This is a genomic window from Leclercia sp. GLN_9 (assembly GCF_043105735.1).
GTDB lineage: Bacteria > Pseudomonadota > Gammaproteobacteria > Enterobacterales > Enterobacteriaceae > Enterobacter > Enterobacter adecarboxylatus.
In genome coordinates this window covers 115,344-230,686 of sequence record NZ_JBICLV010000017.1, presented here as the reverse complement: position 1 = coordinate 230,686, position 115,343 = coordinate 115,344, and the positions used below count along the sequence as shown (strand labels likewise).

Here is a 115,343-nt window from a genome sequence, read left to right as displayed (position 1 = left end):
CCGCCTCGGCGTAACCGCCCGGCAGGCTTGAGATGGTCTTTTTAATTGCCGCCACCAGCCATGCGGGTTGCTTTTCGACTTGCCAGTGTTGTTGGTTATCCACGGTTAACTCCTTGATGCTGTGGTGTCTTTTCTTCGCGTTCTTGGTTACTGTTTCGGGTAGATGTCAGGCCGCAAATCAGATTTAGTTATTGCGCCTGCTGTGATCTCTTCGAGCTTTTTGGCGAGGGCGAACCCTGCTTTTTTGTAGCCGTTGAAAACCAAACGCAGATAACCGGGGGTTGATTTGACGCTAACTGCTAATTCGCACTGCTGCTCTTTCGATAAAGAGTCCCAATACTCTTTCATAATATGTACCTCCTGTGTACATATTACATGAATAATATGAACCTACAAGGTACTTGTACCTTTAAGGTACACAATGTTTAATTCTGGGATGAAAACGATTCAGGAAATTAGGCGGTTAAACGCCAGAAAACTGCGTGACGGTGTCGGCGGAAACACTTACTTCGCCACCATGATCGACAGAGAACCTACCCAAACCAGCAGGTTTATGGGGGATGGCGCGTCTAAAAATATTGGCGATGCAATGGCTCGTCATATTGAAAAATGCTTTGATTTGCCGTTAGGCTGGTTGGATCAGGAACACCAAACTACTAACGTTGCAAAAAGTCCTGACGTATCAGACACTAATAGAAATATAACATTGGTTCCGGTTATATCCTGGGTGCAGGCAGGAGCATGGACGGAAGCTGGCTTTGCCGAGGTTGACTTGAGTAGTGTTGAAACTTATCCGTGCCCTGTGCCGTGCGGACCTATGACGTATATCTTGCGCGTGATTGGTGACTCTATGATCGATGAGTACCGTCCGGGCGACATGATTTTTGTAGATCCCGAAATTCCAGCATGCCATGGCGATGACGTTATCGCGCTAATGCACGATTCAGGGGAGACCACCTTCAAGAGGTTAATTGAGGATGGCGGCAGTAAGTACCTGAAAGCCTTGAATCAAAGTTGGCCGGAGCCCTACGTTAAGATAGATGGCAGCTGCTCCATAATCGGTACGGTGATCTTTTCAGGAAAACCTCGAAGGTACCTTAGCAAAATTTAAATTTTAATCTTGAGCCTGCGGAAGCGGGCTTTTTTGTGCTTGACAATGTACCCTAACGGTACATAATGTACCTGAAAGCAACAGCGAACAGGCAGGACGCCCACGCAGTAGCCGCCCCAGGCGTATGAAGATGGGGATGATTCGTTGGCAATAAAAAAGCGCCCCGATGGACGCTTGCTCTTTAAAAATCTGGAACTTTCCAACAAACAATCATTATAGGGGTGAGTATGTCTAAACCTGAGCCAAGAATCATTGCTCCAGGCTATAGCGATGAAGAATTGTATATCTGGATGGATAAAAAGCTGGCAGCAATTCGCCAGCTTAAATATGAGAAAGACCTGAATAAGGAGCTAAAGGAGTCGATAGTCAAATCTGAAGGACGGATTAAAGATCTTGATTTGGACGCCACCTTAAATATAGACCGCCAATAGAAGGGTCCCACTCATTCTCAAGAAAATCATTAAAATTCATGTTGATAGTCGACCAATTTTGAGTATCTAAGAATTTTTGGGTTTGCTCATTCATCTTATCGTAGCGGAGATCATCCTGAACTACCAAAAGCAGCTCAGCTAGTGACATTTCATTAATTTGCTTCGGAGTCCACTGATACTTCATAACCAAAAAGTGCACAAGAGCCTGTTTGTCAGGCAGTTGATTAAATTGAGTTCCGTATTTTTTACGATGATCTCCAAGTACCGAATCCAGCATTAAAAAATACAAAGCTCGGGCTTGTGCCTTATTTGTTTCTGCCACATCGACCATGCCACTGGTTTTAATGTCTCTTTGCTTGGCAACATGAAGTAAATGAGATTGATAGAGATCATATAGATTACGAGCCATAACCAAATAACCTTTTTTTTGTTGGGGAGTCCAGAGTAACCGAATCCTTGTTGTTGGGGAATAGCAGGATCCACCGAGCCTGACGTGGATAAAAGACAGGCGCACAACATGGAAGCGCACTCCTTCAAACCAGATATGGGTGACAGGTGTGACATGCTGGAGTGCGCTTCCAGTTGTGGAGAAAAAACGCATCGTCATGGCAGTGTCGATAATGGCGATCAGCCTCAAGCATCCTACGGGTGCTTGGTGATGGTAATAACGCCATCTCAACCTTACAGGAGCTGATGATTCTGTTCTGGTTGGATTGGAGAGAAACAACTTAGCCCGCTTTGCGGCGGGCGCTTTTTCTGGAGGTTACATGTCTGCAAATGATCTGGCGGTTAAGTACGGTACTTATCAGCCTGAAAATTTACTGGTAATCCTTCCGCTGGATGAAGCAACTGACATCATTCGTGAACGTCTTCGCGCTGAAGTCCGTAACGAGCTGGAGTATGAATACGATGACCGCATTTCGGATGCTGAAGAAGAGGCATCGAATTGGGAATCACGGGCTGACGGTTACGAATGCGATGCAATTAGTTTTGCCAGAACGATAGAGAAAGCTTTGCTTGCGCCAACACTAGAGGAAGCAAGAATTATTCTCGAACGTGCTCGTTCTGATAAGCGCGAATATTTTTAATACCAAATGAATTATTACGAATTTGGCAGCATTCAAGTGCCGGGATTCGTGCAGCCAAAATTCAGCGTCGTGCAGGGCGCTTATATAACGGAGAAACTAACCATGACGAACGCACAGACCGTCACCGAGTTACAACCACGCATGACCAGAGAGCAGTTGATCGACGCTGCCCGTAAAGCAGCCCCTCTCCTTCCCCCAGCTTATCGCGGGATCATGACCGAACTGGCTAACCGTCTGGACTATACCAGCGTCGCTCTTTGTGAAGCCATGGCACAGCGAAAAGAGCTGGCCACACAGAACGCTACTCTTCGTGAAGACGTAACAAGCTGGGCCAGAGAGTGTGATCGCCTCGAAGAGCGGTTCACCAAAACACCAACCAATATGCACCTACTGGAAGCGCAGCGAGAATTACGTGAACTGCCCTCTGTTGCCGTTTGTGTAAATAACGAGGTGGTTCTCTAATGGCTAACTCATTCAAGCAGATGTCCCGCGACGGGACAATCAAGCGTACCGACACTGGAATGTTCATCAGCCTCGACGATATTCACGTTCGCGCAGGTTTCAACAAGCGTCATGACGACGATGAACGCACCATCCAGGCAGACGACGAACTGTTTACCTATCTGATGAACGGAGGTTCGGTTCCTCCACTGGAAGTTATCGCACGTGATGAAGGTGGTGTTTGGGTCGTTGAAGGACATCGCCGTCGTCGTTGCTATGAGCGCTGCCGCGCCGCGGGTAAGCCCGTCGACCGCATTCACATCATGCCGTTCAACGGTAACGATGTTCAGCGCCTCGCTCGCATCATGACCAGTAACAACCAGCTTCCTCTTTCCGACATTGAACAGGCTGCGGTTATTCAGGAGTTGCATAACGCCTTTAACCAGACCACCAACGAGATCGCAAAGCTGGTCAACAAGTCAGTCGGTACGGTTGAAAAATTACTGACGCTCAGCACCGCAAATTATGACGTTCAGCAGGAAGTTAAATCCGGGGCCGTCTCCGTAGATGTTGCTGTTGATCGCGTAAAAGAGTACGGCGAAAAGGCTGGCGAGGTGCTGCAGCACGATAAAGCTGTTGCTGCCGCCCAGGGTAAAACGAAAGTTACCCGCAGCGCTATCGCCCCAGAACTCAGTATCAAGAATGCGCGTCGTTTCGTGGAATTGATGGCCCAGGCTGAAATCAGTGACGAAGGTGTGTTCACCATCCAGGGTGCTGCTCTGGCCGAAGCTCTGTCCATTATCGACGAATACAAAGCGATTGCTGAGGCACGAGAAACCTATCGCCTGTCTCAGCCAATCCCTTCCGCTGAGGTACGCGGGAAAATCCTTTACGTTTCTCTCGGTGGAGAAGAAATCGGGTCGGCTCCAATCTATCGCGGCAAAAATGTGAATCTCAACGGTGTAGTCACCAGCCAGTCAAAGGCTGTGGCCCACTTCGTTAAGCAGCACAAACTTCAGCAAGAGGCGAATCATGACAACCAGTAAACCAATGACCGGCGAACAACTGGACGAATTGCTGACTGTTGCAGTTCGTATGCAGCGTGATGCTGAAGCTGATCGCAATTTCCCTTCTGCCAACTTCGCTTATGCAGTTCAGGTTGCTGTTCTGGAGCTTCGCCGTACTCGTGATATTACCTCGGCACTGGCACCGGTAGTGCCGGATGGTTATGCACTGGTGCCGATCATTCCAACAGAGGACATGATTATTAACGGCTTTGAGGCAGAGCTACGCGAAGAGTTTCGCGACCCGGATGCATGGGAGGCATATGAGGTTATGAGCGGATGTGAGCAGGCTGCACTGCGTGCCAAATGGTGCTGGACGGCGATGGTGAAAGCAGCACCGCAGCAGGAGGATCCGAAAATAAAAAAGTAAACCGATGTGGTAGTTGTTGTGACTGGTTCCGCAATGGTTGCGGGACCTGTATTTTCAAAGAGTGACCGGGTGCAGCCGGTAAAGTGGAGAGCAACCCATGAGCGATCGTTTCCTGACTGATGAGGAGCTGGCAGAGGCTACAGGATCACCACAAAAGTCTTTGCAGAAAGAGGTGCTTGAACTTAATGGTATTTATTTCATTGAGAGGCGAGATGGTTCTATCAAAACCACCTGGTATCACATCAACCACCCGATTCATCGGCTCGTGCCACCAGCAGGGTTCCCGCCCTCTAAGGGCATGAACTTTGACGCTATAGAGAGTTGATATGGGACGCAAACGCGCACCTGGTAACGAGTGGATGCCAAAGGGTGTTTTTTTTCGGCCTTCTGGCTATTACTGGAAACCCGGCGGATCTACAGAGAAACTGGCCCCCGCGAACGCAACGAAAGCTGAAGTCTGGGTGGCCTATGAGAAGGTAGTAGAGGGCCGTAAGAATCGCCTCCTGTTCAAGCAGCTCTGGCAAAAGTTTTTGGCAAGTGCTGACTTCTCTGATCTGGCACCCCGCACTCAGAAAGACTATCACGCTCATGAAAAATACATCCTGGCTGTGTTCGGCGAAGCTGAAGCTAAGTCGATAAAGCCTGAGCATATTCGTCGTTACATGGATGCAAGAGGAAAGAAAAGCCGAGTTCAGGCCAACCATGAGCATAGTTCTATGTCACGCGTATTCCGTTGGAGTTATCAACGCGGGTATGTTCCTGGTAATCCTTGTGTTGGTGTCGACAAATACCCCAAGCCGCAGCGTGATCGCTATATCACCGACGAAGAGTACGTCGCGATCTTTGAGAGCGCTACGCCAGCTGTACGTGCTGCGATGGAAATTGCTTACCTGTGTGCAGCGCGTGTTTCTGATGTTCTGAAAATGGACTGGAATCAGATAATGGATAAAGGAATTTTTATTCAACAAGGCAAGACTGGTATTAAGCAGATTAAGGCATGGAATGACAGGCTGAGGGCTGCGGTAGAAATATGCCAGCCTTGGGGTAATGAAGGAGCAGTTATAAGGACGATGTACGGAGAACGGTATTCGTATAAAGGTTTTAATGAAGCCTGGAGGAAAGCGCGAACTGGCGCCAGCGAAAAACTTGGACGGGCTCTGGATTGCACCTTCCATGATCTCAAAGCTAAAGGAATATCAGATTACGAAGGATCCAGTAGAGAGAAGCAAGTTTATAGTGGTCATAAGACCGAATCGCAGGTGCTGGTTTACGATAGAAAGGTTAAAGTAAGCCCGACATTAAACCGAAAAATGTGACCATCAATACCCGCTTTTTTCTCAACAGATTTTCTCACTTTTTCTCATTGGGATCTGGATCGTTGAAAGGAAATCGGGTAAGTGATTGAATAATGGCGGAGAGAGGGGGATTTGAACCCCCGGTAGAGTTGCCCCTACTCCGGTTTTCGAGACCGGTCCGTTCAGCCGCTCCGGCATCTCTCCGTTTTGATGGTTGCCATCATGCCGGGGAATTTGGCATTTTAACAGACCATAACCGTTCAATTTTGTTCAAGTGACGAGTTTGCGAGCAAAGCGATGATTAAGTGGCCCTGGAAGTCGAATGAATCTGCCCGAAGCGCGGCGCTGCCGTGGGAAGAGGCGCTGGCGATCCCCGTCCTGTCCACTTTATCGGATGAGGATAAATCACGTCTGGTACAGCTTGCGATACGATTCTTACAGCAAAAACGGCTGGTCCCGCTACAGGGATTTGAACTCGACGATCGCAAGAGCACCCGCATCGCCCTGCTCTTTTGCCTGCCGGTGCTGGAACTGGGTATTGAGTGGCTGGACGGCTTCCATGAAGTGCTGATCTACCCGGCGCCGTTTGTTGTAGACGATGAATGGGAGGACGATATCGGGCTGGTGCACACTCAGCGAATGGTGCAATCCGGCCAAAGCTGGCAGCAAGGGCCGATTATCCTCAACTGGCTGGACATTCAGGACTCGTTCGACGCATCCGGTTTCAATCTCATCATTCATGAAGTGGCGCATAAGCTGGACACCCGTAATGGCGATCGCGCCAGCGGCGTTCCCTTTATCCCGCTGCGTGAGGTGGCTGGCTGGGAACACGATCTGCACGCCGCGATGAACAATATTCAGGATGAAATCGATCTGGTGGGCGAAAGCGCAGCCAGCATTGATGCCTATGCTGCCACCGACCCTGCTGAATGCTTCGCCGTGTTATCGGAATATTTCTTCAGCGCGCCTGAGCTTTTCGCCCCTCGCTTCCCGGCGCTGTGGCAGCGTTTCTGCCAGTTTTACCAGCAGGACCCTTTACAGCGGTTACGTGAAAATGACGGCCAGACCGGGGATCCCTCCGCGCAAGTACACTAAACCAGCACTCTGAAGCTTAATTAATCAATTGAATCAGCGCGTTGAATTTAGTGTTGACACAAAATGGCGAGGCCATTAACATGCGCCTCGTTCACACGATTCCTCTGTAGTTCAGTCGGTAGAACGGCGGACTGTTAATCCGTATGTCACTGGTTCGAGTCCAGTCAGAGGAGCCATATTTAAGAAGCCCGCTTAAGGAAACTTAAGCGGGCTTTTTGCTTTTCCACATTTCTCACTTTAGTTCCTCACCACCTTATGGCAGCAGAGCTCAACGTCTCGCCAGCCCCTCATTGATAATGCAATCCGATATTCGCCCCCACTTTATGCCATGGCATGTGGACACATCTATCGTCCGGGGCCGAGCGCTGCGAAACAGGCTCGCGGTGTTTGATCCCGCTTCAGACGGGAACACGGTAAAACCAGCGGTGCAGGCGAACATGCCGGTAGTGACCGAAACCACAATGGGTCGCCGTTTTGCGGGATCGGTGGATTATATCTGATAGTCGATCGCCGCCTCTTCCGGCTCCATGACCTGGCGTTTGATCTCATCCACCGAGAGTCCGGCGTTGCAGAGTTCGATAAAGCGCCAGACATAGTTGCGCTGCAGTTGGCCGCGCTTAAGCCCGAGCCAGACGGTGTTGGCATCAAACAGGTGGCGGGTATCGAGACGCACCAGACTGCCCTGCTCGCGCTCTTCGCCGGACTGTTCAGCCACCAGGCCAATGCCCAGCCCCAGTTCGACGTATGTGCGGATCACGTCGGAATCCTGCGCGCTAAGCACCACATCCGGCGTCAGGCCTTTGCGGTTGAAGGCTTCATCGATACGTGAACGCCCAGTAATACCCTGCCGATAGGTAATTAACGGCCATTTAGCGATAGCCTCCAGGGTGAGCGGCGAGACCTGTGTCAGCGGATGGTCGACCGGCAGCAGCAGACTGTGATGCCAGCGAAACCACGGAAAGGCGGCCAGCAGCGGGTCATTGCTTAAACGTTCGCTGGCGATGCCGATATCCGCCCCGCCGTTTTGCAGCAAAACGTCTATCTCCTGTGGCGTGCCCTGGATCAGCTCCAGACGCACGTCGGGGAACAACTCACGGAACGCCTTAATCACTGGCGGCAGGCTGTAGCGAGCCTGAGTGTGCGTGGTGGCGATGGTCAACACGCCGGAAGCATCGTTGGTAAAAAGATCGGCCAGCCGACGCACGTTGCTGGCTTCATTAAGAATACGTTCAGCGATGGTCAACAGGGCCTTGCCAGGCTCGGTCATTCCCAGCAAGCGTTTGCCGCGACGGATGAAAATTTCAATGCCCAGCTCCTCCTCCAGCTCGCGGATATGACGGCTGACTCCCGACTGGGAGGTATAGAGCATGTTGGCGACCTCGGTCAGGTTGTAATCCCGACGGGCCGCCTCACGGATAATTTTAAGTTGCTGGAAATTCACGGTTCACTCCGGCGCATCTGACATATCGCTATTGTTAAAGCGTGCTCGCCGTGAGAACAAATAATAAAAACCCGCAACTTATACCTTAATGGAATATCAGCTGACCAACTGCAACTCGCGGTTCTCCAGTGACGGACGGCTCACCAGCGACATCAGGATCTCTTTCACTGCCTGCGCCTGCGGCGTCAGCGAGCCACGCGCCGAGACGTTCAGCGACAGCGGCAGGCTCATCGATGGCGAGGCAATCCGCGTCATCCAGCCGTTGGCTGCACTGGAGAGCGAACGGGCTGCCGATTCCGGCAAGACGGTCACACCCATACCACTGGCAATGGCGGCGGTCAGGGTAGAGATGGAGTCGATCTCGCCAATGATTTTGGCCGTCAGGCGGCGCAGAGAGAAGGCTTCATCAACGCGCAAACGCACGGCGCTGTAATCCCGGGGCAAGAAGAGATTCATCTCGGCCACCGCGGTTAGATCTACGCTCTGTCCCGGGCAGTCCCGCGTTCCAACCAGGAAGAGATCTTCTTTCAGCAGCGGCTGGCTGGTGATCCCCGCCACGGGGGAGCGATCGTAGAGCACCGCCATATCCAGTTGCCCGCCGAGTAATTTATCGTTCAGCGCTGAACCGCTGTTCTCGTGAAGATAGACCAGCACCTCCGGCAGCTCTGCGCGTACCGCCTGCAGCAGCGGCATGGTGACTGACGAAGCCGCCGTGCCCGGTGCCAGCCCGATCGACACCTGCCCGCTCAGCGTCTGCCCGACATTACCCACCGCCAGCTGCGCCTGCTCGCACTGGCGCAGAATGGTGCGTGCGTGGGTATAGAGGATCTTGCCTGCTTCGGTAGGGGTGACGCCGCGTTTCGTGCGGATCAGCAGCTGCTGATCCAGCTCACCTTCCAGAGTGGCCACCTGCTGGCTCAGTGCCGGCTGTGCGATGTGCAGCACCTCAGCGGCCTGGGTCAGGCTACCGATATCGACGATTTTTACGAAGTATTTCAGTCGTCTTAAGTTCATTTTGCCCCCTGTACGAAATGCGTTGCCGGTTCCGGCGCGAATGTAATGAGGGTTTTGCAAGATGCTTGCCAATTTTGTGAAGAGGTCGGATATGTCCGCTAAGCGGCGGAAAATAAGGAAATCTAATCGCTGCCTGCACTTTTAAACCTGAAACAGCGGTTTATGATCTGCCCCATTCGGGGTATGTGCGCACCAAAAACGTGCAATCCGCTGGGGAAAACATCACTTTGCTGATTTTGTCAGCAAACGATCTCAACAGGCGGGATCACCCTTTGACAAGTACAGGCGACGCCGCTAATATTCGCCCCGTTCACACGATTCCTCTGTAGTTCAGTCGGTAGAACGGCGGACTGTTAATCCGTATGTCACTGGTTCGAGTCCAGTCAGAGGAGCCAAATTTGAAAAGCCCGCTTAAGGAAACTTAAGCGGGCTTTTTGCTTTCCGGGTTCAGCTTACGGGCTGGAGGTCATTACCAGCGGCGTATTCTGTCCTCCGAAGCTGACGTTCACCGGCATTCCTGACCGCTGCTCCAGCGCCCCGCTCACCCGTACAGCATCCACATCCCCACCGTTGAGCTGGGCGCGTAAACCTGGCGTTATCGGCAGCGGCACTCTGTTTGTGGATTCGAACTCCGCGCGATTACGAGACAGCGGTTCGTGGACCTCTACCCAGCGGCTGCCGTCCGGCTCGGTGGTGACTTTCACCGGCTGATCGATCAGCTGCACGCGCGTCCCGACCGGGACATTATCGAACAGATACTTAATGTCATCGTTACGCAGACGAATACAGCCCTGGCTCACGCGCAGCCCGATGCCAAAATTCGCATTGGTGCCATGAATGGCATATAGCCTGCCGATATACAGCGCATACAACCCCATCGGGTTATCCGGGCCGGCAGGAACAAAAGCGGGCAAGGTTTTGCCCTCTTTGGCATAGGCGCGACGGGTGTTGGGGGTTGGCGACCAGGTTGGCCCATCCTTCTTGCGCTCAACGGCCGTTACCCAGTTACGCGGTGTTTCCCGCCCGGCTTCACCAATGCCGATAGGGAAGATCTCAACGGTATTTCCGTCTTTGGGATAGTAGTACAGGCGCATTTCCGCCACGTTGACCACAATCCCCTCCCGCACCGTTGGCGGTAAGATGATTTGCTGGGGTACCACCAGCTGCGAGCCGGATTTCGGTAAAAACGGATCGGCTCCCGGGTTGGCCTCCAGCATATTGCTCAATCCCTGCCCATACTGCGCCGCAAAGGCCTCGAGCGGTAAACGGTTGTCAGCAGGAACGGTGATCAACCGTGGGCTTCCTACCAGACGACTCCCTTCAGGCGGCAACGGATAGCTCACCGCCAGCGCACTCTGACTGACCAGTAATGCGGCAAAACAGCCCAAAAAAGTACTACGACGCATCATTCCCTTCCTCTGTCGCTCCACGTATCAGACAAGCATAGTCTTGTTGCTGCGTTTATCGCCAGATATCAGACCATGATGTCGATAAATATCACCCGTTTAGCTCACGCCGGGATAAAAACGTTTTCAGCTGTTCGCTGTCGGGGTAGTCTCATACCCGTCGCTGTTTTTATGCGGCCGCAATGTGAGTGATCTTCTCCCTATACCTATAAGAAAATAACGTCAGACAGGACCACTATGGATACCACCCTCGCATCCCCGTCCCCCGATGGGGCAACAACACCATCGCTCAATCGCGCGCGCCGCGCGGCCCTCGGCAGTTTTGCCGGTGCGGTAGTCGACTGGTACGATTTTTTGCTGTACGGCATTACCGCCGCGCTGGTCTTTAACCGCGAATTTTTTCCGCAGATTAGCCCGGCGATGGGCACGCTCGCCGCCTTTGCCACCTTTGGCGTCGGCTTTCTGTTCCGCCCGCTCGGCGGGGTGATCTTCGGCCACTTTGGTGACAAGCTGGGCCGCAAGCGGATGTTAATGCTGACAGTGTGGATGATGGGCATCGCCACCGCGCTGATTGGTATCCTGCCCTCGTTTGCCGCGATAGGCTGGTGGGCGCCGGTTCTGCTGGTTACCCTGCGTGCCGTTCAGGGCTTTGCCGTTGGCGGCGAATGGGGCGGGGCGGCGCTACTGTCGGTGGAAAGCGCCCCGGCGCGAAAAAAGGCTTTCTACAGCAGCGGCGTACAGGTGGGGTATGGCGTGGGACTGCTGCTCTCCACCGGGCTGGTCTCGCTCATCAGCACGCTCACGACTGACGAGCAGTTCCTGAGCTGGGGCTGGCGGATCCCGTTCCTGTTCAGCATCGTGCTGGTGCTGGCGGCCCTGTGGGTACGTAAAGGGATGGACGAGTCTGCCGAATTCGAGCAACAGCGTCAGCAACCCGCGGAGAAGCGTCGCCTGCCGGTCATGGAGGCGTTAATCCGTCACCCGGGCGCTTTTTTGAAAATCATCGGCCTGCGCCTGTGCGAGCTGCTGACGATGTATATCGTCACGGCTTTTGCCCTGAGCTATTCCACTCAGAATCTCGGCCTGCCCCGCGAGCTGTTTCTCAATATTGGCCTGCTGGTGGGCGGTATCAGCTGCCTGACCATCCCCTGCTTTGCCTGGCTGGCAGATCGCTTTGGCCGCCGCCGGGTCTATATCACCGGGGCGCTAACGGGGGCCATAAGCACCTTCCCGTTCTTTATGGCGCTTGAGGCCCAGTCGGTATTCTGGATTGTGGTATTCGCTATTTTGCTGGCGAATATCGCCCATGACATGGTGGTGTGCGTGCAGCAGCCGATGTTCACCAGTATGTTTGGCGCGAGCTACCGCTACAGCGGCGCGGGCGTTGGCTATCAGGTGGCGAGCGTGGTCGGCGGCGGGTTTACGCCCTTTATCGCCGCCGCGCTGGTGACCTTCTCCGACGGCGACTGGCACAGCGTGGCGATCTACCTGCTGGCTGGTTGTTTGCTCTCTGCCGCCACGGCTCTGCTGATGAAACCGACCGCGTCCTGATCTCACTTTTGTTTCACATCCAGGTGACATACTATCGGTGAACGCCGTACACCTGTGGAACAAGGAGACAGAGATGAATAATAAAGGCGCCAGCCTGACCCCGACTCAGGCACTGGAAACGCTGGATGCGCTGTACGACCAGGCGGTCAACGCTCTGCGCAGCGCCATCAGCGACTATATAAAAGACGGAACGCTCCCTGATACAGAGGCCAGAATGAATGGCCTCTTTGTTTATCCTTCACTTTCAGTGACCTGGGATGGTAGCGCCACCAATACGCCAAAGACCCGCGCCTATGCACGCTTTACCCACGCTGGCTGCTACTCCACCACCATCACCCGTCCGACGCTGTTTCGCCCGTATCTGGAAGAACAGCTGACGCTGCTGTATCAGGATTACGGTGCCCACATCACCGTCGAGCCATCGCGCCATGAGATCCCCTATCCGTATGTGATTGATGGTTCCGAACTGACGCTGGACCGCTCCATGAGCGCTGGCCTGACGCGCCACTTCCCGACCACCGAGCTGTCGCAGATTGGGGATGAAACCGCCGACGGGATCTACCATCCGGCAGAGTTTTCCCCGCTGTCGCATTTTGACGCCCGCCGCGTTGATTTCTCGCTGGCACGCCTGCGTCACTACACCGGTACGCCAGCCGAACATTTCCAGCCGTTTGTGCTGTTCACCAACTACACCCGCTATGTGGATGAGTTTGTGCGCTGGGGTTGCAGTCAGATCCTCGATCCCGACAGCCCGTACATCGCCCTCTCCTGCGCAGGTGGGATCTGGATCACCGCCGAAACCGAAGCCCCCGAGCAGGCCATCTCCGATCTGGCCTGGAAAAAGCATCAGATGCCAGCCTGGCACCTGGTAACTGCCGATGGTCAGGGCATTACCCTGATTAATATTGGCGTTGGCCCGTCAAACGCTAAAACCATCTGCGATCACCTGGCGGTGCTGCGCCCGGATGTCTGGCTGATGATTGGCCACTGCGGCGGACTGCGTGAAAGCCAGCTGATTGGCGATTACGTGCTGGCCCACGCCTACCTGCGCGACGATCACGTTCTGGATGCGGTGCTGCCACCGGATATTCCGATCCCGAGCATTGCCGAAGTGCAGCGGGCGCTGTACGACGCTACGAAAGAGGTGAGCGGGATGCCGGGCGAAGAGGTTAAGCAGCGTCTACGTACCGGGACAGTGGTGACCACCGACGATCGTAACTGGGAGCTGCGCTACTCGGCCTCGGCGCTGCGCTTTAACTTAAGCCGCGCGGTCGCCATCGATATGGAGAGCGCCACCATCGCCGCTCAGGGTTATCGCTTCCGTGTACCTTACGGCACCCTGCTGTGCGTCTCCGATAAGCCGCTGCACGGCGAAATTAAACTGCCCGGCCAGGCGAACCGTTTTTACGAGGGAGCGATCTCTGAGCATCTGCAGATTGGTATTCGCGCCATCGACCTGCTGCGTGCCGAGGGCGATAAGCTACATTCGCGCAAACTGCGTACCTTTAACGAGCCGCCGTTCCGCTAATCATAAAAAGGAAAGTTATGCAAACCACATCACCGCTCTCTGCCCTGCGCCAGTGGCTGGAAACCCAGGCGCTGGATGGCATTATTGTCCCGCGGACTGATGCCTTTCAGAGCGAATATTGCCACCCACATGACGATGTTCTCGCCTGGCTGACCGGCTTTGACGGCTCGGCGGGGCACGCCCTGATCCTGCGCGATCGCGCCCTGCTGTTTGTCGACGGGCGCTACCAGGTGCAGGCCCGTGAACAGGTTGATCTGGCTGAGATTGAGATCCTGCATCTGCACAACGATCCGCTGGCAGCCTGGCTGGATCAGCATGTCGAAGCGGGTTCGAGAATTGCCTTTGAAGCGCTGTTGATGACCAACGGCCAGTACGAGGCCCTGAACGCCAGCCATTGTGAGCTTGTCGCTCTGAACGATTCACCGTTCGATAGCCTGTGGCATGATCGCCCTGCACCGCCCGTTGGCGCGATCAGGGAGATGCCGGTCGACATCAGCGGCGAGAGTAGCGCCGATAAGCGCAAGCGCGTCGCCGCTATTCTGGCTGAGCGCAATGCCGATTATCTCGCCATCACCCAGCCGGATAACATTGCCTGGCTGCTTAACGTGCGCGGAAGCGATATTCCCATGAGCCCGGTGCCGAACTCGTTTGCTCTGCTGAGCCGCGAAGCCGCGGTGGAGTGGTTTGTGGTCCCCGGAAAAACGCACGGGCTTTCCGCCTCCCTGCTGGAGAGTCTGACGCTGGCACCAGAAGCCGATTTTCTGCCGCGCAGCCAGCAGCTGTGCGCCGGGAAACGCGTGATGGTGGATGCCGATTCGGCTCCCGTCGCCCTGCGTTTTGCCGTGGAGCCGCAGGGGGAGATCGTCTGGCACGCCGACCCGATCACTGCCATGAAAGCGCATAAAAATCCTACCGAGCTGGCAGGCTACCGCGACAGTCACCAACAGGATGGCGTGGCATGGGTCAACTTCCTTGCCTGGCTGGCGCATGAGGTGCCCCGCCGTGAGGCCGCAGGCAATCCGCTTACGGAGCTGGAAGCACAGGCGCAGCAGCTGGTGTTCCGCCAGCAGAGACCGGGCTTTATCGAGCAGAGTTTTGCCACTATTTCCGCCTCGGCCAGCAATGCGGCGATGTGCCATTACCACGCCAGCGAGCAGACCAATGCGGCCATTACCCGCAACCATTTTTATCTGAACGATTCCGGCGGGCAGTACCATAACGGCACGACCGATGCCACGCGCACGCTTGCCTTTGGCTCTCTGAGCGACCAGTGTCGTCTGCACTACACCGCGGTGCTGAAAGGCTTTTTATCGCTTATCACCCTGCAATTCCCTTCCGGTACCTGCGGGCATCAGATTGATGCTTTTGCGCGGCGTGGGCTGTGGGAGCTGGGGCTGGATTTTGATCACGGCACCGGACACGGCGTGGGCCACCAGCTGCTGATTCATGAGAATCCGCAGCGTATCGCGAAGAAGGTCAACCCATGGCCGCTGGTCGCGGGCAATATTATCACCATCGAGCCGGGCTATTATCTGGCTGATGAGTATGGGATCCGGATTGAAAATCAGGTGGAGGTTGTGGAAAGCCTGCCAGGCTTCTGCCGCTTCGCGTCGCTCACGCTGGCGCCAATCGACCTGAGCCAGGTTGAGTGGCATCTGCTGAGTGAAAAAGAGATCCAGTGGCTGGATGCGTATCACCAGCAGGTACGGGAGGTGCTCTCGCCGCACGTTGATAGCGACGCGCGTCAGTGGCTACTGGCAGCGACGGCGCCGGTGCGCGAGCATAAAGAGCGTGCGGCCTGATGCCCTCACCGCAGAGATAGATACAGACACTAAAAACGGTAACCTTCGGGTTGCCGTTTCTTTGTTGTTGTGGGTAGAAAAGCAAAAAGCCTGCTTAAGTTTCCTTAAGCAGGCTTTTCAAATTTGGCTCCTCTGACTGGACTCGAACCAGTGACATACGGATTAACAGTCCGCCGTTCTACCGACTGAACTACAGAGGAATCGTGTGAACGGGGCGAATATTAGCGATGCCACCTGGCGTTGTCAAAGGCAGAATGCATATTTTGTATCGTTTGCCGATTTATTCCCCACTTTGCACATTTGCCACCCGTTCTGAGGCAATGGGCGCCACATTGTCACGCTGTGGCCGTGGGTATTTCCACAGCCAGCGACCGCTGATCATTCGCCAGTAGAAGAGCGCGCCGCGTACCGCCCAGTCGAGGAACATTCCCAGCCAGACCCCGACCACGCCCATACCCAGCATGATCCCCAACGTATAACCTGCCACGACGCGACACCCCCACATCCCGAGCATCGACACCCACATCGCGAAGCGCGCATCGCGCGCCCCTTTCAACCCGGCAGGTAACACCCACGAAGCGGCCCAGATCGGCATAAAGGCGGCGTTTAGCCAGATGAGGATCACCACCACGTCCTTAACGTCCTGCTCGCGGGTATAGAAAGACGCCAGCAGGCCGGCGAACGGCGCGGTTCCCCAGGCAATGGCGGTCAGGCCGATCGTCGAGAGCCAGAAGACATGGCGCAGCTGACGCTCCGCCTGGCCGATTTGCCCTTTACCGAGTCGTTTGCCGGTAATGATGGTGGACGCGGAACCGAGGGCGTTACCCGGCAGGTTGATCAGTGCCGCAATGGAAAAGGCGATAAAGTTACCGGCAATGACATCGGTGCCCATCCCGGCAACAAACATCTGGGTCAGCAGCTTACCGCCGTTGAACAGCACGGATTCAATGCTGGCAGGCACGCCAATACCCATCACTTCCCAGATAATGGCGAAATTAAGCGGCTTGAAATAGCTCTTGATACTGATACGCAGGGACGGGTTAAAACCGACGGCCAGCACCACGATGATGGCAACGGCGCCGATATAGCGCGAGATCGTCAGCCCGAGCCCTGCTCCGATAAAGCCCAGCCCGTCCCAGGAAAAGAGGCCGTAAATCAGCACGCTGCTGATCATAATATTCAGGATGTTCATCCCGCCGTTAATCAGCAGCGGAATTTTGGTGTTCCCTGCCCCGCGTAACGCCCCGCTGCCAATCAGCGCAATCGCTGCGGCCGGATAGCTGAGCACCGTCATTTCGAGATAGGACAGCGCCAGGGCTTTCACCTCACCGGTCGCCTCGCCAGCCACTACATTAATAATCTCTTCACCGAAATAGTGGATCACCGCCGCCAGCACAATGGAGAACAACGTCATGATCACCAGCGACTGCCTGGCGGCCGCCCGCGCACGACGGGGATCGCGTTTCCCCAGACTAAAGGCCACCACCACCGTGGTACCAAGATCGATCGCCGCAAAGAACGAAATAATCACCATATTAAAGCTGTCGGCCAGCCCGACGCCCGCCATCGCCTCTTTACCGAGCCAGCTGACCAGGAAGGTGCTGAGCACGCCCATCAGCAGGACGCAGGTGTTTTCCAGAAAGATAGGCACGGCAAGGGGGGTGATTTCGCGCCAGAAGAGAACCTTGTAGCTCTTACGTTTGGTATACCAGGGCGTGCGCATCACGGCCTGGCGTAAAGCGGAGGTGACGTTCAAAATGGACCTTAGCGAGAAAAGTTGAAACTCCATTTCAAATGATGAGGGAGAAAAGCAGATCCTGCAAAGTATTTCCCACAAAAATTTGTTGGTAATTACGTCAAACTGACGACAGAATCAGCAGTTGATCTAAATCAGGTAAGATCAGGTTTGACAAAAGTTTTTTCGCCGTTAAGATAACGCTCCACAACGATTCCTCTGTAGTTCAGTCGGTAGAACGGCGGACTGTTAATCCGTATGTCACTGGTTCGAGTCCAGTCAGAGGAGCCACATTTAAGAAGCCTGCTTTCGAGCAGGCCTTTTGCTTTTCCGGGTTCGGTAAACCAGAGCCAAAAAAAAGCCCCCCGACAAGTCGGAGGGCTTAGCCTGTTCAGCGGCGCTTATTCGCCTTTGGTCTCAACGTGTTTCATCTCGCCCATAACTTTCAGCTTTTTCGAGATTTCACGACGTTCTTTAGAGATTTCAGCATTCTTGATGATGTAGTCATCCACGCGGTCTTCGTAATCGCTTTTCATGCTGGCGATGATGCCCTGAATGGCTTCAACGCTCATGCCTGGCTTGATGTAGTCGCTCAGGTTGTCCAGCAGCAGGACACGCTTCTGGTTGTCACGGATCTTTTTCTCAACGTCCTGGATTTCACGTTGCAGTTTGTTCTTGCGACGGAACAGGCGGACGAATTCCAGAACATCCTGGAACGAAGGCTTGGTAGTTTCCATTTTTACACCCCTGATAATGTGAGATTCGGATTCGTTTAAACAACCGCGATGCCGTTAACATTACTGACAGCGATTGCTGATGACAATAATTTTTCCTTTGTCCCTATCATAACCTCAATTTCTGCTGAATCGAAGCAGCAGGCATCACAACCGCGCATGGCCGCTTTTTATTTGCGCAATGCCCGACAGATAAGATGCGACAGCAGCTCGAGCTGGCGCGCAAGTTCCATGCTCAACCATACATAGCCATGAATGGGCGTTTCCGCCACGTTTTCGCTGGGCCGATCGTTGATCAGCTGGCGCAGCTCGGCAACGATTTCGTTTAGCCGCTCGGTATTGGCCAGGATGGGCTGCGGATTGCCTTCGTAGAGCGCATGGGCGATGGTGAGCAGCGTCTGCTGCGTCATCTGCTGCGTCTCTTTTAAAGTCCGGGCATTCAGCATCACAAAATGGCTGGCACGGGACGCCCAATGGGCGTTGATTTGCAGCTCCAGCATACAAACCAGGTTGCGGCTGACAGTCTGGATGGCTTCGAAGATGGATTTCTGAATATGAGTCTCTTTGCTGGCCGGCGTGATCAGGCCGCGCATTTTTACCACGTCATTGAGGATGGTTTGCAGATGTTTTTCCAGACGTGGGCGTTCAACCAGGTTGGGAGAAAAGCCCGCTTGATAAACCCGGTTAAAAGCGGTGACGTAGTTCGCCATCTGGATACGCCAGTGCAGGAACGCCCGCTGCGGCCAGATCCCGGTAAACAACATCGCCAACAGGGAGCCGAGGATCACGTCGCCGCTTCGCCACAATGCGGTATGCATATCCCCGGTCGGCGCGCCGATCACCACCGCAAGGGTGATACCAATAAGCAGCGCCTGATAAGGCCGCTTGCCGAGCGCCAGCCAGCCGCAAAGGAACATCGCTGCCGCGCACCACAGTAGCATCAGCGGCAGGGAGAAAAGCTCCAGCTTCAGGGCAATCAGCCCCAGCGCCGAGCCAAGGATGGTGCCGCCAATACGCTCAAACGCGCGTGGCACCACGTTACCCCAGAAGGAGATGGGCCCCATAATTACCACCAGGGTAATCAGCGGCCAGGTCCCTTCCGGCACGTCCAGCAGACGCACCAGTAAAAAGGTGAGGATAAACGCCAGCGCGATACGGCAGCCGTGTACGATGCGGTAATGGCGATACAGTCTGATTTCAAAAGGCGTTAGAGATTTGTCGGGACGCACACGCTCTCCAGCATTACGGCAAATCCTGATTGTACTGTGTTTTCTGCCGGAGCGGTGATAACCCGGCAGAAAAACCCTGTAAACAGTGGGAATATGTGCGGGGTTATGAGACCCGGTGTTGTACCGGAATAAACATTTCGATATCCCAGTAGCCATCGGCATTACCGTCATTCAGGTAACGTTCAAAGCAGGGTTTCGGCGCTATCTGGTAATCGACATCTTCAAGCAGGCTATCAAAAAGAAGGTTCCACGGGGTGGCGAAGTCATGGTTCTCAACGCGGGCGCTGGCAACCGCGTACTCGCCTTCTGCCACTTCGGTAAGGATCACTCCTTCGCTGTTAGCGGGGATAACGAAATCGTCCGGCACGGTGACAACCGTGCCGCAGCGTAACTTTTCGGCTGGCACTTCATCAGGATTATCATAATAAACCGCCACCCACTCCAGCGGCTGAATCTGTCGGCCATCGACCCACATCACCAGTTGCTCAAAACCCTGCTTTACCGTTTGCTCCCAGGGGCCAACCATATGAAAACCGGCGATTTTGCGTTTATTCTGGTGCTTGATGCTGTAGTCCATGCTGCCTCCGATTGGTTACTGTATATACATACACTGTAATGCAGAGAAAAGCGGTTTAACAATAATGACCTGTTTATTATGCGAGCAGGCTCGCACAGTCGCCAGCCTGCTCCTTCAGCCGTCAGGCTTTATGGTGAAGATAGTCGCTCAGACGTGAAAACATCCCGCCTTTCCCTACGCTTTCCAGCGTCACCAGCGGCCAGTGGGCGACCACTTTATCGCGATCGTAGAGTTCGATCTCCCCAACCCTTTGATGCGCGGCAATTGGCGCTTCCAGCTCTTTTTTATCCAGCACATATTTGGCTTTAATATTCGGCAACTCTGACTTCGGCAGGGCCAGCCAGAAGTCCTGGTCGGTTCCCAGCGAAATCTGTTCTTTATTGCCGTACCAGATCCGCTCGATGCCTACCTGCTTACCGTTACGCAGGATCTGCACGGTATCGAAGTTTTGCTGTCCCCAATGCAGAAGCTTACGCGCTTGATCCTCGCGCCCTTTCGGACTTTCAGCCCCCATGATGACGGCAATCAGGCGACGCTGACCGTCCACAGCAGAGGCAATCAGGTTGAAACCAGCGCCGGAAGTGTGACCGGTTTTCAGGCCATCGACGTTAAGCGACTTATCCCACAGCAGGCCGTTACGGTTCTGCTGGGTGATGCCGTTCCACGTCAGGCTTTTCTCGCTGTACATGTGATAGAACGCTGGCTCTCCGTGGATGATGGCCCGGGAGAGTACCGCCAGGTCGTACGCCGAACTGTGCTGGCCCGGCGCATCCAGACCGTGCACGGTTTCAAAATGGGTATCGCGCAAATTCAGCTTTTTAACGTAATCATTCATCATGTTCACGAACTGCGGCTGCCCGCCCGCCACGTAATCGGCCAGCGCCACACAGGCGTCGTTGCCGGAATCGACAATCAGGCCGCGGCTAAGGTCACGCACCGAAACCTGCTCGCCCGCCTTCAGGAACATCAGCGAGGAGCCGTCAAAAACCGGATTCCCCTTGGCCCAGGCATCCTGACCGACCGTGACCATATCGTCCGGGGTGATGCGATGGCTGTCGATAGCGCGATCCACCACGTAGCCGGTCATCAACTTGGTGAGGCTGGCTGGATTGCGCTGCTGATGTTCGTTGCCCGCCGTTAAAATCTGCCCCGTCGTATAATCCATCAGTACCCAGGAACCGGCCTGGATAGCTGGCGGCTGCGGCGCATAATTAATCGGGTCGGCAGCCAGCGCGGAAGAAATGCTCAAAGTGAGTAAAGAAACAGCAATAAACAGACGGCGTTTCAACGGTATATCCTCAGTCATTTAAAATCGTTGACCTTTTTACGGAAGTTTTCCGCTTGATACCTGGAATAATTGCAAAAAATTGTGACAGCACGCACGTTTTTCCCGGACGGTGTCTCGCAAATTTGCAGGCTTAGGGTGCTTTTCCTTCGGCGTGCCAGGCTGGATGGTTTACCATAAGGGGGTCACTCATAAACAGGATGGTATTACTGGTGTCTGACTCCGTCGCGCTGCCTACATTTTTATTCCACGATTACGAAACCTTTGGCACCAGCCCCTCGCTGGATCGCCCTGCCCAGTTTGCCGCGATACGCACCGATGCTGATTTCAATATCATCGGTGAGCCGGAGGTATTCTGGTGCAAACCCGCCGATGACTATTTGCCTCAGCCCGGCGCAGTGATGGTCACCGGCATCACCCCGCAGGAAGCCCGTGAAAAAGGGGTGAATGAAGCAGAGTTCGCCCGTCGCATTCATGACCTTTTTACCGTGCCCAACACCTGCGTAGTGGGCTACAACAACGTGCGCTTCGATGACGAAGTGACCCGGCATATTTTTTACCGCAACTTCTACGATCCCTATGCCTGGAGCTGGCAAAACAAGAATTCGCGCTGGGATCTGCTGGACGTTATGCGCGCCTGCTATGCCCTGCGCCCGGAGGGGATCGTCTGGCCTGACAATGAAGATGGGCTGCCCAGCTTCCGTCTTGAACATCTGACCCGCGCAAACGGCATTGAACACAGTAATGCCCATGACGCGATGGCGGATGTCTACGCCACTATCGCTATGGCGAAGCTGGTGAAGACCCGGCAGCCGAAGCTGTTTGAGTACCTGCTCAGCCATCGCAGTAAACAGAAACTGACCACCCTGATTGACGTGCCGCAAATGAAGCCACTGATGCATATCTCCGGGATGTTCGGTGCCTGGCGCGGAAATACCAGTTGGGTGGCCCCGCTGGCCTGGCACCCGGAAAACCGCAACGCGGTCATTATGGTGGATTTGGCAGGGGATATTACGCCATTGCTGACGCTGGAGAGCGACGCCCTTCGCGAGCGGCTGTACACCCCGAAAGAGGCGCTGGGCGACGCTGCTGCCGTGCCGGTGAAGCTGGTGCATATCAACAAGTGTCCGGTGCTGGCCCCTGCCAATACCCTGCGCCCGGAAGATGCCGAACGGCTGGGGATTGACCGTCAGCACTGTCTGGATAACCTGAAACGGCTGCGGGAGAACCCGCAGGTGCGGGAAAAAGTGGTGGCGATTTTTGCTGAAGCGGAGCCGTTCGTTCCGTCAGATAACGTTGATGCCCAACTCTACAACGGCTTTTTCAGCGACGCTGACCGCTCTGCCATGAATATCGTTCTGCAGACCGATCCCCGTAATCTGCCCGCGCTGGATATCACCTTTGCCGATCAACGTATTAACAAGCTGATCTTTAACTACCGGGCGCGTAATTTCCCCGGCACGCTGGATGAGGCCGAGCAGGAGCGTTGGTTGCAGCATCGCCGCAACGTGTTTACCCCGGAATATCTGCAGGCTTACGCGCAGGAGCTTGAGATGCTTTACGGCGAGTATGAAGGCAATGCTGAAAAGCAAATGCTGTTGAAAGCGCTGTATCAATATGCGCAGGAAATTGTGTGACCTGAGAAAACAAAAAAGCCGGAGGCGATGTCTCCGGCTTTTTTTTCTTTGCCCGGCGGCGCTAAAGGTGCCGGGCCTGAGTATTGTTACGCGACATCTTCGTACTGAGGAACCGGGTTGCGGAAGCTTTTGGTTACGCATGCCAGGTAAATCAGGCCAATACCACCCCAGATCAGACCCAGAACCATAGAGCTTTCTTCCAGGTTGATCCACAGCGCGCCGACGGTCAGTGCGCCACATACCGGCAGAACCAGGTAGTTGAAGTGGTCTTTCAGCGTTTTGTTGCGCTTCTCACGGATCCAGAACTGAGAGATCACGGAGAGGTTAACAAAGGTAAAGGCAACCAGCGCACCGAAGTTAATCAGCGCCGTCGCGGTGACCAGGTCAAAGTTGATGGCCAGCAGCGCAATCGCACCAACCAGCAGCACGTTCCACGCCGGGGTACGCCATTTTGGATGGACATAACCGAAGAAGCGAGTCGGGAACACACCATCACGGCCCATCACATACATCAGACGGGAAACACCCGCGTGTGCTGCCATACCGGATGCCAGAACGGTAACGCTGGAGAAGATCAGCACGCCCCACTGGAATGTTTTACCGGCAACATACAGCATGATTTCTGGCTGCGATGCATCCGGATCTTTGAAGCGAGAGATATCCGGGAAGTACAGCTGCAGGAAGTAAGAGGCACCGATAAAGATGATGCCGCCAATCAATGCCGTCAGGAAGATCGCGCGCGGAATCACACGCTCAGCGTCTTTGGTCTCTTCAGACAGAGAAGAGATACCGTCGAAGCCGAGGAACGAGAAGCACAGGATCGTCGCACCGGTGATCATCGGCACCACATGTGCGCCTTCAGACCAGAACGGACGGGTGCTGGTCAGCGTACCTGCGCCTTCGCCGTGAGAAACGCCGTAGATGATCAGACCAACGATAACCGCCACAATACCCATCTGCAGGATAACAATCAGGGTGTTGAAGTTGGCAACGGTCTTGATGCTGCGCAGGTTAGAGATGGTCATAAAGGCCACCAGCGCTACAACGAAGATCCACGACGGTACGGAAGGCACCAGCGCTTCAAAATAAATTTTTGCCAGCAGAATGTTGATCATCGGCATGAACAGGTAGTCCAGCAGAGATGACCAGCCCACCATAAAGCCGACAGCCGGGCTAATGGATTTCTGAGCATAGGTGTACGCAGAGCCTGCGGACGGGAAGCGGCGAACCAGCTTGCCGTAGCTCAGCGCGGTAAAGAGGATCGCGATCAGCGCAAAGGCATACGCCGTTGCAACGTGACCGTCAGTGAGGCCTGAAACGATACCAAACGTATCGAACAGCGTCATCGGCTGCATATAGGCAAGGCCCATCATAACAACCGGAATTAACGTAAGCGTTTTACGTAATTCCACGCGAGAGGTTTTTGGAGTTGCGTTAAGCGACATAGTTATTCTCCTTTACGGTGAATACCGCCACGTAAGCGAAAAATTGCCCCATTTCTTTCTTCCTCAGCGACAACAACTGTCGGATTTTAGTAAATATCTATCCGGTACGAAGCCCGGCCTCTTGGATTTAATGGTTTTCTTACATGCAAAAAAAAATAATCGACGCCTTTTATATCGTCGATTATTCCATGTTTGCTGCGGCGCATTTTCCCTAAATGATAGTTAAAATGCAAGAGATCGGAAGGCATCCTAAAGTTAAATTTTTTATTATTCACCTGATTTTTCAGCCGCACCCTGCGCATAAACGGCAGCAATAGCACTATTTGCTAAAATTTCTTGTCGCCACCATGCACTCGCAAGCCCGGCTGTCTGCTCATTCCAACCTATCCATACGGAATCATAACTGGATTGCGCGATAACCTGTTTCTCTATTAGCGCTCCGCTTTCAATATAGCGCTGGGCTAAATAACGTGGCAGATAACCGCAGCCTAAGCCGCTAATTTGCAGCTCCAGCTTGGTTTTAAAATCAAATACCGTGATGGCTTCCTGATCGTCCAGTAACTGCGAAGAGGCCGCACAGCTTGGTAATGAACTGTCACCCACAACGATGGCGCGATAATTTTTGATCACTCGCCGGTTAACCGGCTCTGGCTCCTGGGCCAGGGGATGGTGTGGTGCAATGACGAACACCTGTTCCAGGTGCCCGAGACAGGCAAAGCCAAAATCACTTAATTGCGGCGGCTCAAGCAGCGCGCCGACGACAATATCCGCCCTCCCCTGCACCAGCGACTCCCAGGAGCCAGCCAGCACGCCATTGATAAACTTCAGGCGGGTAACGCTGTGTCGTTCGTAAAAGGCTTCGATGAGCGGTGCAAGCAGGGAAAAGGGGAATGTATCATCGACCCCAATAATCAGTTCGTTTTCCCAGCCCTGATGCAGTTTGACGGCCTGCTTTTCCAGCTCACGTACCGTATGCAGTACGTCACGCCCTTTTTCCAGCAGCATTTGTCCGGTGCGGGTAAAGCGCGCCCGGTGGCCGGAACGGTCAAGGATCTGAATATTAAGATCGCTTTCAAGCTTGTGAACGGTGTAGCTGAGTGCCGAAGGAGTTTTAAAGAGCTTTGCCGAGGCCGCAGCAAAGCTCCCCTCTTTTTCCAGTGCATCAAGGATAATAAGGACATCCAGCAGCGGTTTCATGCTCACCCCCTTGTGGTGCGCTTACGCTCCGCCAGCGGCGTTACTCCATAGGCATAACCAGCGGATCGGGAAAGAGATACTCAAATCCCAGTTCATGACAGATGCGGTTCCCATCAATCAATTTGCCCTTCCCCTCTCCCGGGGCATCGTGGAAGTGCGGCGGCGCCAGGCCAAGCTGACGCGACATCACCGGATAAAATGTACTGCGTGTTGGATGAGAGGGCGCACATATATTATAGATGTGCCCGCCCTTCGGAGCCTGTAATAGCAGAGTAATTGCGCCGATCACATCTTCAAGATGCACCAGATTGACGCCATGTTGGCCGTCAGGCGCTGATTTTCCGGCAAAAAAGCGACCAGGATGACGCCCCGGCCCCACCAGCCCCGCCAGCCGTAATATATCTACCTGGGTACCCGGTAAATTGTGCAGCCAGTCTTCCAGCTCTTTTAAAACCCGCCCGCTTGCCGTCACCGGCTGGCGCGGCATATTCTCTTTCACGGTGCCGTCCACATCGCCATATACCGAGGTGGAGCTGGTGAAAATAATGCGGGGAATATGGTACGCGAGGGCACTGTCGACAATTTCCTGTACGGCCTGCAGATAATAATTTTCACCCGGCCCGGTGCGGCGTGCCGGCAGGGTAATTACCAGCGCATCCACATCACTCATTAACGTATCCAGATCGTCGGTGTCGCACACTAACTCTGGCTCCAGGCGCAATTCAACGCTCTCGATGCCGCACATCCGCGCCGCCTCGACCCCATCCACGGTGGTTTTACTGCCGGTGACCTGCCAGCCCCGTGACAGCAACGACATGGCCAGCGGCATTCCAAGCCATCCCAGACCGACAATTGCGACCTTTTTCATGCGTTTTCTCCTGACGTTTACGCCTCTGCTTTAAGGCTACGCCAGCCATGCGCAACTGACAATTGATAGCACCAATATGAAATCGTTTAATGATTAAAAAAAGCCCTTGCTTTATGTAGCGTAAGTGGTTTAGGTTAAACGACATCACATGAATAAGCATTCATCGAGAATTTTATGACACGCGTTCAATTTAAACACCACCATCATCACCATCATCCTGACTAGTCTTTCAGGCGATGTGTGCTGGAAGACAGTTAGATCTTCCAGCGGTGCATGAACGCAAGAAAAAGCCCCCGGAAGATCGCCTTCCGGGGGCTTTTTTTTGGACCGTGTTCAGGCAAGTTACAACAGGATCATGAGGAACCGACAATGTTAGATAATTCACGTTTACGCATAGCTATGCAGAAATCAGGTCGTCTTAGCGACGATTCACGCGAACTGCTGGCGCGCTGCGGCATCAAAATCAACCTGCACACTCAGCGCCTGATTGCGCTGGCAGAGAATATGCCGATTGATATTCTGCGCGTGCGTGACGATGACATTCCGGGTCTGGTGATGGACGGCGTGGTGGATCTGGGCATCATTGGCGAGAACGTGCTGGAAGAAGAACTCCTCACCCGCCGCGCACAGGGCGAAGACCCACGCTACTTTACGCTGCGCCGTCTCGATTTTGGTGGTTGCCGCCTGTCGCTGGCAACCGCGGCTGACGAAGCATGGGACGGCCCGGCTGCACTGAATGGCAAGCGTATCGCCACCTCTTACCCTCACCTGTTGAAGCGTTATCTCGATCAGAAAGGGGTCCAGTTTAAATCCTGCCTGCTCAACGGCTCTGTTGAAGTGGCGCCGCGTGCCGGTCTGGCTGACGCAATCTGCGATCTGGTCTCCACCGGCGCGACCCTGGAAGCTAACGGCCTGCGCGAAGTTGAGGTGATCTACCGCTCTAAAGCCTGCCTGATCCAGCGCGACGGCGAGATGCCGGAAGCCAAGCAGCAGTTGATTGACCGTCTGTTGACCCGTATTCAGGGGGTGATTCAGGCCCGCGAATCGAAATACATCATGATGCATGCGCCGACTGAGCGTCTGGATGAGGTTATTGCCCTGCTGCCAGGTGCCGAGCGTCCTACCATTCTGCCGCTGGCGGGGGATCAGCAGCGCGTGGCGATGCATATGGTCAGCAGCGAAACCCTGTTCTGGGAAACCATGGAAAAACTGAAAGCATTGGGTGCCAGTTCGATTCTGGTGTTGCCAATTGAGAAGATGATGGAGTAACCACCATGACCTTTAACACCGTTATCGACTGGAACACCTGTAGCGCGGAACAACAGCGCGACCTGCTGATGCGCCCGGCTATCTCTGCCTCCGAAAGCATTACCCGTACCGTGGCTGAGATTCTGGACAATGTGAAAGCCCGTGGCGACGATGCCCTGCGGGAATACAGCGCCAAATTCGACAAAACCGAAGTCGGTGCGCTGAAGGTGAGCGAGCAGGAAATCACGGACGCCTGTAACCGCCTGGGCGATGACATTAAGCAGGCGATGGCGGTGGCGGTCAACAACATCGACACCTTCCACCGCGCGCAAGCCCTGCCCGTTGTGGATGTGGAAACCCTGCCGGGCGTGCGATGCCAGCAGGTAACCCGTCCGGTTGACTCGGTGGGTTTATATATTCCGGGCGGTTCCGCACCGCTGTTCTCTACGGTGCTGATGCTTGCCACCCCGGCGCGTATCGCCGGGTGTCGCAAGGTGGTGCTCTGCTCTCCACCGCCGATTGCCGATGAGATCCTCTATGCGGCGCAACTCTGCGGCGTTCAGGAGATTTTCAAAGTCGGCGGTGCACAGGCCATTGCCGCCCTGGCGATGGGTACGGAGTCTATCGCTAAAGTGGATAAAATCTTTGGTCCGGGTAACGCCTTTGTGACCGAAGCGAAACGTCAGGTCAGCCAGCGGCTGGACGGTGCGGCTATCGATATGCCGGCTGGCCCGTCTGAAGTGCTGGTCATTGCCGACAGCGGCGCGACGCCGGATTTCGTGGCCTCGGACCTGCTTTCCCAGGCAGAGCACGGCCCGGATTCGCAGGTGATCCTGCTGACGCCGGATGCCGGTATGGCAAAACGGGTGGGTGAAGCGGTCGAACGTCAACTTGCCGATCTGCCGCGTGCCGATACTGCTCGCCAGGCGCTCTCTGCCAGCCGTCTGATCGTCGCCCGGGATTTGGCGCAGTGTATCGCCATTTCCAATCTCTACGGCCCGGAGCACCTGATCATTCAAACCCGCAATGCCCGTGAGCTGGTCGACAGTATCACCAGCGCCGGTTCGGTGTTCCTTGGCGACTGGTCACCGGAATCCGCAGGTGATTACGCCTCCGGCACTAACCATGTGCTGCCGACCTACGGTTATACCTCTACCTGTTCCAGCCTGGGGCTGGCAGATTTCCAGAAGCGCATGACCGTGCAGGAGCTTTCCCGTGAGGGCTTCGCCTCTCTTGCCGCAACGATTGAAACGCTGGCCGCAGCCGAACGGCTGACTGCCCACAAAAATGCCGTGACGCTGCGCGTTGCCGCCCTGAAGGAGCAAGCATGAGTATTGAAGAGTTAGCCCGCGAGAACGTTCGCGCCCTGACCCCCTATCAGTCTGCCCGCCGCCTGGGTGGTAACGGCGATGTGTGGCTGAACGCGAATGAATTCCCTACCGCCGTTCATTTCGCGTTGAGCCAGCAGACGCTGAACCGCTACCCGGAATGTCAGCCGAAAGCGGTCATTGAAAACTATGCGGCCTATGCCGGTGTACAACCTGAGCAGGTGCTGGTCAGCCGCGGCGCTGATGAAGGCATTGAACTGCTGATCCGCGCCTTCTGCGAGCCGGGTAAAGACGCGGTACTCTACTGTCCACCGACCTACGGGATGTACAGCGTCAGCAGCGAAACATTTAACGTTGCGCTGCGTAAAGTGCCTACTCTGGAAAACTGGCAGCTGGATTTGCAGGGGATAGCCGACAATCTTGATGGTGTAAAGGTGGTGTTTGTCTGCAGCCCGAACAACCCTACAGGCCAGCTGATTAACCCAGAGGATATCCGCACTCTGCTGGAGATGACCCGCGGTAAAGCACTGGTGGTGGCCGATGAAGCCTATATTGAGTTCTGCCCGCAGGCGACTCTCGCAGGGTGGCTGGCGGAGTATCCGCACCTGGTGATCCTGCGTACGCTTTCAAAAGCCTTCGCCCTGGCCGGGCTGCGCTGCGGTTTTACGCTGGCCAATAAAGAGGTGATCGACCTGCTGATGAAAGTGATTGCCCCTTATCCGCTTTCGACGCCGGTCGCGGATATCGCCGCCCAGGCGCTGTCGGCAGACGGCATCACGGCCATGCGGAGTCGCGTGGCGCAGATCCTCGACGAGCGTGCGTATCTCGTCAGCCAGCTGAAAACCATCCCTTGCGTAGAGCAGGTTTTCGATTCGGAAACCAACTATATTCTGGCGCGTTTTACCGCCTCAAGTGCAGTATTTAAATCTTTGTGGGATCAGGGCATTATCTTACGAGACCAGAACAAACAACCCTCTTTAAGTGGCTGCTTACGCATTACCGTGGGTACCCGTGAAGAGAGCCAGCGCGTTATCGACGCCCTGAATGCGGAGAAAGTATGAGCCAGAAGTACCTCTTTATCGATCGTGACGGCACTATCATTTCGGAACCACCCAGTGACTATCAGGTCGATCGTTTCGACAAGCTGGCTTTTGAAGCCGATGTCATTCCGGTGCTGCTTAAGCTGCAAAAAGCCGGTTATAAGTTGGTGATGATCACCAATCAGGACGGCCTCGGCACGGATAGCTTCCCGCAGGCTGATTTCGACGGCCCGCACGATCTGATGATGCAGATCCTCACCTCTCAGGGCGTGGTCTTTGATGAGGTCTTGATTTGCCCGCACTTGCCTGCCGACAACTGTGATTGCCGCAAGCCGAAAGTGCAGCTGGTAGCGCAGTATCTGGCCGACACGGCGCTGGATAAAGCCAACAGCTATGTGATTGGCGATCGCGCGACGGACATTGAGCTGGCGACCAACATGGGCATTACTGGCCTGCGCTATCAGCGCGAGACCCTGAACTGGGCGATGATTGGCGAACAGCTGACCAAACGTGACCGCTACTCCCATGTGGAGCGCAATACTAAAGAGACGCAGATCGACGTCAAGGTCTGGCTGGATCGCGAAGGCAGCAGCAAGATCCACACCGGTGTGGGCTTCTTCGATCATATGCTGGATCAGATCGCCACCCATGGCGGCTTCCGCATGGAGATCGGCGTTAAAGGCGATCTCTACATTGACGATCACCACACCGTGGAAGATACCGGCCTGGCGCTGGGCGAGGCTCTGAAGCTGGCCCTGGGCGACAAGCGCGGAATCAACCGTTTTGGCTTTGTGCTGCCGATGGATGAGTGCCTGGCCCGCTGTGCGCTCGATATCTCCGGCCGTCCGCATCTGGAATATAAAGCCGACTTTACCTATCAGCGCGTGGGCGATCTGAGCACCGAGATGGTTGAGCACTTTTTCCGCTCCCTCTCCTACACCATGGGCCTGACGCTGCACCTGAAAACTAAAGGTAAGAACGATCACCATCGCGTGGAGAGCCTGTTTAAGGCCTTTGGCCGCACCCTGCGCCAGGCCATACGCGTGGAAGGCGATACCCTGCCGTCGTCGAAAGGAGTGCTGTAATGAACGTGGTGATCCTCGATACCGGCTGCGCCAACCTCAACTCAGTGAAATCCGCGATTGCGCGCCACGGCTACAATCCGCTGGTCAGCCGCGACCCGGATGTCGTGCTGCATGCGAGTAAACTCTTTTTACCTGGCGTCGGTACGGCACAGGCGGCGATGGATCAGATCCACCAGCGCGAGCTGGTGGATCTGATTAAAGCCTGTACCCAGCCGGTGCTGGGCATCTGTCTGGGAATGCAGTTGCTGGGACGTCGCAGCGAAGAGTCCAACGGTGTGGATCTGCTGGGCATTATCGATGAGGATGTGCCGAAAATGACCGACCACGGCCTGCCGCTGCCGCATATGGGCTGGAACCGCGTCTACCCGAAAGCGGGTGACCGACTGTTCCGCGGTATCGAGGACGGGGCATATTTTTATTTTGTGCACAGCTACGCGATGCCGGTGAACGCCAATACCATCGCCCAGTGCCAGTATGGCGAAGCCTTCACCGCCGCCGTGCAGAAAGACAATTTCTACGGCGTGCAGTTCCACCCGGAGCGTTCCGGGGCCGCTGGCGCGCAGTTGCTGAAAAACTTCCTGGAGATGTGATGATTATTCCCGCTTTAGATTTAATCGACGGCACGGTTGTCCGTCTGCACCAGGGCGATTATGGCCAGCAACGCGACTATGGCAACGATCCGCTGCCACGCCTGCAGGACTATGCTGCGCAGGGTGCAGAAGTGCTGCATCTGGTTGACCTGACCGGCGCGAAAGATCCGGCCAAACGCCAAATCCCGCTGCTGAAAACACTGGTCGCGGGCGTTAACGTCCCGGTGCAGGTTGGCGGCGGCGTGCGCACTGAAGAGGACGTAGCCGCACTGTTGGAAGCGGGCGTGGCGCGCGTAGTGGTGGGTTCTACCGCGGTAAAAGATCCCGAGACGGTACAAGGCTGGTTCCGCCGCTTTGGCGCTGACGCGCTGGTGCTGGCGCTGGACGTCCGTATCGACGAACAGGGAAACAAGCAGGTTGCGGTCAGCGGCTGGCAGGAAAACTCCGGCGTGACGCTGGAAGCGCTGGTCGATCGCTATCTGCCAGTGGGCCTGAAACATGTTCTTTGCACCGATATCTCCCGTGACGGCACGCTGGCCGGTTCTAACGTGTCGCTGTATGAAGAGGTCTGCGCCCGTTATCCGCAGGTGGCGTTCCAGTCATCCGGCGGTATTGGTGATTTGAATGATATCGCCGCCCTGCGCGGGACCGGGGTACGTGGGGTCATCGTTGGACGCGCCCTGCTGGAAGAAAAATTTACTGTGAAGGAGGCGATTCAATGCTGGCAAAACGGATAATTCCTTGTCTCGACGTGCGTGATGGCCAGGTCGTTAAAGGCGTGCAGTTCCGCAATCATGAGATTATCGGCGACATCGTTCCCCTGGCAAAACGCTATGCGGAAGAAGGTGCCGATGAGCTGGTCTTTTACGATATCACCGCCTCCAGCGATGGTCGCGTGGTGGATAAAAGCTGGGTTGCGCGCGTGGCGGAAGTGATTGATATTCCTTTCTGCGTGGCGGGCGGGATCAAATCTGCTGACGACGCGGCAAAAATCCTCACCTTCGGCGCCGACAAAATTTCCATTAACTCCCCTGCCCTGGCTGAGCCGGAGCTGATTACCCGTCTGGCCGATCGCTTTGGCGTGCAGTGCATCGTGGTCGGGATCGATACCTGGTTTGACGAGGCCACCGGCAAATACCACGTCAACCAGTATACCGGCGATGAGAGCCGTACCCGTGTCACCCAGTGGGAGACACTGGACTGGGTGCAGGAAGTACAGAAGCGCGGCGCGGGCGAGATCGTCCTGAATATGATGAACCAGGACGGGGTGCGTAACGGCTACGACCTGGCGCAGTTAAAGAAAGTACGCGAAGTATGCCATGTACCGCTGATTGCCTCAGGTGGTGCGGGCACCATGGAACATTTCCTTGAAGCCTTCCGCGATGCCGACGTAGATGGCGCGCTGGCAGCCTCGGTGTTCCACAAGCAGATTATTAATATTGGTGAGTTAAAAACGTTCCTGGCAAATCAGGGCGTGGAGATCAGGGTATGTTAACAGAGCAACAACGTGCGCAGCTGGACTGGGAAAAAACGGACGGTTTGATGCCAGTCGTAGTACAGCACGCGGTATCCGGTGAAGTGCTGATGCTGGGTTATATGAATCAGGATGCCCTGGCGAAGACCATCGATAGCGGCAAAGTGACCTTCTTCTCACGCACTAAACAGCGTCTGTGGACCAAAGGTGAAACGTCCGGCCATTTTCTGAATGTGGTCAGCATCACCCCGGACTGCGATAATGATACCCTGCTGGTACTGGTCAATCCCATCGGCCCCACCTGTCACCTGGGCACCAGCAGCTGCTTTGGCGACGCCAGCCACCAGTGGCTTTTCCTGTACCAGCTGGAACAACTGTTAGCTGAGCGCAAAACTGCCGATCCGCAAAGTTCCTATACCGCGAAGCTCTATGCCAGCGGCACCAAGCGCATTGCGCAGAAAGTGGGAGAAGAAGGCGTAGAGACAGCCCTGGCCGCCACCGTGAACGACCGGGCTGAACTGACGAATGAAGCCTCCGACCTGATGTATCACTTGTTGGTGCTGCTGCAGGATCAGGACTTAGATTTGACCACCGTGATTGAGAATCTCCGTCAACGGCACAAATAAAAAAACCGGGGAAACCCGGTTTTTTTTCAGCTTTTAAGCTCTGCTCTGGTAGTTGCGTAGGGCGTTACGTCCTAACACAATGCCGGAACCGACAATCCCGCCCAGCAGTACCGCCAGAACCAGTACCAACGAACGTTTAGGACTGTCACGACGAATCGGCAGGTCCGGCTTCATGACATAGCGATAGGCATGGATGGTTGTCGGATCGATTTTCAGTTTTTGAATATCGAGCAGTTTCTGTTTGTTCTGATAATAGCTGTCGGACAGCGTCAATGGACGTGAAGATTCATGGGCAATCATGGATTGCAGCGCTTCAGTCCCTAACAGGAACATCGTTTCTTGCGTAACGTCCTGAGTCTGCTGGATTTTTGGGGTGGCAATGTTGGCAGCTTCAGCATACTTCAGGGCTTCTGTGATTTGCTTGATTCGCACATCTTTTTGCTCCTGAGCGATGGTCTCCTGGTTACCCAGCACATCGTTCAAGCTGGTGACCTGCTGCTTGATGTTATCGTTCAGATCAACTTCCAGCTCTTTTTGAATTTGCTCATCAATCTGCTGAATATATTGCGCTACCTGCTTTTGCGCCGCTTCGGCTGAGCTACTCACATATTTAATGCTGAGAGGGATATCCTGGCCTTTAACGGTAGGCTCGATAGTCAGGGATTCCGGGACAGCACCGTTTTCCAGCGTCTGGGATAATGCGGAGAAGGAGGCGTTATAACGCGTGATTACGCTCGCCTGGATTTCAGTCAGTTTCGGCGCATTACTACCATAAAGGATATTCAGCGCGTTGCTGTAACTGCCAATTTGAGCGGCATCAGGTTGAGTGATGATCGCGGTAGATGTCCACTTCTCTTTGGCAAAGGCCAGGTACAGGCCAGCAATTATAAGGGCGATGGCGATAAACACAGCAATTAGCCATTTTCCACGCCACAGCTGTACCAATAGATCAATCAAATCAATCTGTTCAGGGTCATTGCTACGCATGACCGTGTTATTGTTGTTGTGCGTCATATAATCCTTAGAAGGCGAAAAAGCGCAAATAATAAAGTTTCAGATATAGTTTATCGATTGTTTTCGGATTTTCTATAGGAATCCGATTAGGCATATCGAAAATATGATGTTTGGATACCCTTCGCATCGCGTTATCATACCCCAAATCCGGTACTTAACGCACCGGACATGATACGTAACAGATGAGGACAGTTATGAAATTTCTGGTCACTGGCGCTGCAGGCTTTATCGGCGCTCATGTCAGCAAGCGGCTCCTGGATGCCGGACATCAGGTTGTGGGTATCGACAACCTTAATGACTATTACGATGTGAACCTGAAGCAGGCGCGTCTTGATCTGCTCACCTCCGCGAATTTTAGCTTCCATAAGCTTGAACTGGCCGACCGCGACGGTATGGCGGCCCTCTTCGCTACAGAAAAATTCGATCGGGTGATCCATCTCGCCGCCCAGGCTGGCGTGCGCTACTCCCTGGATAACCCACATGCTTATGCAGAAGCCAACCTGGTGGGGCATCTGAACGTACTGGAAGGCTGCCGTCATAATAAGGTGCAGCATCTGCTTTATGCCTCCTCCAGTTCCGTGTACGGTCTGAACCGTAAGATGCCGTTCTCAACGGATGACTCCGTGGATCACCCGGTTTCGCTGTACGCCGCGACCAAAAAAGCCAACGAGCTGATGTCACATACCTACTCCCACCTGTATGGTCTGCCGACGACTGGCCTGCGCTTCTTTACTGTTTACGGCCCGTGGGGGCGTCCTGACATGGCGTTGTTTAAATTCACCAAAGCCATGGTGGAAGGCAAAAGTATCGACGTCTATAACTTCGGCAAGATGAAGCGTGACTTCACCTATATCGATGACATTGCTGAAGCGATTGTTCGTTTGCAGGACGTTATTCCCCAGGCGGACAGTAACTGGACGGTGGAGTCTGGCTCCCCTGCGACCAGCTCCGCACCTTATCGTGTCTATAACATCGGGAATAGCTCCCCTGTTGAACTGATGGACTACATCACGGCGCTGGAAGAGGCGTTAGGCATTGAAGCTGACAAAAACATGATGCCGATCCAGCCCGGTGATGTGCTGGAAACCAGCGCAGATACCACGGCGCTGTATGAGGTTATCGGCTTTAAACCTCAGACCTCGGTGAAAGAAGGCGTTAAGAACTTCGTTGACTGGTATCGCGAGTTTTATAAGGTTTAAAAAAAAGCCCGGCATAATTGCCGGGCTTTTTTCTGCTGTTGATAAAGTCAGTCGTTACCAAACAGATCGCGGGTATAGACCTTGTCCGCCACGTCGGAGAGTTCTTCCGCCATTCGGTTAGAGATAATCACATCGGCCTCTTTCTTGAAGGCATCCAGGTCACGAACCACGCGGGAATGGAAGAATTCGTCTTCCTTCATCACCGGCTCATAAATGATGACCTGAACGCCTTTTGCCTTAATACGCTTCATAATCCCCTGAATGGAGGAGGCACGGAAGTTATCCGAACCGCTCTTCATAATCAGACGGTACACGCCCACAACTTTAGGGTGGCGCGCCAGAATGGAATCAGAGATGAAGTCTTTACGCGTGCGGTTAGCATCTACAATCGCAGAGATTAAGTTGTTCGGTACGGACTGGTAGTTAGCCAGCAGCTGCTTGGTATCTTTTGGCAAGCAGTAGCCACCGTAACCGAAGGAAGGGTTGTTGTAGTGGTTACCGATACGCGGGTCGAGGCAGACGCCTTCAATGATCTGGCGGGTATTCAAGCCCAGGCTCTCTGCGTAGCTGTCCAGCTCGTTAAAATAGGCAACTCGCATGGCCAGATAGGTATTGGCAAAGAGTTTGATGGCTTCCGCCTCTGTGGCGTCGGTATAAAGAACATTGATGTCCTTTTTAATGGCGCCTTCCTGCAGCAGGGCAGCAAACCGTTCCGCACGCTCGGAGCGCTCACCAATAACGATACGAGACGGGTGCAGGTTATCGTACAATGCCCTGCCCTCACGCAGGAACTCAGGTGAGAAAATCACATTATCGATACCCAGCTCTTCTTTGATCGATTGGGTGAAGCCGACAGGAATGGTTGATTTGATGATCATCACGGCATTCGGGTTAATCGCCGTCACATCCTTAATCACCGCTTCTACGCTCGACGTGTTGAAATAGTTCGTTTTTGGATCGTAGTCGGTTGGCGTGGCAATGATGACAAAATCCGCCCCGGTGTAGGCGTCAACTTTGTCAGTGGTCGCACGGAAATTCAATGGCTTATTCGTCAGATAATCCTGGATCTCTTTATCCACGATGGGCGAGATCTTCTGGTTCAACATATCTACTTTGGCCTGCACGATATCCAGGGCCACCACTTCATGGTGCTGCGCAATCAGGATCCCGTTAGAGAGACCCACATAACCTGTTCCTGAGATTGTTATTTTCATTGAATTAACGTCTTTAAGTTAAGTGTCGGGAGCGACAACCGCCCCACCGCTATAAGCAACTTTTGGGGTTTTTACCCCGTATGCTGAGTTGATGTCAAGGCGAATGGCCGGCTGCAGAAAGGAACAATTGTAGTGTTTTATGCTGCATTAACACTGCCCCGATGACCAGGGTTAGGCAACACGGGGATATTACAAATAAAAAAAACCCGGTGACATTCACCGGGTCTCGCTACATGACTGAGTTAAATCAGATTAATCCAGCCACTCGGTGTGGAAAACACCTTCTTTATCGGTACGTTTATAGGTGTGCGCGCCGAAGTAGTCGCGCTGCGCCTGAATCAGGTTCGCAGGCAGAACGGCAGCACGGTAGCTGTCGTAATAAGCGACTGCAGCAGAGAAGGTTGGCACCGGAATGCCGTTCTGTACCGCGTAAGCCACGACGTCACGCAGCGCCTGCTGGTAATCATCAGCAATCTGCTTGAAGTATGGGGCCAGCAGCAGGTTAGCGATGCCCGCGTTTTCAGCGTATGCATCGGTAATTTTCTGCAGGAACTGAGCACGGATGATGCAACCGGCACGGAAGATCTTCGCGATTTCACCGTAGTTCAGATCCCAGTTGTTCTCATCAGAGGCGGCACGCAGCTGAGAGAAGCCCTGCGCGTAAGAGACGATTTTACCCAGGTACAGAGCGCGACGGACTTTTTCGATAAATTCTGCTTTATCGCCAGCCAGCTGTGTTTGTGGACCGGTCAGCACTTTAGATGCCGCAACACGCTGCTCTTTCAGAGAAGAGATGTAACGCGCGAAGACCGATTCGGTGATCAGTGACAGTGGCTCGCCCAGATCCAGGGAGCTTTGGCTGGTCCATTTACCAGTACCTTTATTCGCCGCTTCATCCAGAATTACATCGACCAGGTATTTACCTTCTTCATCTTTCTTGGTGAAGATGTCTTTGGTGATGTCGATCAGGTAGCTGCTCAGCTCACCGTTATTCCAGTCGGTAAAGGTTTGCGCCAGCTCGTCGTTAGTAAGGTTCAGGCCGCCTTTCAGCAGTGAGTAGGCTTCAGCGATCAGCTGCATATCACCGTATTCAATACCGTTGTGAACCATCTTCACATAGTGACCCGCACCGTCTGGACCGATATAGGTCACACACGGTTCACCGTCTTCAGCAACGGCAGCAATCTTGGTCAGGATTGGCGCAACCAGCTCATAGGCGTCTTTCTGGCCGCCAGGCATGATAGATGGACCCTTCAGTGCGCCCTCTTCACCGCCGGAAACACCGGTACCGATGAAGTTGAAGCCTTCAGCTGACAGTTCACGGTTACGACGAATGGTGTCGTGGAAGAAGGTGTTACCGCCATCAATGATGATGTCGCCTTTTTCCAGGTACGGTTTCAGGGAGTCGATGGCCGCATCGGTGCCAGCGCCTGCTTTCACCATTAACAGGATGCGACGAGGGGTTTCCAGGGATTCAACGAACTCCTGCACCGTATAGAAAGGAACGAGTTTTTTGCCTGGGTTCTCGGCAATCACTTCTTCAGTTTTATCACGGGAGCGGTTGAAAACGGAGACGGTATAACCACGGCTTTCGATGTTCAGCGCCAGGTTGCGCCCCATCACTGCCATACCGACGACGCCGATCTGTTGTTTGGACATTACATACTCCTGTCAGGTGTGGTCACCGCGCCATATACGCGGCTTGAAATGTGGCTTAGATGTTAACTCAACGAGTGTTTTTTTTAAAAGATAATTTTTTTAATATTAACAATAGGAAATATATTAGTTATTTGTTGTTAATAAATGCTTTATGGTTTTATCCCAATCATAAAATTCATCATCTTTTTTCAAATTCACTTCATTGAAAACGGGTTTTCCATCCATTAAATCAACAAAAAGGTTTGCTAAATCCTCTGCGGAATAAGGATCAATGAAAGCAGCGCACTCATAATTACCCAAGGTTTCATGCGCATAAGGTAAATCAGCCAATATAATCGGCTTCGCATGCATCTTGGCTTCTGAAATGGGTAGGCCCCATGTTTCCAATAATGACGGGAATATTACGACATCACATTGATTATAAGCCTGTTCAACCTGGGCGAAGTTTAGCAGGCCAGTAAAATTAACACCTTCAACATGTTTATACTTATCTATTATATACTTTGAGAATTTATTCGTATCTTCTGAAAACGTTAACGTAAGCGTTAGCTTCCCTTTATGAGCAGGCGATTTCTCATTGAATAGCGAAAGGGCATCAAGCAGTAACTCAAAATTCTTAAACGTACGAGGCAATGCAGGATAGAAAAGATTTACCGTATGCTCAGGACTAAATGAAGGTTTCGTGTCATTAACAACAGGGCTAATTGGTCGAGAGACAATATACCGCTCGGCGCCTACATGATTTTTCAAATACTCGCCAAACCAACGCTGCTGCACAATGATGGCATCATTCTTTTTAATATTGATTTTGTAAAGTAGATTATAGAATTTAGAAAAAAGGAAGAATTTGGGTTCGTAAAGAAAATCTTTGAAATTAGACTTATAAACTGTAGAGCAGTTATGGCAATAAACAAATTGCTTTTTTACTGCGACATTAGGCGTGATATCGTGCATTGCCAACCAAACGTCTGCGCCCCATTTTTTACTCAAACCCTTACATGTAACAAGCTCAAAATAGAGTCTTTTGAGCCAGCTTTTTTTGATGTCAGGATATTCAATAAACGTAATGTTTTCGAAGACAAGATCATTGAACAATTCTTTTTTATGCACCAATGCATAAACGGTATCTTCAGGCGATGTATTCTTATCTAATGTTATCAATGCATCTCTGAATACTTTAAGCGTTCCCCCCTCTACGAGGTTAACGCCTGAAATAACTATAAACATAAATATTCCTTTCCGCCAGATTACACTTTTTTTGATAAATTACGATACATAAACATCGAAGATAACATCATAAACACATATGGATTTAAATACCCAGCACCACGGATGAAAAGTGGGATAATGAATGACAGTAAGAAACAATACGCTAACACATGCTGAGCAGAGTAGGATTTTTTCGAGTTAAACGAAATGAAAGACTTGATAAATTTAAGCGTAAATAAAATACAAAAAATTAAGCCAATCAGTCCAAATTCAGAAATAAACTTTGACGCTATAAATGATCCATCATACAAATTTAAATGTCCTGCCCCTAAGCTTTCCAGGACTTTTTGGCTTTCTCCAACGACGCCATTGTAGCCCATTTGCTGGAAGCCGGTCCCCAACCCTAAACTTTCAGTGAAGTTTAAAAATGCACGTTCCAGTCCAGAAAGATAGACCAGTACAGAAAAGTTAGTAGAGTTGGCAAAACTTAAGCGTGAGGAAAAGTATGTATAATCATAAGTAAATTGATAAAAGGTCCAGACAAACAACATTAAACAAAAAGCGACAGCGAAAGGTAAAATCCTGACCTTTTTAAGAGCGATTACGCAGAAGACCAAACCAACCAGTAAGGTCAAATTCTGTACCGCAAGTGCAATACTAAACGACACGATAAAAATGATTATCGTTGTTGTTCCTCTCGCATAAAACAATGCAAACGAGAAGAATGGCAAAAATATCAAGGCAAATGCAGAGGGTTCAGAGAAAAACACCATGCTTTTATCTTGCACTACTCCGCCAATGATTAGCACTGCTCCGACCATTCCAATGGCACAAAGAATGTAAAACATCCTAAATGAAGCTTTTTTAATAGTGGAGTCTGATAAATAGCTAATGTTATTTGCAAAACAAGATGCAAAGTAAACCATAAGCAGTAATGATACAACAGAGAAATATACTTTAATATTAAAGAGGTCTGCGATACCATTAACAAAGAAGCTAGAAATTATATTCAATATCAATATAAAAAAGACAAGTGCAATTGCTAAACGACAATCACGAGTTATCCATTTCAACCGCAAACAAACGAATAAAACAGTTAATGCGACTAACGTTGAAAGCGAGAAATTCCCGAGTCCTAATCTATAATAGATAAAATCAGGCGCAATAAACACAAGCATTAAAAAGAATAAAAAAGTATTCGTATTGTGAGGCCTAATATTATTTATAGTCATACATTAACTCAATTATTTTTTTCGCCCACGCATCCCAATTTAAATGACTATGATATCGTTCAAATGCATTATTTGAATAACGATTATAGTTATCAAAATTGTTTATTATTTCATAAATACTGTTTGCAAAGGCTTGTGAATCGGTTGGATCATCAATCAACAACCCAGTTTCACCTTCAACAACAATTGAGCTAATGCCACCTGTATTGGTTGCAACGACTGGCATTCCATAAGCCGCCGCCTCACAGAACACCATGCCATAGCATTCTGCTATTGTTGGAAGTAACAGTACATCTGATTTCATGAGAACATTTTTAAAAATAGTCATGTCAGATGGAATGTCTTTATTTAAGCGGCCCGTTACTTCAACCCAATCTGGAAGCTCGCTCGTTTCAGGAGTGCATCCACAAACAATAAGCTTAGCGTCAATATTTTTGCTTTTACGTAAATATTCAACTGCCTCTAACGCTACTTTTCCACCTTTACGTTCCCAGTCAACGCCCAGGAATAATAAGGTAAATGATTTATCATCATCTTGTGTTCTAATTTTCGGATGAGCATTAGGTTCTACTATATTAGCCCCCCACAGTAATTTTTTAACTTTTGACTCTGGTAATTTGTAATGTTTAACGCAAAATTCAGCAGCCCAGTCTGAAGGGAAGGAAACTATTGCAGCATTATTTAACGCAGCTCTTTCTATCTTGCTCCCCTGATAATGGAAAGAATCATTAATAGAATTAAAATTGCTATAGTATTTTTTCAGCTGGTCGTAGGTTGTGTCTGATAAATATAATATCGGAATATTAGTTTTCAAATGTGCTATTTGAGTAGAGCCTGCCGGCGCGATAATGAAATCCACATCTGATATTTTTTTTAGAATTTTATTAAACCGAAATGCGTACTCATACGATAAAATTGAAGAATAACTATAATCATAATTGATCCCAAACAATTTAAGAAACAGTTTAAATGCTTTCAAAAATGGTTTAGTTAACGAATTTATAGGACCAAGCACCTTAACATCAATATTATGTCTTTTTAACGCAGACAACATATAATAAGGCGTCCCTGACCAACTACCTGTTGAGGTGGGATCATAGGATGACAGAAATGCAACTTTCATCAATGTACTCCACTAAAAAAAGGCTTTGGTTTTTGCACAATATTTAATAATACTTTTTACATGCCAAACGAAATGTTTTGAGAATAATGATCTATTGGCATGCTGTGCTTTATGCACTGCGCTAATCGTTGGGTAATAAACCAAAGCAACACCTTCTGCTTTGCTTCTAAAGCAAATATCGATATCTTCACAATACATGAAAAATGATTCATCAAAGCCGCCTAGTCTGGCGTAATGTTCTGCCCGAAATGCGAGGAATGAACCAGCAGCCCAATCAACAATACATTTATTATTGACAGCGCTTTTTTCGATAATAGTTTTATTTTTAAAGCCAAGATATGAAAGGAAAAAATCCTTAAACTTTGGAAAATGCCTTATCGAATTATCATAAACAGTTTTTAAATCGTCTTTATATAAATTTATTGTTGCAGCTTTTTCATTATTTTGCCGCATAGAATCACATAATTTTATTACGTCATTCAAATCAATTAACACATCTGGATTCAAAACAATAAAGTAATCTTCTTCTTTCATGTTTAAATGATTTTTACAGAAGTTAAAAACAATATTGTTATTATCGCCAAAACCACGATTAAAATGCTCATTGATAAAATAGATACATTCTGAATCATTTTCATTTAAAGAAGAATGTATTTTATTATTTTTTACTACAAGGAATACATCCTTATAATTTTTGACTTGTTCTAAAATCCCACTTTCACGAATCATATCATCATGACCATGAGATACAATGGAAATAAATATCTTGCTGTGATTATTTTCCATGTTGTAATTTTTTCCTACCAAAACTAAAAATGATGAGAAGACATACAATCATCTTGTTGAATTCTTTTCGTCTGGCCCTGTTAAAAGCAACACCAAACAGAGACAACCAAACTGTGATGTAACATTCAGGATAAAATTTGGCAGTCACAAGAAGCCGGTTTCTGATGGAGCAAAAATCTGCAACTTTGCTCTTTCCGCCACCCGTGCTTGCACCTTCTTTATGATAAACAATGCTATCAGAACAGATACCTAGCTTGAAGTTAGCCTTTCTTGCTCGCAAACAAATATCTAATTCTTCGTAATATAAAAAATAGTCTTCATACATCAAACCAATTTTATTTAAGCATTCTTTAGTAAAGAACATAGCCGCGCCGATTACGTAATCGATTTGCTGTGCAACAATTTCATCATTATATTTAGCATGAGCACTTTCACCAATGCCGTATTGTTTAGTAGTACACAGCCATTTATTATGTAACCCACCCAAGCCTTGTTGAGTTTCTCTGTCATCAAAATAAACCAACCGAGAACCACATATCCCAATGTTTGAATCTTGATTACATTTATCAACTAAATATTGGAGGGCATTGGCATCAACTTCTGTATCATTGTTCAGCACCCAGACATAATCTGCATCATCCTGATTAAGCGCGAATTTCACGCCAAGATTATTCCCACCAGCATAGCCGCGATTATAGTCTGACTGAATGTAAATTATTTTTTCATCAGGCTTAACTTTATATTTATTAATATCTTCTGAAGTAATTATCGTAGCCTGGCTATTATCACTGACCTTATTGATTACTTCATTTTTTATTGTAGTATATGAGTCATCAGTTGATTTATTATCTACTATAACAATTCTAAATTTATCATAATTCATCTGGAGTAAGCTATTAACACACAAACATGTGTCTTTCGCACCATTCCAGTTTAATACTATTACATATACCATCACTTTACCTTTGCTTCTTCATAAGAATATTACATCTATGGCTCATATAATACAAAAGTATAAAATCAACAATAACCCTTGCAGTCCATAAAAAGGCAACACCAACAATGCCAAATTGTTTTGTAAAGACAAACAACAGGATCATATACGGGATAAATTCCAGCATATGAATATAAGCTGTATATTTCGCTTTCCCGAAAGCTTGTATATTTGCAAAAGGTATTTGTGAGAAGCAGTTAAAGAAAAAGCCAACAATCATAATTTGTAGGATTGTTGACGATGTTCCTGCAAATTGACTACCCATCCAGATAGTTAATATTTTTTCTGCGAACAAATATACGAAAAGGCACAGAGGGAAACAGATAAGCGTCATCAGCTTGTAGGCATATTTTTGATGCTTAATAGACTCATCATAATTATTCAAACAGCTAAGTTTTGGGAAAATAGCTTTACCTAACGAACCGGGAATTATCGATAATCTGTTTACAAGCTCATTTGGCACCGTATAAAAAGAGATTTTCGATGCACCCGCAATATTTGATAAGATAAATCTATCCATACTGATCAACAGCGGAGAGATAATATTACTGACGGTGACCCACCCTCCATAGTAAAACATCCGCTTTAGCACTGAGAGTGAAAAATATTTTATACCTAATGTTATTCTTTTCCTGACATATAAATAACTTAATACTAAGCAAATGATCCTTGCCAAAGCAATGCCTAATACGGCATAGAAAAGAGTTTCCTGGTAGAATACAAAGCAAACAGGCAAACCAGCAATAAGTGAGTTACCTATGCTTTTTTGAATGTTTAAGTGTCCAAAATATTCACGGCCTTCAAGTTCGGCGAGGAATATTTGCGTCACCAAGAAAACAGGAATCAGTAAGGCAAGAATAATGATTGAGTTGTAAACATCGGAATAATACTGGCTGCTAATATTAAGCAAGGTGATGATATTATCCTTGAATACAAATAACGCCCCTCCGCCTAACGCACCTAATATAAAGATAGCGACCAGCGATGTATTAATGACGATATTGCTGTCTACTTTATTTTCTTTTAATAAAGCTATTTCACGTACTACAGCTCTTGTTAAACCTGCATCAAATATGCTTGCATATCCAATGACAATCATCGACAACGTATACAGGCCAAATAATTCAACGCCTATTTTTCGTGCGATGATTCCAAATGCTGGAATGGCTATTAATGTTGGGATTGCATACCCTGCCATATTCCATATGCTGTTTTTCAAAAGTGACATAAGCTAATTAATTTCTGTTCATAAAAGTGTTTTTATTTTAACCTTTTCTGAAATGGCTGATTTTTCTCACATATCTGATTAATCAATCATTCAAAATGACTTGTCTGGAATGCGGCGACATGACGTCTTGTCATCATCCTTTCAAACGCATCACGGCCTTTCAGGAGCTTAAATAGAGATGTGCCGCATTCAACGTTGTCACATTAACTACATTGTCAGGTTAATAACCTTTAAGCATCTTCAACAAATATTGACCGTAGGCATTCTTCGCTAAAGGTTTGGCAAGCGACTTAACCTGCTCCGCATCAATAAACCCTTTTCGATAAGCAATCTCTTCCGGGCAGGCCACCTTTAATCCCTGGCGCTCTTCAATGGTCGCAATGAAGTTACTCGCTTCAATCAGACTCTGATGTGTACCGGTATCCAGCCAGGCAAAACCGCGTCCCATCATGGCAACGGACAGACGCCCCTGCTCCATATAGATCCGGTTAATATCTGTGATTTCCAGTTCACCGCGCGCAGAGGGCTTAAGGCTTTTCGCCATCTCAACAACGCTATTGTCATAGAAATAGAGTCCGGTTACGGCGTAATTGCTTTTTGGCTCAACCGGTTTTTCTTCGAGGCTGACAGCCGTACCGTCTTTATCAAACTCCACGACACCATAGCGCTCAGGATCGTTAACATGATAAGCAAAGACGGTAGCACCGCTTTCTTTACTCACCGCGGAGTCCATCAACTTCGGCAGGTCATGACCATAGAAGATGTTGTCGCCCAGCACCAGCGCACAATCGTCATCGCCGATGAATTCTTCGCCCAGGATAAATGCCTGCGCCAGGCCGTCCGGACTTGGCTGGACTTTATACTGCAGGTTAAGGCCCCACTGACTGCCATCACCAAGCAGCTGTTCAAAGCGTGGCGTATCCTGCGGGGTACTGATAATCAGAATGTCGCGAATCCCCGCCAGCATCAGCGTAGTCAGCGGGTAATAGATCATCGGCTTGTCATAGATCGGTAGCAGTTGTTTGCTGACAGCCATAGTGACCGGGTACAGACGAGTTCCTGAACCACCGGCTAAAATAATCCCTTTACGCGTTTTCATTTCATCATCTCTTTATGTGCAAAATGCCCGTAAACGGGCATTTAATGTAAGGTCAGACCGCAGTCGTCGTAAACAATTCTGCCAGCATACGCTTTACGCCGGTTTCCCACGCAGGTAATACGAGATCAAAGTTTTGCTGGAATTTATCTGTGTTCAGACGGGAGTTATTCGGGCGACGTGCCGGAGTAGGATAAGCACTGGTAGGAACGGCGTTGAGCGTAGTAATCGCCAGTTCAATACCAGCCTTACGCGCCTCGTCGAACACCAGGGCGGCATAGTCGTGCCAGGTAGTCACCCCACTCGCAACCAGATGATAAAGTCCTGCAACATCAGGTTGCTTCAGCGCCACGCGGATCGCATGTGCCGTGCAGTCTGCCAGCAGCTCAGCACCTGTTGGCGCGCCAAACTGATCGTTGATAACCGACATCTCTGTCCGCTCTTTTGCAAAACGCAGCATGGTTTTCGCAAAGTTATTTCCCTTACCGGCATAAACCCAGCTGGTACGGAAAATTAAGTGGCGAGCACAGTGTGCCTGCAAAGCCTTTTCGCCCGCCAGCTTGGTTTCGCCATACACATTCAGCGGTGCTGTCGCATCCGTTTCTCGCCACGGTTCTTCGCCGTTACCCGGGAAAACGTAATCGGTAGAATAGTGTACAACCCAGGCACCGATTTTAGCCGCCTCTTTAGCGATGGCCTCAACGCTTGTGGCATTCAGCAACTGGGCGAATTCTGCTTCTGATTCGGCTTTATCTACGGCCGTATGCGCCGCCGCATTCACAATCACATCTGGCTTAATGCGACGCACGGTTTCCGCTACGCCTTCTGGATTGCTGAAATCACCGCAATATTCGCTGGAGTGAACATCGACGGCAATCAGGTTACCAAGGGGAGCAAGCGAGCGTTGCAGCTCCCAACCCACCTGCCCTGTTTTGCCGAACAAAAGGATATTCATTACTGACGTTCCCCGTAGTTCTGTTCAATCCAGGATTGATAGTTGCCGCTTTTGACGTTCTCGACCCACTGGGTGTTAGCCAGATACCACTCCACCGTTTTACGGATCCCGCTCTCGAAGGTTTCCTGCGGTTTCCAGCCCAATGTCTGGCTAATCTTATCCGCATCGATGGCATAACGGCGATCATGGCCGGGGCGGTCAGTAACATAGGTAATTTGATCGCGATAAGAGCCATCTTTTGGCACGATCTCATCAAGCAGATCGCAAATAGTATGCACAACATCCAGGTTTTGTTTCTCGTTATGGCCGCCGATGTTGTAGGTTTCGCCTGGTTTACCCTGGGTCACTACCGTATAGAGCGCACGGGCGTGATCTTCGACATAGAGCCAGTCGCGGATCTGATCGCCCTTGCCGTAAATCGGCAGCGCTTTTCCGTCCAGGGCGTTCAGGATCACAAGCGGGATCAGTTTTTCCGGGAAGTGATAAGGCCCGTAGTTATTTGAGCAGTTGGTGACGATGGTCGGGAAGCCGTAGGTACGCAACCATGCGCGCACGAGGTGATCGCTGGACGCTTTCGAGGCTGAATAGGGGCTGCTTGGCGCATACGCCGTGGTCTCGGTAAACAGCGGCAGCTCGGTAGACGCAGGATGTTCGTCCGGGTGCGGCAGATCGCCGTACACTTCGTCGGTGGAAATATGATGGAAACGGAACGCTTTTTTCGCCTGATCGTCCAGCGTTGACCAGTACGCTCGGCCCGCTTCCAGCAGCACGTAAGTCCCAACGATATTGGTCTCGATAAACGCAGCCGGGCCGGTAATCGAACGGTCAACGTGACTCTCGGCTGCCAGGTGCATCACCGCGTCAGGCTTATGCTCGGCAAAGATACGGTCCATTGCCGCTTTGTCGCAAATATCGGCATGCTCAAAAGCGTAACGCGGGCTGTTGCTCACCTCAGCCAGAGATTCCAGGTTACCGGCGTAGGTCAATTTATCGACATTAACCACCGAATCCTGGGTGTTTTGAATAATATGTCGTACAACCGCAGAGCCGATGAAACCGGCACCACCAGTAACAAGAATTTTCACGCGTTATTTTCCGTTAAATGTTTACATTGGGATAATGGATTTCTGACAATGCCTTAAAGCGAATATTCAGAAATCAGACACGCTACCGCCCCTGGCTTAACAGCTACCAGTGCACTGAACGTGATCATATTGAGAGGTATGTAATCGCCTTTCCCCGGCAAATCGTGACAGGGTAGCGTTTAAGTCAATTAATAATTGTCGTCTTAAATGCGTGTAGAAACAAGGGAAAAAAGCAAGCCAGTCATACAAAAAAACAGCAATTAAGCCACTGAAAATTAAGAAAATATTTAAAAAGAAAACGGCAGTGTCATTCACATGGCTTATAAAAGCCTGGAATGATCCACTGCCGTTTAGTCAACGACAAACCAATCGTTAGTCTTTGGTTAGTAGTTTCTTCATGCTTTCCCGGAACTTTTGCCCTTCTTTCAGATTACGAAGGCCATACTGAACAAAGGCTTGCATGTATCCCATCTTTTTACCGCAGTCGTAGCTGTCACCGGTCATCAGCATCGCATCGACAGACTGCTTCTTCGCCAGCTCCGCGATAGCATCCGTCAGCTGAATACGATCCCATGCGCCTGGCTCGGTACGCTCCAGCTCAGCCCAAATTTCAGCGTTGAGCACATAGCGGCCAACGGCCATCAGATCGGAGTCGAGCGTCTGCGGCTGATCCGGTTTTTCGATAAACTCAACGATACGGCTGACTTTACCTTCTGAATCCAGCGGCTCTTTGGTCTGAATGACAGAGTATTCGGACAGATCGCCCTTCATACGCTTCGCCAGCACCTGGCTACGGCCGGTCTCGTTGAAACGCGCCACCATAGCAGCAAGGTTGTAGCGCAGCGGGTCGGCAGAGGCGTTGTCCAGAATGATGTCCGGCAATACGACAACAAACGGGTTATCGCCGACCACAGGACGCGCGCACAGGATTGAGTGACCAAGCCCCAGCGGTTGTGCCTGGCGAACGTTCATAATAGTCACACCTGGCGGGCAGATGGACTGCACTTCTGCCAGCAGCTGACGCTTAACGCGCTGCTCCAGAAGGGCTTCGAGTTCGTAGGAGGTGTCGAAGTGGTTTTCTACCGCATTCTTTGAAGAATGGGTCACCAGAACGATTTCTTTGATCCCTGCAGCAACAATCTCGTCGACGATGTATTGGATCATCGGCTTGTCAACGATCGGCAGCATCTCTTTAGGAATGGCTTTTGTGGCCGGGAGCATATGCATGCCCAGACCAGCTACCGGAATAACCGCTTTCAAATTAATCATATTTCTTCCACCTTAAAATGGTTGCCGAATTATAGCTCTTTAGCATGGTTTCGCCAGCACGGATTGCTACAAATCTGATGACGATGTTACGCAACTATCGTCTAAATTCCAGTAGTTGCAATCCGAATCCGCGCGCTTCAATTCCAGGAATCTTCGCAAAATGCCGTCTGGTTAATTTCTAGCGCTTTGGCAGACTAAAATTCAGCCGTTCCGTGTTAATGGTATGGTGATCGACGCGGTCAATATCCACCGAGCTTTGGCCCTTTTCATTAATCGCGTTAATGTTGGCCAGCGACAGCAACGTCTCTTTGCGAGCCATAAATTTCCCGCGCACATCTTTGCGCAGATCAAAGTTCAGCTTCAGGGCAGGCCCGACACTGGAATCCTGCATCACGTTGATATTACGCATAAAAAGATGCTGCGGTTTATTATGTAACTCAAGCGTGGCACGCTTCATCTCGATATTGGTGATGGCCACGAACGAGGTCGCATTGCCGGAGGAGATCTGTATTCCGCGCAGCTTTCGCGCAAGTTTCTGGTTGTCGAGATGGATATTGTTGAGGCGAAAATTCTGCGGTATCGACAAATAATTGCCTTTAATCACACCGTACCCAATTAACATGCCTGCGCTGCCGGTCATTTCAACATTATCGATGACAAAATTATCACAGCCATATATCGCTACCGTGGCGTTATCAATGCCCGCTTTTTTGCTGAAATCCGGGGTGATATTTTTGGCTTTAACATTACGGATAATAAAGTGTTTGCCATTCTCAACGTGCACTAACTGGCGGCAGTTGCTGCCGGTGATATTGGCCACCACAAAGTTCTTCACCGCCTGGTCTTCCGGGTAGGCATTATCATAGGTACTGCCGGCCAGCCCGATGCCGATGCCCCAGTTAATTTTACCGTTGGTGCAGTCGATATGGTCGATAACGTGGTCGGAGATCAGGATGTTCTGGTCGTTGATCGCCACGTTCCACTCAATGGCATCGCCCTGCAGATAGCTGAAGTGACAGTTAGTGATCCGTGCGCCATCCACCTGGTTATGGAAACCCTGACGCAGGATCGCATAGTTGGCTTTAGTGACCCGCAGGTTGTCGATCACCAGGTTGCGCATTACTCTCGGTTTTTTGCCGCCGATATAGATCTGGGTCACCGGGCCATAACCGCTCATCGCCAGCCCCTGGATCACACAGTCGGAACCGCGGACGTCGATGGTAATGTTTTCGCTGCGCCCCTCTCCTTCGCCAATCACCTTACTGCCATCCTGCAACACCAGCCGCCCACGTCCGTTGCCGGTCAGCGCGCCGCGGATGCGCAGGGTTTTGCCCTCGGGGATAAAAATGGCGGTGTTGATGTTGTCGCAGGTAAGCCCGGCGGGTACCACCACCGTGTCGCCTTCGGTAAAGGCCTTTTTGAACGCCGCGATCCAGTCACGATGGTTATAGCGACTGATATCCACCGTGGCGTTGTTCGCTGCGGCCCGCACCCCTATTAGCGGTGCGGCGGCCAGTACGGAACAGGTGGTGACAAACGCGCGTCGCGTCATCTCTTTCGGCATATCGCCTCCCTTTTTAAAGCGTCTGAAGCAGAGTGGCTAACTGCCGGTTAATCAGGTGTTGATTGAAATCGGTCTCCACTTTCCGGCGCGCGTTGTGCAGCACGGGCGAAAGTTCGTGGTCGGCAAGCGCGGCAAAGCGCTCCAGCTGCCCGGCAAGCGCCGCCGGATTGTTTTCTTCCACCAGCCAGCCGGAGTGGCCGGGTTCGATCAGTTCGGGAATGCCGCTGTGAACGGTGGAGACAACGGGGATCCCCACCGCCATCGCCTCCATCAGCGCCACCGGGATCCCTTCCATATCGCCATCGGTACCGGTGACTGACGGCAATAAGAAGACATCGGCGGCATCGAGCATGGCTTTGACTTCATGGCTGGGTTTAAACCCCGGCATCTCAACATAGTCTTCCAGCTCGTACTGTTCGATCAGGGTGCGCAGGCGGCGCTCCCAGGGGCCGATGCCAAGAATGCGATAGTGAAAAGCAACGCCACGCGCTTTCAGCTGGCGGCAGGCCTCAATCGCCACGTGCAGCCCTTTTTTCTCGGTCAGGCGCGCCACAGAGATAATCTGTAGCGGGCTTCCCGGGGTCTTCACCGGCCGTTGGGTAAAGCGTTGCATATCCACGCCCATGCGCGAGACGGTGATCTTCTCGGCCGGGCAACCCATACTTTTGAGCCGTCCGGCCCAGAGATCGCTTATTGGCAGCATCATATCGCCGCGCTGGAACAGGCGTTGATATTCCGGGGTATAGTGCGCCAACACCTCCCGGCTGGAGATGTCGATCCCGTGGAAAACAGTGGCAATCTTTCCGTCAATGACCCCCAGCTCACGCAGCTTGGCTGCCGTCACGCCCGCAGGGCCGAAATGGGCGATAAACACATCCGCGCGCCAGGGGCGTACCGTCTGGCCGCAGATGGCGGAGAGGATCAGGTTGCGCGACTCAGCGCCATAGCGGGAAACGTTCAGCGCCTTCCACGTTCCCGGGCGATGCAGCCCGCGCAGGGTCTGGCGGGCGCGGTAGCCCAGCTTCGCGAGCTTGCCCTGCGGTTCATCCTGCAGCCAGCGGGTTTTGCTGGCCAGGTCGTACTGCGTCCATGCCGCGTGGGTATTTTGCGTGTCGCCCTTTTGCAGGGCGACAATTTCCACGTCATAACCCATATCAATAAACGCGGTGATCTGGTTCAGCACAAAGGTTTCGGACGAGAGCGGAAATTTCAGTAAGAAGAAACCAACCTTCATTTGCCCTCCCCGACCCGATCCAGCACCGATTTCACCATTCTGATGCCGTTTTCACGTTCGGCTTTGACCGCCACCGCCAGGCGGTCGTTGATGGCCGGCAACTGGCCGAGGGTGTCACCCACCATCGCTCCAAGGGAGCCATCCAGCAGATGGCGGATATCCACTGCCATCTCCGGCATGCCCAACTGCTGCATGATCCCGGCAGACTTGTGTTCATAGTTAATGGCGATGGCTGGCGTACCAAAGTTCATCGAGATAATCGCCGAATGCAGACGCGTGCCCACGGTCAGATCGCAGGCTCCCAGCAGCTTGCCCATCTCAAGATCGTTGAGTTCGTCCATTACCACGTGGTAGCGCGACGGATCGCTGACGTGCTGGCGCAGATTCAGCGCCACCATGCGGTCATCTTTGTTGTAGCTGTCGATCCCGGTACAGGTGGAGAGCGCCAGCACCTGGTAGCCGCTGTCCAATACCCGGTTGACCACCTCGGCAAAGGCCTTCTCATAGATCGCCTGGGTGGTACCCAGCCGTTTGTCGAACGGGGCCAGTTCGCGCAGGGTGATGGCAACCGTTTTTTGCTGCCCGACCACGTTCAGCCAGTGCTTTACGGCGTAGCTGGGGGTAAAGTTCGCCTCCTGGTGATCCACCAGCCAGGCGGTATCGACGCCCTGCTCCACTTTGCGGGTGTCTATCTCGCTGCGCTGCATCAGATTCAGGCTCACCGACTCGCGCAGGATCAGGGCATCGCAGTGGCCAAACACATAGTTTGCCAGCTGGTTGAACTGTGGATCCTGGAATGGCCCGACGCTGTGGCCGACCATAAACAGCGGCTTTTTCGCCATGAAGGTACAGAGCGCGTGCTCGAACTGCGGCACGCCGTAGAGATCAACAAAGAAGGAACCGCCCACCTGGATGATGGCGTCGTAGCCAGAGAGCAGACGAACAAAATCGGTAAAACCCTGGGCGATGGCGATATTGCGCAGCTTACCGGTGTCGGTGACACGCGACAGCAGCACCTGGTGTTGATAGCGGCGGCGCAGCACCTTCTTTACCCGGCCCATCACGCCTGCGGCATTGTTGTGCTGTTTCATCTGGCTGTAGAGCGGATCGCCCATTACCGGGCGGTTCAGCAGCCAGGAGGAGCTGACCGGGTAACGGCTCATCACATCGACTTCGGTCTCAGGCGACAGGGTGTAAATGGCATCCAGCAGGCCGCGCAAAATGGCGCTGTCACCACGGTTACCACAGGTATGGTTGCCCAGAATCAGTAATTTCATAATGACCTCTTAAAATTAGCCTGCGCGAAGCAGCGTTTTAATCTTTTCGTTGCGGCAGAACTGACGCTTAATCTCTACCACCAGCGCATTACGCGACAGCACAATCATCACGGCAAAGGCCACGGCACCCGCAGCCACCTGCACCGCCAGCAGCGCGGCGAGAGGCAGATGCCCGTGGAGAGCGATGCCCAGGCCATAGCTCACCGCCAGCGTCGGCAGCGACAGGTAAAACGGCAGCCACAGGCTCAGGATGTACTGCCGATAGCTGGAACCCAGCACCGGCTTAATCATCACGAAGTAGCTCAGCACGGTGTTGATGATTTGCACCAGCAGGAAGCCCAGCGTCACCCCCATCGCGCCCGCCAGATGGCCTCCGATGACGATCGCCGGAATAAACAGAAATGTTTTAAACACGTTGAATTTGAAGCTGATATCGACACGGGCTTTCGCCATCAGTAGCGAACCGATCGGGTTGCCGACGGAGCGCAGCAGGCCCACCACGCACAGCAATTGCAGGATCGGCACAATACTGATCCATTTTTCACCGAACACCAGCGGCACCATATTGCCGGAGACCACCATCAGCCCCAGCAGCGTCGGGAAGTTAATGATCCCCACCACCGACAGCAGCTTGTAGAAGTTGATCCGCAGCTTATCGGTATCATCCTGAATTTTGGCGAACGCCGGGAACAGCACGCGGGTGATAATCGGGTTAAGCTTCATCGGCGGCACCACCGCCACGTTGTAGGCCAGGTTATAGCCCCCCGCCACGCTGGCACCGAGGATGCGCGCCAGCACCAGCGTCGAGAGGTTGGTGTTCACATAGTTAATGATGCTGTCGGCGGTCAGCCAGGCACCGAAGCGCAGGTTGGACGACACCGAAGAGAGAGAGAAGTGAAAACCCGGGCGGTAAATCTTGCGGCCAAAGTAGCCGAACAGCAGCGTACGTACGGCAGAGTTCACCAGATAGCCAAGGATGGCCGTCATCGCCAGCGGCCAGAAGTGGGCGCTGACCACGGTAAAGGTAAACCCGGCCAGCACCGCGCTGGTTTCAATCATGCCGATTTTGCTGAACTCCAGCTCCTTTTGCATAAGGGCGCGGAACTGCTGCCCGTGGGGGATGACCACAAAAGCAAACGACAGGGCGCGCATTAGCGGGGCCAGCTCCGGGTTATTCAGCGCGTCAGCAATAACATCACTGAGCAGAAACAGCGCCACGAACACCAGCGCACCGAGGCCGACGTTCAGCCAGTAGAGCGTGGTTAACTCCAGATGGCTGATCTCCTTACGCTGGATGATCGAGTTGGCGATACCGAAGTCCGACAGCGTATCGGCCAGGGCGATGATCACCAGCGAGACGGTCAACAGGCCAAACTGGTGGTTATCAATGATGCGCGCCAGCACTGTCATCTGCACCAGCCCGAGGCCGATGATGATCACTGTGGCGATAGCCGACCACTTTGCCCCGCTGAGGGTTTTTTCACGTAAGCTCATGTTAATACGCCGCTTTGTTCACAAAGCCCTTAAAGACGGTGAGAAAAACGATTTTGATATCGAACCAGAGACTCCACTCGCGGATGTACTCCAGGTCGAACTCAACGCGTTTTTCCATCTTCTCAAGGGTGTCGGTCTCACCGCGCCAGCCGTTGATCTGCGCCCAGCCGGTGATGCCCGGTTTCACTTTATGGCGCAGCATGTAGCCTTCAATCAGGGCGCGATACTGCTCGTTATGGGCCACCGCATGCGGGCGCGGGCCTACAATCGACATGCCCCCGGTCAGGACGTTGATAAACTGCGGCAATTCGTCCAGCGAGGTGCGGCGCAGGAAATTACCGACGCGGGTGACGCGCGGATCGTTTTGCGTCGCCTGGGTCACCACCTGGTCGTTCTCCATCACCTTCATGGAGCGGAATTTCCACACCATAATGGGCTTACCGTCCATGCCGTAGCGGGTCTGGCGAAAAATAACCGGCCCCGGGGAGGTGATCTTCACCGCCAGCGCGATGGCGCAGAGCACCGGGGAGATCAGCAGCAGGATCAGGGATGAGAGGACAATATCCTCCACGCGCTTCAGTACCCGGTTAAGCCCCGAGAGTGGCGTGTCATACAGCGGCACCACCGGCACGCCATTCACCTCTTCAATGCGGGAATGCAGGATGTTAAAGGTGAAGACATCGGGGATCAGGATCACCGAGCAGGTGGTGTCCGCCAGTTTGCGCATCAGGGTTTTGATTCTGGCCTCGTCACTCATCGGCATGGCGATATAGACGTTGTGGATCTTGCCGGCTTTAGCATCGTCAACCAGCTGGGAATAGTTACCGGCCCAGTCAGCCGACACGCCGCCGGGCTGCGCGTCATGATAAACACCGACCACATCGAACCCCAGCCACGGCTCTTTTCGGAAGCCGTCAAGCAGCGCCAGTCCTGCGGGCATACTCCCGGCCACCGCCACCCGGCGGGTGTTATAGCCGCGGTTACGCAGCCAGCCGGCACCGTAGCGGATCAGCGATCGGCAGACCACCATCCCCACGCTGGTGAGCAGATACCAGGCAAAATAGGTGGCAAAACGATTATCAAAGTCGTTGTTGAAGGCCACCAGCCCGAAGCTGAAGACCAGACTCAAGGTCCAGTTCTGCAACAGCAGCAGGAGTTCGGTGGCGATCTTGACGCCACGCCATGAGCGGTAGAAATCGGTCATCCCGCCGATCATCTGGAAAACCACCAGCGCGATCAGCGCCATCAGCAGATGCATATAGAGGAAGGGCAGCCCGCTGAGTTTACACACCATCCACAAGCCACCGAACATGATGGTGATATCAGAAAAACGCTGCACCATAGAGATTAACGATGCATTCGTTTTGGCTCGCTCGCGCTTTTTTAGATTTGTCATCGTTGTTCCTGTTTCAGGGTCCCCTCCCCCGTCGGGAGAGGGGCAAGGATTACTGATTCAACAGCGCCATAATGTCCTGCGTTCGCGCTGCCATCAGCGCCGCATCGGCGCGGGATTCCACGTTCAGGCGCACCACCGGCTCGGTGTTTGACGAACGTAAATTGAAGCGCCACTGGGGGAAGGTCATGCTGATGCCGTCGGTGCGGTCAATTTCCAGCGCGTGCAGGGCAAAGTGGTTCTCCACGCGGGCAATCGCCTCGGCAGGCGCGGCGAGGGTGCTGTTGATCTCTCCGCTCGCCGGGAACGCCGCCATGCGGTCGCGGACCAGCTCGCCCAACGACTGTCCCTTCAGGCACAGCAGTTCGGTAACCAGCAGCCACGGGATCATCCCGCTGTCGCAGTAGGCAAAATCACGGAAGTAGTGATGAGCACTCATCTCGCCGCCGTAAATGGCATCTTCTTCGCGCATCCGCTCTTTGATAAACGCATGCCCGGTTTTCGACATCACCGGCGTACCGCCCGCCGCAGCGACCACATCCACCGTGTTCCAGGAGAGACGCGGGTCGTGAATGATGCGCGAGCCAGGGTTTTTCTCGAGGAAGGCTTCTGCCAGCAGGCCGACAATGTAATAGCCCTCGATAAACTGCCCTTTTTCATCGAACAGGAAGCAGCGGTCGAAATCGCCGTCAAAGGCAATGCCCATGTCTGCGCCATGCTCAATCACGGCGTTGCGGGTATCGGCGCGGCACTCCGGCAGCAGCGGATTAGGAATGCCATTCGGGAAAGTACCGTCCGGCGTGTTATGGACTTTAACGAAGGTCACCGGCACGTTAAGCGCTTTAAAGCGGGCTTCAAGGGCATCGACTACCGGACCAGCCGCACCGTTGCCGGAGTTGATAACCAGCTTCAGCGGCTTGAGGTTCGCCAGGTTGATGTAGCCCAGCAGGTGGTCGATATAGGCGTCACGCAGGTCGATTTTTTTATAGCTGCCGCGTTTGGCTTCGTTCACCGGCGGGAAATCGTTGGCTTCCGCCAGACGCTGAACGTCGCGCAGGCCGGTATCGCCACTGATTGGGCGGGCGCCCTCGCGCACCAGCTTCATGCCGTTGTAGTCCATTGGGTTATGGCTGGCGGTCACTTCGATCCCGCCATCGACACCTAAATGGAAGGTGGCAAAGTAGATCTCTTCGGTGCCGGATAAACCGATATCCAGCACGTCGACGCCCGCATCCTGTAACCCTTTTGCCAGCGCCAGTTTCAGGGATTCGCTGGTCAGACGCACGTCGCCGCCCAGCACAATGGTTTTCGGCTTTAAATATTCGCCGTACGCACGGCCAATGCGCCAGGCAATGTCCTCATTCAGCTCTTCACCGAGCTTGCCGCGAATATCGTAGGCTTTAAAACAGGTTAATTTTTGCATCATTACCCCTTATTCAGGCAACAGTTGGCCCGACCCGGACAGGGCCAATTAAATTTTTTGTTTTCATAGGCCCGGTAAGCGCAGCGCCACCGGGCAAAATGCGTGAGTGCTAAACCCTGCCGTACCTGTCCTCAAAGCGGACAATATCGTCCTCTTCCAGGTACGAGCCGGAGCGCACTTCAATCAGATCGAGCGGGATTTTTCCCGGGTTTTCCAGGCAGTGGGTCGCCCCCAGCGGGATGTAGATCGATTCGTTTTCACCCAGCAGCGTCACCACGTCGTCGATGGTCACTTTGGCCGTGCCCGCTACCACCACCCAGTGCTCGGCACGGTGATGATGCATCTGCACCGACAGCCCCTCGCCCGGTTTAACGGTGATGCGTTTGACCTGGTAGCGATCGCCCTCGTCGATAGAGTCGTATTTGCCCCACGGGCGATAAACTTCACGGTGAATGTGGTGCTCATGGCGGCCATCGGCCTTAATCTGTTCCACCACTTTTTTAACGTCCTGCACCGCGTTGCGATCGGCAATCAGCACCGCGTCTTTGGTCTGTACCACCACCAGATCCTTCACCCCGACGGTGGTCACCAGCCCGGATTCGGCATAGACGTAGCTGTTCTCGGTTTTATGGCTGATCACGTCCCCGTGATGGACGTTGCCTTCCGGGGTCTGGGCGCTGATCTCCCACAGTGAAGACCAGGAGCCGACGTCGCTCCAGCCAGCATCCATTGGGACGACTACCGCATCGGCAGTACGCTCCATTACCGCGTAATCCACCGACTCTTCCGGGCAGGCGAGGAACGCCGCTTCATCGACGCGAATAAAATCCAGATCCGGGTCAACGGTCGCCATTGCCTGCTGGCACGCGTTAAGGATGTCCGGACGGTATTTCTCCAGCTCTTCCAGATAACGGCCGGCGCGGAACAGGAACATGCCGCTGTTCCAGTAGTACTCACCGCTGGCGACATAGGCCTGCGCGGTTTCCAGATTTGGTTTTTCGACAAACTGCGCCACGTCAAAGGCCAGGCTCTCGCCCTCGCCCGGGGTGACGTTGCCACGGCGAATATAGCCATAGCCGGTTTCCGGCAGATCCGGCACGATGCCGAAGGTCACCAGCTTGCCGCTCTCGGCATACGGAATGGCTGAACGCACGGCGTTGCGGAAGGCATCTTCCTGCTGGATCACGTGGTCGGCTGCCAGCACCAGCATCAGCGGATCGCAATCCGGGCTGCTGCGCTGGGCGGCCAGGGCTGCCAGGGCGATGGCCGGGGCGGTGTTACGGCCGGCAGGCTCCAGAATGATATTTTCGGTCAGTTTGTTCAGCTGACGCAGCTGCTCGGCGACAATGAAACGGTGCTGTTCGTTACAGATCACCACCGGACTTTCACACATCACGCCATTAAGACGGTTCACCGTCGTCTGCAGCATGGTGAGTTCCCCTTTCAGGCAGAGGAACTGTTTTGGATAGAGCACGCGGGAGAGCGGCCACAACCGGCTGCCAGAGCCACCTGCCATCACCACCGGGTACAACGTATTTTTACTCATGATTTATCCCCGAATATCTGCAATAAACTGGCTCAGCACGTTCTCTTTCTCGATCGTGCGTTCGGCATAGTCACGGGCTACCGTGTTCTCTTTGGGCATCGTCAGCGCCTGTTCGATCCCGGCCACCAGCGCGGGTACTGACTCGGGTTCAACGCATACGGCGATCCCCGGCAGGCTGGTACACAGCTGGCCCAGCTCGGTGTGGGATTCGGCGGTGATCACCGCATTACCGCCCACCGCCAGAATATTGGTCAGCTTGGAGGGCAGAACCGCATCCGCCGCGCCGCGCTTTTGCACCACCAGATGGCAGTCAGCCATTTTCAGCAGCGCCGGTAGGGCGTCGTAAGATTGCAGCGGGAAGAACTGAATATTCTGCAGGCCGCGCTCGCGGGCCATTTTCTCCAGCCGCGCCTTTCCGCCGCCCTGCCCGACAATCACAAACTGCCAGGGCTTATCGCTGAGCGCAGCAGCGGCATCGATCACGTTCTCCAGCCCTTGCTTCTCACCGATGTTGCCGGAATAAAGAACGATTTTGTGTGCCTCGGCCAGACCCAGTTGCGCACGCAGCGCCGCCACGTCGGCAGGCGCTACGTCGCGAAAACGCGCCACTTCCGACCAGTTGGGGAAGAAGATCACCTTTTCCGCTGCCACGCCCTTCTCCTGCGCTTTGTTCATCATTGAGCGCGAGATAGTCGAGACGTAATCGACGTTGTGCAGGCCGCTGCGCTCAAACGCGCTGGCCAGTCTGGCGACTTTGCCGCCCTTGCCTTTGCCCGCCATACCCAGGCCGAGCATGGCGTCCACTTCATAATCCTGAATGTGTAACAGCGTGCGGGCGCCAGAGAGTTTGCCCAGCAGGCGCATGCCTGGAGTGCAAAACAGGGTGGGCACCACGCCAATAATGCGATCCGGCTTCCAGCGACGTTGCGCCATCAGCGGGAAGAAACTGCTCAGGGCAAAGCTGCCCAAGTGAATCAAACGCTTTAAGGTCGATGGCTGCTTCGGCACATACAGCGGGCAGCGCCAGACGGTGGCCGCCCCCTCTTCGCGGCGGTAGCGCCAGCTGGAGTAGTGCTTACCTACCTGCCATTCCGGGTAGTAAGGCGGGGCCGTAATGACCCGCACCTCATGCCCCTGGCTGGCCATCCACTCCACCATCTCGCCGGTGTATTTGCCGATACCGGTGAGCTCTGGCGAGTAGTTAATTCCGTACACAAGGATTTTCATACACTTCATCCTTCAACCTGACTCTGCGTTGGCTGCGTCTGCTCACCCCAGTCACTTGCTTCAGCAAGCTCCTGGGGATTCCCAGACTTGCCGCCTTGATTCAGGCTGAATGATTTCGTGTAACATCCCGGCACCCCGGCCTGACGATCCGCCAGGAAGTAGGCCCGGCTGTTGTCATGCACGTTATCACTTGCCAGCAGGGCATCCGGCTTGAGCCAGCGATAGTCGTCATGCTGAGAATCAGGCAGACGCAGGTCTGCCTCATTCACTTGCAGGCGATATCCGAGCACCACGTAGTGGGTGGTGAAATCGGTGCCGGAAAAGTTGTCGTCATAGAAGTGCTGCCAGACGCCGTAGAACTGCCCCGCCGTCATTGGCAGGCGCAGCCCCAGCTCCGCTTGCGTCAGACGTGCAAAGGCATTTTCCAGCGTCTCGTCTTTCTGCACTCGCCCACCCGGCACGAACCAGTAGCCCTGCGCCGGACGGTTGGTGCGTTGCCCGAGCAGAAACTCGCCCCGCTCGTTCTCCACAATCAGATCGATGGAGATAAGCGGAGTGGAACGCACCACAGTGGCAAAATCTTCCTGACTTAAAAACATATCTACCCCCGGAAGCGCTGCTGGTTTTCCAGGAACCACTGGTAGGTACTGGCCAGCCCCTGCGCCAGGTTCACCTCGTGGAACCAGCCCAGCTGATGCAGACGGGTCACATCCAACAGCTTGCGCGGTGTGCCGTCCGGTTTGCTGGCATCGAAGGCGACGCGGCCCTTGTACCCAACCACCTGAGCGATGGTCTCTGCCAGCTCGCGGATGGTGCAATCCACCCCGGTACCGACGTTGATGTGCGACAGCATCGGCTCGGTATTTTCCTGCCACACCTCGCGGGCCAGTTCCATAACGTGAATGCTGGCAGCAGCCATATCATCCACGTGCAGGAATTCACGCATTGGCGTGCCGCTGCCCCACACCACCACTTCCGGTGCGTTGTTCGCGGTTGCCTCGTGAAAACGACGCAGCAGCGCCGGGATCACATGGGAGTTGCTCGGGTGGAAGTTATCGTTCGGCCCGTACAGGTTGGTCGGCATCACCGAGCGATAGTCACGGCCATGCTGGCGGTTATAGGACTCGCACAGCTTGATCCCGGCAATCTTGGCGATGGCGTACGGCTCGTTGGTCGCTTCCAGCGTACCCTGCAGCAGTTCGCTCTCGGCAATCGGCTGTTTCGCCATCTTCGGGTAGATACAGGAGGATCCGAGGAACAGCAGCTTATTCACGTTATGCAGATGCGCAGCGTGAATGATGTTGCTCTCGATCATCATGTTTTCGTAGATGAAATCCGCCGGGTAGGTGTTGTTGGCGACAATGCCGCCCACTTTTGCCGCCGCCAGATAAACCTGGTCGATGCGCTGGTCGGCAAAAAATGCCTGCACCGCAACGGGCTCCAGCAGATTCAGTTCATCACGGGTGCGCAGCACCAGCTCGACGTCGCCCCGCTGTTCCAGCTGGCGAACAATCGCGGAACCCACCATTCCGCGATGACCGGCAACAAAGATTCGTTGTTTGCTCATACTCAGGACTCCAGCGCGATGGCAACCTCGTAGCCATGGGACTTGAGCAGGGAGTGTTTCTTCGCCGCTTCAAGATCGTGGGCAACCATCTCGGACACCATCTCCTGCAGGGTGATTTCCGGCTTCCAGCCCAGTTTTTCGTGCGCTTTGCTTGGGTCGCCCAGCAGGGTTTCCACTTCAGCAGGACGGAAGTAACGCGGGTCAACCTGGACAATCACATCACCTGGTTTCACGCCCGGTGCGTCATGGCCGGTGACAGAAACAACGATGCCTTTCTCATCTACGCCGGTGCCTTCAAAGCGCAGCTTGATACCCAGCTGGGCGGCCGCCATCTCAACGAACTGACGCACGGAGTACTGCACGCCGGTGGCGATAACGAAGTCTTCTGGTTTTTCCTGCTGCAGCATCATCCACTGCATTTTCACGTAGTCTTTGGCATGGCCCCAGTCACGCAGGGAGTCCATGTTGCCGAGGTGCAGGCAGGATTCCAGACCCTGAGCAATGTTGGCGATAGCGCGGGTGATCTTACGGGTAACGAAGGTTTCGCCGCGGCGTGGGGATTCGTGGTTGAACAGAATACCGTTGCACGCGTAGATGCCGTAGGACTCGCGGTAGTTCACGGTGATCCAGTAGGCGTACATTTTAGCGACCGCATACGGCGAACGCGGATAGAACGGCGTGGTCTCTTTCTGCGGGATTTCCTGCACCAGGCCATACAGCTCAGAGGTGGATGCCTGGTAGAAACGGGTCTTCTTCTCCAGACCGAGGAAGCGGATAGCTTCCAGCAGACGCAGGGTACCCATTGCATCCACGTCGGCAGTGTATTCCGGGGATTCGAAGGAGACCGCTACGTGGCTCATCGCGCCCAGGTTATAGACCTCATCCGGCTGCACTTCCTGCAGGATACGGGTCAGGTTGGAGCTATCGGTCAGGTCACCGTAGTGCAGGTGGAATTTCGGGTTAGCGGCATGAGGATCCTGATAGATATGATCCACGCGCTCGGTGTTAAACGAGGAGGCACGACGTTTGATTCCGTGCACTTCGTAGCCTTTTTCCAGCAGAAGTTCTGCCAGATAAGAACCATCCTGTCCGGTAACGCCGGTGATGAGAGCGACTTTAGACATGTTTATTTTCTCCAGACTTATCAGAAGTTATTCAGTTTCAACGCGTTCGCGTATCACCACTGCGGGATTGCCACGGCAAAGCTTATTTGCCGGAAGCGATTTAAAAACACTGCTGCGCGCACCAACAACGGTGCCATCGCCAATGGAAACGCCAGGCGCGACAAAAACGTCGGTCGCCAGCCAGCATTTCTCACCCAGGGTGATGGGCTGCGCATCAATATCAAAATGTTGACTCATATAATCGTGACTGCCGGTACACAAATAACACTTTTGTGACACCACAGAATTGGCGCCAATCGTAATATCACCCAGCGTATATAACACCGCATCGTCTCCCACCCAGGCGTTATCCCCTAAGGTTAATTTCCATGGGAAGGTAATTTTTACCGACGGACGAATGACTGCGTTTTTTCCGATTTTTGCGCCGAACAGCCGTAATAAAAAGGCACGCCAGCGGTACATAATTTGTGGTGACCAGGCAAATAAGGTTGCCTGCACCGCCCACCATAACTGCACCTTAATACCGCCTGCGCCTCGAAATCCTTTAGGCACAGAGAAGCCGCTTAATTCCTGCATTGTGTTTCCTTATATTCAGGCTTTGTTATATAAGGCTTTCGTTTTACCCGTCGTTTTCAGACGTAATAAATAAGACAATTCCGCGAATACGCCCGGCATACGCAATATCTCGCGCTGCACTTTTTTGGCATCCTGGCATAATTCAAGATTATTCGAGGTTGACACGCCGCCCATCGAGAATTCAGAGACCAGCCCGGGCAGACGTTTAAAAGGATAACCGGCTTTATACATCCTGGCGGTCAGGGCGTAATCGGACGAGACGCGATATTGCAGTTCGTACGGGTACGTTTTTAATCCACTTACGGGGAAGAAAATCGCCTGGTGGCTGGCCGGCAGGCTGTGATAAATATACCAGCCCGGTTTTGCCGCCCGGCGCACTTTATTTCCGTCACCAAAATCGAGTAACGCGTCGCCAAGGATCATGGCATTACCCTGCACTCTGGCGAGCTGGCGCACAAACTGCGCCACGTCTTCATGAAAAATATCACCGGAGTTGAGAAAGATAGCGTAACGCCCCTGGGCCATGTCGATGCCTTTATTCATGGCATCGTAGATACCGCGATCCTTCTCGCTGACGTAACGTAAGTTGAACTCACCGTTCAGTTTTTCAAGAAATTCTGCCGTGCCATCGTTCGAGCCGCCATCTACCACAATCCATTCAAAGCTGAGGCTGGGATCGCGCGCCAGGTTGCGCAGCGAACGCCAGGTTTTTACCACGCCGTCAAGGTTACGGAAGGCAACAGTAATAACGCTGAGTAACATAAACCACCTCGTTATGAACGCGTAATATTAAGCGCCTTGCGCAAAATAAACGGGCAAACAATTAAGAATGCGTATTCCGGGCTAAATATTGACCCGGTAAAAAACAGCGACACCGGCGTAAAAAGATAAAGCTGTACGCGAAAATTCTGATTATCACCAAAAGCGTTGATCGTCATTTTGAAAACTTTGAACAGATACCACGCCGTTAATAACACTGCGAACCATGAGAAATAAATAATCAGCAGATACAAGCCATTGTCTATGGTTTTTCCGACGTCCGCACCGTTAAAGATTCCGAATGATGCGACATATTCATAAAGTGAGCCAAATCTGACTACGCCATCAATATGGGTTAAAGAGTACCCCACCATCACCAGCGGACCGATAATACGGTAATAGGATGACGACCCTTCGGTACCCAAATCACCCAGACGTTCGGAAATATACGGGAAGGCGAATACCACCCCGACCAAAAACACCGACAGCGAAATGATCGCCAAGGGTAACTTTTTCTTGATTGCCTCTTTATTCAGATACTGAAATGCCCACTCCAGAAGGTAAAACAGGATAAAGGTCATTACCCCGGAGAACGAGCCTGACAGAACGATTCCTGCAAGAATCATAGCATCGCTCTTGGGCGTTTTGATACCAAACTGTTTGATGCTGAGCCAAATTGAGATTAACGCCAGAGCAAAGAATGCCGGTTCGAAATAGAGGGCGGTAGTACGCTTGCCGCCAAATTTAATGAAATTCAGTACATAGCTATTACTGTAAATAAGATATTTCGAAATTATTTCCATCAGGCTACTGCCGCCCGTCAAAATAATTTGCGCCATCTCCATTGCGGCTAAAATCACAATGATGCCAATGACAAGATAAAAGAACCTGAGGATCTTCCGATAATTGTGCGGCGAGATGGTTTTAAAGCGAATACTCCACACCATGCCGATAATGATCACGATATAGACAAACAGCATGGTGGAGGTGACATATTTGCTGGCGTCCAGCGATTGACCAAAGATGTAGTTAAAGAGGGTCAGCCCGGCCCCCAGCCCCAGCGCAATCAACAGCTTCTTAACGCTAATCTTCTCGACGAAGAGCAACAGCAGCACCGGTAAAAAGGTCACGATGGTGATGGGGAAGCTTTCACCCAGCTGGGCAATTTTGACATTGACCAGCAGGTAGATCAGCGGCAGCAGCAGATAGCTACAGATTCTGATAGAACGAGACATACTCCTCCAGCATCTGTTGTCCACTGTAGGCCTGGCGGCTGCGGGTGCGGAACGATTCCAGGTCGGTGCCAAAAACAGCCTGGGCGATCTCCGCCTTCGACAGCTGCACCAGCGGCAGCACCTCGTTTTCACTGAACGTCCTGCCGCCGGATTTCTCCAGCACTTCCCGGGCAGCATCGCTATTGGTCGCAATCACTGGCACCCCGATGGAGAGCGCTTCGCACAAAATCAGCGGATAGTTATCCACGCGGGAGCTGAACACCAGCGCATCCATACCGTTCAGGGCGCTCATCAGCTTGCGCTTGTCGGTTTCGAAACCGTGGTTAATCACGTTCGCACCGTCGAACGGCGAGAACTTACCGAAGGTGTGCAGTTCCACTTTATCGCCGAGCGCCATGATCTGACGCACCAGCTGCTGGTTGGTTTTGCCGTCGTAGCGCAGGTCGTGCGCCACCACTGCGATTTTCGGTTTGCCTGGCGTCACCGCGACCGGCGTCAGTTCCGCCAGAATGGCTTCCGTCGCCACATCAATACCGTTGTTGATAATCCGGCAGCGCCCTGCCCCATACAGGCTGTTAAAGGCCTCAGCCACATGCTGGCTGGGAGAGATAAACTGGCAGCCGAGCGCCAGCATGTCGCGGAACAGCTGGCGCTTTCCGTCCACCAGCTGGTGGGCGCGATCCACCTTCACCGGGGGATAGTTGCCGAGGGTCGGGCACTTCTGGCAGTGGTTTTTCCAGCCTTCGCAGCCGTCAGTAAAGGCGCAGCGGCCGGTCACGCTCCAGTGATCGTGCAGCGTCCAGACGAACGTGGTATCCGGTTTATGCGCCTTCACCTTTTCACAGAAGGCCACCACTTCTTCCAGCTTCAACCAGTAGCTGTGCAGGACGTGGAAATGCAACACCACCGGGCCAGACGTGCGGGTCACGGTGCGATACAGGCTATTAAGGTTGCCGAACAGATCGCGGTTAAACAGGCGGAACAGCGCGATGTTCGCCACTGAGGTCAGCCGCGGGGTGTGCTTCACCACCTGCGGGTAGCGATCGTGGCTGACGCTTTTCTTGCCGCCCTTGCCGTAACCGTAGATAAAGCGCGACTGAAGGCCTTTTTCCAGCGCGCGCTGGTGCAGATCCAGCGCCACCCCTGCCGCCCCGCCCTCGGCGAGGCGTACGTTAAATTGCAGAATATTCATTTAATCACCTTCACCCGGGCCTTTTCGCCCACCACCAGCGCGTTGTCGGGGATGCTGTCGAGCACCACGCTCCCGGCCCCGATGGTGACGTTATTGCCCACGGTGATATCACCAATCATTACCACGTTGGCACCCAGCTCAACGTTATTGCCAATCACCGGGCAGGCCAGGCTGTCCGGGCCGCGGTTGCCGAGGGTCACGCCGTGACGAATGGTAAAATCATCCCCGGCCACCACGAACTTATTGATTACCACGGCATAACCGTGATGAATGGTAAAGCGGCGCCCGATGGTGGCCGCGGCCTGGATTTCGTAGCCGAAGAAGCACTCGGTGATGATGCGGTAGAGCACCAGCACCGGCGCGGCCCACAGGTTGTTGAGGACGTTCTTTTTACGCCAGACGGAGCAAAAATGGGCCACCCGATAGGCCAGCACCATGCAGCAAGGGCGCAGGCTCCAGCTGTTTGCGCGACAATCTTCCAGCACCATTATTTCCCCCGCAGCCCATCAGCCAGACGCTTGCCGTTACGCACCGAGATCAGCGTCAGCAGCGTGCGCCAGTTCATGCGCTTATTGCGGATCTGATACAGGGTAAACAGCTGATATTTGCGGCTGGCGCGATCGAACTTGTCCCGGTGCTTGCGGTAGAAGTGGAAGTAACCGGAGAACTTTTTCGGCGACGAGGTGATCTGCATCTCGCCGTGATTGATGTGCAGGATCTGCGTCGCCTCGTCCACCTTCCACGGCTCGCCGTACTCCACCACCATTCGCAGGAAGATGTCGTAGTCCTGGGCGGCCTTCAGTTCGGTATCGAACAGGCACTCCTTGAAGCGCCATGCCCAGGTAAAGACCTGATTACCGATGATATTGCGTTTGTAGAACAGGTGGCGCGAGTAAGGCGATTTCGGATAGAGCGGCAGACTGGCGGGCTGGGAGTAGACCTCCCCCTCACAGACGTAGTCGTTGGCATACAGAAACGCATGGGTGACCAGATGATGCTGGTGCGCCAGGAAGGTCGAGAGCCGGTTCGGCGTCCACTCATCATCGTCGTCAATGCCGGTCAGGTACTGGCCGTTAGCCTGCATGATCGCCTGGTTACGTACCGCACAGGCGCCTGAGTTGATGGCATTGTGGGTGTAGACCACCCGCGGATCGTTGAGGTCGGTGACAAACTGCTGCAGTTGTTCCCAGGAGGAGGAGCAGTCATCAACGATGATCAGCTCCCAGTGGTCATAGTCCTGGCGCAATACCGACTTTATCGCACGGATCGCCAACTGCTGACGGTTCCATGTCGGCATATAAATAGAAATCAATGGGCGTGTTGTCATGGTATTCCCCGAATGGCTCATTACTTACTGTCCGACTTGTATTCGTACTCGTAATACCCGTAATCCTGATACCCGGTAGCGCGACGGAAGATGGAGTTGAGGATCACCCCTTTCACCGGAATGCCGTTCTGCTCGAAGCGGCTGAGGCTGGTTTCCACCTCTTTCAGGGTGTTCACCGCATAACGCGCCACCATCAGGGTGGTGCCCGCGTGGCGACCGACAATCGCCGCATCGGTGACGGCCAGGATTGGCGGGGTATCGATCAGCACCAGGTCATAATTCTCGCTGGCCCATTTCACCAGTTGGGTGAATCGCTCGCTCATCAGCAGTTCTGACGGGTTCGGTGGCACCTGACCACGCGAGACCAGGTCAAAGTTAGGGACGGAGGTCGGTTTCGCGCACTGGTTGATATCGCCCTTGCCCAGCAGGATATCCGACAGACCGTTCACGTTATTGGTGCCCAGCAGCTCGTGGGTGTAGCCCTTACGCATGTCGCAGTCGATCAGCAGGACGCGCTTGTTGGTCTGGCTGACCACCGCCGCCAGGTTGGCGCAGACGAAGGTTTTACCGATGGACGGGCTGACCCCGGTGAGCATCAGAACGTTGTTGCTGGCCTGCATCATGGCGAAGTGCAGGCTGGTGCGCAGGCTGCGAATGGCTTCGATGGCCAGATCCGTTGGGTTGCCCACGGCCAGCAGCTGGCTCTGTTTGTAGCGTTTAACCCCGTTGGTGGTTTTGACGCTGTCACGCGACTTCTGCCATTCCGACAGCGGGATGCTGGCGTAGACGTTGATGCCGTGCTCTTCCAGCACCTGCGGGCTTTCGATTCCCCGGTTAAACAGGGAGCGCAGCAGCACACCAACGATAGAGAGCATCAGGCCAAGAATAATGCTGCCGAGAATAATCAGTGCCTTCTTCGGCTTCAGCACGCCAGGCTGGGTGATGGCCGGATCGACAATCCGCACGTCGCCAACGGTGCTCGCTTCGGTGATCTTCAGCTCCTGCTGTTTGTTCAACAGCTGCATATAGACCTGCTGACCAGACTCCACGTCGCGGGTCAGACGCAGGATCTCCTGCTGGGTTTTTGGCATCGCGGTGACGCGGCCATTGAGCTTGGCTTTTTCCTCTTCCAGCGTCTGGCGTTTTTCCAGCAGCGTGCGGTAGGCAGGGTGGCGTTTGGTGTAGAGCTTGGAAATTTCCGCCTCTTTAAAGGTCAGCTCGTTAAGCTGGGCATCGATATTGACCATCGAATCCAGCACCGACTTCGCCTCAAGCGGCAGATCGACAGAATCTTTATCCTGACGGAAGGCGTTGAGCTTGTTCTCGGCTTCGTCCAGATGACCGCGCACTTCCGGGAGCTGTTTCGCCAGGAACTCGAGACTTTTGGACGCCTCTTCCGACTTGCGCTTCACGTTCTGCGCCTGGTAGTTGCGGGTAATGCTGTTGAGAATGTCGCGGATCTTGTCCTTATCTTCCCCGGTAAAGGTCAGACTCAGCACGCCGGTATCTTTCCCGGTTTCGGTGACCGTCAGGTTGCCCTGCAGGTTGTTAATCATCCCCAGCATCGAGAATTTGCTGACGGTGAACTCGCTGCCGGGCTGGGCACGAATGTCGCTGACCATCATGCTCACGCCGTCTTTCTCCAGCATCTCCCCCACCTTGCCGCGGGCGCTAAACCCGGCGTCGCTGGTGAGCTGATACTGGTTTTTATCCAGCACCTCGAGGGTAAAGACCTGGCTGGCCCCCCCGGCGGGCAGCGTAAAGGTGGTTACTTTTACGGTGTCGTTTTGCCGGCCCATCAACCGATCCCAGCCCGCGCCAAACACCGGGAAGGTGTTTTTGCTGACGCCGATGTCGAGATCGAGATCGTCCACGGTTTTACCCAGCACCAGGCGGGACTGGATCAACTCGATTTCCGCCTGCGAGGCGGGCGGCTTGTTCGCCAGCGCCGAACCGATGTCCTGCACCAGAGAACTGCCGCTATTCTGCTCAATTTGCACCAGCGCGTCGGCGCTGTAGATTGGGGTGGCGAAGAGGGTGTAAATCACTGCCGCCACGGCAAACACTGCGGTGATACCCAGCACCCACCAGCGCGCCTCTACCACGGTGCCGATCAGGCGACCAATATCAATTTCATCACTGCCCGCACTCGGGGTGGAAGAAGGTTTTACGTTTGCTGTCATTATTATCCCTGCTGAACGTTCAGTGCCTGTGCCCACTGGCGGGCAGACTGGTCGAGTAAGGTGTAAACCGCCTCAAACGCTTCATGACTTTTGCGATACGGATCGGGGATCTCACGCTCGTTATCCCAGTGTCCAAACAACATCACCTTGCCACGCATCTCCGGTGCGATATCGCACAGGGCGTGGATGTGGCGTTTTTCCATGGCCAGGATCAGGTCATAGTCGCGGCACAGGCTGGCTGACACCTGACGGGCGCAATGCCCGTCGAGCGAAAGCTGATGCTCTGCCGCAACCTGACTTGCCCGTGCATCGGCCCCTTTACCCACCAGCGCGCCCAGCCCGGCTGACGCGACGGTCAGCTGTGGCTGGTACTGCTTCAAAAGCCGCTCAGCGGTAGGGGAACGGCAGATGTTCCCCACACAAACCACCAGAATTTTGTTAAACATCGTTATCACCAGTTGTGGTACTGATGTACCGTGTCGGTCATGGTATGGATATTGTTGATGGTCGGCATCAGCTGGTTCATCACACGGTTCCAGCGCGTTATCGGCGCGGTGGTGACGTACACCACGTCATACGGCTGGAGGCGGAAGCCGGTTGCCATCACCAGCGAAGTGGCATCAGACATATCCAGCTGGTAGACGTTGGCAATCTTGCCCTTCGCACTGTTTCCTGTAATCGGACGGATCACGAAGATACCGCTGGCGTCGGAGGTGCTCATATCCAGCCCTTCTGCGTTGCCCAGCGCTTCGGTCAGGGTCATACCGCTGAAGTCCATCTTGAGGGTGCTCTGTTTCTTCACTTCACCCATCACGAACACTTTCAGATCGTCATTACGCGGAACATACAGGATGTCACTCGGATAGAGCAGACGGTTCTGGCTCAGATCGCCGTTCTGCATCAGCGCCTGCAGGGAGATACGCTCCTCTTTGCCTTTATGGGTCAGCACCGCATTGCGCCAGTCGGCGCCATCGGTCAGCCCGCCCGCGGCGTTGATGGCGTCAAGCACCGTCAGCGGCACGTTGGTGATTGGCTGCTGGCCGGATTTATTGACCTGGCCGGAGACATAGACTTTCTGCGAACGGAATGCGGCGATATTAACGTCCACCTGCGGGTCAGCGATGTACTGCGCTAAACGGCCGGTAATATCACTACGGATCTGGGAAAGCGTTTTACCGACAACACGGATTTTGCCGACATAGGGATAAAACATGGTGCCATCTGCCTGAACCCAGTTGCCGGTATCGCTGGAGCTACGATACTGCCCCGCCGGGGTGGTCAGCTCCGGGTGATCCCAGACGGTGACGTTGATGACATCCCCAGGCCCCACGCGGTACTGGTAGTTGGCGATCTCCTGGTCGAGGCTGTCGTTAGGTCGCGCTACAACCGGGCGAGGGCGTAATTGTTCAACCAGCTGCGGGGTCATTGGATAAACATTCACCATGCGGTTGATATCAAAATCAGCATCCTGCTGTTTAATCACATCCTTGCCCGATGATGACATATTGCTGCCGGGAAAGACCGTACAACCACTCATCAAGGTCACAGACACCAATAATGGCATCAATTTCATTTTGGATTTCATCATTGATTATTTATCACTATGGAAGAGTAATTATCCTGTGCATTTAAATAAGCGCGGAGGCGTATTACTTTTAGCATGCAGTCATTAAAAGTGAAATATAACTGGCATCAGTCCTAAAAGAGGCTTATTTGCATTCAGACTATTGACAGAATAATCGAGGCTGATTAACACGCTTTCAGGCACGCTACCGCCCTTGGCTTTCAGTTACCAATCTACTGTTTAAACAGTAAGTTATGAGTAAACACCCTCTTTTGATGTTGCATAACGTAAAATATAAAAGGCAGGATAATTCCGAACCCGATATAAGTTTTTCACGTCATTAAACCGACACAGAAATAGCATCAAAAAGACAGCGCCATTTAATGCTGAAAGAATTGTTGCAGCTAACGGAATAGCAGGCAAGGAAACATCAACGAAGGCGTGGCTTTTAAGATTAGTATTAACGCCGACATTTCTGCGTTTTTAGGAATAGCTTTATATTGACTTTATTAAACAACAATCATTAGCCTGCGATATTTCTTATTTTTCGTTAATCCAGACTAATCGCAATATTAACCCACTATGTGCAAGGTTTATTTCCGGCGGATTCAGGAAAATCTATGCAGATAAATGCCCGGCTGGCATTGCATTTTTCAGGCGAAGTATCCATGATCGAAATGTGACAATTGTCATATAACGAAAGGTATTACGCACACTATGGAATGGATAGCAGATCCATCAATATGGGCCGGGCTGGTCACCCTTGTGGTGCTGGAACTTGTGCTCGGTATCGACAACCTGGTCTTTATTGCTATTCTCGCCGAAAAATTGCCCCCAGCTCAGCGCGACCGCGCCCGCATTACCGGCCTGTTAATGGCGATGGTGATGCGCCTGCTGCTGTTGGCCTCTATCTCCTGGCTGGTGACGCTCACCCGCCCGCTGTTTACCGTCCACGGTTTTGGCTTCAGCGCCCGCGACCTGATCATGCTGTTTGGTGGCTTCTTCCTGATTTTCAAAGCCACCGTGGAACTCAACGAAAGGCTGGAAGGCAAGGATAGCGAGAACCCCACCCAGAGGCGCGGCGCCAAATTCTGGGCCGTGGTGGCACAAATCGTGGTGCTGGACGCCGTCTTCTCACTGGATTCGGTCATTACCGCCGTGGGGATGGTCGATCACCTGGGTGTGATGATGGCCGCGGTGATTATCGCCATCGCGCTTATGGTCATGGCCAGCAAGGCACTCACACGCTTTGTTAATGACCACCCGACGATTGTCATTTTATGCCTGAGCTTCCTGCTGATGATCGGCTTCAGTCTGGTGGCAGACGGTTTTGGCTTCCATATTCCAAAAGGGTATCTCTACGCCGCGATTGGCTTCTCGGTCATTATCGAGGCCCTGAACCAGCTGGCGATTTTTAACCGCCGCCGTTTCCTCTCCGCCAACCAAACGCTGCGCCAGCGCACCGCCGACACGGTTATTCGCCTGCTGAGCGGTAAAAAGGAGGATGCCGAACTGGATGCGCAGGCCGCCTCGCTGCTTGCTGACCACGACGACAGCCCGATCTTTGCCCCGCAGGAGCGACGGATGATTGAGCGGGTGCTGCATCTTAACCAGCGTTCCGTCAGCAGCATCATGACCTCGCGCCACGATATTGAACATATCGACCTGAACACACCGGAGAGCACCATCCGTGCGCTGCTGGATAAAAACCAGCACACCCGCATCGTGGTCACCGGCGGCGAGCAGGAGGAGGAGTTGCTGGGCGTGGTGCACGTTATCGACCTGCTCAATCAGCAGCTACGCGGCGAGCCGCTCAACCTGCGGGTGCTGATCCGCCAGCCGCTGGTGTTCCCGGAAGTGCTACCGCTGTTGCAGGCGCTGGAACAGTTCCGCAATGCGCGTACCCATTTTGCCTTTGTGGTGGATGAGTTTGGTTCTGTGGAGGGGATCGTGACGCTCAGCGACGTGATGGAGACCATCGCCGGTAACCTGCCGAACGAGGTGGAAGAGATCGACGCCCGGCACGATATTCAGAAGAATGCCGACGGCAGCTGGACCGCCAACGGCCATATGCCGCTGGAAGATCTTGTGCAATATGTTCCGCTACCGCTGGACGATAAGCGCGAATATCACACCATTGCCGGGCTGTTGATGGAGTACCTGCAACGGATCCCGCAGCCGGGCGAAGAGGTACAGGTCGGGGATTATGCGCTGAAAACCCTGGAGGTAGAAAACCACCGGGTGCAGAAGGTGCAGTTGATTCCGCTGATGTCGCAGGATGATGTGGATTACGAGGTGTGATGGAACTTCGCCCCTCACCCTAACCCTCTCCCCCAAGGGGAGAGGGGACAGTCTGGTGCGGTCTTATAAACCGAACTCTATCTTCATTTCTTTCTCTCCACTGGGGGGGAAGGAACAGTCCGGGACGGTCTTATAGACTGAACTCTATTTTCATTTCTTCCTCTTCCTTGGGGAAGAAGGAACAGTCTGGGGGGGCTTATAGACTGAGCGCTCTCTCCTCATGGGGGAGAGGGAACAGCCTGGGGCGGTCTTATAGACTGAACGCGATCGGCTTTTCTCCCTCTCCCCTGGGAGAGAAGAAACAGCCTGGTGCGGTCTTATAGACTGAACGCGATCCTCTTTTCTCCCTCTCCGCTAGAGGGAAGGAACAGTTTGGTGCGGTCTTATAGACTGAACGCGATCGGCTTTTCTCCCTTTCCCCTGGAGGGAAAGGAACAGTCTGGTGCGGTCTTATAGACTGAACGCGATCGACTTTTCCCCCTTTCCCCTGGGAGGGAAGGAATAGTCCGGTGCGGTCTTATAGACTGAATGCGATCGGCTTTTCTCCCTTTCCCCTGGGGGGAGAAGGAACAGTCTGGGGCGGTCTTATAGACCGAACGCGATCGGCTTTTCTCCCTCTCCCCTATGGGGAGAGGGCGGGGTGAGGGGAAATACTACTGAAGCTTTTCCAGCAACTTCTTCACATCTTTACCGTTTTGCGAATCTTTATTCTTATCCGCCCAACCGCTCAGACGACGTTTCGCTTCGTCCTGAAGATGTTTACGCAGCAGTTGATCCACCTGCAGGCTGTAGTTCAGCGCCTGCCAGTTACCGTAGACGTTAAGCGGGATCGGCGTCGTTTTCAGGAAATCGATCAGTCGGCTTTCACCGAGCCAGCCCTCCAGCACGCGGATTTTGAAGCGGGTATCAGCCGTTTCTTTGATCAGATCCAACGTGCCGTTCCCTTCAAGCATCAGCATCGGTGATGCGCCCTGCATATCATCCAGCGTCACCTGGCCCTCGTCGAGGCTCAGGTCGGTGACAAAGCTATCCAGTCGGGTCGCGTTATCAACGTTCTCTTTCACCTTCACGTTGCTGCTGCGCTCTACCGCCTGCTGCACCAGCTGCTGGAAGTTAAGCCCTTCCATGCGGGTGTTACGCATTTCCAGATGGGCCTGGCCCCGCCAGTACTGACGGAAGGCGTCGGCATCAATCTTGCTGCCGGAGAAATCACCTGCCATGGTCAGGCTGCCGGTCAGCGAAATCGGGTAGTTAAAGGCCTTCAGAATGGTGCCGATCTCAATGTTGTCCAGACGCGGCTGGAAAGAGGACCGGGCGACAGCTTTACGTACATCGAGCGTGCCGGGTAAGGAGAGATGCCCCTCCCCCATCTTACCGCTCAGCTCAGCGATGGTCAGAAGGCCATTTTTGTTGGTCATCTGGCTGGTGACCTGGGTGAAGTCCATACCCCGCCAGTGTACGCTGTTGGCTTTCAGCAGAATATCGGCGCTAAATCCGCGCAGGCCGTTGTAATCGGGCTGCTCCAGACTGGAGGCGATCACTGGCCGCTGGGGTTTAGCCTGGGCTTGCCCCTGCTGCTGCACCACCTCGCCCCTGGCGGCTGGGGCGGCCTGTGCCGGGAGCAGGTTTTCCAGATTAAGCTTGTCGAACTGCAGATTCATGTTCCACTGCGGTTCGCTGCCAAGGATCACGCTAGCCTGGCCGGTCAGCGTGCTGTCATTGGCCTGTAAATTAAGTTGTTTGAGTTCGAGCTGTTTCTGCTCTTCACGCCACTGCGCCTGCAGGGTGCCCTGCCCGCTAATGCCCTGAGAAGGCAGATCGACGCCGGTCAGTTGCCAGCTCAGCTGCTGGATGTCGGCGCTCAACAGGTGCGGATAGTCAGAGGCATTCACCTGTGCGGCGAGGGAGAGGGTCAGATCGCGCTGATTGCGGTTAACGCGGCCGCTAAAGTCGATCTTACCTTTGTGATGTTCATCCTGCTCCATCTGCAGGTTGATATTGCGTACCGTGACCTGCTCATCACCCTCGTGCTGGAACACCAGCAGGCTGTCAGCCACCTTCAGGCGACCAATATCGAATGACCAGCCGGTATCTTCCGCTTTGTCCGGGAGGGTGTTTTCACGCGGGGCGACCGGCGCATCGGCGTTACGCACCGCTTCTGACTGCGGGGTCAGCTGGATGACAGCCCCTTTGAGCATCACCTGATTAACCTGCAGCTGATGTGAAAACAGCGGCATCAGCGCCACGTCAAGGCGCATATTGTCGGCGGCAACCAGCGGCACAGAAGCCCCCGGTGCGGTAAGCGACATGCGCCCGGACAGGATGCTGAGCTGCGGCCAGACGTGCCAGCGCAGTGGCCCCTCCAGCTTCAGCGTGTAACCGCTACGAGCCTCGACCTGACGCACCATGTAGGTGCGAAAGTCATTGGGATTGACCAGCAGAACCAACGCTGACAGGCCCGCAACCAGCACCACCAGCAAAATCATCAGCGTTGTAAGAACTCTTCTCATGGCTTCCTCAATGGACCGGATTTAAGCTCAATCTTTATCAATACGGCTCGCGACCGCACCCTGCTGGTCGCGATATTTTGCGTCCTGACGGGCGTTATACGGACGTGCCGCCGGGCCGGTTAACGGCTCAAAACTCAACGCGCCGATCATCATACCCGGGCGCAGCGCCAGCGGCAGTTTACCCGCGTTGAAAAACTCCAGAACGATTCGCCCGGACCAGCCTGGATCGATACGGTGCGCGGTCACGTGCACCATCAGCCCCAGACGCGCCAGAGAGGAGCGCCCGTCGAGCCAGCCCACCAGATCCGCAGGCAGCGTAATCGACTCAAACGTGACCGCCAGCGCCAGTTCACCCGGGTGCAGGTAAAACGCTTCGCCGTCGGCCAGCACGATCTCATCGCTCATCACCCGATCGAGCGCCGCGCTGACTTCATCTTTCGGCCCGCTCAGGTCGATAAATGGCGCGGTATGACCGCTAAAGGTACGAAACTTATTACCCAGACGCACATCGACAGTAACGCCGTTAATCCGCTCAACGGGCGGGCGCGGGGTGATGGTCAGACGGCCTTCGTCCAGCCAGGCTTCAATATCTCGGTCACAAAGACGCATGCCACTTTCTCCTTTCGTGCATCGCACCCTCAGGCCAATAAAGCCGGAGGGTGAACCCGATTATCTTTGAACGGTACACAATTCGCGTGTGTTATTCAAAAAACTGGCTAATTTTCGCTTTCAGAATATCAATGGCAATGCGGTTTTTGCCCCCGCGCGGCACGATGATATCGGCATACTGTTTGGAAGGCTCAATGAACTGCAGGAACATTGGGCGTACCGTTTTCTGGTACTGCGCCATCACCGAATCCATGGAGCGGCCACGTTCGTTCACGTCGCGTTTGATGCGGCGCATCAGGCAGATATCCAGCGGCGTATCGACAAAAATCGAGAAATTCATCGATTCACGCAGACGGGCGTCGGTCAGCAACAGGATCCCTTCGAGGATGATGACCTTCTTCGGAGCAATGCGAACGGTTTCCTGCAGACGGGTATGTTCAACATAGCTATACACCGGCAGCTCAATGGCGGTGCCGTTCTTCAGGGCCTGGAGGTGTTGGAATAACAGGCTGTGATCCATCGCGCTCGGATGGTCGTAATTGGTCTTAACACGTTCTTCCATCGACAGATGGCTTTGATCTTTGTAGTAACTGTCTTCTGGAATGACACCGATGTGCTCATCACCGACCTGTTCACGTAATTCACGGTAAAGCGTACTGGCAATGAGACTTTTACCTGAAGCCGATGCGCCGGCGATGCCTATAATGACGCACTGATGAGACTTATCAGTCATAAATTTTTGCGACCTGAGTAACCTGGATGTAAGGAAGGACGACGCCTGAGCGTCAAACGCGGCAATTATAGGGATTTAACGGGCCTGATACCAGTCGAATAGAAATGTTATGCGAGACGCGTTCAAAGACCATACTGATCGCCCTGACATAAATTTAACTGCTTACTTTTCCAGCGCTAAAGATGAATTTTTTGCAGGATAAGTATTTAATAACACTGTGATGTCAATTTATGAGCGCATACCATATTAATTGTAAATTGTTTGTACTAGCATGGTTCAAATTAGAAATGAACTCGTCCGGGGTTGGCTCCTGGCGGCATGGCGTCTTCGGATAAAGCGGTAATGAAAAAAAAATACCAGCGCGTTTTGGTAACTACGCCACATCCTCTACTACGGCTTGTCAGTCTTGGTCTGGTTACCTTCATTTTCACCCTTTTCTCGCTTGAATTAACGCGTTTCGGAACATTTCTGGCACCTTTATGGTTCCCGACCTCCATTATGATGGTGGCGTTTTACCGCCACGCCGGGAAGATGTGGCCTGGGATCGCCCTCGCCTGCACCCTCGGTAACATCTTATCCTCCTGGTTGATTTTCTCGTGGGCGTCGATCAACTTCTGGTACGCCGGCATCAACGTCCTTGAGGCCTTTGTCGGGGCCTTGCTGCTGCGAAAACTGCTGCCCAGCTACAATCCGCTGCAGGATCTGGGGGACTGGATCCGTCTGGCCATTGGCAGCGCGGTGATCCCTCCCCTGCTGGGCGGCGTGATGATTTATCTGCTGGTGCCGAGCGACGAGCCGCTGCGCAGTTTTCTGGTCTGGGTGCTGTCGGAGTCCATCGGCTCGCTGGCGCTGGTGCCTTTAGGCCTGCTGTTCAAACCGCACTATCTTTTGCGTCACCGTAATCCCCGCCTGTTGTTCGAAACGCTGCTCACCATGGCAGTTACGCTGCTGCTGAGTTGGATTTCCCTGCATTTTCTGCCGTGGCCGTTTACGGCAATTATCGTTCTGCTGATGTGGAGCGCCGTGCGTCTGCCGCGCCTGGAAGCCTTCCTGGTCTTCCTCGTCACAGTGATGATGGTGTCGTTGATGATTGCCAAAAACCCCACTCCGCTGGTCACGCAGAACGCCAGCGTGATGGTCAATGCCCCCTGGCTGCCATTCCTGATGATGCTGTTGCCCGCCAACATCATGACCATGGTGATGTACGCGTTTCGCGCAGAGCGTAAGCACATTACCGAGAGCGAAGAGCGTTTCCGTAATGCAATGGAGTATTCCGTTATCGGCATGGCGCTGGTCAGCACCGACGGACAGTGGCTGCAGGCCAACAAGGCTCTGTGTCAGTTCCTCGGCTACACCCAGGCAGAGCTGCGTTCCCTTAACTTCCAGCAATTAACCTGGCCGGAAGATCTGGAAAGCGATCTGGCGCAGTTGGACCAGCTGTTAAAAGGCGAAATCAACAGCTACTCGCTGGAAAAACGCTACTACACCCGTAATGGCGAGGTGGTGTGGGCGCTGCTGGCGGTGTCGCTGGTGCGTCATGCTGACGGTACGCCGCTCTACTATATCGCCCAGATCGAAGACATTAACGATCTCAAGCATACCGAATGGGTTAATAAGCGCCTGATGGAGCGTATTACCCTGGCTAACGAAGCAGGCGGCATCGGTATCTGGGAGTGGGACGTCAAACCTAACGTCATCAGCTGGGACAAACGCATGTTCGAGCTGTATGAAGTGCCTGCCCACGTTAAACCTACCTGGCAGCTGTGGCACGAATGCATGTTGCCGGAAGATCGCGCTCTGGCCGAACAGGTGGTGCGCGATTCGCTGGCGGCCCGCATCCCGTTTAAACTGGAGTTTCGTATCCGGGTGAAAGACGGCATTCGCCATATCCGCGCCCTGGCGAACCGGGTGCTGAATAAACAGGGTGAAGTGGAACGTCTGCTCGGCATTAATATGGACATGACCGAGGTCAAGGAGCTGAATGAGGCGCTATTCCAGGAAAAAGAGCGTCTGCATATTACCCTCGACTCCATCGGTGAAGCGGTGCTCTGTACCGACGTGAACATGAACGTCACCTTTATGAACCCGGTAGCGGAGAAGATGAGCGGCTGGCTGCAGCAGGATGCGTTGTCGCAACCGATCCTTTCGGTGCTGCATATTACCTTCGGGGATAATGGCCCGCTGATGGAAAACATTCACAGCGGTGATATGTCCCGCAGCGACATCGAACAGGATGTGGTGCTGCACAGCCGCAACGGCGGCAGCTACGATATCCACTACAGCATTACGCCGCTGAGCACCCTCGACGGGCAAAACATTGGCTCGGTGCTGGTCATTCAGGACGTCACCGAATCGCGCAAAATGTTGCGCGAGCTGAGCTACAACGCCTCTCACGATGCCTTAACCCACCTCGCGAACCGCGTCAGCTTTGAGGCCTGTCTCAAGCGGATGCTGCTCACCGTGCAGGATACCCGTCAGCGTCACGCCCTGGTATTTATCGATCTGGACCGCTTTAAGGCAGTCAACGACACCGCAGGCCACGCGGCGGGGGATGCGCTGCTGCGGGAACTGTCGTCGCTGATGCTCAGCATGCTGCGCTCCACCGACATGCTGGCGCGTCTCGGCGGGGATGAGTTCGGCCTGCTGCTGCCAGACTGCAACACCGAAAGCGCGCGCTACATTGCCGGTCGCATCATTGACGCAATCAACGATTATCACTTTATGTGGGAAGGTCGCCTGCACCGGATTGGCGCCAGCGCCGGGATCACCCAGATTGACGAGCGCAACAACCAGGCCTCAGAGGTCATGTCCCAGGCCGATATCGCCTGCTACTCCTCCAAAAACAACGGTCGTGGCGTAGTGACGGTGTATGAACCGCAACAGGAACGGACGCTCGAGGCAGGTACCATCTCTCTCGACGAGCAGTGGCACATGATCAAAGACAATCATCTGTTGATGATCGCCCGTAGCGTCGCTTCGCCGCGGATACCGGAAAGCAGCACCTTCTGGATGCTGGCCCTGCGTCTGTGGACCAACGACGGCGAGATGCTGGAGGAGCAGGCCTTCCGGGCGGGGCTGGCAGAGCCTGAACTGATTCACGCCCTCGACAGACGCATCCTGCAGGAATTTTTCCGCAATTTCGCCACGCCATTGACCAGCAAAGGCACCGGGGTCGCCCTGCCGCTGTCAACCGCCGGTCTTGCCAGCGCCACGCTGGTGGATGAACTGCTGGAGATGCTGCGGGCCAGTCCACTGCAGCCGCGACTGCTGCATCTGGTGGTGAACGTTAGCGTGCTGGCGCTGGAGGATGAGCACACCCGCAACAACCTGGACAAACTGCGTCAGGCCGGATGCCGCATTATCCTGAGCCATGTGGGCCGCGATATGGAGGTGTTCAACCACCTGAGCGCGCAGATGGCCGATTATCTGCTCCTCGATCCCGATCTGGTGGTTAACGTCCACGCCAACCTGATGGATGAGATGCTGGTGACCATCATCCAGGGCCATGCCCGCCGCCTGGGCATCAAGACCATTGCCGGACCGAGCAACCAACCGATCATGATGGATACGCTCTCGGGCATTGGCATCGACTATATCTTCGGCAACACCATCGGTGAGCCGCAGCCGCTGGAACTCCTGCTAAATACCAGTTATTTCGCCATCAACTGACGGCGTCCAGCCGTCGGTATACCAGATGTGCAGCAGGGCGTACGAGCGCCACGGCTGCCAGCGTTCAGCATAGCGACGGATTTGCGCCGGGGTCATCCCGGCAAAACGCTGCTTGATGAGATAATCATCCGCCAGAAAGACATCTTTTGCCTGCCAGCCGCGCAGGGCAAAGTAGTTCGCCGTCCAGCGACCGATACCCGGCCGGGTCTGCAATGCTTTTATCGCGCTGTCGATATCATCCGGTGTCTCCGACGGGAAATCCCCCGCCACCACCGACTGCGCCAGATGAATCAGGGATTCCGCGCGTTTCAGCGGCATGCCCAGCGCTTTCAGCGCCAGCGGATCGGCACCCGCCACCGCGGCAGGCTCCGGGAAACAGCGGTAGCCCGGTGCTTCAGGCAGCGGTTCGCCGCAGAGCGCCACCAGCTTGCCCGTCAGCTTTGCCGCCATCGCCACGCTGACCAGTTGCCCAAGAATGGCGCGCACGCCCTGCTCCCAGGTATCTACCGATCCCGGCAGACGCAGGCCCGGCCGCGCCGCCCCAAGGGTGCCGAGCGCTGTGGCTATCTGCTGTGGATCGCAGTGCAGATCGAACAGGCGGGTGATGCGCGCCAGGCAGAGATCGGCAATCGGCAACAGCCCGTCGCTGAGCACCACCTGCAGCGTGCCCGCCTGCGGCTGCGGCGTGACGTGAATGAGTCCCCGATAGCCCTGGCAGGCAAAGCTGCGGGTGTAGTCGGTGGGGGTCACGATTTCAATCCCGGCCACCGCACGGTCGCCAAGAAATTTCAACATCCATTGCCAGTCGTAGGGCGGCTGCCAGGTCAGAGTAAACATCGTTGCTCCTTTTTTTGTCCTGACACAGCATAAACGGAGTTGAGGGGTTGCGCCTTGCTTTCATATTCCAGTTGTCGCCAGCCTGACATTTCGCTAAAGTCTCGCCCCTTCTCAATGGCATGGGGACGCTGACGTGTTTATCGGATTTGACTATGGCACCGCCAACTGCTCAGTAGCAGTAATGCAAAACGGGCAGCCGCAGCTGCTGAAAATGGAAAATAACAGCACGCTGCTGCCGTCGATGCTCTGCGCACCGACGCGTGAAGCGGTGAGCGAATGGCTGTACCGCCATCATCAGGTTCCGGCTACCGGCACGGAAACCCAGGCGCTGCTGCGCCGCGCGGTCAATTTTAACCGCGACGAAGATATCGACGTTACCCCGGGCAGCGTGCAGTTTGGCCTGTCGTCGCTGGGTCACTACATTGAGGATCCCGAAGAGGTCTACTTCGTTAAGTCACCGAAATCCTTCCTCGGTGCCAGCGGTCTGAAACCGCAGCAGGTGGCGCTGTTTGAAGATCTGGTCTGCGCCATGATGCTGCATATTCGCCAGCAGGCGCAGTCCCAGCTGACGGAGGAGATCACCCAGGCGGTGATTGGCCGTCCGATCAACTTCCAGGGGCTGGGGGGCGATGAAGCGAACCAGCAGGCACAGGGGATCCTTGAGCGCGCCGCACAGCGCGCCGGGTTCCGTGACGTAGTGTTCCAGTACGAGCCGGTTGCCGCCGGGCTGGATTTTGAAGCGACCCTGAACAGTGAAAAACGGGTGCTGGTCGTGGATATCGGTGGCGGGACCACTGACTGCTCGCTGCTGCTGATGGGGCCGCAATGGCATGAGCGTCGCGATCGCGAAACCAGCCTGCTGGGGCACAGCGGCTGCCGTATCGGCGGTAACGACCTGGACATCGCCCTGGCCTTCAGAAGCCTGATGCCCCTGCTGGGCATGGGTGGACAAACCGCGAAGGGCACCGCCCTGCCAATACTGCCGTGGTGGAACGCCGTGGCGATCAACGATGTACCGGCGCAAAGCGATTTCTACAGCGTCGCCAACGGGCGTTTTCTTAACGATCTGGTGCGCGATGCCCAGGACGGCGAGAAAGTGGCGCTGCTGCATAAAGTGTGGCGTCAGCGCCTGAGCTATCGGATGGTGCGCAGCGCGGAAGAGAGCAAAATTGCCCTCTCCGGGGCCGCAGAGCACGCCGTGACGCTGCCGTTTATCAGCGAGGAGCTGGCGACCGCTATCAGCCAGCAGGGGCTGGAAGCGGCGCTGTCGCAGCCCTTACAGCGCATCCTTGAGCAGGTGCAACTGGCGCTGGATAACGGCAACGAAAAGCCGGACGTGATCTACCTGACCGGCGGTAGTGCCCGCTCACCGCTGATCAAAAAAGCGCTGGCGCAGCAGCTGCCGGGCATCCCTATTGCTGGCGGCGATGACTTTGGCTCGGTGACGGCAGGTTTAGCCCGCTGGGCACAGGTCGTTTTCAGCTAGTCTTGACAGGCCGGGCGGCGCTTCGCTTGCCCGGCCTGCTGCTGTAGCAAGCGCGCAGCAACGATCCGGCATCCAGACCGGTACCATTCAGACAATTCCAGACAGTCTTCCATATTTCCTCCATTTTTCTGCTTCATTGCCTCACTAAACTAGTATTATTTTCTGCACAGTTTCAGGATGAGTACGTATAACGATGAAAGGCCGCAATAAATCCCGCTGGGTAATCGCCGCTGGCATCATTGTGGTGGCCCTTGCCGCCGCGTGGTACTGGCATCAACAGTCTTCGGCCCCTACCGGTGCGTCCAGCCAGGCGCAGCGCCCGACAGGCGGTGGACGCCATGGAATGCGCGGCGGGGCGCTGGCCCCGGTGCAGGCCGCGACCGCAGAAAGTAAATCCGTGCCGCGCTACCTCTCCGGGCTGGGCACCATTACCGCCGCCAACACCGTTACCGTGCGCAGCCGCGTCGACGGGCAGCTGATCGCCCTGCACTTCCAGGAAGGACAGCAGGTGAAAGCTGGCGATCTGCTGGCTGAAATCGACCCCAGCCAGTTCAAGGTAGCGCTGGCCCAGGCGCAGGGACAGCTGGCGAAAGACACCGCCACCCTCGCCAATGCCCGCCGCGATTTGGCCCGCTATCAGCAACTGGTGAAAACTAATCTCGTCTCCCGTCAGGAGCTGGATGCCCAACAGGCACTGGTGAGTGAAAGCCTGGGCACAATTAAAGCGGACCAGGCCGCCGTTGCCAGCGCCCAGCTGCAGCTCGACTGGAGCCGCATCACCGCCCCTATCGACGGGCGCGTGGGGTTAAAGCAGGTGGATATCGGCAATCAGATCTCCAGTGGGGATACCACCGGGATCGTGGTACTCACCCAGACCCACCCTATCGACCTGATATTCACCCTGCCGGAGAGCGATATCGCCACCGTGATCCAGGCGCAGAAAGCCGGTAAGGCCTTAACCGTGGAGGCCTGGGATCGGGCCAACAAGCAGAAGCTGAGCGACGGCACCCTGCTGAGCCTCGATAACCAGATCGACACCACCACCGGCACCATCAAGCTGAAAGCGCGCTTCAACAATCAGGACGATGCCCTGTTCCCGAACCAGTTTGTCAATGCCCGGATGCTGGTCGCCACCGAAGAGAATGCCGTGGTGATCCCGACGGCTGCGCTGCAGATGGGCAACGAAGGCAACTTTGTCTGGGTGCTGAACAGCGACAACAACGTCAGCAAACATCGGGTTAAAGCGGGCATTCAGGACAGCCAGAGCGTGGTGATTGCCGCCGGACTGTCGGCAGGCGATCGCGTGGTAACTGATGGCATCGACCGTCTGACCGAAGGGGCAAAAGTGGAAGTGGTGGAAGCCCACAGCGACACCGCTACCCAGCCGGCGAAACGTGAACATAAATCACAGGGAGCGACCTCCTGATGCAGGTGATGCCCCCGAGTTCTACAGGCGGGCCGTCACGTCTGTTTATCCTGCGCCCTGTCGCCACGACGCTGCTGATGGTGGCGATCCTGCTGGCAGGGATTATCGGCTACCGCTTCCTGCCCGTATCCGCCCTGCCGGAAGTGGATTACCCCACCATTCAGGTTGTAACCCTCTACCCTGGCGCCAGCCCGGATGTGGTGACCTCGGCCATTACCGCTCCGCTGGAGCGCCAGTTTGGCCAGATGTCGGGCCTGAAGCAGATGTCCTCCCAAAGCGCGGGCGGCGCGTCGGTGGTGACGTTGCAGTTCCAGCTCAGCCTGTCACTGGATGTTGCCGAGCAGGAGGTGCAGGCCGCGATCAACGCCGCCACTAACCTGCTGCCCTCCGACCTGCCTAACCCGCCGGTCTACAGCAAAGTGAACCCGGCGGATCCGCCGATCATGACCCTTGCCGTCACCTCCTCCGCCATGCCGATGACCCAGGTCGAAGACATGGTGGAAACCCGCGTGGCGCAGAAGATTTCTCAGGTTTCCGGCGTCGGGCTGGTCACGCTTTCCGGCGGCCAGCGTCCGGCGGTGCGTGTCAAACTGAATGCCCAGGCGATCGCCTCCCTCGGGCTGACCAGCGAAACCATCCGCACCGCCATCAGCAACGCCAACGTTAACTCCGCAAAAGGCTCGCTCGATGGCCCAAACCGGGCGGTAACGCTGTCCGCTAACGATCAGATGCAGTCTGCCGACGAATACCGTCAGCTGATTGTGGCGTACCAGAACGGAGCGGCGATCCGCTTAGGGGATGTCGCTACCGTCGAGCAAGGGGCAGAAAACAGCTGGCTCGGGGCGTGGGCCAACAAGCAGCAGGCGATCGTGATGAACGTGCAGCGCCAGCCGGGGGCGAATATCATTGATACCGCCGACAGCATTCGTGCCATGCTGCCAACGCTTATCGACAGCCTGCCGAAATCGGTCAGCGTCAAGGTGCTGTCGGATCGCACCACCAACATTCGCGCCTCGGTCAGCGATACCCAGTTTGAGCTGATGCTGGCGATTGCGCTGGTGGTGATGATCATCTACCTGTTCCTGCGCAACGTTCCGGCGACCATTATTCCCGCCGTGGCGGTGCCACTCTCGCTGGTGGGCACCTTCGCGGTGATGGTGTTCCTCGACTTCTCGATCAACAACCTGACGCTGATGGCCCTGACCATCGCCACCGGCTTTGTGGTGGATGACGCCATCGTGGTGATCGAGAACATCTCCCGCTATATCGAAAAAGGGGAAAAGCCGCTGGCGGCGGCGTTGAAAGGGGCGGGCGAGATCGGCTTCACCATTATCTCCCTCACCTTCTCGCTGATTGCGGTGCTGATCCCGCTGCTGTTTATGGGGGATATCGTCGGGCGTCTGTTCCGTGAGTTTGCCGTCACCCTGGCGGTGGCCATTTTGATCTCGGCGGTGGTGTCCTTGACCCTGACGCCAATGATGTGCGCGCGCATGCTGAGTCATGAATCCTTACGCAAGCAGAACCGTTTTTCCCGCGCCTCGGAACGCATGTTCGAGCGGATTATTGCCGCCTACGGCCGTATGCTGACAAAAGTGCTGAACCACCCCTGGGCCACCCTTGGCGTGGCGCTCGGCACCCTGGCCCTGAGCGTGCTGCTGTGGGTGATGATCCCGAAAGGCTTCTTCCCGATCCAGGATAACGGCATTATCCAGGGTACTCTGCAGGCGCCGCAGTCGGTGTCCTTTGCCAGCATGGCGCAGCGCCAGCAGGCGGTATCGGACGTTATCATGAAGGATCCGGCGGTGGAGAGCCTGACGTCGTTTGTCGGCGTCGATGGCACCAACCCGTCGCTGAACAGCGCCCGCCTGCAGATCAACCTCAAGCCGCTGGACGATCGCGACGATCGGGTTAACAAGGTCATCGAACGACTCCAGCATGCGGTGGCAAAAGTCCCGGGTGTGGCGTTGTATCTGCAGCCCACGCAGGATCTGACCATCGACACCACGGTGAGCCGCACCCAGTATCAATTCACCTTGCAGGCCACCAGCCTGGATGCCCTCAGCACCTGGGTGCCGCAGCTGGTGGATGAACTTAAGCAGCTGCCGCAGCTCTCGGATGTCAGCAGCGACTGGCAGGACAAAGGGCTGGCGGCGTACATCAACGTCGATCGTGACAGCGCCAGCCGTCTGGGGATCTCCATGGCGGATGTGGACAACGCGCTGTACAACGCCTTCGGCCAGCGCCTGATCTCCACCATCTACACCCAGGCCAATCAGTACCGGGTGGTGCTGGAGCACGATACGCGGCAGACGCCAGGCCTGGCAGCCCTTGACTCCGTGCGCCTGACCAGCAGCAGCGGCGGCATTGTGCCCCTGAGCGCCATTGCCAACGTTGAGGAGCGCTATACCCCGCTGGCGGTAAACCATCTGGATCAGTTCCCGTCCACCACCATTTCGTTCAACGTCCCGGATGATTACTCGCTGGGCGAAGCGGTGCAGGCGATTACCGATGCAGAGAAAAACCTCAGCTTCCCGACGGACATCCAGACCAAATTCCAGGGCAGTACGCTCGCCTTCCAGGCGGCACTGGGTAGCACTGTCTGGCTGATTGTCGCCGCAGTGGTGGCGATGTACATCGTGCTGGGGGTGCTGTACGAGAGCTTTATCCACCCGATCACCATTCTCTCTACCCTGCCGACCGCAGGCGTGGGTGCCCTGCTGGCGCTGATGCTGGCGGGCAGCGAGCTGGACGTGATTGCGATCATCGGCATCATCCTGCTGATCGGTATCGTCAAGAAGAACGCCATCATGATGATCGACTTTGCCCTTGCCGCCGAGCGCGAGCAGGGTATGCCGCCGCGGGAGGCCATCTACCAGGCCTGCCTGCTGCGTTTCCGCCCGATCCTGATGACCACTCTCGCCGCGCTGCTCGGCGCCCTGCCGCTGATGCTCAGTACCGGGGTTGGGGCCGAGCTGCGCCGTCCGTTAGGCATCGCCATGGTCGGCGGTCTGCTGGTGAGCCAGGTGTTGACCCTCTTTACCACCCCGGTGATCTACCTGCTGTTTGACCGCCTGGCGCTGTGGAGCAAAAGCCGCTTCCCGAAACGTGAAGAAGAGGAGGCGTAAGTGAAGTTTTTCGCCCTCTTCATTTACCGCCCGGTGGCGACGATTTTAATCTCCCTCGCCATCACCCTGTGCGGCGTGCTGGGCTTCCGGCTGCTGCCGGTGGCCCCGCTGCCGCAGGTGGATTTCCCGGTGATCATGGTCAGCGCCTCGCTGCCCGGTGCCTCGCCGGAAACCATGGCCTCGTCGGTGGCCACGCCGCTGGAGCGCTCGCTCGGGCGTATTGCCGGGGTCAACGAGATGACGTCGAGCAGCTCCCTCGGCAGCACGCGCATCATTCTGGAGTTTAACTTTAACCGCGACATCAACGGCGCGGCGCGCGATGTACAGGCGGCGATCAATGCCGCGCAAAGCCTGCTCCCGAGCGGGATGCCGAGTCGGCCAACCTACCGCAAAGCCAACCCGTCCGATGCGCCCATTATGATCCTGACGCTCACCTCGGACACCTACTCCCAGGGGCAGCTGTACGACTTCGCCTCCACCCAGCTGGCGCAAACCATCGCCCAGATCGACGGCGTGGGGGATGTGGATGTCGGCGGTAGCTCCCTGCCCGCGGTGCGCGTGGGGTTGAACCCGCAGGCGCTGTTTAACCAGGGCGTCTCGCTGGATGACGTGCGCAGCGCCATCAGCAATGCCAACGTGCGTAAACCGCAGGGTTCGGTGGAGGATGACAGCCACCGCTGGCAGATCCAGACCAACGATGAGCTGAAAACCGCGGCGGAATATCAGCCGCTGATCATCCATTACAACAACGGCGCAGCCGTGCGCTTAAGCGATGTGGCGAGCGTCACGGACTCGGTGCAGGACGTGCGCAACGCCGGGATGACCAATGCCAAACCCGCGATTTTGCTGATGATCCGCAAGCTGCCGGAAGCCAACATTATCGAGACGGTCAACAGCATCCGCGCCCGCCTGCCGGGGTTGCAGGAGACCATTCCGGCGGCCATCGATCTGCAGATTGCCCAGGATCGCTCCCCGACCATTCGCGCCTCGCTGGAAGAGGTGGAACAGTCGCTGATCATCTCGGTGGCGCTGGTGATCCTGGTGGTGTTCCTGTTCCTGCGCTCGGGCCGCGCAACGCTAATCCCGGCCGTCGCCGTGCCGGTATCGTTGATTGGGACCTTCGCCGCCATGTACCTGTGCGGTTTTAGCCTCAACAACCTGTCGCTGATGGCGCTGACTATCGCCACCGGCTTTGTAGTAGATGACGCCATCGTGGTGCTGGAGAACATCTCCCGCCACCTCGAAGCGGGAATGAAACCTCTCCAGGCGGCATTGCAGGGCAGCCGGGAGGTAGGCTTTACGGTGCTCTCCATGAGCCTGTCGCTGGTGGCGGTGTTCCTGCCGCTGCTGCTGATGGACGGGCTGCCAGGGCGTCTGTTGCGGGAGTTTGCGGTCACGCTGTCGGTGGCGATCGGTATTTCTCTGCTGGTGTCGTTAACCCTTACCCCGATGATGTGCGGCTGGATGCTCAAGCGCAGCCCGCCCCAGTCGCAGCCGCGCAAAAAAGGCTTTGGCCGGATGCTGATGGCGTTACAGACGAGCTACGGTAAATCGCTGAAATGGGTGCTGAACCACACCCGGATCGTCGGGCTGGTGTTAATTGGCACCATCGCACTTAACGTCTGGATGTACATCACCATCCCCAAAACCTTTTTCCCGGAGCAGGACACCGGGGTATTGATGGGGGGGATACAGGCCGATCAGAGCATCTCCTTCCAGGCCATGCGCGGTAAGTTGCAGGATTTCATGAAGATCATCCGCGAAGACAAGGCCGTGGATAACGTCACCGGCTTTACCGGCGGCTCGCGGGTCAACAGCGGAATGATGTTTATCACTCTCAAGTCGCGCGACCAGCGTAACGAAACCGCCCAGCAGGTGATCGACCGCCTCAGGGTGAAGTTAGCCAAAGAGCCGGGGGCGAACATGTTCCTGGTGGCGGTGCAGGATATCCGCGTCGGTGGCCGTCAGTCGAACGCCAGCTACCAGTACACCCTGCTGTCGGACGATCTTGCCGCACTCAGAGAGTGGGAGCCTAAAATCCGTAAAGCGCTGGCGGCACTGCCGGAGCTGGCAGACGTTAACTCCGACCAACAGGATAACGGCGCGGAGATGGCGCTGACCTACGATCGCGAAACCATGTCACGGCTGGGCATTGATGTGAGCGCCGCCAACAGTCTGCTGAATAACGCCTTCGGCCAGCGCCAGATCTCGACCATCTATCAGCCGATGAACCAGTACAAAGTGGTCATGGAGGTCGATCCGCGCTATACCCAGGACATCAGTGCGCTGGATAAAATGTTCGTGATTAATAACGACGGCAAGGCGATCCCGCTGTCGTACTTTGCCCACTGGCAACCCGCTAACGCGCCGCTGTCGGTGAATCATCAGGGGCTGTCGGCGGCATCGACCGTATCGTTTAACCTGCCGACTGGCAAATCCCTCTCTGAAGCCAGCGAGGCCATCAACCGTGCCATGACCCAGCTTGGCGTGCCCTCAACGGTGCGCGGCAGCTTTGCCGGTACGGCTCAGGTCTTCCAGGAGACGATGAACTCGCAGGTGATATTGATTCTGGCGGCGATTGCCACGGTCTATATCGTGCTCGGGGTTCTGTACGAGAGCTACGTCCATCCGCTGACCATTCTCTCCACCCTGCCCTCGGCGGGCGTAGGGGCGTTGCTGGCGCTGGAGCTGTTTGGCGCGCCGTTCAGCCTGATTGCGTTGATTGGCATTATGCTGTTAATCGGGATCGTGAAGAAGAACGCCATTATGATGGTCGACTTTGCGCTGGAGGCACAGCGCAACGGCAATATGACCCCGCAGGAGGCGATCTTCCAGGCCTGCCTGCTGCGTTTTCGGCCAATCATGATGACCACCCTGGCGGCGCTGTTTGGCGCGCTGCCGCTGGTGATCTCCAGCGGTGATGGCGCAGAGCTGCGTCAGCCGCTGGGCATTACCATTGTCGGTGGGCTGGTGATGAGCCAGCTGTTGACGCTCTACACCACTCCGGTGGTCTATCTGTTCTTTGACCGCTTACGGGTGCGTTTTTCACGTAAACAGAAAGAGACGGTAACCGGCTGATGACTGATCTCCCCGCTAACGTTCGCTGGCAGTTATGGATTGTCGCCTTCGGCTTTTTTATGCAGGCCCTGGATACGACCATTGTTAATACTGCCCTCCCCTCGATGGCGCAAAGCCTGAGGGAGAGTCCGCTGCATATGCATATGGTGATCGTCGCCTATGTGCTGACGGTGGCTGTCATGCTGCCCGCCAGCGGCTGGCTGGCGGATAAGGTGGGGGTGCGTAATATCTTTTGTACCGCCATCGTGCTGTTTACCGCCGGGTCACTCTTCTGCGCCCGGGCAGAGACGCTGAACGAACTGGTGCTATCCCGGGTGTTGCAGGGCGTCGGCGGGGCAATGATGGTGCCAGTCGGCAGGCTGACGGTGTTGAAGATTGTCCCGCGCGCGCAGTACATGGCGGCGATGACCTTCGTCACCCTGCCCGGTCAGGTCGGGCCGCTACTTGGCCCGGCGCTCGGCGGAATGCTGGTGGAGTACGCCTCCTGGCACTGGATCTTCCTGATTAACCTGCCGGTGGGCATTATCGGGGCGATTGCCACCCTCTGGCTGATGCCGAACTACAAAATGCAGACCCGGCGCTTCGATCTGGTGGGCTTTTTCCTGCTGGCGGCGGGAATGGCGACCCTGACCCTGGCGCTGGACGGGCAAAAAGGGCTGGGGATCTCCACGTTATCGCTGGTTGGGCTGGTCGCCATCGGAGTGCTTTCCATTCTGTGGTATCTGTGGCACGCCAGAGGCAACGACCGCGCCCTGTTCAGCCTGACGCTGTTTCAAAATACAACCTACCGTCTGGGGCTGCTCGGCAGCTTTGCCGGACGCATCGGCAGCGGGATGCTGCCGTTTATGACCCCGGTCTTTTTGCAGATTGGCCTCGGCTTTTCGCCGTTCCACGCCGGTCTGATGATGATCCCGATGGTGCTCGGCAGCATGGGGATGAAGCGCATTGTGGTCCAGGTGGTGAACTATTTTGGCTATCGCCGGGTGCTGGTGGCCTCCACGCTGGGGCTGGCGCTGGTGAGCCTGCTGTTTATGGCCGTGGCGCTGCTGGGCTGGTACTACGTTCTGCCGCTGGTACTGTTCTGCCAGGGGATGATCAACTCCATCCGCTTCTCCTCCATGAATACCCTGACGCTGAAAGATCTGCCCGATGAGCAGGCGAGCAGCGGCAACAGCCTGCTGTCGATGATTATGCAGCTGTCGATGAGCGTCGGCGTGACCATCGCCGGGCTGCTGTTGGGCATGTACGGCCAGCATCACCTGACGGCTGACAGCCCGGTGGTCCATCAGGTCTTCCTCTACACCTACCTGAGCATGGCGGTGATTATCGCCCTGCCGGCCATTATTTTCGCCCGGGTCCCGGATGATACCAGTAAGAATGTCGTCATCAGGCGGCGCAAAAGGAGTGAACCATGAAGTTCTGGCGGCCCGGCATTACCGGTAAGCTGTTTCTGGCCATCTTTGCCACCTGTATCGTACTGCTGATCACCATGCACTGGGCAGTGCGGGTGAGCTTTGAGCGTGGCTTTATCGACTACATCAAACACGGTAACGAACAGCGGTTACAGGGCTTAAGCGATGCGCTGGCCGAGCAATACGCCCTGCACGGCAACTGGCGTTTTTTACGCAATAATGACCGGTTTATTTTCCAGATCCTGCGCTCGCTGGAGCACGACACTGACGACGATCGTCCCGGCCCCGGCATGCCGCCCCACGGCTGGCGCACCCAGTTCTGGGTGATCGACCAGGATATGCGGGTGCTGGTGGGGCCGCGTGCTCCGGTGCCGCCGGACGGCACGAAGCGGGCCATTACCGTCAACGGCGCTGCCGTCGGCTGGGTGATCGCCTCCCCGGTCGAGCGGCTGACGCGTAATACCGACATCAACTTCGACCGCCAACAGCGCCAGACCAGTTGGCTGATTGTCGCCCTCTCCACCCTGCTGGCGGCGCTGGCGACCTTCCCGCTGGCGCGTGGCCTGCTGGCCCCGGTTAAACGGCTGGTGGAAGGGACGCATCAACTGGCGGCAGGCGATTTTACCACCCGCGTGGATACCCGCAGCCAGGACGAACTGGGCAAGCTGGCGCAGGACTTTAACCAGCTCGCCAGCACGCTTGAAAAGAACCAGCAGATGCGGCGGGATTTTATGGCCGATATCTCCCACGAACTGCGCACCCCGCTGGCGGTGCTGCGCGGCGAGCTGGAGGCGATCCAGGACGGAGTACGCAAGTTCACCCCGGAGTCCGTCACCTCCCTGCAGGCGGAAGTGGGGACGCTGACCAAGCTGGTGGAGGATCTCCATCAGCTGTCGATGTCCGACGAAGGGGCGCTGGCCTATCAGAAAGCGCCTGTCGATGTGATTAACATTCTGGAAATGGCCAGCGGCGTTTTCCGCGAACGCTTTGCCAGTCGTGACCTTCGCATTGAGCTGTCGCTGCCGGACAACGCGGTGGTGTTTGGCGATCGCGACCGGCTGATGCAGCTTTTCAACAACCTGCTGGAAAACAGCCTGCGCTATACCGACGCGGGGGGCGCGCTGCGTATTTCCGGTAAATGCGAAGATCACCGCTTTGCGCTGACCTTTGCCGACACCGCACCCGGCGTCTCTGACGATCAGCTTCACCGACTGTTTGAGCGTTTTTATCGTACCGAAGGCTCCCGCAACCGCGCCAGCGGCGGATCGGGACTGGGGCTGGCGATCTGCGTTAACATCGTCGAGGCCCACGGGGGCACCCTCCGCGCCGCCCATTCGCCTTTTGGCGGGGTTAGCATTACAGTAGAGCTACCGCTGGAACGCGATTTATCGAGAGAAGTATGACTGAGTTACCCATTGACGAAAATACCCCCCGCATCCTGATCGTGGAGGATGAGCCTAAGCTTGGGCAGTTATTAATCGACTATCTGCGGGCGGCAAGTTATGCCCCGTCGCTTATCAGCCACGGCGACCAGGTTCTGCCGTATGTGCGCCAGACCCCGCCGGACCTGATCCTGCTCGATCTCATGCTGCCCGGCACCGATGGTCTGACCCTGTGTCGCGAAATCCGCCGCTTCTCCGAAGTGCCGATTGTCATGGTGACCGCCAAAATCGAAGAGATTGACCGACTGTTGGGACTGGAGATCGGCGCCGATGATTACATCTGCAAACCCTACAGCCCGCGCGAAGTGGTGGCCCGGGTAAAAACCATTCTGCGCCGCTGCAAACCGCAGCGTGATCTACAGGCGCTGGATGCCGAAAGTCCGTTAATCATCGATGAAGGCCGTTTTCAGGCAAGCTGGCGCAACAAGCTGTTGGATCTGACCCCCGCCGAGTTTCGCCTGCTGAAAACCCTGTCGCACGAGCCGGGCAAGGTTTTCTCTCGCGAGCAACTGCTGAACCATCTGTATGATGACTACCGGGTGGTGACCGATCGTACTATCGACAGCCACATCAAAAACTTGCGGCGCAAGCTGGAATCCCTTGATGCAGAGCAGTCGTTTATTCGCGCAGTTTACGGTGTGGGATATCGCTGGGAAGCGGATGCGTGCCGGATCGGCGCGTGACAGGAAATAAAATGACCCGCTACGGCGGGTGATATGCTCAGGCCGCCTCGGCCAGCCCGTGGGCGGTAATGCTGTAACCCTGCTTTTGCCAGTGCTCAAGCTGCAGACGCTGTTGCGGCGATAACACCGGGCCTGCCCAGACAAGGATGTGCTGGCCGGGGAAGAACTCGGGATGGGGTAACTCCAGCGGTTCAGCAAACACGTTAATGCGCCAGCCACGCTGCGAAAGACGCCACGCCTCCAGCCACAGACGGGTACGGTCCTCCACGCTCCAGCCAATCAATAATGCATCCCGGCCCGCTTTGCTGCGTGACTCGCTCAGGCTGGTGACTGCCTGCTCGATCAGAATGCCGTCCAGCAGGCTGCACATGATACTTGCGGTATTTTGATCGAGACTGAGGTTTTCCCGGACGGGAATAAAAACATGGTCAATCAGGACCTCGACAGCGTGGTGCTGGCAGAATGCGACAATCTGCGCGCGGGACTTACCCGGGCTGACCTGACGCAACATGCCCATCATCTCTTCCTGCAAGGTACGCCAGTCTCCTGGCTCAGGGACTTTGTCCTGATCGAGCAGGGCTTTGACCTTACCGACCGGCACGCCACGCTCAATCCAGCGTTTGATCTCCTCGATACGCAGGATGTCGTCGTCGTCAAATTGTCGATGTCCGCCTTCACTACGCTGCGGTTTTAGCAACCCGTACCGACGCTGCCATGCACGTAGCGTAACGGGATTTATGCCGCAGCGTTCTGCTACATCGCCAATACTGTAAAAGGCCATCGATTCTCCCTGTCTGACCAATAGATTCGTTAACCAAAGTAACGAATCTCACCGGGGTGTACAACTTGTTATATTGTACAACAGAATTGTATCACTGCCCGGTGTGGATCAGTTTCAGAAAGTTTCTTTTAGCTCAGGCCACGCCACAGGCGGGATACCGGCCAGTTCAGGGTGGGCAAACAGGTGTCCCTGGAAGTGAGAAATACCTGCCGATTCGAGCCACATCCACTCTTCCGGTTGCTCGACACCGACCGCAGAGATCAGAATTTCCAAAGCTGTACAACATTTGATGATTGCCAGCACGATGGCCTGACGTGGACCGCTCTTGTGTACGTCGCGGATCAGGTCACGGTTAATCTTAATCCGGTCTGGCTGGAACTGTGCCAACAGCAACAGACCGGCAAAACCGCCACCAAAGTGGTCGATGGTCACGCCGATCCCCGCAGCCTTTAACTCACGCACCGCACCGGTGAATTCATCGAGACGGGAGATGACTTCGTTCTCCGTAAATTCCACCACGATCTGCTCGGGCACCAGCCCGTTGGCCTCTATCTCCTGAATCAGATAGCTCACCGCATCAGGCACGTTGACCAGCGTCATCGGAAGCAGGTTAACAGAGAGGCTCTGCTCTCCCAGCCCCAGCGCGCTGGCCATCGCAAAGGCGACGCTCTTGCTTTTGAGATCGGCTTCGTAGAGTTCATCTCCCACTAACCCCTCAAACCAGTGCCGGGATACCCCGCCATCCGGGGTACGGATAAGGGCCTCCAGTGAGACGATTTCCCGTGCCAGCGGATCGATAATCGGCTGAAACGCAAAGTTGCACACCTCGCTGTAGCGCCGCGACAGCGCACGAACGCTGGGGGCGCCGGTATCAGCAATAAAGTCCCAGTGATCCCCCGAAGGCAGCTCAAAATAGTTCTCTTTTTCACTCTCTTCGACGAAGGTTCTGAAGAACTGCAACGACCTGTCGTTGTAGGTCAACTGGTACTTGGTCGTGCCTTTATCCAGCACGTTTTGCAGCACCTCTTCGCGATCGTATCGTCGTAAATCAAAGAGTTCCATACCGCACTTCCCGAAACGCCGCGCGGGGGAATAGTCACATAGCAGTTCCACCACGTTGTGATGACGCGGGTCTTCGCAGATAGCGCGGTAAATCGCTCTTACGTTTTCCTCGGGTCCTTCAAGCAACTGGAAAAAGAGCTTTCCGTTAAACAGAAGAATGCCGCTGACCCCGGCTTCGCTGTTTTTTTTGTTTGCTGCAACAACCATGTCTTCCAGCACAGTAACCGGTACGTGATCACGAAAGTGACTACGGTAAATGATGGTAGTGAGCATAAGTTTCCAATAGCGGAGGTGAATGAATGTTCACAGTATCAGATGGTTGGCGTTACGTCTTGTTAACCCACACGGGGGTTTTCTCGCCCTTTCTGTATTCCGACAATAACGGTTAAAAACGCCAGGAATGTACAATATTTTCTTCCTTTTTCACCGAATTTTTTATAACTAAATCTTTGATATATATAGTTTAGCACGTAATGATCAAAATATATTTGTTAACTTGTACAATTAGTATGTACAGTATTCACCAGTTAACAAGATATTAACCATTTTAGCTCTGCGGATTTCAGGAGTGACATATGCGCGAGAACGGGTTTGCACCGAATACAGCCAATGCCATTACCCAGTACTTTAATAAAGCTAACCAGCCTTCTCAGCAGGAGACGCTGGGACAAATCGTTGTGGAGCTACTGAGGGAAGGAAAAATCCTCAACCGGAAAGCCATCTGCACCCGACTGCTTTACCGGATGGAACAGGCAACCGATCAGGAAGAGGAGAGCCGTTACCAAACGCTGATTGGCCTGCTTTTTGAACGTTAAGATATGTAAGCCCACAGCCGCTAATTGAATTGTTTTCAAGTCGGTTTTTTCTCCAGGACAGTTTTTTTATACTGTCACGACAGACTGACTTAAGGCCGCAATTCCTCTAACAGGTAAGTGTGGCAACAGAGACGTAGTTATGAACAGAAGTGACCATGAACGATTAACTGATGAACTTATTGGCGAAGCCACTCTTTCTTTGCTTAAGGATAACGGCCCCATCAGCATGAAACTCTTGCTACAGAGGCTGCAACAGATGTTATCGGCAGAGCGAGACGGCCAGCGTCGGAACGTGCTTTCCCAAATCATCCTGGAAATTTCCAACGATGGTAAAGGTGGTGCCCAACGCAAGCCAATGAATGAACAGCAGGATTGGGACACGGATGGTCGAAACAACAGCAATGTTTATCCTCTGTTTGGCAATAGCCAGCACGCCAACAGCAAAAAACACTGACTGTATTATTAATTTATTAACTTAACCGGTGTGACACTATGAGCCAGGCTATGCTCCAGAATCCAGACTTGTACGAAGAACTGCCTAATGCTGCGTTATCCAACTATTTCCGCAGCGCGGGCGGTTTGTTAGCCGAAGAGTGGGCGCTGCTTGAATCTGTGATGGGCGCTATTCATGCTGCGAAGGAACCGGTGACCAATAAAGCGATTATTTTACGACTGATTAAGCAGATTGAGTCCACTCACGACGTCGTCAAAGCCGATATCATCCGTAAAACGCTGGAAATTATTGTCGATCACACCCAGGACGACCTCTGAGCGCCCCGCTGAATTAAACGCCGACTGTACTGTCCTGCCGTCGGCGTTTTTTTATCCAAACCCGTAGCACTGCTGCTCTACATCGCTCTACAACATACGCCGCAAAATTTCCCCCTGGCCTTGAAGGGTATATCGAATCACTGCCGCCACGTGCATGAACAAAATCACGCCAAGTGTAATGCAGCTCACCCGATGAATTTTGAAGAAGAAATCGTTAATCACGTCAACGTTAACGGGCCGGGAAACGTGCAGTAAACCAAAGAACTGATAATCCTTATGCAGCATTAAAAACCCGCTTACCAGCACCAGCATGATGGTCAGGTAAAAGATTTCATGCAGAAAGACCACCAGCTGTTTTTTACGTCCAGCCACGCTATCCGGGTAGGGCACTGACGGGCGAAAGAAGCGCCAGATAAAGCGCACCAGCATAATGGGGGTCGCCATTGTCCCGAGCGACATGTTTAGCACCGAGAAAAAATGGAACCAGCGCGTCCCTTCCAGCGCGTGAAGTATATACCCCATGCACATGGCATAAATAATCACTGCCGCCACCACCCAGTGCAGCAGACGGGAAAAGGGATCGTAACGATTCGCTACCCTACGTGAAGCATACATAAAACATTGTCCTCAAAATTCAACCCAAAGAAGGCCACCTCCTGTGGGTAATTAGCTGTGATCATAATTTTTGTGCGCAGCCTGCGCGGTTATCATCCCTGGGGGCCAGAACGGCTTTTCCTGGCGATATCATAGGTATCCTGGCCTGAGCGATATATGAGAAAGGAGGCGATGTGCCTAAGAATCATTCGCCAGAATGATGAGAAAATTCTGAAGCCAGAACCTTAACGGCTGTCGGGATAACGGTTTACCTCCCTGCCCCGCAGCGTTACAATGCCCGCCCTTAATGTATGGGATCTCCTCCCGGCGCCCACCTGGTGTGCGCATCTGACCTGTCATCAGAACGAGAACAAACATGTTTAAACCGGAACTCCTCTCCCCGGCGGGAACGCTGAAAAATATGCGTTACGCTTTCGCCTATGGCGCCGATGCCGTCTATGCGGGCCAGCCGCGTTACTCACTGCGCGTGCGTAATAACGAATTCAACCACGAGAATCTGCAGCTCGGCATCAACGAAGCCCACGCGCAGGGGAAAAAATTCTACGTGGTGGTGAATATCGCCCCGCATAACGCCAAGCTGAAAACCTTTATCCGCGACCTGAAACCGGTGGTGGAGATGGGGCCTGATGCCTTGATTATGTCGGACCCGGGTTTAATCATGCTGGTACGGGAAAACTTCCCGGAGATGGACATTCACCTCTCGGTGCAGGCCAATGCCGTTAACTGGGCAACAGTGAAATTCTGGCAGCAGATGGGGCTGACCCGCGTGATTCTGTCCCGCGAGCTGTCGCTGGAAGAGATCGAAGAGATCCGCAGCCAGGTGCCGGAAATGGAGCTTGAGATTTTCGTCCACGGGGCACTGTGCATGGCTTATTCTGGCCGCTGCCTGCTCTCTGGCTACATCAACAAACGTGACCCGAACCAGGGGACCTGCACCAACGCCTGCCGCTGGGAATATAAAGTCCAGGAAGGTAAACAGGATGAGGTGGGCAATATCGTGCATAAGCACGAGCCGATCCCGGTGCAGACCATTGAGCCAACATTAGGTCTGGGTGCCCCAACCGACAGCGTGTTTATGATTGAAGAGGCCCAGCGTCCGGGCGAATACATGACCGCGTTCGAAGATGAGCACGGCACCTACATCATGAACTCCAAAGATCTGCGTGCCATCGCCCACGTTGAGCGCCTGACCCAGATGGGCGTGCACTCGCTGAAGATCGAAGGCCGCACCAAATCCTATTACTACTGCGCGCGTACCGCCCAGGTCTACCGCAAGGCGATCGACGACGCAGCGGCGGGTAAACCGTTCGACCCGACCCTGCTGGAAACACTGGAAGGGCTGGCACACCGCGGCTACACCGAAGGCTTCCTGCGTCGTCATACCCATGACGATTACCAGAACTATGAATATGGCCACTCGCTTTCCGAGCGCCAGCAGTTTGTCGGGGAGTTCACCGGCGAGCGCAAAGGTCCACTGGCAGCGGTTGCGGTGAAAAACAAATTCCTTGTGGGTAACAGCCTGGAGTTGATGACCCCACAGGGCAACGTGAATTTCACTCTCGAACATATGCAGAATGGTAAAGGTGAAGCCGTATCAGTCGCACCGGGTGATGGTCATACCGTCTGGCTGCCTGTGCCGGAAGATATTTCGCTGGATTATGCCCTGCTGATGCGTAATTTCACCGGGGAAAACACCCGTAACCCGCATGCTGGCTAGTCAATTGTGTTATTTTTGGTATGGGATGATTCTTAGAATCCGATCACATACCGCTGCGTTTTTTACGGTTATTATTGATAACGCTGAAAAACATAACCCATAAATGCTAGCTGTACCAGGAACCACCTCCTTAGCCTGAGTAATCTCCCTTACGCAGGCTAATTTTTTTGTCTGTAAAACGCCCTTCTTCCGCCTTCGCCCCTGCTTTTCTGCCCCATCCATAAGTTTCCCTAACGTAAATTTATCTTTATTTTCAATGAGAAATACCGGAATTTATGAATTTCGTAAAGTCAGGCTTTTCAAGCACCTGTACGATGTTATTCTCTGTATGAATGGAATTTCACTTAAGGATAAGGAGAAATACATGTACTGGGTGGTTGAAGAGAGGATGGTGTGCCCGCGTACCGGAACAATTTTCATTCATGTTCTTACAGTTAAAAATCTCAGGCTGATAATCTGGTATAAAGGCGATTACTTTATCAGCCCCGGCTCGGTTCTGGTGACCAGCCCTTTCGGAATCGCTGTGGATGGCAGGCTCAGACAGTTACACATCCTGCGAGCGTTTCCTTATACCCCGCCCTTTTGGTCATCATTTCTGGCGAACTCGACGTGCCCGGGCAATAACGGCACCTTGCTCACCCGCTGCGAACATCGCCAGGATTGTGTGTTCGCTTTGTGCCCTTATGGTGCTATAGCGTCATAAACGAGGTGGTCCGAGTGGCGCACGTTTTGGCTCGCCACTCATTTAATTTTTATCCTTTCGTCCTCTTCTTACCCGCTTTTCTCCGCGCTGCGATACACTTTTGAAAGATCAGCACAGGAGCAATGTGGATGGCGACCTATCCGGCAAGTTTATTAATTCTGAACGGCAAGGGCTCAGGCAACGAACTGTTGCGCGAAGCCGTAACGCTTCTTCGGGAAGAAGGCGTGGTGATCCATGTCCGCGTGACATGGGAGAAAGGTGATGCAGCACGTTATATACAGGAAGCCTGCGATCTCGCGGTGGAAACTGTCATTGCAGGCGGTGGCGATGGCACAATCAATGAAGTGGCGACGGCGCTAATTGCCCTGCCAGAGGCGCAGCGTCCCGCGCTGGGCATTTTGCCGCTCGGCACCGCCAACGATTTTGCCACCAGCGCCGGGATCCCCGACAGCCTCGATAAAGCATTGCAGCTGGCGATTGCGGGTAAAGCCACGGCGGTAGATATTGCCCGGGTGAATGATGAAACCTGCTTTATCAATATGGCCACCGGCGGGTTTGGCACGCGTATTACCAGTGAAACCCCGGAAAAAATGAAAGCCGCGCTGGGCGGCGTCTCATATCTGCTTCACGGACTGGCGCGGATGGATTTACTCAAGCCCGACAGCTGTGAAATTCGCGGCGAGAATTTTCGCTGGCAAGGGGATGCGCTGGTGATCGGTATCGGTAACGGCCGTCAGGCGGGAGGCGGGCAGCAGCTCTGCCCGGATGCATTGATTAACGATGGACAGCTACAGCTGCGCATTTTTTCTGCCAACGAACTGCTCCCGTCGCTGTTGACGACGCTGACCAACCCGGAAGAAAGTCCGAACGTCATTGACGGTCAGTCAGCCTGGTTTGAGATCGTCGCCCCGCACGGCATGACCTTTAACCTGGATGGCGAACCACTTAGCGGCGACCATTTCCGCATCACGCTCTTGCCCGGCACGCTCCAGTGTCGGTTGCCGCCGGATTGTCCGCTTCTGCGCTGAGGGTCTGCCCGGCAGCGCTGCGCCTGCCCGGGCCTACGTTTTTTGTAGGCCAGGTAAGCGCAGCACCATCCGGCATTAGTAGACCGCCACCTCCCGGGCCATCTCGCGGGAGTACTGCTGGCTGGCGTTCACCAGCATCCGGGTGTAATCCGTTTGCGCCTGCCCCGCCACCAGATCATCTACCGTCAGGGTTTCGAGGATTTTCCCGTACTGCATCACCGCCACCTTCTGGCAGAGATGGGCGATCACCCCGAGATCGTGCGTCACCATCAGGTAGGTGAGGTTCGACTCGCGTTGCAGTTCTGCCAGCAGGTTTAAGATCTCCGCCTGCACCGACACATCCAGCGCCGAGGTCGGCTCGTCAAGCAGCAGCACCTGTGGCTCCAGAATCAGCGCCCGGGCAATCGCCACACGCTGGCGCTGACCGCCGGAGAGCTGATGCGGATAACGGTCACGGAAGGCGCGGTTGAGGCCCACTTTATCCAGCAGAGCGTGGATGCGCCGCTCCCGATCGTTGATGCCGTGAATTTGCAGCGGCTCTTCCAGAATATCGCCGATGGTGTGGCGGGGGTGCAGCGAACCATAGGGGTCCTGAAACACCATCTGCACCAGCCGACAGCGCTGGGGACTGATGCGTCGCCCCAGCGGCTGGCCGTTAATCGCCAGCGCCCCGTCCCAGTGGGTGAACAACCCGGCCAGGCACTTCAGCACTGTGGTTTTGCCCGAACCGGACTCCCCCACCAGGCCGTAAATCTCCCCCGGCTGGACGTTAATGTTGACGTCATACAGGACCTGGCTGCGTTTCTCGCCTTCGCCGAACGCCAGATTCAGGTTTTTTACCTCGATCATCTTCGCTCCTTATTCCGTCAACCAGCTGGCCTGGCGCTGCAACACCGGCAGCACCGGACGGCGGTGGTTCATCTCTGGCAGGGCATTGATAAGCCCCTGGGTATAGGGGTGCTTCGCATTATGCAGGTCACAGGCGGCAATCGACTCCACCACCCGTCCGGCATACATCACCAGCACCCGATCGCAGAAGCTGCGCACCAGGTTAATATCGTGGCTGATAAAGATCAGCCCCAGCCCACGGGACTGGACCAAATCGTCAAGTAATCCCAGCACCTGCAGCCGCACCGAAACGTCCAGCGCCGAGGTCGGTTCATCGGCGATCACCAGTTCGGGGTCAGTGATCAGCATCATGGCAATCATGATGCGCTGCCCCTGCCCGCCGGAGATCTCGTGCGGATAGAGCTGATACACCCGCTCCGGCTGGCGAATGCGCACTACGTCCAGCATCTCAAGCACTTTGGCTTTCGCCTCCGCCTTGCGCCCCGGATGGTGGGTCAGCCAGGCCTCAGCAATCTGATCCCCGACGCACACCACCGGGTTGAGGGAGTATTTCGGGTCCTGCATGATCATCGAAATACGCTTGCCGCGAATGCCGCGCATCTGCGCCTCGCTGACGGTGCGTAAGTCCACATCGCCAAACTGCATCCGGGTGGCGCTGATCTGCGCCTTTGCCGGGTGCAGGCGCAGCAGCGCCCGCCCGACGGTGGATTTCCCGGAACCCGACTCGCCGACAATCGCCAGCTTCTCTCGCCCGAGTTGAAAGGAGACGCCGCGCACCGCGTTGGTGACCGCGCGTCCGTTGATAAAGTCAACGTGCAGGTCACGCACGTCCAGCAGTGGCGCATCAGTTGCTGCGAGGATCGAGGATGTCACGTAAGCCATCTCCTAAAAAGTTAAACGCCAGGCTGTTGAACAGGATTGCCAGCCCCGGAATAGTGACCACCCACCAGCACTCCATCATGTAGGTACGCCCGCTGGAGATCATCGCTCCCCACTCCGGCTCCGGCGGCTGCGCGCCGAGGCCGAGGAAGCCGAGACCGGCGGCGGTCAGGATGATACCGGCCATGTTCATGGTGATACGGATAATCACTGATGGCAGGCACAGGGGAACGATATGCCGCCACAGCACCCGCACCGGAGACGCGCCCTGTAAACGTACGGCAGAGATAAAGTCGGCCTGACGCAGCGAGAGGGTTTCGGCGCGGGCCAGACGGGCGATCGGCGGCCAGGCGGTAATCGTAATGGCAATGACCACGTGTTCCAGCCCCGGACCGAGCGCCGCGACAAACGCCAGCGCCAGCACCAGGCTCGGGAAAGAGATAAAGATATCGGTAACGCGCATCAACACCGCATCGACTTTGCCGCCAAAGTACCCGGCGGTCACGCCCAACAGCAGCCCCAGCGGCCCGACGGTGACCGACACCAGCAGCACAATATAGAGCGTGATGCGCGAGCCGTAGACCAGACGGCTGAAGATATCCCGACCAAACTCGTCTGTGCCGAACCAGTGCTGTGCATTCGGTGCCACCAGGGCGTTATTCAGATCCTGCACCAGTGGGTTGTAGGGCGCGATCCACGGTGCGAAGGCTGCCACGATCAACAGCAGCAGGATGATGCCGCCACCGATGGCCGTCAGCGGGTTGCGCGCCATCTGCCCGACAAACCCGAAGGTACGGCGGGCCATCCGCGTCAGACGCTGGCGCCCTTCGCTGCGGACAGGTTGCAGAGGTGTATCCAGAGAAACGGTCATGATTTCGTCCTCGGGTCAAAGAGTTGATACAGCATGTCGGAGAGCAGGTTGAGCATCACAAAGATGATCCCCACCAGCAGCACGCAGCCCATCACCGCGTTCATGTCCCCCAGCAGCAGGCTACCGGTGAGATAGGAGCCAAAACCCGGCCAGGAGAAGACGGTTTCAATCAGTACCGCCCCTTCAAGCAGCGAGCCATAGGCCAGCGCGACCACGGTAAGCAGCTGCACCAGGATATTGCGAAACGCGTGGTTCCAGATCACCTGCCGCTCGGTTAAACCTTTCACCCGGGCGGTGATGATGAACTCCTGCGACAGCTGGGCCAGCATAAAGCTGCGGGTCATGCGGCTGATGTAGGCCAGCGAGTGGAACCCCAGCAGCGAGGCGGGCAGGACCAGGTGGTTGATGGCGTTCCAGAACACCGTGCTGTTGCCTGCCAGCAGGGCATCGACGGTCATTAACCCGGTGCGGCGTGGCACCAGGCCATCCAGGCCCAGATCCAGCCGTCCGGCGCCGCCCACCCAGCCAAGCCAGGCGTAGAACAGCAGCAGGCCCATCATCCCGACCCAGAAGATTGGCGTGGAATACCCGGCGAGGCTGATGATGCGCACCACGTAATCCGAGACGCTGTTGCGTCGCGCGGCGGCCAGGACCCCCAGCGGAATGCCTAAACCGGCCCCGACAATAATCGCCATCGTCGCCAGCTCCAGCGTCGCCGGGAAGACACGCAGAATGTCATCCAGCACCGGTTTACCTGTCAGCAGGGCATTCCCAAAATCCCCCTGCAGCAGGTTGCCAAGGTAGATACCGAACTGCGTCAGCAACGACTGATCAAAACCCAGCTGGTGATAGACCTGTTGGTAGGTGCTGTGGTCGGCATCCGGTCCGACAATCGCCAGCACCGGATCCACCGGCATCACGCGGCCAATAAAGAACGTCAGCACCAGCAGACCGAACAGGGTCACCAGCACCTGGGTTAACCGTTTTGAAAAACGGCGGGTGCGGGAGCCAGGCGCAAGGATCGCAACGCTCATTTTTCACCTCCGGTTTTGTACACTTCCCGCAGGAAGGTGGTCGCTGACGGGTGCGACTGGAAGTTTTTGACTTCGTTACGCACCACTACCGAATCGACCATCAGCGACAGCGGCAGCAGAGCCGGGATCAGCTGGTCATAACGCACCTGAATTTGCTGATAATCCGCCACTTGTTTCTGCGGATCGCGCTCCAGCAGGGCTTTGTCGATCATCTCGTTTAGCGGCTTGTCGTAGAAACTGGTACGCCAGCCCTGGAAGTTGGTCAGCCGGGCTTCGTCGCTGTTGTCCGGGTTATAGACCAGCGCGCGCAGGCTGGAGTGCGGATGCGGCTCCACGCCGCTGCCGCCGCGCCCGACCAGCATGTCAAACTTACGCTCGCGCATCGCACCGTAGATCTGGTTTCCGGTGCCGGTGATGATTTTGGCGTTAATGCCCGCCTGCATCAGGGTGGATTGCACCGCGATGGCGATATTGAGGAACGGCTGATCCGCCAGCACCCGCAAAGTGGTGTCGAAACCGTCCGGGTAGCCTGCTTCCGCCAGCAGTTTTTTGGCACGCGGGATATCCAGCTTATAACCGGGATCCGGCAAGGTGGACGGCATACCCGCCTTGATTGGCCGCTGGTGCAGCACGCCGTAGCCCGGCATCAGCGCCTTGTTGATCCCCTGATAATCAATCAGGTAGCGCACCGCTTCGCGCACTTTCGGGTTGGCGAAATGCGCCTCCTTCATGCTCATCGCCACGTAGTAGACTGTGCCCTTCTGCACGGCTTCCACCGTCAGCTGCGGATCCTTACGCAGGGCGTTGATGTCGGCCACCGCCATGTTGCTGGCGATATCCAGATCGCCCTTCTCCACCATCAGGCGCAGCGTCTGCGACTCCTGGAAATGGCGCAACACGACGCGGTTCATCTTGGGCTCTTCACGCCAGTAGTTGGGGTTGCGCTGCATGCGCAGCACGTCTTTTGCCTGCCAGGTCTCGAGCATAAACGGCCCGGAACCGGCTTCGTTGGTGGTCAGCCAGCGGTTGCCCCAGTCGCTGTTCACCTCATGGCTCAGCACCGTTTTGCGGTCCAGCACGCCGAGGTTGCCCAGCGCGCCGAGGGAGTAGATCACCAGCTGCGGATCGTTGGCCTTTGGCAGGGTGAGCTGCACGGTGTAGTCATCCAGGGCTTTAATCTGCTGGTCAATATTCTTTTTGGAAAAGCCGTAGGATTTCCACACCGACGCCTGGGCCAGGTTCAGGTGCAGCAGGCGGCGCATCGACCACACCACATCCTCGGCGGTGAGCGGATTGCCGGAGTGGAAGGTCACGTTGTCGCGCAGATGGAAGGTCAGGGTTTTGCCGTCCGGCGAAATGTCCCAGGACTTCGCCAGCGCCGGTTTGACGTTGGTGAGGGTATTGGGATCCAGTTCCACCAGTGAATCGTAAAGATTGACCACAATGCCGACCACTTCGTTACCGGTCATCGCGGCCGGATCGAGGGTCAGCAGGTTGTTCATGTTCATGCCAATGATGAGCTGATCGGGCGGCGTTTTTGCGTACGCCGCCCCGCTCCCCATCATCAGCGAGAGCGCAAGTAAACACGCCCCGGTGAGGGAGTTTTTCTTCATCTGTGTATACCGTTTGTAGGGTAGAAGTTTTATTTATCAGTCGTGGCTGACGGTATTGGCTTCGATATACGCAAAATTGATGTCTTCGCCGAGTCCCGGGCGAGTCGGCAGGCTGACCATGCCCTCATCGTCCATTGGGTCGATCAGGCTGTGCAGATACGCTGCCGGTTCATCATAATCAAGGAACGGATGCAGCAGGCCGCGCTCGTACCAGCGGCAGTTTTTGATCGCGCCAATGACGGCCAGGCTTGCCGCGCCGTTGCCGTGGACTTCGCAGTCCATGCCGAACGATTCTGCGAGGTTGGCCACTTTCAGGGTTGGCGAGATACCACCGACGCCATTGGCTCCGGCACGCAGGATGTCGCAGGCCCCGGCTTTCACCCAGTCGGCACGGCTGTGGTGTTTACCGCCCAGGCTTTCTGGCCCGATGATCGGAATGGAGAGGTTTTCCGCCAGCCAGGCATAAGAGGACATGCTCTCCTCTTCCATCGGCTCTTCAAACCACGCGAAGTTGAGTTTTTCCAGCTCTTTGCCGATGTAGAGCGCTTCGGCGCGGCTGTACCAGTGGTAGCCGTCGATCATCAGGTCGATGTCCGGGCCGACCGCTTCACGCACCGCGGCACAGGCTTTGACATCCATTTTTGGATTGGGGGCAAAGGAGACGGGCGGCATCCAGGTGTGCAGCTTGATCGCTTTGTAACCGCGGGCCACCAGTTTTTCGGCAAAGCTGGCGTACTCTTCCGGCGTGGAGAGACCACCGGGCAGATCATCGCCACACATGGTGCTGCCGTAAGCCGGAACTTTATCGCGGTAGCCGCCGAGCAGCTTCCACACCGGCATATTGAGTTTACGGCCAATCAGATCCCACAGCGCCTGCTCAACAAACCCCAGCGCACGTTCGGTCAGCTGGTGGGCGCTGCCGCGCTGCCAGTGTGCCAACTCCTGCCAGATCTTCTCGCGATTAAACGCGTCCTGGCCGATCATCACTTTACGAAAGAAGGTATTGACCACAAAAGGGCGCACCACTTCCGGCGGTGCAAATGAATACCCTTTGGTGCCATCGTCTGCGGTAATGGTTAGCATCGCCATTTTTGCCAGGCTTTCTGGTCCCGGATGGGAATGCCCGGCAGTATCGGAAACCCGACGCGTGGGATACTGAAAGACGGTGACGTTTACAGATTCGATTTTCATTATGAGTCCTTAAAACAACGTAGGTTCAGTGCCTTTAGCAATTTGAAAAGCTGTTTCGAAACTAACTGTAAGCGCAAAATTCATCCACTGCCTTAGACAAATTCCGCTAAGCGCTGACCATTTATTGGGCATATGCACGGGAGGAAGTGACACTTTTCACAAAAGGAGAGGGAAATGTGAGGTGGATCGGAGTGGAATAAGTGTGGGTTTAGGTTCGCCTTTTCAGGCTGGGTAAAGGCAGTGCCGCCCGGTTTATTGGCGGCACTGCGATCTGATGATTTCCCCCCTGCCCTTTTCCTCGGGACAGGGCGAAAAGCGGGTTACGCGATGGTGATTTTCTTATCCAGATAGACATCCTGCACGGCGTTAATCAGCTTCACGCCGTCGGCCATCGATTTTTTAAACGCCTTGCGTCCGAGGATCAGCCCCATGCCACCGGCACGTTTATTGATCACCGCCGTACGCACCGCATCGGTGAGGTCGGTTTCTCCCCCTGACGCACCGCCGGAGTTGATAAGCCCCGCGCGGCCCATATAGCAGTTCGCCAGCTGGTAGCGCACCAGGTCGATAGGGTTATCGCTGGTCAGTTTGCTGTACACGCGGTCGTCGGTATAGCCAAATTTGACCGCTTTGTAGCCGCCATTGTTTTCGGCCATTTTCTGTTTGACGATATCTGCTCCGATGGTCGCCGCCAGATGGTTAGCCTGGCCGGTTAAATCGGCGGAAACATGGTAATCCGTTCCGTCTTTATTGAAGGCCGGGTTACGCAGATAGGCCCACAGCACGGTTACCATCCCCAGCTCATGGGCACGCTCGAAGGCAGCCGAGATCTCTTCAATCTGGCGGCGCGACTGCTCAGAGCCGAAATAGATGGTGGCACCCACCGCGACAGCACCCAAATTGAAGGCCTGCTCGACGCTGGCGTAGAGGGTCTGGTCATATTCGGTGGGGTAGCTCAGGGTTTCGTTGTGATTCAGTTTCACCAGGAACGGAATACGGTGCGCGTAACGGCGAGAGACCGACGCCAGCACGCCGTAGGTAGAAGCCACGCAGTTACAGCCCGCCTCGATCGCCAGTTCCACGATGTTCTTTGGATCAAAATAGAGCGGGTTGGCGGCGAAGGATGCGCCCGCAGAGTGTTCCACACCCTGATCCACCGGCAGGATCGACAGATAGCCGGTTCCGCCCAGACGCCCGGTGTTATACAGCGTCTGCATATTGCGCAGCACCGCCGGTGGGCGGTTGTTGTCCACCATTACGCGGTCAACGTAATCGTGGCCAGGAAGATAAAGTTGGTCGGCTGGAATGGTCATACAACGATGCTGTAACAGGCTGTCGGCATCTTTGCCAAGCAATTGCGTAATATCAGTCATGGTTTTCCTCCCGTCAGTGCCGACGGCACGTCGGCATGTTTTATCCAGGCTCACAGGATTGTAAGCCCTTTAAGCCTGGTCTGCGGGTCGTCAAATTACCAGCCGTCTACCACCATGCATGAAAATGATGCACCGGGCCTGCACCATGCCCGACCTCCAGAGTGTCAGCTTGAGCCAGCGCACGGGAGAGCCAGATTTTCGCCTCCTGCACCGTCTCTTCCCAGCTTTGGTGCCGCGGGCGCAGCGCCGCCAGGGCAGCAGAGAGCGTACAGCCCGTGCCATGGGTATTTTTCGTTTTGACACGCGGGGCGGTAAAGCGCATGGCGCCGTCACGGGTAAACAGCCAGTCGGGGCTTTCGGCATCGTCCAGATGACCGCCCTTCATCAGCACCGCCTCGCACCCCATCGCCAGCAATGCCTGGCCCTGCGCTTTCATCTCCTGCTCGCTGCGGGCATGAGGCGCATCCAGCAACGCCGCCGCTTCGGGCAAATTGGGCGTGATCAGCGCCACCTGCGGCAGGAGCTTTTTACGCAGCGTGTCAACGGCGGAGGGCGACAGCAGCGGATCGCCGCTTTTCGCCAGCATCACCGTGTCCAGCACCACGTTTTTTACCTGATGTCGCAGCAGCTGCTCCGCTACGGCCTCGACGATATCCGTTTCGGCCAGCATGCCGATCTTGGTGGTGTCGATGCGCACATCGCTGAACACCGACTCCAGCTGTGCCGCCACGAAATCAGGTTCGATACGATAGACCGACTGCACCCCACGGGTATTCTGTGCCACCAGGGCGGTGATCACCGAGCAACCATAGGCCCCGAGCGCCGAGAAGGTTTTCAGGTCGGCCTGGATACCGGCGCCGCCGCTTGGGTCAGTGCCGGCAATAGTGAGCGCATTAATCCGTTTCATCGTTGCGCTCCCAGTTCCCACAGGGCATCAAGAAAAGCCGGGGCAAAACTGCCCGGCCCTTTGCTGTGCGCGGCAGCAAGCGTACCGGCCCGTTTCATCCAGCCACAGGCGGCGGCGATGTTATCCAGCCGGTCGCCCGGCAGTGAACAGCTGGCCGCCACCACCGCTGACAAGGCGCAGCCGGTCCCCACCACCCGGGTCATCAGCAGATCGCCGCCAGTGAGGGTCTGGGTACGCAGCCCGTCGGTCACGTAATCGACCTCGCCGGTCACCGCCACAATCGCGTTGGTTTGCCGCGCCAGCGCCTGGGCTGCTGGCAAGGCACTGGCGGCCGTATCAGTGGTATCCACCCCACGCCCGCCTGCGCTCATCCCGGCGAGGGCGAGGATTTCAGAGGCATTGCCGCGAATGGCGGCCGGTTTCAGGGCGAGGATTGGCTGGCAAAAACGGGTCCGGTACGTCAGCGCGCCAACGGCCACCGGATCGAGCGTCCAGGGCTTGCCTGCCGCCACTGCACTTTCAATCGCCCGGCGCATCGCCTGGGCACGCGGTGCGGTCAGGGTACCCACGTTGATCAGCAGCGCATCGGCAATCGCGGAAAACTGTTCGGCCTCTTCGGCTTCAATCACCATCGCCGGTGAGGCACCGAGAGCCAATAACACGTTGGCGGTAAAGGTCTGCACCACGTCATTGGTCATGCAGTGGGTCAGCGGAGAGCGGGTTCGGAAATGGTGTAAGGCGTGTAAATTGAGCAGGTCAGGCTGCATGGTATCGCTCCTGCCTTGCGCGAAGAAGCGATAGCCCGGAGGGCATCTGACTTCCCTACGCTGGCATTATCCAGATCAGGTGGTACGGGTATTTCTCAGCCTTCACAAAGAAGGGCACCCCGAGTCATTTGGTACAAATTAGCTTACTTTTTGCCAGCTTAGGGGAAGTGGCTTACTGATGCAAGCCCCGCCTTTCCGGTCATCGCTTTTTCACCTTGAAAATACGCATAACCCCTTTTTTGAACCCCATCCCATAAACGAAAAAAGGAGCCTTTAAGCTCCCTTATAATGCCTGTAGTTTAAGCAACGAGTGTTGGTACCGATTGTGTAGAATGAAAACACTTAAGACAGAGAAAAACTGAGGGTTTATCAATGAGTGCTCGTGAAGCCTATCGCCAATACCGACAAGCAGTGACCGCTTGCAAAAGTATTTTCGCGCGGGGCGGGAATGTTACTGGTGATTATGGTGAACATCTCGTACAGCAACTTTATGGCGGGAAGCTACTGCCAAACTCCCATAAAAGCGCCGATGTAAAGCTGGACGATGGCACATTGTTGCAGGTTAAAACCAGAGTTAATAAAACCCAGTTAGGAGGAGTTCGTTCCTGGGATTTCGATTACCTGATCGGCATTCAGCTTAATGAAGATGCCGAAGTAGTATTGGCAGTTCGTGTTCCTGTGGATGTTTGTCGCCAAATTGCCGGATATGCCAGCCACGATAACAAATTTGTAATCCATCTTAATGGCATGCTTCTTAAAACGCCTGGCGTAGAAAATGTCACTGAAGAGTTTCGTCAATATAATCCTTAAGTGTTCGTTTTTTTCTTTTCTGGATGCGGGTGGCAATATACCAAACAGCACGGAAGAATAAGAAGATGTAGAGCTGGGTAATCATAATCCTCCTGTTTATTGGGTATTCATAGTTTGCTGTGACGTGTGTTTATCAAGATAGGCCAAGGCGTATTCGTTCGTTAGTTTCCCGTCACGTTTAAAGCGCTCCAAATCTGGTAACTGATACTCAGAAAATTGATACCAATGTCCAGCACTCTCGAATTGAAGCAATTTGGTAGAATATTCCTTATCATCGCTTGGTGCGGCTGACGGTGTTACAGGTTTCTTTATCTTTGGCTTCGGTGTTGGCTTCACCTTTTCCGGCGTTTGCGCTTCTTCTTCCGGTGCCTCTTCAAGCTCGCACATCGGATCGGCGTTGGCCTCTTCGCCCTGTTCCTCCTGCTGTACGGCTGGCATGTCTTCTTTGGCGTTGCCGAACACTGGATGTTTCAGGCAGTCCACCCAGACAGACTTTTTTGTCGTCCCGGTGTTACGTTCGAGAAGGAATAATTCTGGGGAGAGATCGATAACAGTCCATTCGTAAGTTTTTCCGAATTTCTTTTTGGTTAGCAGTCCGGCTGCTTCCATTCTGCCAATTGCACTGCTCACTGTACCAACGTCAGAAACACCGATTGCCTCAGCGATGCTTTCAATGGTGTCGTAGTGCTTACCAGTTGTATAATACTTATTGTCTGTTGATTGGTCGGTGAATAAATGGAACCTCTTCCGCAGGATCATATATGCTAATTTGGCGTTACCGATTAGCTTTACTGACTCACCAGTTTTGAGGTTTGTAATTCGGGTTGATGATAATAATGCTTCTTCGATTGAGGCGTATTTGTATACATTCCCATTGATAATTTTGCTCTCTGCCAATGTTGTTTGCTCCTATGTATGCTCAGTAAATTACGAATGCTCTTCATTTGGTTTTCTCCGCTTCTCATTCGTGAGGTGGGTGTTAATGCTGGTTCGTGGTTATTACGCGTCAGCTTTCGAGTATTTGACCGCCAGACTTTGGCATTCTTCAAGAAGGAGTGCGCTTACGCTCATTTTTCGGCGCTTCGCTTCTTTGAACAAAATCTGAAATGTGGCATCCGGTATCATTAACGATGTGGACGGCGGTAGTTCGGATTTCTTCTCGATCATTCTGGTTTCCTCCTAGGTTAGCTGGTCACGGGGGTGAAGTTTGGCGTTGCTCGCCATTCGTCAAAGCGTCGGATCGCTTCTTCGAACATCTCCACCCTGTCGAGCTGTTCACTCTTACGCGCTCGAACAAGGGAACTGTAAACAAGTCCTCCTGTTGTTCGGCCTGTTATCAAATCTGCGTAGATTTGGTCAACGTTGAAGTAACGCATTGTATTTGCTCCTGTTTGGTTTTCTCCAGACGCAAAAAAGCCCCCACACCGATTACCCGGTGGAGGCTGCAATTCATGCGTGGTGGAATGTTGTTAGATGAAAGTTATGTGATAATGATTATCGCTATGCTTCTAATAATACACTAAAACGACACCTAATGTCAAGCATCTTTTCAATCATTTAGTAAAAGTCAAGTGCATTTAGTGCTTTATATCAAAAAAGAACGCTACCTGTCAAGCTAAGTTTATGATATGATCCATACCCGAACAGCTCACTGATAGATAATAAGTAAAAACCTCCTGTAACGCCCTGTACGGTGTTCTAACGCATCCAGGCTACCATTGCACTACCTACCCTCTTATAATCGCTCACAGCGCGTCTGATGC

At 54.5% G+C, this 115,343-nt stretch carries 105 protein-coding genes, 5 tRNA genes, 1 pseudogene, 1 riboswitch and 1 other annotated feature (1 of these 113 only partly in view); of the genes and pseudogenes, 42 read left to right on the top strand and 69 right to left on the bottom strand.

Annotation, left to right across the window (positions count from 1 at the left end):
• Positions 1-103 carry the 5' end (the start) of a YmfL family putative regulatory protein gene (locus ACF8PE_RS11715; protein WP_392494880.1) on the bottom strand. 452 nt of this gene lie to the left of the window's left edge, so only the first 103 of its 555 coding nucleotides appear in the window; its start codon is at positions 101-103; its stop codon lies off the left edge, out of view.
• Between the two features lie 44 nt (positions 104-147).
• A complete protein-coding gene (locus ACF8PE_RS11710) occupies positions 148-348 on the bottom strand; it encodes a YdaS family helix-turn-helix protein (RefSeq protein ID WP_103826518.1) in 201 nt (66 codons plus the stop codon).
• Between the two features lie 88 nt (positions 349-436).
• On the opposite strand from ACF8PE_RS11710, the gene ACF8PE_RS11705 reads away from it, so the two are divergent.
• Positions 437-1,111 (top strand): LexA family protein, encoded by a 675-nt coding sequence (locus tag ACF8PE_RS11705; protein ID WP_392495025.1) that lies wholly within the window; start codon positions 437-439, stop codon positions 1,109-1,111.
• Between the two features lie 227 nt (positions 1,112-1,338).
• The gene (locus ACF8PE_RS11700) at positions 1,339-1,542 is read left to right on the top strand and encodes a hypothetical protein (RefSeq protein ID WP_392494879.1); all 204 of its coding nucleotides are present in this window, start codon (positions 1,339-1,341) and stop codon (positions 1,540-1,542) included.
• Here ACF8PE_RS11700 and ACF8PE_RS11695 read toward each other — a convergent pair.
• Complete coding sequence (locus ACF8PE_RS11695; RefSeq protein WP_392494878.1) at positions 1,496-2,149, bottom strand: hypothetical protein; 654 nt, start codon at positions 2,147-2,149, stop codon at positions 1,496-1,498. The genes ACF8PE_RS11700 and ACF8PE_RS11695 overlap by 47 nt on opposite strands.
• Before the next feature lie 160 nt (positions 2,150-2,309).
• Between ACF8PE_RS11695 and ACF8PE_RS11690 the strand changes: the two genes are divergently transcribed.
• From ACF8PE_RS11690 to ACF8PE_RS11665, 6 genes are all read left to right on the top strand, one after another.
• Positions 2,310-2,630 (top strand): hypothetical protein, encoded by a 321-nt coding sequence (locus ACF8PE_RS11690; protein ID WP_392494877.1) that lies wholly within the window; start codon positions 2,310-2,312, stop codon positions 2,628-2,630.
• Positions 2,631-2,636: 6 nt separating this feature from the next.
• Positions 2,637-3,092 (top strand): hypothetical protein, encoded by a 456-nt coding sequence (locus ACF8PE_RS11685; RefSeq protein WP_392494876.1) that lies wholly within the window; start codon positions 2,637-2,639, stop codon positions 3,090-3,092.
• Complete coding sequence (locus tag ACF8PE_RS11680; protein ID WP_392494875.1) at positions 3,092-4,117, top strand: chromosome partitioning protein ParB; 1,026 nt, start codon at positions 3,092-3,094, stop codon at positions 4,115-4,117. Before ACF8PE_RS11685 ends, ACF8PE_RS11680 begins: the two co-directional genes overlap by 1 nt.
• Positions 4,104-4,505, top strand: coding sequence for a hypothetical protein (locus tag ACF8PE_RS11675; RefSeq protein ID WP_392494874.1), 402 nt, complete (start codon positions 4,104-4,106; stop codon positions 4,503-4,505). Before ACF8PE_RS11680 ends, ACF8PE_RS11675 begins: the two co-directional genes overlap by 14 nt.
• A gap of 97 nt (positions 4,506-4,602) precedes the next feature.
• Positions 4,603-4,830, top strand: a complete 228-nt coding sequence (locus tag ACF8PE_RS11670; RefSeq protein ID WP_125292295.1) for a DUF4224 domain-containing protein — start codon at positions 4,603-4,605, stop codon at positions 4,828-4,830.
• A 1-nt stretch (position 4,831) separates the two neighbouring features.
• Positions 4,832-5,821, top strand: coding sequence for a tyrosine-type recombinase/integrase (locus ACF8PE_RS11665; protein ID WP_130588540.1), 990 nt, complete (start codon positions 4,832-4,834; stop codon positions 5,819-5,821).
• A 93-nt stretch (positions 5,822-5,914) separates the two neighbouring features.
• Here the strand turns inward: ACF8PE_RS11665 and ACF8PE_RS11660 are convergent.
• Positions 5,915-6,004: transfer RNA gene (locus ACF8PE_RS11660), tRNA-Ser, on the bottom strand.
• A 93-nt stretch (positions 6,005-6,097) separates the two neighbouring features.
• Here ACF8PE_RS11660 and mtfA point away from each other — a divergent pair.
• Both mtfA and ACF8PE_RS11650 read left to right on the top strand, forming a co-directional pair.
• The gene (mtfA, locus tag ACF8PE_RS11655; protein WP_032612305.1) at positions 6,098-6,895 is read left to right on the top strand and encodes a DgsA anti-repressor MtfA; all 798 of its coding nucleotides are present in this window, start codon (positions 6,098-6,100) and stop codon (positions 6,893-6,895) included.
• A gap of 100 nt (positions 6,896-6,995) precedes the next feature.
• A tRNA-Asn gene (locus tag ACF8PE_RS11650) sits at positions 6,996-7,071 on the top strand.
• A 314-nt stretch (positions 7,072-7,385) separates the two neighbouring features.
• Here ACF8PE_RS11650 and cbl read toward each other — a convergent pair.
• The gene (cbl, locus tag ACF8PE_RS11645) at positions 7,386-8,336 is read right to left on the bottom strand and encodes an HTH-type transcriptional regulator Cbl (protein WP_032612307.1); all 951 of its coding nucleotides are present in this window, start codon (positions 8,334-8,336) and stop codon (positions 7,386-7,388) included.
• 96 nt (positions 8,337-8,432) lie between these two features.
• The gene (nac, locus tag ACF8PE_RS11640) at positions 8,433-9,350 is read right to left on the bottom strand and encodes a nitrogen assimilation transcriptional regulator NAC (RefSeq protein ID WP_392494873.1); all 918 of its coding nucleotides are present in this window, start codon (positions 9,348-9,350) and stop codon (positions 8,433-8,435) included.
• A gap of 319 nt (positions 9,351-9,669) precedes the next feature.
• Here nac and ACF8PE_RS11635 point away from each other — a divergent pair.
• Positions 9,670-9,745 (top strand) — tRNA-Asn (locus tag ACF8PE_RS11635).
• 57 nt (positions 9,746-9,802) lie between these two features.
• Here the strand turns inward: ACF8PE_RS11635 and ldtA are convergent.
• A complete protein-coding gene (gene ldtA, locus ACF8PE_RS11630; protein ID WP_336994498.1) occupies positions 9,803-10,759 on the bottom strand; it encodes a L,D-transpeptidase in 957 nt (318 codons plus the stop codon).
• Between the two features lie 234 nt (positions 10,760-10,993).
• Here ldtA and shiA point away from each other — a divergent pair, with 234 nt between their 5' ends.
• From shiA to ACF8PE_RS11615, 3 genes are all read left to right on the top strand, one after another.
• Positions 10,994-12,307, top strand: coding sequence for a shikimate transporter (gene shiA, locus ACF8PE_RS11625; RefSeq protein ID WP_032612313.1), 1,314 nt, complete (start codon positions 10,994-10,996; stop codon positions 12,305-12,307).
• Between the two features lie 73 nt (positions 12,308-12,380).
• On the top strand, positions 12,381-13,835 hold the full coding sequence (locus tag ACF8PE_RS11620; RefSeq protein WP_336994497.1) for an AMP nucleosidase: 1,455 nt from the start codon (positions 12,381-12,383) through the stop codon (positions 13,833-13,835).
• A gap of 17 nt (positions 13,836-13,852) precedes the next feature.
• On the top strand, positions 13,853-15,637 hold the full coding sequence (locus ACF8PE_RS11615; RefSeq protein WP_280713389.1) for an aminopeptidase P family protein: 1,785 nt from the start codon (positions 13,853-13,855) through the stop codon (positions 15,635-15,637).
• A gap of 124 nt (positions 15,638-15,761) precedes the next feature.
• Here ACF8PE_RS11615 and ACF8PE_RS11610 read toward each other — a convergent pair.
• Together ACF8PE_RS11610 and ACF8PE_RS11605 are read right to left on the bottom strand one after the other, a co-directional pair.
• Positions 15,762-15,837, bottom strand: a tRNA-Asn gene (locus ACF8PE_RS11610).
• An 80-nt stretch (positions 15,838-15,917) separates the two neighbouring features.
• Complete coding sequence (locus ACF8PE_RS11605) at positions 15,918-17,426, bottom strand: EmmdR/YeeO family multidrug/toxin efflux MATE transporter (protein WP_077227742.1); 1,509 nt, start codon at positions 17,424-17,426, stop codon at positions 15,918-15,920.
• A gap of 161 nt (positions 17,427-17,587) precedes the next feature.
• On the opposite strand from ACF8PE_RS11605, the gene ACF8PE_RS11600 reads away from it, so the two are divergent.
• Positions 17,588-17,663, top strand: a tRNA-Asn gene (locus tag ACF8PE_RS11600).
• 110 nt (positions 17,664-17,773) lie between these two features.
• On the opposite strand, the gene ACF8PE_RS11595 is transcribed toward ACF8PE_RS11600, so the two are convergent.
• The 4 genes from ACF8PE_RS11595 to dacD all read right to left on the bottom strand — a co-directional run bounded on the left by ACF8PE_RS11595 (position 17,774) and on the right by dacD (position 21,200).
• Positions 17,774-18,109, bottom strand: coding sequence for a DUF496 family protein (locus ACF8PE_RS11595; protein ID WP_032612319.1), 336 nt, complete (start codon positions 18,107-18,109; stop codon positions 17,774-17,776).
• A 167-nt stretch (positions 18,110-18,276) separates the two neighbouring features.
• Positions 18,277-19,335 carry an FUSC family protein gene (locus ACF8PE_RS11590; RefSeq protein ID WP_032612322.1) on the bottom strand — a complete coding sequence of 353 codons (1,059 nt, stop codon included), beginning with the start codon at positions 19,333-19,335 and terminating at the stop codon, positions 18,277-18,279.
• 103 nt (positions 19,336-19,438) lie between these two features.
• Positions 19,439-19,912, bottom strand: a complete 474-nt coding sequence (gene sbmC, locus ACF8PE_RS11585; RefSeq protein ID WP_032612324.1) for a DNA gyrase inhibitor SbmC — start codon at positions 19,910-19,912, stop codon at positions 19,439-19,441.
• Positions 19,913-20,033: 121 nt separating this feature from the next.
• A complete protein-coding gene (dacD, locus tag ACF8PE_RS11580) occupies positions 20,034-21,200 on the bottom strand; it encodes a serine-type D-Ala-D-Ala carboxypeptidase DacD (protein WP_032612325.1) in 1,167 nt (388 codons plus the stop codon).
• A 209-nt stretch (positions 21,201-21,409) separates the two neighbouring features.
• On the opposite strand from dacD, the gene sbcB reads away from it, so the two are divergent.
• Positions 21,410-22,834 carry an exodeoxyribonuclease I gene (sbcB, locus tag ACF8PE_RS11575; protein ID WP_032612437.1) on the top strand — a complete coding sequence of 475 codons (1,425 nt, stop codon included), beginning with the start codon at positions 21,410-21,412 and terminating at the stop codon, positions 22,832-22,834.
• Positions 22,835-22,920: 86 nt separating this feature from the next.
• Here the strand turns inward: sbcB and ACF8PE_RS11570 are convergent, their stop codons facing one another.
• The 4 genes from ACF8PE_RS11570 to ACF8PE_RS11555 form a co-directional block, all read right to left on the bottom strand.
• Complete coding sequence (locus ACF8PE_RS11570; protein ID WP_032612327.1) at positions 22,921-24,279, bottom strand: APC family permease; 1,359 nt, start codon at positions 24,277-24,279, stop codon at positions 22,921-22,923.
• A complete protein-coding gene (gene yoeI / locus ACF8PE_RS11565; RefSeq protein ID WP_103792228.1) occupies positions 24,269-24,331 on the bottom strand; it encodes a membrane protein YoeI in 63 nt (20 codons plus the stop codon). The genes ACF8PE_RS11570 and yoeI overlap by 11 nt, the downstream gene beginning before the upstream one ends.
• 215 nt (positions 24,332-24,546) lie before the next feature.
• Positions 24,547-25,476 (bottom strand): LysR family transcriptional regulator, encoded by a 930-nt coding sequence (locus ACF8PE_RS11560; protein ID WP_032612329.1) that lies wholly within the window; start codon positions 25,474-25,476, stop codon positions 24,547-24,549.
• A 40-nt stretch (positions 25,477-25,516) separates the two neighbouring features.
• A complete protein-coding gene (locus ACF8PE_RS11555) occupies positions 25,517-26,344 on the bottom strand; it encodes an SDR family oxidoreductase (protein WP_032612330.1) in 828 nt (275 codons plus the stop codon).
• 174 nt (positions 26,345-26,518) lie between these two features.
• On the opposite strand from ACF8PE_RS11555, the gene hisL reads away from it, so the two are divergent.
• The 9 genes from hisL to hisIE all read left to right on the top strand — a co-directional run bounded on the left by hisL (position 26,519) and on the right by hisIE (position 33,735).
• Positions 26,519-26,569 carry a his operon leader peptide gene (hisL, locus tag ACF8PE_RS11550; protein ID WP_001364200.1) on the top strand — a complete coding sequence of 17 codons (51 nt, stop codon included), beginning with the start codon at positions 26,519-26,521 and terminating at the stop codon, positions 26,567-26,569.
• Positions 26,545-26,668, top strand: a sequence feature (His leader region). Its footprint overlaps the gene before it by 25 nt.
• A 45-nt stretch (positions 26,669-26,713) precedes the next feature.
• The gene (gene hisG / locus ACF8PE_RS11545) at positions 26,714-27,613 is read left to right on the top strand and encodes an ATP phosphoribosyltransferase (protein WP_077228055.1); all 900 of its coding nucleotides are present in this window, start codon (positions 26,714-26,716) and stop codon (positions 27,611-27,613) included.
• A 5-nt stretch (positions 27,614-27,618) separates the two neighbouring features.
• A complete protein-coding gene (gene hisD, locus ACF8PE_RS11540) occupies positions 27,619-28,923 on the top strand; it encodes a histidinol dehydrogenase (protein ID WP_077228056.1) in 1,305 nt (434 codons plus the stop codon).
• Positions 28,920-29,981: a histidinol-phosphate transaminase gene (hisC, locus tag ACF8PE_RS11535; RefSeq protein WP_392494872.1), complete on the top strand. Its 1,062-nt coding sequence runs from the start codon at positions 28,920-28,922 to the stop codon at positions 29,979-29,981. The genes hisD and hisC overlap by 4 nt, the downstream gene beginning before the upstream one ends.
• Positions 29,978-31,045 carry a bifunctional histidinol-phosphatase/imidazoleglycerol-phosphate dehydratase HisB gene (hisB, locus tag ACF8PE_RS11530; protein ID WP_032612338.1) on the top strand — a complete coding sequence of 356 codons (1,068 nt, stop codon included), beginning with the start codon at positions 29,978-29,980 and terminating at the stop codon, positions 31,043-31,045. The genes hisC and hisB overlap by 4 nt, the downstream gene beginning before the upstream one ends.
• Positions 31,045-31,635 (top strand): imidazole glycerol phosphate synthase subunit HisH, encoded by a 591-nt coding sequence (gene hisH, locus ACF8PE_RS11525; protein ID WP_392494871.1) that lies wholly within the window; start codon positions 31,045-31,047, stop codon positions 31,633-31,635. The genes hisB and hisH overlap by 1 nt, the downstream gene beginning before the upstream one ends.
• Complete coding sequence (hisA, locus tag ACF8PE_RS11520; protein ID WP_059307575.1) at positions 31,635-32,372, top strand: 1-(5-phosphoribosyl)-5-[(5-phosphoribosylamino)methylideneamino]imidazole-4-carboxamide isomerase; 738 nt, start codon at positions 31,635-31,637, stop codon at positions 32,370-32,372. Before hisH ends, hisA begins: the two co-directional genes overlap by 1 nt.
• Positions 32,354-33,130: an imidazole glycerol phosphate synthase subunit HisF gene (gene hisF, locus ACF8PE_RS11515; RefSeq protein WP_059307574.1), complete on the top strand. Its 777-nt coding sequence runs from the start codon at positions 32,354-32,356 to the stop codon at positions 33,128-33,130. Before hisA ends, hisF begins: the two co-directional genes overlap by 19 nt.
• Positions 33,124-33,735, top strand: a complete 612-nt coding sequence (gene hisIE / locus ACF8PE_RS11510) for a bifunctional phosphoribosyl-AMP cyclohydrolase/phosphoribosyl-ATP diphosphatase HisIE (protein WP_059307573.1) — start codon at positions 33,124-33,126, stop codon at positions 33,733-33,735. Before hisF ends, hisIE begins: the two co-directional genes overlap by 7 nt.
• A gap of 33 nt (positions 33,736-33,768) precedes the next feature.
• Here hisIE and wzzB read toward each other — a convergent pair whose 3' ends face one another.
• Positions 33,769-34,749, bottom strand: a complete 981-nt coding sequence (gene wzzB / locus ACF8PE_RS11505; RefSeq protein WP_392494870.1) for an LPS O-antigen chain length determinant protein WzzB — start codon at positions 34,747-34,749, stop codon at positions 33,769-33,771.
• A 194-nt stretch (positions 34,750-34,943) separates the two neighbouring features.
• Here wzzB and ACF8PE_RS11500 point away from each other — a divergent pair, with 194 nt between their 5' ends.
• Positions 34,944-35,948: an NAD-dependent epimerase gene (locus tag ACF8PE_RS11500; protein WP_032612350.1), complete on the top strand. Its 1,005-nt coding sequence runs from the start codon at positions 34,944-34,946 to the stop codon at positions 35,946-35,948.
• Positions 35,949-35,995: 47 nt separating this feature from the next.
• On the opposite strand, the gene ugd is transcribed toward ACF8PE_RS11500, so the two are convergent.
• The 32 genes and pseudogenes from ugd to ACF8PE_RS11340 form a co-directional block, all read right to left on the bottom strand.
• On the bottom strand, positions 35,996-37,162 hold the full coding sequence (gene ugd, locus ACF8PE_RS11495) for a UDP-glucose 6-dehydrogenase (RefSeq protein ID WP_032612353.1): 1,167 nt from the start codon (positions 37,160-37,162) through the stop codon (positions 35,996-35,998).
• A gap of 252 nt (positions 37,163-37,414) precedes the next feature.
• Positions 37,415-38,821, bottom strand: coding sequence for an NADP-dependent phosphogluconate dehydrogenase (gndA, locus tag ACF8PE_RS11490; RefSeq protein WP_032612355.1), 1,407 nt, complete (start codon positions 38,819-38,821; stop codon positions 37,415-37,417).
• A gap of 123 nt (positions 38,822-38,944) precedes the next feature.
• Positions 38,945-40,048, bottom strand: a complete 1,104-nt coding sequence (locus tag ACF8PE_RS11485; protein ID WP_059307572.1) for a glycosyltransferase — start codon at positions 40,046-40,048, stop codon at positions 38,945-38,947.
• A gap of 20 nt (positions 40,049-40,068) precedes the next feature.
• A complete protein-coding gene (locus ACF8PE_RS11480; protein ID WP_059307571.1) occupies positions 40,069-41,262 on the bottom strand; it encodes a hypothetical protein in 1,194 nt (397 codons plus the stop codon).
• Positions 41,249-42,385: a glycosyltransferase family 4 protein gene (locus ACF8PE_RS11475; RefSeq protein ID WP_117385319.1), complete on the bottom strand. Its 1,137-nt coding sequence runs from the start codon at positions 42,383-42,385 to the stop codon at positions 41,249-41,251. The genes ACF8PE_RS11480 and ACF8PE_RS11475 overlap by 14 nt, the downstream gene beginning before the upstream one ends.
• A 12-nt stretch (positions 42,386-42,397) precedes the next feature.
• Positions 42,398-43,171 (bottom strand): glycosyltransferase family 2 protein, encoded by a 774-nt coding sequence (locus ACF8PE_RS11470; RefSeq protein WP_230430794.1) that lies wholly within the window; start codon positions 43,169-43,171, stop codon positions 42,398-42,400.
• Positions 43,161-44,126, bottom strand: a complete 966-nt coding sequence (locus ACF8PE_RS11465) for a glycosyltransferase family 2 protein (protein WP_032612366.1) — start codon at positions 44,124-44,126, stop codon at positions 43,161-43,163. Before ACF8PE_RS11465 ends, ACF8PE_RS11470 begins: the two co-directional genes overlap by 11 nt.
• A 4-nt stretch (positions 44,127-44,130) precedes the next feature.
• The gene (locus tag ACF8PE_RS11460) at positions 44,131-45,393 is read right to left on the bottom strand and encodes a flippase (protein WP_032612368.1); all 1,263 of its coding nucleotides are present in this window, start codon (positions 45,391-45,393) and stop codon (positions 44,131-44,133) included.
• A gap of 220 nt (positions 45,394-45,613) precedes the next feature.
• The gene (rfbA, locus tag ACF8PE_RS11455) at positions 45,614-46,492 is read right to left on the bottom strand and encodes a glucose-1-phosphate thymidylyltransferase RfbA (protein ID WP_032612370.1); all 879 of its coding nucleotides are present in this window, start codon (positions 46,490-46,492) and stop codon (positions 45,614-45,616) included.
• Between the two features lie 52 nt (positions 46,493-46,544).
• Positions 46,545-47,444: a dTDP-4-dehydrorhamnose reductase gene (gene rfbD / locus ACF8PE_RS11450; protein WP_032612372.1), complete on the bottom strand. Its 900-nt coding sequence runs from the start codon at positions 47,442-47,444 to the stop codon at positions 46,545-46,547.
• A complete protein-coding gene (gene rfbB / locus ACF8PE_RS11445) occupies positions 47,444-48,529 on the bottom strand; it encodes a dTDP-glucose 4,6-dehydratase (RefSeq protein WP_032612375.1) in 1,086 nt (361 codons plus the stop codon). Before rfbB ends, rfbD begins: the two co-directional genes overlap by 1 nt.
• A gap of 372 nt (positions 48,530-48,901) precedes the next feature.
• Positions 48,902-49,798 carry a GalU regulator GalF gene (gene galF / locus ACF8PE_RS11440; RefSeq protein WP_032612377.1) on the bottom strand — a complete coding sequence of 299 codons (897 nt, stop codon included), beginning with the start codon at positions 49,796-49,798 and terminating at the stop codon, positions 48,902-48,904.
• Between the two features lie 178 nt (positions 49,799-49,976).
• Positions 49,977-51,362, bottom strand: coding sequence for a colanic acid biosynthesis protein WcaM (wcaM, locus tag ACF8PE_RS11435; RefSeq protein ID WP_230430797.1), 1,386 nt, complete (start codon positions 51,360-51,362; stop codon positions 49,977-49,979).
• Between the two features lie 13 nt (positions 51,363-51,375).
• Positions 51,376-52,596, bottom strand: a complete 1,221-nt coding sequence (gene wcaL / locus ACF8PE_RS11430; protein WP_059307567.1) for a colanic acid biosynthesis glycosyltransferase WcaL — start codon at positions 52,594-52,596, stop codon at positions 51,376-51,378.
• A complete protein-coding gene (gene wcaK / locus ACF8PE_RS11425) occupies positions 52,593-53,873 on the bottom strand; it encodes a colanic acid biosynthesis pyruvyl transferase WcaK (protein ID WP_392494869.1) in 1,281 nt (426 codons plus the stop codon). Before wcaK ends, wcaL begins: the two co-directional genes overlap by 4 nt.
• 15 nt (positions 53,874-53,888) lie before the next feature.
• Complete coding sequence (wzxC, locus tag ACF8PE_RS11420) at positions 53,889-55,367, bottom strand: colanic acid undecaprenyl disphosphate flippase WzxC (protein WP_234549146.1); 1,479 nt, start codon at positions 55,365-55,367, stop codon at positions 53,889-53,891.
• 1 nt (position 55,368) lies between these two features.
• Positions 55,369-56,763 carry an undecaprenyl-phosphate glucose phosphotransferase gene (gene wcaJ, locus ACF8PE_RS11415; protein WP_032612384.1) on the bottom strand — a complete coding sequence of 465 codons (1,395 nt, stop codon included), beginning with the start codon at positions 56,761-56,763 and terminating at the stop codon, positions 55,369-55,371.
• Positions 56,764-56,812: 49 nt separating this feature from the next.
• Entirely contained in the window at positions 56,813-58,183 is a 1,371-nt protein-coding gene (cpsG, locus tag ACF8PE_RS11410; protein WP_032612385.1) for a colanic acid biosynthesis phosphomannomutase CpsG, read from the bottom strand.
• 109 nt (positions 58,184-58,292) lie between these two features.
• The gene (gene cpsB, locus ACF8PE_RS11405) at positions 58,293-59,729 is read right to left on the bottom strand and encodes a mannose-1-phosphate guanyltransferase (RefSeq protein WP_130588527.1); all 1,437 of its coding nucleotides are present in this window, start codon (positions 59,727-59,729) and stop codon (positions 58,293-58,295) included.
• Between the two features lie 3 nt (positions 59,730-59,732).
• A complete protein-coding gene (gene wcaI, locus ACF8PE_RS11400; protein ID WP_392494868.1) occupies positions 59,733-60,956 on the bottom strand; it encodes a colanic acid biosynthesis fucosyltransferase WcaI in 1,224 nt (407 codons plus the stop codon).
• 125 nt (positions 60,957-61,081) lie between these two features.
• A pseudogene (locus ACF8PE_RS11395) lies at positions 61,082-61,555 on the bottom strand (GDP-mannose mannosyl hydrolase); the annotation flags it as partial.
• Between the two features lie 2 nt (positions 61,556-61,557).
• Positions 61,558-62,523 (bottom strand): GDP-L-fucose synthase family protein, encoded by a 966-nt coding sequence (locus ACF8PE_RS11390; RefSeq protein WP_392494867.1) that lies wholly within the window; start codon positions 62,521-62,523, stop codon positions 61,558-61,560.
• 2 nt (positions 62,524-62,525) lie between these two features.
• The gene (gmd, locus tag ACF8PE_RS11385; RefSeq protein ID WP_032612394.1) at positions 62,526-63,647 is read right to left on the bottom strand and encodes a GDP-mannose 4,6-dehydratase; all 1,122 of its coding nucleotides are present in this window, start codon (positions 63,645-63,647) and stop codon (positions 62,526-62,528) included.
• A gap of 27 nt (positions 63,648-63,674) precedes the next feature.
• Positions 63,675-64,223, bottom strand: a complete 549-nt coding sequence (gene wcaF, locus ACF8PE_RS11380; protein ID WP_392494866.1) for a colanic acid biosynthesis acetyltransferase WcaF — start codon at positions 64,221-64,223, stop codon at positions 63,675-63,677.
• A 15-nt stretch (positions 64,224-64,238) separates the two neighbouring features.
• Entirely contained in the window at positions 64,239-64,985 is a 747-nt protein-coding gene (gene wcaE / locus ACF8PE_RS11375; protein WP_077226512.1) for a colanic acid biosynthesis glycosyltransferase WcaE, read from the bottom strand.
• An 11-nt stretch (positions 64,986-64,996) separates the two neighbouring features.
• Positions 64,997-66,217, bottom strand: coding sequence for a colanic acid polymerase WcaD (gene wcaD / locus ACF8PE_RS11370; RefSeq protein ID WP_032612400.1), 1,221 nt, complete (start codon positions 66,215-66,217; stop codon positions 64,997-64,999).
• Positions 66,192-67,409, bottom strand: a complete 1,218-nt coding sequence (gene wcaC / locus ACF8PE_RS11365) for a colanic acid biosynthesis glycosyltransferase WcaC (RefSeq protein ID WP_392494865.1) — start codon at positions 67,407-67,409, stop codon at positions 66,192-66,194. Before wcaC ends, wcaD begins: the two co-directional genes overlap by 26 nt.
• Positions 67,406-67,894 (bottom strand): colanic acid biosynthesis acetyltransferase WcaB, encoded by a 489-nt coding sequence (gene wcaB, locus ACF8PE_RS11360; protein WP_103792230.1) that lies wholly within the window; start codon positions 67,892-67,894, stop codon positions 67,406-67,408. Before wcaB ends, wcaC begins: the two co-directional genes overlap by 4 nt.
• Positions 67,895-67,896: 2 nt before the next feature.
• Positions 67,897-68,736, bottom strand: coding sequence for a colanic acid biosynthesis glycosyltransferase WcaA (gene wcaA / locus ACF8PE_RS11355; protein WP_032612407.1), 840 nt, complete (start codon positions 68,734-68,736; stop codon positions 67,897-67,899).
• Between the two features lie 20 nt (positions 68,737-68,756).
• Positions 68,757-70,919 (bottom strand): tyrosine-protein kinase Wzc, encoded by a 2,163-nt coding sequence (gene wzc, locus ACF8PE_RS11350; RefSeq protein ID WP_103792143.1) that lies wholly within the window; start codon positions 70,917-70,919, stop codon positions 68,757-68,759.
• 2 nt (positions 70,920-70,921) lie between these two features.
• Entirely contained in the window at positions 70,922-71,365 is a 444-nt protein-coding gene (gene wzb, locus ACF8PE_RS11345; protein WP_032612411.1) for a low molecular weight protein-tyrosine-phosphatase Wzb, read from the bottom strand.
• A gap of 5 nt (positions 71,366-71,370) precedes the next feature.
• Positions 71,371-72,507: a polysaccharide export protein gene (locus tag ACF8PE_RS11340; protein ID WP_032612413.1), complete on the bottom strand. Its 1,137-nt coding sequence runs from the start codon at positions 72,505-72,507 to the stop codon at positions 71,371-71,373.
• A 693-nt stretch (positions 72,508-73,200) separates the two neighbouring features.
• Between ACF8PE_RS11340 and ACF8PE_RS11335 the strand changes: the two genes are divergently transcribed.
• Entirely contained in the window at positions 73,201-74,784 is a 1,584-nt protein-coding gene (locus ACF8PE_RS11335) for a TerC family protein (RefSeq protein ID WP_032612415.1), read from the top strand.
• A gap of 653 nt (positions 74,785-75,437) precedes the next feature.
• On the opposite strand, the gene asmA is transcribed toward ACF8PE_RS11335, so the two are convergent.
• From asmA to udk, 3 genes are all read right to left on the bottom strand, one after another.
• Positions 75,438-77,294, bottom strand: coding sequence for an outer membrane assembly protein AsmA (asmA, locus tag ACF8PE_RS11330; RefSeq protein ID WP_270734908.1), 1,857 nt, complete (start codon positions 77,292-77,294; stop codon positions 75,438-75,440).
• A gap of 27 nt (positions 77,295-77,321) precedes the next feature.
• Entirely contained in the window at positions 77,322-77,903 is a 582-nt protein-coding gene (dcd, locus tag ACF8PE_RS11325; RefSeq protein WP_032612452.1) for a dCTP deaminase, read from the bottom strand.
• A gap of 91 nt (positions 77,904-77,994) precedes the next feature.
• Positions 77,995-78,636: a uridine kinase gene (udk, locus tag ACF8PE_RS11320; protein WP_032612454.1), complete on the bottom strand. Its 642-nt coding sequence runs from the start codon at positions 78,634-78,636 to the stop codon at positions 77,995-77,997.
• Between the two features lie 342 nt (positions 78,637-78,978).
• Here udk and ACF8PE_RS11315 point away from each other — a divergent pair, with 342 nt between their 5' ends.
• Positions 78,979-82,305, top strand: a complete 3,327-nt coding sequence (locus tag ACF8PE_RS11315) for a diguanylate cyclase (RefSeq protein ID WP_059309085.1) — start codon at positions 78,979-78,981, stop codon at positions 82,303-82,305.
• Here the strand turns inward: ACF8PE_RS11315 and alkA are convergent.
• Positions 82,276-83,142, bottom strand: a complete 867-nt coding sequence (gene alkA / locus ACF8PE_RS11310; RefSeq protein ID WP_059307556.1) for a DNA-3-methyladenine glycosylase 2 — start codon at positions 83,140-83,142, stop codon at positions 82,276-82,278. The two genes, ACF8PE_RS11315 and alkA, sit on opposite strands and share 30 nt — an antisense overlap.
• A 133-nt stretch (positions 83,143-83,275) precedes the next feature.
• Here alkA and yegD point away from each other — a divergent pair, with 133 nt between their 5' ends.
• From yegD to baeR, 7 genes are all read left to right on the top strand, one after another.
• A complete protein-coding gene (gene yegD / locus ACF8PE_RS11305) occupies positions 83,276-84,628 on the top strand; it encodes a molecular chaperone (protein ID WP_032612460.1) in 1,353 nt (450 codons plus the stop codon).
• Between the two features lie 193 nt (positions 84,629-84,821).
• Positions 84,822-86,054 (top strand): MdtA/MuxA family multidrug efflux RND transporter periplasmic adaptor subunit, encoded by a 1,233-nt coding sequence (locus tag ACF8PE_RS11300; protein ID WP_392494864.1) that lies wholly within the window; start codon positions 84,822-84,824, stop codon positions 86,052-86,054.
• Positions 86,054-89,179 (top strand): MdtB/MuxB family multidrug efflux RND transporter permease subunit, encoded by a 3,126-nt coding sequence (locus ACF8PE_RS11295; protein ID WP_144882957.1) that lies wholly within the window; start codon positions 86,054-86,056, stop codon positions 89,177-89,179. The genes ACF8PE_RS11300 and ACF8PE_RS11295 overlap by 1 nt, the downstream gene beginning before the upstream one ends.
• Positions 89,180-92,257: a multidrug efflux RND transporter permease subunit MdtC gene (gene mdtC / locus ACF8PE_RS11290; RefSeq protein WP_392494863.1), complete on the top strand. Its 3,078-nt coding sequence runs from the start codon at positions 89,180-89,182 to the stop codon at positions 92,255-92,257.
• On the top strand, positions 92,257-93,672 hold the full coding sequence (locus ACF8PE_RS11285; protein ID WP_150871773.1) for an MFS transporter: 1,416 nt from the start codon (positions 92,257-92,259) through the stop codon (positions 93,670-93,672). The genes mdtC and ACF8PE_RS11285 overlap by 1 nt, the downstream gene beginning before the upstream one ends.
• The gene (gene baeS, locus ACF8PE_RS11280; protein ID WP_032612472.1) at positions 93,669-95,072 is read left to right on the top strand and encodes a two-component system sensor histidine kinase BaeS; all 1,404 of its coding nucleotides are present in this window, start codon (positions 93,669-93,671) and stop codon (positions 95,070-95,072) included. Before ACF8PE_RS11285 ends, baeS begins: the two co-directional genes overlap by 4 nt.
• Positions 95,069-95,794 (top strand): two-component system response regulator BaeR, encoded by a 726-nt coding sequence (gene baeR / locus ACF8PE_RS11275; RefSeq protein WP_032612474.1) that lies wholly within the window; start codon positions 95,069-95,071, stop codon positions 95,792-95,794. Before baeS ends, baeR begins: the two co-directional genes overlap by 4 nt.
• Before the next feature lie 37 nt (positions 95,795-95,831).
• Here the strand turns inward: baeR and ACF8PE_RS11270 are convergent, their stop codons facing one another.
• Both ACF8PE_RS11270 and ACF8PE_RS11265 read right to left on the bottom strand, forming a co-directional pair.
• Positions 95,832-96,575 (bottom strand): MerR family transcriptional regulator, encoded by a 744-nt coding sequence (locus ACF8PE_RS11270; protein ID WP_032612475.1) that lies wholly within the window; start codon positions 96,573-96,575, stop codon positions 95,832-95,834.
• Between the two features lie 114 nt (positions 96,576-96,689).
• Positions 96,690-97,910, bottom strand: coding sequence for a diguanylate phosphodiesterase (locus ACF8PE_RS11265; protein ID WP_059307549.1), 1,221 nt, complete (start codon positions 97,908-97,910; stop codon positions 96,690-96,692).
• 302 nt (positions 97,911-98,212) lie between these two features.
• Between ACF8PE_RS11265 and ycgZ the strand changes: the two genes are divergently transcribed.
• From ycgZ to ACF8PE_RS11250, 3 genes are all read left to right on the top strand, one after another.
• Complete coding sequence (ycgZ, locus tag ACF8PE_RS11260; RefSeq protein WP_032612477.1) at positions 98,213-98,452, top strand: regulatory protein YcgZ; 240 nt, start codon at positions 98,213-98,215, stop codon at positions 98,450-98,452.
• A gap of 139 nt (positions 98,453-98,591) precedes the next feature.
• Positions 98,592-98,906 carry a hypothetical protein gene (locus tag ACF8PE_RS11255; RefSeq protein WP_032612478.1) on the top strand — a complete coding sequence of 105 codons (315 nt, stop codon included), beginning with the start codon at positions 98,592-98,594 and terminating at the stop codon, positions 98,904-98,906.
• A 50-nt stretch (positions 98,907-98,956) separates the two neighbouring features.
• Positions 98,957-99,223: a biofilm development regulator YmgB/AriR family protein gene (locus ACF8PE_RS11250; protein WP_032612594.1), complete on the top strand. Its 267-nt coding sequence runs from the start codon at positions 98,957-98,959 to the stop codon at positions 99,221-99,223.
• Between the two features lie 87 nt (positions 99,224-99,310).
• Here the strand turns inward: ACF8PE_RS11250 and ACF8PE_RS11245 are convergent, their stop codons facing one another.
• Positions 99,311-99,838: a cytochrome b gene (locus tag ACF8PE_RS11245; RefSeq protein ID WP_032612480.1), complete on the bottom strand. Its 528-nt coding sequence runs from the start codon at positions 99,836-99,838 to the stop codon at positions 99,311-99,313.
• Positions 99,839-100,193: 355 nt separating this feature from the next.
• Here ACF8PE_RS11245 and yegQ point away from each other — a divergent pair, with 355 nt between their 5' ends.
• The 3 genes from yegQ (at position 100,194) to yegS (ending at position 103,286) form a co-directional block, all read left to right on the top strand.
• On the top strand, positions 100,194-101,555 hold the full coding sequence (yegQ, locus tag ACF8PE_RS11240) for a tRNA 5-hydroxyuridine modification protein YegQ (RefSeq protein ID WP_032612485.1): 1,362 nt from the start codon (positions 100,194-100,196) through the stop codon (positions 101,553-101,555).
• Between the two features lie 364 nt (positions 101,556-101,919).
• Positions 101,920-102,258 (top strand): anti-adapter protein iraM, encoded by a 339-nt coding sequence (locus ACF8PE_RS11235; RefSeq protein ID WP_103792152.1) that lies wholly within the window; start codon positions 101,920-101,922, stop codon positions 102,256-102,258.
• 128 nt (positions 102,259-102,386) lie between these two features.
• The gene (gene yegS, locus ACF8PE_RS11230; RefSeq protein ID WP_032612488.1) at positions 102,387-103,286 is read left to right on the top strand and encodes a lipid kinase YegS; all 900 of its coding nucleotides are present in this window, start codon (positions 102,387-102,389) and stop codon (positions 103,284-103,286) included.
• 75 nt (positions 103,287-103,361) lie between these two features.
• Here yegS and ACF8PE_RS11225 read toward each other — a convergent pair whose 3' ends face one another.
• The 9 genes from ACF8PE_RS11225 to thiM form a co-directional block, all read right to left on the bottom strand.
• A complete protein-coding gene (locus ACF8PE_RS11225; protein ID WP_103792153.1) occupies positions 103,362-104,135 on the bottom strand; it encodes an ABC transporter ATP-binding protein in 774 nt (257 codons plus the stop codon).
• A 9-nt stretch (positions 104,136-104,144) separates the two neighbouring features.
• Complete coding sequence (locus ACF8PE_RS11220) at positions 104,145-105,017, bottom strand: ABC transporter ATP-binding protein (RefSeq protein WP_213019185.1); 873 nt, start codon at positions 105,015-105,017, stop codon at positions 104,145-104,147.
• Positions 104,980-105,885, bottom strand: a complete 906-nt coding sequence (locus tag ACF8PE_RS11215; RefSeq protein ID WP_200142057.1) for an ABC transporter permease — start codon at positions 105,883-105,885, stop codon at positions 104,980-104,982. The genes ACF8PE_RS11220 and ACF8PE_RS11215 overlap by 38 nt, the downstream gene beginning before the upstream one ends.
• Positions 105,882-106,919, bottom strand: coding sequence for an ABC transporter permease (locus tag ACF8PE_RS11210; protein WP_032612495.1), 1,038 nt, complete (start codon positions 106,917-106,919; stop codon positions 105,882-105,884). Before ACF8PE_RS11210 ends, ACF8PE_RS11215 begins: the two co-directional genes overlap by 4 nt.
• A complete protein-coding gene (locus ACF8PE_RS11205; RefSeq protein ID WP_392494862.1) occupies positions 106,916-108,532 on the bottom strand; it encodes an ABC transporter substrate-binding protein in 1,617 nt (538 codons plus the stop codon). Before ACF8PE_RS11205 ends, ACF8PE_RS11210 begins: the two co-directional genes overlap by 4 nt.
• A 36-nt stretch (positions 108,533-108,568) precedes the next feature.
• Positions 108,569-109,723: a mandelate racemase family protein gene (locus ACF8PE_RS11200; RefSeq protein WP_032612499.1), complete on the bottom strand. Its 1,155-nt coding sequence runs from the start codon at positions 109,721-109,723 to the stop codon at positions 108,569-108,571.
• A gap of 320 nt (positions 109,724-110,043) precedes the next feature.
• Entirely contained in the window at positions 110,044-111,096 is a 1,053-nt protein-coding gene (gene fbaB, locus ACF8PE_RS11195; protein WP_032612519.1) for a class I fructose-bisphosphate aldolase, read from the bottom strand.
• A gap of 106 nt (positions 111,097-111,202) precedes the next feature.
• Entirely contained in the window at positions 111,203-112,003 is an 801-nt protein-coding gene (gene thiD / locus ACF8PE_RS11190; protein ID WP_151585673.1) for a bifunctional hydroxymethylpyrimidine kinase/phosphomethylpyrimidine kinase, read from the bottom strand.
• A complete protein-coding gene (gene thiM, locus ACF8PE_RS11185; protein WP_392494861.1) occupies positions 112,000-112,770 on the bottom strand; it encodes a hydroxyethylthiazole kinase in 771 nt (256 codons plus the stop codon). Before thiM ends, thiD begins: the two co-directional genes overlap by 4 nt.
• 35 nt (positions 112,771-112,805) lie before the next feature.
• Positions 112,806-112,902, bottom strand: a riboswitch (TPP riboswitch).
• A 240-nt stretch (positions 112,903-113,142) separates the two neighbouring features.
• Here thiM and ACF8PE_RS11180 point away from each other — a divergent pair.
• The gene (locus ACF8PE_RS11180; RefSeq protein WP_392494860.1) at positions 113,143-113,580 is read left to right on the top strand and encodes a DUF6998 domain-containing protein; all 438 of its coding nucleotides are present in this window, start codon (positions 113,143-113,145) and stop codon (positions 113,578-113,580) included.
• A 96-nt stretch (positions 113,581-113,676) separates the two neighbouring features.
• Here the strand turns inward: ACF8PE_RS11180 and ACF8PE_RS11175 are convergent, their stop codons facing one another.
• From ACF8PE_RS11175 to ACF8PE_RS11165, 3 genes are all read right to left on the bottom strand, one after another.
• The gene (locus tag ACF8PE_RS11175) at positions 113,677-114,477 is read right to left on the bottom strand and encodes a DUF6945 domain-containing protein (RefSeq protein WP_392494859.1); all 801 of its coding nucleotides are present in this window, start codon (positions 114,475-114,477) and stop codon (positions 113,677-113,679) included.
• Between the two features lie 102 nt (positions 114,478-114,579).
• Positions 114,580-114,747, bottom strand: a complete 168-nt coding sequence (locus tag ACF8PE_RS11170) for a hypothetical protein (protein ID WP_392494858.1) — start codon at positions 114,745-114,747, stop codon at positions 114,580-114,582.
• A gap of 17 nt (positions 114,748-114,764) precedes the next feature.
• Entirely contained in the window at positions 114,765-114,956 is a 192-nt protein-coding gene (locus tag ACF8PE_RS11165) for a hypothetical protein (protein WP_392494857.1), read from the bottom strand.
• Positions 114,957-115,343 lie beyond the last annotated feature (387 nt).

Excerpts from the sequence above, each read along its gene's own strand:
- ACF8PE_RS11710 (WP_103826518.1), bottom strand. The coding sequence starts at position 348 with ATGAAAGAGTATTGGGACTCTTTATCGAAAGAGCAGCAGTGCGAATTA.
- ACF8PE_RS11705 (WP_392495025.1), top strand. The coding sequence starts at position 437 with ATGAAAACGATTCAGGAAATTAGGCGGTTAAACGCCAGAAAACTGCGT.
- ACF8PE_RS11700 (WP_392494879.1), top strand. The coding sequence starts at position 1,339 with ATGTCTAAACCTGAGCCAAGAATCATTGCTCCAGGCTATAGCGATGAA.
- ACF8PE_RS11695 (WP_392494878.1), bottom strand. The coding sequence starts at position 2,149 with ATGACGATGCGTTTTTTCTCCACAACTGGAAGCGCACTCCAGCATGTC.
- ACF8PE_RS11690 (WP_392494877.1), top strand. The coding sequence starts at position 2,310 with ATGTCTGCAAATGATCTGGCGGTTAAGTACGGTACTTATCAGCCTGAA.
- ACF8PE_RS11685 (WP_392494876.1), top strand. The coding sequence starts at position 2,637 with ATGAATTATTACGAATTTGGCAGCATTCAAGTGCCGGGATTCGTGCAG.
- ACF8PE_RS11680 (WP_392494875.1), top strand. The coding sequence starts at position 3,092 with ATGGCTAACTCATTCAAGCAGATGTCCCGCGACGGGACAATCAAGCGT.
- ACF8PE_RS11675 (WP_392494874.1), top strand. The coding sequence starts at position 4,104 with ATGACAACCAGTAAACCAATGACCGGCGAACAACTGGACGAATTGCTG.
- ACF8PE_RS11670 (WP_125292295.1), top strand. The coding sequence starts at position 4,603 with ATGAGCGATCGTTTCCTGACTGATGAGGAGCTGGCAGAGGCTACAGGA.
- ACF8PE_RS11665 (WP_130588540.1), top strand. The coding sequence starts at position 4,832 with ATGGGACGCAAACGCGCACCTGGTAACGAGTGGATGCCAAAGGGTGTT.
- mtfA (WP_032612305.1), top strand. The coding sequence starts at position 6,098 with ATGATTAAGTGGCCCTGGAAGTCGAATGAATCTGCCCGAAGCGCGGCG.
- nac (WP_392494873.1), bottom strand. The coding sequence starts at position 9,350 with ATGAACTTAAGACGACTGAAATACTTCGTAAAAATCGTCGATATCGGT.
- ldtA (WP_336994498.1), bottom strand. The coding sequence starts at position 10,759 with ATGATGCGTCGTAGTACTTTTTTGGGCTGTTTTGCCGCATTACTGGTC.
- shiA (WP_032612313.1), top strand. The coding sequence starts at position 10,994 with ATGGATACCACCCTCGCATCCCCGTCCCCCGATGGGGCAACAACACCA.
- ACF8PE_RS11620 (WP_336994497.1), top strand. The coding sequence starts at position 12,381 with ATGAATAATAAAGGCGCCAGCCTGACCCCGACTCAGGCACTGGAAACG.
- ACF8PE_RS11615 (WP_280713389.1), top strand. The coding sequence starts at position 13,853 with ATGCAAACCACATCACCGCTCTCTGCCCTGCGCCAGTGGCTGGAAACC.
- ACF8PE_RS11605 (WP_077227742.1), bottom strand. The coding sequence starts at position 17,426 with ATGGAGTTTCAACTTTTCTCGCTAAGGTCCATTTTGAACGTCACCTCC.
- ACF8PE_RS11595 (WP_032612319.1), bottom strand. The coding sequence starts at position 18,109 with ATGGAAACTACCAAGCCTTCGTTCCAGGATGTTCTGGAATTCGTCCGC.
- sbmC (WP_032612324.1), bottom strand. The coding sequence starts at position 19,912 with ATGGACTACAGCATCAAGCACCAGAATAAACGCAAAATCGCCGGTTTT.
- ACF8PE_RS11570 (WP_032612327.1), bottom strand. The coding sequence starts at position 24,279 with ATGTCGCTTAACGCAACTCCAAAAACCTCTCGCGTGGAATTACGTAAA.
- ACF8PE_RS11560 (WP_032612329.1), bottom strand. The coding sequence starts at position 25,476 with ATGAAACCGCTGCTGGATGTCCTTATTATCCTTGATGCACTGGAAAAA.
- ACF8PE_RS11555 (WP_032612330.1), bottom strand. The coding sequence starts at position 26,344 with ATGAAAAAGGTCGCAATTGTCGGTCTGGGATGGCTTGGAATGCCGCTG.
- hisG (WP_077228055.1), top strand. The coding sequence starts at position 26,714 with ATGTTAGATAATTCACGTTTACGCATAGCTATGCAGAAATCAGGTCGT.
- hisD (WP_077228056.1), top strand. The coding sequence starts at position 27,619 with ATGACCTTTAACACCGTTATCGACTGGAACACCTGTAGCGCGGAACAA.
- hisC (WP_392494872.1), top strand. The coding sequence starts at position 28,920 with ATGAGTATTGAAGAGTTAGCCCGCGAGAACGTTCGCGCCCTGACCCCC.
- hisB (WP_032612338.1), top strand. The coding sequence starts at position 29,978 with ATGAGCCAGAAGTACCTCTTTATCGATCGTGACGGCACTATCATTTCG.
- hisH (WP_392494871.1), top strand. The coding sequence starts at position 31,045 with ATGAACGTGGTGATCCTCGATACCGGCTGCGCCAACCTCAACTCAGTG.
- hisA (WP_059307575.1), top strand. The coding sequence starts at position 31,635 with ATGATTATTCCCGCTTTAGATTTAATCGACGGCACGGTTGTCCGTCTG.
- hisF (WP_059307574.1), top strand. The coding sequence starts at position 32,354 with ATGCTGGCAAAACGGATAATTCCTTGTCTCGACGTGCGTGATGGCCAG.
- hisIE (WP_059307573.1), top strand. The coding sequence starts at position 33,124 with ATGTTAACAGAGCAACAACGTGCGCAGCTGGACTGGGAAAAAACGGAC.
- wzzB (WP_392494870.1), bottom strand. The coding sequence starts at position 34,749 with ATGACGCACAACAACAATAACACGGTCATGCGTAGCAATGACCCTGAA.
- ACF8PE_RS11500 (WP_032612350.1), top strand. The coding sequence starts at position 34,944 with ATGAAATTTCTGGTCACTGGCGCTGCAGGCTTTATCGGCGCTCATGTC.
- ugd (WP_032612353.1), bottom strand. The coding sequence starts at position 37,162 with ATGAAAATAACAATCTCAGGAACAGGTTATGTGGGTCTCTCTAACGGG.
- gndA (WP_032612355.1), bottom strand. The coding sequence starts at position 38,821 with ATGTCCAAACAACAGATCGGCGTCGTCGGTATGGCAGTGATGGGGCGC.
- ACF8PE_RS11485 (WP_059307572.1), bottom strand. The coding sequence starts at position 40,048 with ATGTTTATAGTTATTTCAGGCGTTAACCTCGTAGAGGGGGGAACGCTT.
- ACF8PE_RS11480 (WP_059307571.1), bottom strand. The coding sequence starts at position 41,262 with ATGACTATAAATAATATTAGGCCTCACAATACGAATACTTTTTTATTC.
- ACF8PE_RS11475 (WP_117385319.1), bottom strand. The coding sequence starts at position 42,385 with ATGAAAGTTGCATTTCTGTCATCCTATGATCCCACCTCAACAGGTAGT.
- ACF8PE_RS11470 (WP_230430794.1), bottom strand. The coding sequence starts at position 43,171 with ATGGAAAATAATCACAGCAAGATATTTATTTCCATTGTATCTCATGGT.
- ACF8PE_RS11465 (WP_032612366.1), bottom strand. The coding sequence starts at position 44,126 with ATGGTATATGTAATAGTATTAAACTGGAATGGTGCGAAAGACACATGT.
- ACF8PE_RS11460 (WP_032612368.1), bottom strand. The coding sequence starts at position 45,393 with ATGTCACTTTTGAAAAACAGCATATGGAATATGGCAGGGTATGCAATC.
- rfbA (WP_032612370.1), bottom strand. The coding sequence starts at position 46,492 with ATGAAAACGCGTAAAGGGATTATTTTAGCCGGTGGTTCAGGAACTCGT.
- rfbD (WP_032612372.1), bottom strand. The coding sequence starts at position 47,444 with ATGAATATCCTTTTGTTCGGCAAAACAGGGCAGGTGGGTTGGGAGCTG.
- galF (WP_032612377.1), bottom strand. The coding sequence starts at position 49,798 with ATGATTAATTTGAAAGCGGTTATTCCGGTAGCTGGTCTGGGCATGCAT.
- wcaM (WP_230430797.1), bottom strand. The coding sequence starts at position 51,362 with ATGCCGAAAGAGATGACGCGACGCGCGTTTGTCACCACCTGTTCCGTA.
- wcaL (WP_059307567.1), bottom strand. The coding sequence starts at position 52,596 with ATGAAGGTTGGTTTCTTCTTACTGAAATTTCCGCTCTCGTCCGAAACC.
- wcaK (WP_392494869.1), bottom strand. The coding sequence starts at position 53,873 with ATGAAATTACTGATTCTGGGCAACCATACCTGTGGTAACCGTGGTGAC.
- wzxC (WP_234549146.1), bottom strand. The coding sequence starts at position 55,367 with ATGAGCTTACGTGAAAAAACCCTCAGCGGGGCAAAGTGGTCGGCTATC.
- wcaJ (WP_032612384.1), bottom strand. The coding sequence starts at position 56,763 with ATGACAAATCTAAAAAAGCGCGAGCGAGCCAAAACGAATGCATCGTTA.
- cpsG (WP_032612385.1), bottom strand. The coding sequence starts at position 58,183 with ATGCAAAAATTAACCTGTTTTAAAGCCTACGATATTCGCGGCAAGCTC.
- cpsB (WP_130588527.1), bottom strand. The coding sequence starts at position 59,729 with ATGAGTAAAAATACGTTGTACCCGGTGGTGATGGCAGGTGGCTCTGGC.
- wcaI (WP_392494868.1), bottom strand. The coding sequence starts at position 60,956 with ATGAAAATCCTTGTGTACGGAATTAACTACTCGCCAGAGCTCACCGGT.
- ACF8PE_RS11390 (WP_392494867.1), bottom strand. The coding sequence starts at position 62,523 with ATGAGCAAACAACGAATCTTTGTTGCCGGTCATCGCGGAATGGTGGGT.
- gmd (WP_032612394.1), bottom strand. The coding sequence starts at position 63,647 with ATGTCTAAAGTCGCTCTCATCACCGGCGTTACCGGACAGGATGGTTCT.
- wcaF (WP_392494866.1), bottom strand. The coding sequence starts at position 64,223 with ATGCAGGAATTAAGCGGCTTCTCTGTGCCTAAAGGATTTCGAGGCGCA.
- wcaE (WP_077226512.1), bottom strand. The coding sequence starts at position 64,985 with ATGTTACTCAGCGTTATTACTGTTGCCTTCCGTAACCTTGACGGCGTG.
- wcaD (WP_032612400.1), bottom strand. The coding sequence starts at position 66,217 with ATGTCTCGTTCTATCAGAATCTGTAGCTATCTGCTGCTGCCGCTGATC.
- wcaC (WP_392494865.1), bottom strand. The coding sequence starts at position 67,409 with ATGAATATTCTGCAATTTAACGTACGCCTCGCCGAGGGCGGGGCGGCA.
- wcaA (WP_032612407.1), bottom strand. The coding sequence starts at position 68,736 with ATGACAACACGCCCATTGATTTCTATTTATATGCCGACATGGAACCGT.
- wzc (WP_103792143.1), bottom strand. The coding sequence starts at position 70,919 with ATGACAGCAAACGTAAAACCTTCTTCCACCCCGAGTGCGGGCAGTGAT.
- wzb (WP_032612411.1), bottom strand. The coding sequence starts at position 71,365 with ATGTTTAACAAAATTCTGGTGGTTTGTGTGGGGAACATCTGCCGTTCC.
- ACF8PE_RS11340 (WP_032612413.1), bottom strand. The coding sequence starts at position 72,507 with ATGATGAAATCCAAAATGAAATTGATGCCATTATTGGTGTCTGTGACC.
- ACF8PE_RS11335 (WP_032612415.1), top strand. The coding sequence starts at position 73,201 with ATGGAATGGATAGCAGATCCATCAATATGGGCCGGGCTGGTCACCCTT.
- asmA (WP_270734908.1), bottom strand. The coding sequence starts at position 77,294 with ATGAGAAGAGTTCTTACAACGCTGATGATTTTGCTGGTGGTGCTGGTT.
- dcd (WP_032612452.1), bottom strand. The coding sequence starts at position 77,903 with ATGCGTCTTTGTGACCGAGATATTGAAGCCTGGCTGGACGAAGGCCGT.
- udk (WP_032612454.1), bottom strand. The coding sequence starts at position 78,636 with ATGACTGATAAGTCTCATCAGTGCGTCATTATAGGCATCGCCGGCGCA.
- ACF8PE_RS11315 (WP_059309085.1), top strand. The coding sequence starts at position 78,979 with ATGAAAAAAAAATACCAGCGCGTTTTGGTAACTACGCCACATCCTCTA.
- alkA (WP_059307556.1), bottom strand. The coding sequence starts at position 83,142 with ATGTTTACTCTGACCTGGCAGCCGCCCTACGACTGGCAATGGATGTTG.
- ACF8PE_RS11300 (WP_392494864.1), top strand. The coding sequence starts at position 84,822 with ATGAAAGGCCGCAATAAATCCCGCTGGGTAATCGCCGCTGGCATCATT.
- ACF8PE_RS11295 (WP_144882957.1), top strand. The coding sequence starts at position 86,054 with ATGCAGGTGATGCCCCCGAGTTCTACAGGCGGGCCGTCACGTCTGTTT.
- ACF8PE_RS11285 (WP_150871773.1), top strand. The coding sequence starts at position 92,257 with ATGACTGATCTCCCCGCTAACGTTCGCTGGCAGTTATGGATTGTCGCC.
- baeS (WP_032612472.1), top strand. The coding sequence starts at position 93,669 with ATGAAGTTCTGGCGGCCCGGCATTACCGGTAAGCTGTTTCTGGCCATC.
- baeR (WP_032612474.1), top strand. The coding sequence starts at position 95,069 with ATGACTGAGTTACCCATTGACGAAAATACCCCCCGCATCCTGATCGTG.
- ACF8PE_RS11270 (WP_032612475.1), bottom strand. The coding sequence starts at position 96,575 with ATGGCCTTTTACAGTATTGGCGATGTAGCAGAACGCTGCGGCATAAAT.
- ACF8PE_RS11265 (WP_059307549.1), bottom strand. The coding sequence starts at position 97,910 with ATGCTCACTACCATCATTTACCGTAGTCACTTTCGTGATCACGTACCG.
- ycgZ (WP_032612477.1), top strand. The coding sequence starts at position 98,213 with ATGCGCGAGAACGGGTTTGCACCGAATACAGCCAATGCCATTACCCAG.
- ACF8PE_RS11255 (WP_032612478.1), top strand. The coding sequence starts at position 98,592 with ATGAACAGAAGTGACCATGAACGATTAACTGATGAACTTATTGGCGAA.
- ACF8PE_RS11250 (WP_032612594.1), top strand. The coding sequence starts at position 98,957 with ATGCTCCAGAATCCAGACTTGTACGAAGAACTGCCTAATGCTGCGTTA.
- ACF8PE_RS11245 (WP_032612480.1), bottom strand. The coding sequence starts at position 99,838 with ATGTATGCTTCACGTAGGGTAGCGAATCGTTACGATCCCTTTTCCCGT.
- yegQ (WP_032612485.1), top strand. The coding sequence starts at position 100,194 with ATGTTTAAACCGGAACTCCTCTCCCCGGCGGGAACGCTGAAAAATATG.
- ACF8PE_RS11235 (WP_103792152.1), top strand. The coding sequence starts at position 101,920 with ATGTACTGGGTGGTTGAAGAGAGGATGGTGTGCCCGCGTACCGGAACA.
- yegS (WP_032612488.1), top strand. The coding sequence starts at position 102,387 with ATGGCGACCTATCCGGCAAGTTTATTAATTCTGAACGGCAAGGGCTCA.
- ACF8PE_RS11225 (WP_103792153.1), bottom strand. The coding sequence starts at position 104,135 with ATGATCGAGGTAAAAAACCTGAATCTGGCGTTCGGCGAAGGCGAGAAA.
- ACF8PE_RS11220 (WP_213019185.1), bottom strand. The coding sequence starts at position 105,017 with ATGGCTTACGTGACATCCTCGATCCTCGCAGCAACTGATGCGCCACTG.
- ACF8PE_RS11215 (WP_200142057.1), bottom strand. The coding sequence starts at position 105,885 with ATGACCGTTTCTCTGGATACACCTCTGCAACCTGTCCGCAGCGAAGGG.
- ACF8PE_RS11210 (WP_032612495.1), bottom strand. The coding sequence starts at position 106,919 with ATGAGCGTTGCGATCCTTGCGCCTGGCTCCCGCACCCGCCGTTTTTCA.
- ACF8PE_RS11205 (WP_392494862.1), bottom strand. The coding sequence starts at position 108,532 with ATGAAGAAAAACTCCCTCACCGGGGCGTGTTTACTTGCGCTCTCGCTG.
- ACF8PE_RS11200 (WP_032612499.1), bottom strand. The coding sequence starts at position 109,723 with ATGAAAATCGAATCTGTAAACGTCACCGTCTTTCAGTATCCCACGCGT.
- fbaB (WP_032612519.1), bottom strand. The coding sequence starts at position 111,096 with ATGACTGATATTACGCAATTGCTTGGCAAAGATGCCGACAGCCTGTTA.
- thiD (WP_151585673.1), bottom strand. The coding sequence starts at position 112,003 with ATGAAACGGATTAATGCGCTCACTATTGCCGGCACTGACCCAAGCGGC.
- thiM (WP_392494861.1), bottom strand. The coding sequence starts at position 112,770 with ATGCAGCCTGACCTGCTCAATTTACACGCCTTACACCATTTCCGAACC.
- ACF8PE_RS11180 (WP_392494860.1), top strand. The coding sequence starts at position 113,143 with ATGAGTGCTCGTGAAGCCTATCGCCAATACCGACAAGCAGTGACCGCT.
- ACF8PE_RS11170 (WP_392494858.1), bottom strand. The coding sequence starts at position 114,747 with ATGATCGAGAAGAAATCCGAACTACCGCCGTCCACATCGTTAATGATA.
- ACF8PE_RS11165 (WP_392494857.1), bottom strand. The coding sequence starts at position 114,956 with ATGCGTTACTTCAACGTTGACCAAATCTACGCAGATTTGATAACAGGC.